The 92,492-nt window shown below is 49.8% G+C and carries 84 protein-coding genes, 2 tRNA genes and 1 pseudogene (1 of these 87 only partly in view); 52 read left to right on the top strand and 35 right to left on the bottom strand.

Going from position 1 to position 92,492, the window contains the following annotated elements; translation table 11 throughout:
* Positions 1 to 417: 417 nt before the first annotated feature.
* The 4 genes from H6G45_RS04515 to H6G45_RS04500 form a co-directional block, all read right to left on the bottom strand.
* Positions 418 to 1,464, bottom strand: coding sequence for a hypothetical protein (locus H6G45_RS04515; RefSeq protein WP_190597021.1), 1,047 nt, complete (start codon positions 1,462 to 1,464; stop codon positions 418 to 420).
* Between the two features lie 126 nt (positions 1,465 to 1,590).
* Positions 1,591 to 1,818: a ferredoxin-thioredoxin reductase variable chain gene (locus H6G45_RS04510; protein WP_190597018.1), complete on the bottom strand. Its 228-nt coding sequence runs from the start codon at positions 1,816 to 1,818 to the stop codon at positions 1,591 to 1,593.
* A gap of 170 nt (positions 1,819 to 1,988) precedes the next feature.
* Complete coding sequence (locus H6G45_RS04505; RefSeq protein WP_190597016.1) at positions 1,989 to 2,768, bottom strand: peptidylprolyl isomerase; 780 nt, start codon at positions 2,766 to 2,768, stop codon at positions 1,989 to 1,991.
* Positions 2,769 to 2,837: 69 nt separating this feature from the next.
* Positions 2,838 to 4,463, bottom strand: coding sequence for an AAA family ATPase (locus tag H6G45_RS04500; protein ID WP_190597015.1), 1,626 nt, complete (start codon positions 4,461 to 4,463; stop codon positions 2,838 to 2,840).
* Positions 4,464 to 4,622: 159 nt separating this feature from the next.
* Here H6G45_RS04500 and gltX point away from each other — a divergent pair, with 159 nt between their 5' ends.
* Entirely contained in the window at positions 4,623 to 6,074 is a 1,452-nt protein-coding gene (gene gltX, locus H6G45_RS04495) for a glutamate--tRNA ligase (protein ID WP_190597013.1), read from the top strand.
* Between the two features lie 134 nt (positions 6,075 to 6,208).
* On the opposite strand, the gene H6G45_RS04490 is transcribed toward gltX, so the two are convergent.
* A complete protein-coding gene (locus tag H6G45_RS04490) occupies positions 6,209 to 6,412 on the bottom strand; it encodes a hypothetical protein (protein WP_190597011.1) in 204 nt (67 codons plus the stop codon).
* Positions 6,413 to 6,516: 104 nt separating this feature from the next.
* Complete coding sequence (locus tag H6G45_RS04485; RefSeq protein ID WP_190597009.1) at positions 6,517 to 6,933, bottom strand: thioesterase family protein; 417 nt, start codon at positions 6,931 to 6,933, stop codon at positions 6,517 to 6,519.
* A 238-nt stretch (positions 6,934 to 7,171) separates the two neighbouring features.
* Between H6G45_RS04485 and H6G45_RS04480 the strand changes: the two genes are divergently transcribed.
* From H6G45_RS04480 to H6G45_RS04460, 5 genes are all read left to right on the top strand, one after another.
* Positions 7,172 to 8,698: an efflux RND transporter periplasmic adaptor subunit gene (locus H6G45_RS04480; RefSeq protein WP_190597007.1), complete on the top strand. Its 1,527-nt coding sequence runs from the start codon at positions 7,172 to 7,174 to the stop codon at positions 8,696 to 8,698.
* Between the two features lie 213 nt (positions 8,699 to 8,911).
* Positions 8,912 to 10,885: an ABC transporter ATP-binding protein/permease gene (locus H6G45_RS04475; RefSeq protein WP_190597005.1), complete on the top strand. Its 1,974-nt coding sequence runs from the start codon at positions 8,912 to 8,914 to the stop codon at positions 10,883 to 10,885.
* A 96-nt stretch (positions 10,886 to 10,981) separates the two neighbouring features.
* Positions 10,982 to 11,158 (top strand): NAD(P)H dehydrogenase subunit NdhS, encoded by a 177-nt coding sequence (locus H6G45_RS04470; protein WP_190597003.1) that lies wholly within the window; start codon positions 10,982 to 10,984, stop codon positions 11,156 to 11,158.
* A gap of 131 nt (positions 11,159 to 11,289) precedes the next feature.
* Complete coding sequence (locus H6G45_RS04465) at positions 11,290 to 12,069, top strand: pentapeptide repeat-containing protein (protein WP_190597001.1); 780 nt, start codon at positions 11,290 to 11,292, stop codon at positions 12,067 to 12,069.
* 194 nt (positions 12,070 to 12,263) lie between these two features.
* Positions 12,264 to 12,557 (top strand): YggT family protein, encoded by a 294-nt coding sequence (locus H6G45_RS04460; protein WP_190596999.1) that lies wholly within the window; start codon positions 12,264 to 12,266, stop codon positions 12,555 to 12,557.
* 120 nt (positions 12,558 to 12,677) lie between these two features.
* On the opposite strand, the gene H6G45_RS04455 is transcribed toward H6G45_RS04460, so the two are convergent.
* Positions 12,678 to 13,583 (bottom strand): CoB--CoM heterodisulfide reductase iron-sulfur subunit B family protein, encoded by a 906-nt coding sequence (locus tag H6G45_RS04455; protein WP_190596998.1) that lies wholly within the window; start codon positions 13,581 to 13,583, stop codon positions 12,678 to 12,680.
* A 133-nt stretch (positions 13,584 to 13,716) separates the two neighbouring features.
* Positions 13,717 to 13,926 (bottom strand): hypothetical protein, encoded by a 210-nt coding sequence (locus tag H6G45_RS04450; protein ID WP_190596996.1) that lies wholly within the window; start codon positions 13,924 to 13,926, stop codon positions 13,717 to 13,719.
* Positions 13,927 to 14,192: 266 nt separating this feature from the next.
* On the opposite strand from H6G45_RS04450, the gene sigC reads away from it, so the two are divergent.
* Positions 14,193 to 15,407 carry an RNA polymerase sigma factor SigC gene (sigC, locus tag H6G45_RS04445; RefSeq protein ID WP_190596994.1) on the top strand — a complete coding sequence of 405 codons (1,215 nt, stop codon included), beginning with the start codon at positions 14,193 to 14,195 and terminating at the stop codon, positions 15,405 to 15,407.
* A 1-nt stretch (position 15,408) separates the two neighbouring features.
* Here the strand turns inward: sigC and egtC are convergent, their stop codons facing one another.
* Positions 15,409 to 16,242 (bottom strand): ergothioneine biosynthesis protein EgtC, encoded by an 834-nt coding sequence (gene egtC, locus H6G45_RS04440; RefSeq protein WP_190596992.1) that lies wholly within the window; start codon positions 16,240 to 16,242, stop codon positions 15,409 to 15,411.
* 655 nt (positions 16,243 to 16,897) lie between these two features.
* On the opposite strand from egtC, the gene H6G45_RS04435 reads away from it, so the two are divergent.
* Positions 16,898 to 18,157: a DUF4912 domain-containing protein gene (locus tag H6G45_RS04435; protein ID WP_190596990.1), complete on the top strand. Its 1,260-nt coding sequence runs from the start codon at positions 16,898 to 16,900 to the stop codon at positions 18,155 to 18,157.
* Positions 18,158 to 18,250: 93 nt separating this feature from the next.
* On the opposite strand, the gene H6G45_RS04430 is transcribed toward H6G45_RS04435, so the two are convergent.
* The 7 genes from H6G45_RS04430 to H6G45_RS04400 form a co-directional block, all read right to left on the bottom strand.
* Positions 18,251 to 19,912: a phospholipase D-like domain-containing protein gene (locus tag H6G45_RS04430; protein WP_190596988.1), complete on the bottom strand. Its 1,662-nt coding sequence runs from the start codon at positions 19,910 to 19,912 to the stop codon at positions 18,251 to 18,253.
* Positions 19,900 to 20,268, bottom strand: a complete 369-nt coding sequence (locus tag H6G45_RS04425) for a hypothetical protein (protein WP_190596987.1) — start codon at positions 20,266 to 20,268, stop codon at positions 19,900 to 19,902. The genes H6G45_RS04430 and H6G45_RS04425 overlap by 13 nt, the downstream gene beginning before the upstream one ends.
* 57 nt (positions 20,269 to 20,325) lie before the next feature.
* Complete coding sequence (locus H6G45_RS04420) at positions 20,326 to 20,877, bottom strand: PD40 domain-containing protein (RefSeq protein ID WP_190596986.1); 552 nt, start codon at positions 20,875 to 20,877, stop codon at positions 20,326 to 20,328.
* Between the two features lie 55 nt (positions 20,878 to 20,932).
* Positions 20,933 to 21,640 carry a ribose-5-phosphate isomerase RpiA gene (gene rpiA, locus H6G45_RS04415; protein WP_190596984.1) on the bottom strand — a complete coding sequence of 236 codons (708 nt, stop codon included), beginning with the start codon at positions 21,638 to 21,640 and terminating at the stop codon, positions 20,933 to 20,935.
* 222 nt (positions 21,641 to 21,862) lie between these two features.
* Positions 21,863 to 22,318 (bottom strand): RNA-binding protein, encoded by a 456-nt coding sequence (locus H6G45_RS04410; RefSeq protein ID WP_190596982.1) that lies wholly within the window; start codon positions 22,316 to 22,318, stop codon positions 21,863 to 21,865.
* 236 nt (positions 22,319 to 22,554) lie between these two features.
* Positions 22,555 to 22,899 (bottom strand): rhodanese-like domain-containing protein, encoded by a 345-nt coding sequence (locus H6G45_RS04405; RefSeq protein WP_190596980.1) that lies wholly within the window; start codon positions 22,897 to 22,899, stop codon positions 22,555 to 22,557.
* 39 nt (positions 22,900 to 22,938) lie between these two features.
* The gene (locus H6G45_RS04400; protein ID WP_190596979.1) at positions 22,939 to 24,546 is read right to left on the bottom strand and encodes a SpoIID/LytB domain-containing protein; all 1,608 of its coding nucleotides are present in this window, start codon (positions 24,544 to 24,546) and stop codon (positions 22,939 to 22,941) included.
* A gap of 241 nt (positions 24,547 to 24,787) precedes the next feature.
* Between H6G45_RS04400 and H6G45_RS04395 the strand changes: the two genes are divergently transcribed.
* Positions 24,788 to 26,278, top strand: coding sequence for a hypothetical protein (locus H6G45_RS04395; RefSeq protein ID WP_242018040.1), 1,491 nt, complete (start codon positions 24,788 to 24,790; stop codon positions 26,276 to 26,278).
* Between the two features lie 50 nt (positions 26,279 to 26,328).
* Positions 26,329 to 26,772, top strand: coding sequence for a YraN family protein (locus H6G45_RS04390; protein WP_190596977.1), 444 nt, complete (start codon positions 26,329 to 26,331; stop codon positions 26,770 to 26,772).
* Positions 26,773 to 26,795: 23 nt separating this feature from the next.
* Here the strand turns inward: H6G45_RS04390 and H6G45_RS04385 are convergent, their stop codons facing one another.
* Complete coding sequence (locus H6G45_RS04385) at positions 26,796 to 28,046, bottom strand: competence/damage-inducible protein A (RefSeq protein ID WP_190596975.1); 1,251 nt, start codon at positions 28,044 to 28,046, stop codon at positions 26,796 to 26,798.
* 212 nt (positions 28,047 to 28,258) lie between these two features.
* Positions 28,259 to 28,963 carry a GTP cyclohydrolase I FolE gene (gene folE / locus H6G45_RS04380; RefSeq protein ID WP_190596973.1) on the bottom strand — a complete coding sequence of 235 codons (705 nt, stop codon included), beginning with the start codon at positions 28,961 to 28,963 and terminating at the stop codon, positions 28,259 to 28,261.
* Between the two features lie 324 nt (positions 28,964 to 29,287).
* Between folE and pyrR the strand changes: the two genes are divergently transcribed.
* From pyrR to rfbC, 10 genes and pseudogenes are all read left to right on the top strand, one after another.
* Positions 29,288 to 29,824, top strand: a complete 537-nt coding sequence (gene pyrR, locus H6G45_RS04375; protein WP_190596971.1) for a bifunctional pyr operon transcriptional regulator/uracil phosphoribosyltransferase PyrR — start codon at positions 29,288 to 29,290, stop codon at positions 29,822 to 29,824.
* A 12-nt stretch (positions 29,825 to 29,836) separates the two neighbouring features.
* On the top strand, positions 29,837 to 30,265 hold the full coding sequence (locus H6G45_RS04370) for a hypothetical protein (protein WP_190596970.1): 429 nt from the start codon (positions 29,837 to 29,839) through the stop codon (positions 30,263 to 30,265).
* 118 nt (positions 30,266 to 30,383) lie between these two features.
* Positions 30,384 to 33,629, top strand: a complete 3,246-nt coding sequence (carB, locus tag H6G45_RS04365) for a carbamoyl-phosphate synthase large subunit (RefSeq protein ID WP_190596968.1) — start codon at positions 30,384 to 30,386, stop codon at positions 33,627 to 33,629.
* 81 nt (positions 33,630 to 33,710) lie between these two features.
* Positions 33,711 to 34,181: a DUF29 domain-containing protein gene (locus H6G45_RS04360; RefSeq protein WP_190596967.1), complete on the top strand. Its 471-nt coding sequence runs from the start codon at positions 33,711 to 33,713 to the stop codon at positions 34,179 to 34,181.
* A 183-nt stretch (positions 34,182 to 34,364) separates the two neighbouring features.
* The gene (locus H6G45_RS04355) at positions 34,365 to 34,961 is read left to right on the top strand and encodes a DUF3177 family protein (RefSeq protein WP_190596966.1); all 597 of its coding nucleotides are present in this window, start codon (positions 34,365 to 34,367) and stop codon (positions 34,959 to 34,961) included.
* A gap of 115 nt (positions 34,962 to 35,076) precedes the next feature.
* Positions 35,077 to 36,378 carry a glutamate-5-semialdehyde dehydrogenase gene (gene proA / locus H6G45_RS04350; protein ID WP_190596964.1) on the top strand — a complete coding sequence of 434 codons (1,302 nt, stop codon included), beginning with the start codon at positions 35,077 to 35,079 and terminating at the stop codon, positions 36,376 to 36,378.
* Between the two features lie 125 nt (positions 36,379 to 36,503).
* Positions 36,504 to 37,205: an urea ABC transporter ATP-binding subunit UrtE gene (gene urtE / locus H6G45_RS04340; protein WP_020862100.1), complete on the top strand. Its 702-nt coding sequence runs from the start codon at positions 36,504 to 36,506 to the stop codon at positions 37,203 to 37,205.
* 93 nt (positions 37,206 to 37,298) lie between these two features.
* Complete coding sequence (locus H6G45_RS04335; protein ID WP_190596961.1) at positions 37,299 to 37,475, top strand: hypothetical protein; 177 nt, start codon at positions 37,299 to 37,301, stop codon at positions 37,473 to 37,475.
* 330 nt (positions 37,476 to 37,805) lie between these two features.
* A pseudogene (locus H6G45_RS04325) lies at positions 37,806 to 37,904 on the top strand (ABC transporter ATP-binding protein); the annotation flags it as partial.
* A gap of 76 nt (positions 37,905 to 37,980) precedes the next feature.
* Complete coding sequence (rfbC, locus tag H6G45_RS04320) at positions 37,981 to 38,547, top strand: dTDP-4-dehydrorhamnose 3,5-epimerase (RefSeq protein WP_190596958.1); 567 nt, start codon at positions 37,981 to 37,983, stop codon at positions 38,545 to 38,547.
* 49 nt (positions 38,548 to 38,596) lie between these two features.
* On the opposite strand, the gene H6G45_RS04315 is transcribed toward rfbC, so the two are convergent.
* Positions 38,597 to 40,468: a hypothetical protein gene (locus tag H6G45_RS04315; RefSeq protein ID WP_190596955.1), complete on the bottom strand. Its 1,872-nt coding sequence runs from the start codon at positions 40,466 to 40,468 to the stop codon at positions 38,597 to 38,599.
* A gap of 160 nt (positions 40,469 to 40,628) precedes the next feature.
* On the opposite strand from H6G45_RS04315, the gene pdhA reads away from it, so the two are divergent.
* The 4 genes from pdhA (at position 40,629) to H6G45_RS04295 (ending at position 43,941) form a co-directional block, all read left to right on the top strand.
* The gene (gene pdhA, locus H6G45_RS04310) at positions 40,629 to 41,657 is read left to right on the top strand and encodes a pyruvate dehydrogenase (acetyl-transferring) E1 component subunit alpha (protein WP_190596953.1); all 1,029 of its coding nucleotides are present in this window, start codon (positions 40,629 to 40,631) and stop codon (positions 41,655 to 41,657) included.
* A 96-nt stretch (positions 41,658 to 41,753) separates the two neighbouring features.
* Complete coding sequence (locus H6G45_RS04305) at positions 41,754 to 41,996, top strand: AbrB/MazE/SpoVT family DNA-binding domain-containing protein (protein WP_190596951.1); 243 nt, start codon at positions 41,754 to 41,756, stop codon at positions 41,994 to 41,996.
* Positions 41,990 to 42,340 carry a type II toxin-antitoxin system PemK/MazF family toxin gene (locus tag H6G45_RS04300; protein ID WP_190596949.1) on the top strand — a complete coding sequence of 117 codons (351 nt, stop codon included), beginning with the start codon at positions 41,990 to 41,992 and terminating at the stop codon, positions 42,338 to 42,340. Before H6G45_RS04305 ends, H6G45_RS04300 begins: the two co-directional genes overlap by 7 nt.
* A 209-nt stretch (positions 42,341 to 42,549) precedes the next feature.
* Entirely contained in the window at positions 42,550 to 43,941 is a 1,392-nt protein-coding gene (locus H6G45_RS04295) for an MFS transporter (RefSeq protein WP_190596947.1), read from the top strand.
* A 6-nt stretch (positions 43,942 to 43,947) separates the two neighbouring features.
* Here H6G45_RS04295 and xth read toward each other — a convergent pair whose 3' ends face one another.
* The 4 genes from xth to H6G45_RS04275 all read right to left on the bottom strand — a co-directional run bounded on the left by xth (position 43,948) and on the right by H6G45_RS04275 (position 45,920).
* A complete protein-coding gene (xth, locus tag H6G45_RS04290; protein WP_190596945.1) occupies positions 43,948 to 44,745 on the bottom strand; it encodes an exodeoxyribonuclease III in 798 nt (265 codons plus the stop codon).
* The gene (locus H6G45_RS04285) at positions 44,720 to 45,184 is read right to left on the bottom strand and encodes a DUF3750 domain-containing protein (RefSeq protein WP_190596942.1); all 465 of its coding nucleotides are present in this window, start codon (positions 45,182 to 45,184) and stop codon (positions 44,720 to 44,722) included. Before H6G45_RS04285 ends, xth begins: the two co-directional genes overlap by 26 nt.
* Positions 45,185 to 45,214: 30 nt before the next feature.
* Entirely contained in the window at positions 45,215 to 45,664 is a 450-nt protein-coding gene (ndk, locus tag H6G45_RS04280) for a nucleoside-diphosphate kinase (protein WP_190596940.1), read from the bottom strand.
* Between the two features lie 88 nt (positions 45,665 to 45,752).
* Complete coding sequence (locus H6G45_RS04275; RefSeq protein WP_190596939.1) at positions 45,753 to 45,920, bottom strand: hypothetical protein; 168 nt, start codon at positions 45,918 to 45,920, stop codon at positions 45,753 to 45,755.
* On the opposite strand from H6G45_RS04275, the gene H6G45_RS04270 reads away from it, so the two are divergent.
* Positions 45,888 to 45,960: transfer RNA gene (locus H6G45_RS04270), tRNA-Ala, on the top strand. The two genes, H6G45_RS04275 and H6G45_RS04270, sit on opposite strands and share 33 nt — an antisense overlap.
* A gap of 256 nt (positions 45,961 to 46,216) precedes the next feature.
* On the opposite strand, the gene H6G45_RS19430 is transcribed toward H6G45_RS04270, so the two are convergent.
* The gene (locus H6G45_RS19430; protein WP_190596937.1) at positions 46,217 to 47,251 is read right to left on the bottom strand and encodes an aromatic ring-hydroxylating dioxygenase subunit alpha; all 1,035 of its coding nucleotides are present in this window, start codon (positions 47,249 to 47,251) and stop codon (positions 46,217 to 46,219) included.
* Positions 47,252 to 47,330: 79 nt separating this feature from the next.
* Between H6G45_RS19430 and mtnA the strand changes: the two genes are divergently transcribed.
* Positions 47,331 to 48,386 carry an S-methyl-5-thioribose-1-phosphate isomerase gene (gene mtnA / locus H6G45_RS04260; protein WP_190596935.1) on the top strand — a complete coding sequence of 352 codons (1,056 nt, stop codon included), beginning with the start codon at positions 47,331 to 47,333 and terminating at the stop codon, positions 48,384 to 48,386.
* Positions 48,387 to 48,473: 87 nt separating this feature from the next.
* On the opposite strand, the gene H6G45_RS04255 is transcribed toward mtnA, so the two are convergent.
* A complete protein-coding gene (locus tag H6G45_RS04255; protein ID WP_190596933.1) occupies positions 48,474 to 49,151 on the bottom strand; it encodes a 1-acylglycerol-3-phosphate O-acyltransferase in 678 nt (225 codons plus the stop codon).
* 291 nt (positions 49,152 to 49,442) lie between these two features.
* Here H6G45_RS04255 and H6G45_RS04250 point away from each other — a divergent pair, with 291 nt between their 5' ends.
* From H6G45_RS04250 to H6G45_RS04235, 4 genes are all read left to right on the top strand, one after another.
* The gene (locus H6G45_RS04250) at positions 49,443 to 51,452 is read left to right on the top strand and encodes a M48 family metallopeptidase (RefSeq protein WP_190596931.1); all 2,010 of its coding nucleotides are present in this window, start codon (positions 49,443 to 49,445) and stop codon (positions 51,450 to 51,452) included.
* 136 nt (positions 51,453 to 51,588) lie between these two features.
* Positions 51,589 to 52,992, top strand: coding sequence for a collagen-like protein (locus H6G45_RS04245; RefSeq protein ID WP_199309570.1), 1,404 nt, complete (start codon positions 51,589 to 51,591; stop codon positions 52,990 to 52,992).
* Between the two features lie 630 nt (positions 52,993 to 53,622).
* Positions 53,623 to 53,814, top strand: coding sequence for a hypothetical protein (locus tag H6G45_RS04240; protein WP_190596926.1), 192 nt, complete (start codon positions 53,623 to 53,625; stop codon positions 53,812 to 53,814).
* Positions 53,815 to 53,842: 28 nt separating this feature from the next.
* Positions 53,843 to 54,859, top strand: a complete 1,017-nt coding sequence (locus tag H6G45_RS04235; RefSeq protein WP_190596924.1) for a family 10 glycosylhydrolase — start codon at positions 53,843 to 53,845, stop codon at positions 54,857 to 54,859.
* A 91-nt stretch (positions 54,860 to 54,950) separates the two neighbouring features.
* Here H6G45_RS04235 and H6G45_RS04230 read toward each other — a convergent pair whose 3' ends face one another.
* Complete coding sequence (locus tag H6G45_RS04230) at positions 54,951 to 55,430, bottom strand: TspO/MBR family protein (RefSeq protein WP_347338246.1); 480 nt, start codon at positions 55,428 to 55,430, stop codon at positions 54,951 to 54,953.
* 121 nt (positions 55,431 to 55,551) lie between these two features.
* Here H6G45_RS04230 and kaiC point away from each other — a divergent pair, with 121 nt between their 5' ends.
* From kaiC to H6G45_RS04195, 7 genes are all read left to right on the top strand, one after another.
* Positions 55,552 to 57,069 carry a circadian clock protein KaiC gene (gene kaiC / locus H6G45_RS04225; protein WP_190596921.1) on the top strand — a complete coding sequence of 506 codons (1,518 nt, stop codon included), beginning with the start codon at positions 55,552 to 55,554 and terminating at the stop codon, positions 57,067 to 57,069.
* A 38-nt stretch (positions 57,070 to 57,107) separates the two neighbouring features.
* A complete protein-coding gene (locus H6G45_RS04220; RefSeq protein ID WP_010873230.1) occupies positions 57,108 to 57,284 on the top strand; it encodes a PCP reductase family protein in 177 nt (58 codons plus the stop codon).
* 48 nt (positions 57,285 to 57,332) lie between these two features.
* Complete coding sequence (locus tag H6G45_RS04215; RefSeq protein ID WP_190596919.1) at positions 57,333 to 58,328, top strand: glycosyltransferase family 2 protein; 996 nt, start codon at positions 57,333 to 57,335, stop codon at positions 58,326 to 58,328.
* 91 nt (positions 58,329 to 58,419) lie between these two features.
* Positions 58,420 to 60,036: an alpha/beta hydrolase gene (locus H6G45_RS04210; RefSeq protein WP_190596916.1), complete on the top strand. Its 1,617-nt coding sequence runs from the start codon at positions 58,420 to 58,422 to the stop codon at positions 60,034 to 60,036.
* A gap of 93 nt (positions 60,037 to 60,129) precedes the next feature.
* Complete coding sequence (gene gpmI / locus H6G45_RS04205) at positions 60,130 to 61,728, top strand: 2,3-bisphosphoglycerate-independent phosphoglycerate mutase (RefSeq protein WP_190596915.1); 1,599 nt, start codon at positions 60,130 to 60,132, stop codon at positions 61,726 to 61,728.
* A gap of 63 nt (positions 61,729 to 61,791) precedes the next feature.
* On the top strand, positions 61,792 to 62,025 hold the full coding sequence (gene secG / locus H6G45_RS04200; protein WP_010873234.1) for a preprotein translocase subunit SecG: 234 nt from the start codon (positions 61,792 to 61,794) through the stop codon (positions 62,023 to 62,025).
* 126 nt (positions 62,026 to 62,151) lie between these two features.
* On the top strand, positions 62,152 to 62,937 hold the full coding sequence (locus tag H6G45_RS04195) for a matrixin family metalloprotease (protein ID WP_190596913.1): 786 nt from the start codon (positions 62,152 to 62,154) through the stop codon (positions 62,935 to 62,937).
* A gap of 160 nt (positions 62,938 to 63,097) precedes the next feature.
* Here the strand turns inward: H6G45_RS04195 and H6G45_RS04190 are convergent, their stop codons facing one another.
* Positions 63,098 to 64,405, bottom strand: a complete 1,308-nt coding sequence (locus tag H6G45_RS04190) for a dihydrolipoamide acetyltransferase family protein (RefSeq protein ID WP_190596910.1) — start codon at positions 64,403 to 64,405, stop codon at positions 63,098 to 63,100.
* Positions 64,406 to 64,628: 223 nt separating this feature from the next.
* Here H6G45_RS04190 and H6G45_RS04185 point away from each other — a divergent pair, with 223 nt between their 5' ends.
* Positions 64,629 to 65,708, top strand: a complete 1,080-nt coding sequence (locus H6G45_RS04185) for a C1 family peptidase (RefSeq protein WP_190596908.1) — start codon at positions 64,629 to 64,631, stop codon at positions 65,706 to 65,708.
* A gap of 6 nt (positions 65,709 to 65,714) precedes the next feature.
* Here the strand turns inward: H6G45_RS04185 and H6G45_RS04180 are convergent, their stop codons facing one another.
* Entirely contained in the window at positions 65,715 to 65,882 is a 168-nt protein-coding gene (locus H6G45_RS04180) for a hypothetical protein (protein ID WP_190596906.1), read from the bottom strand.
* 70 nt (positions 65,883 to 65,952) lie between these two features.
* Here H6G45_RS04180 and H6G45_RS04175 point away from each other — a divergent pair, with 70 nt between their 5' ends.
* The 7 genes from H6G45_RS04175 to H6G45_RS04145 all read left to right on the top strand — a co-directional run bounded on the left by H6G45_RS04175 (position 65,953) and on the right by H6G45_RS04145 (position 75,398).
* A complete protein-coding gene (locus tag H6G45_RS04175) occupies positions 65,953 to 66,591 on the top strand; it encodes a DUF3318 domain-containing protein (protein ID WP_190596904.1) in 639 nt (212 codons plus the stop codon).
* A gap of 318 nt (positions 66,592 to 66,909) precedes the next feature.
* Complete coding sequence (locus tag H6G45_RS04170) at positions 66,910 to 69,252, top strand: cation-translocating P-type ATPase (protein ID WP_190596902.1); 2,343 nt, start codon at positions 66,910 to 66,912, stop codon at positions 69,250 to 69,252.
* Between the two features lie 268 nt (positions 69,253 to 69,520).
* Positions 69,521 to 69,994 carry an FHA domain-containing protein gene (locus H6G45_RS04165; RefSeq protein WP_190596900.1) on the top strand — a complete coding sequence of 158 codons (474 nt, stop codon included), beginning with the start codon at positions 69,521 to 69,523 and terminating at the stop codon, positions 69,992 to 69,994.
* Positions 69,995 to 70,026: 32 nt separating this feature from the next.
* On the top strand, positions 70,027 to 70,788 hold the full coding sequence (locus H6G45_RS04160; protein ID WP_190596898.1) for a YebC/PmpR family DNA-binding transcriptional regulator: 762 nt from the start codon (positions 70,027 to 70,029) through the stop codon (positions 70,786 to 70,788).
* 107 nt (positions 70,789 to 70,895) lie between these two features.
* Positions 70,896 to 72,065: a glutamate--cysteine ligase gene (gene gshA, locus H6G45_RS04155; protein WP_190596896.1), complete on the top strand. Its 1,170-nt coding sequence runs from the start codon at positions 70,896 to 70,898 to the stop codon at positions 72,063 to 72,065.
* A 158-nt stretch (positions 72,066 to 72,223) separates the two neighbouring features.
* Complete coding sequence (trmL, locus tag H6G45_RS04150; RefSeq protein WP_190596894.1) at positions 72,224 to 72,685, top strand: tRNA (uridine(34)/cytosine(34)/5-carboxymethylaminomethyluridine(34)-2'-O)-methyltransferase TrmL; 462 nt, start codon at positions 72,224 to 72,226, stop codon at positions 72,683 to 72,685.
* 565 nt (positions 72,686 to 73,250) lie between these two features.
* Positions 73,251 to 75,398, top strand: a complete 2,148-nt coding sequence (locus H6G45_RS04145) for a peptidoglycan DD-metalloendopeptidase family protein (protein WP_190596892.1) — start codon at positions 73,251 to 73,253, stop codon at positions 75,396 to 75,398.
* 199 nt (positions 75,399 to 75,597) lie between these two features.
* Here H6G45_RS04145 and raiA read toward each other — a convergent pair whose 3' ends face one another.
* Positions 75,598 to 76,173: a ribosome-associated translation inhibitor RaiA gene (gene raiA / locus H6G45_RS04140; RefSeq protein WP_190596890.1), complete on the bottom strand. Its 576-nt coding sequence runs from the start codon at positions 76,171 to 76,173 to the stop codon at positions 75,598 to 75,600.
* A 439-nt stretch (positions 76,174 to 76,612) separates the two neighbouring features.
* Here raiA and lipB point away from each other — a divergent pair, with 439 nt between their 5' ends.
* Positions 76,613 to 77,296, top strand: coding sequence for a lipoyl(octanoyl) transferase LipB (gene lipB, locus H6G45_RS04135; protein WP_190596888.1), 684 nt, complete (start codon positions 76,613 to 76,615; stop codon positions 77,294 to 77,296).
* On the opposite strand, the gene H6G45_RS04130 is transcribed toward lipB, so the two are convergent.
* The 4 genes from H6G45_RS04130 to H6G45_RS04115 form a co-directional block, all read right to left on the bottom strand.
* Entirely contained in the window at positions 77,277 to 77,567 is a 291-nt protein-coding gene (locus H6G45_RS04130) for a hypothetical protein (RefSeq protein ID WP_190596886.1), read from the bottom strand. The two genes, lipB and H6G45_RS04130, sit on opposite strands and share 20 nt — an antisense overlap.
* A gap of 200 nt (positions 77,568 to 77,767) precedes the next feature.
* Positions 77,768 to 77,839, bottom strand: a tRNA-Lys gene (locus H6G45_RS04125).
* Between the two features lie 307 nt (positions 77,840 to 78,146).
* Entirely contained in the window at positions 78,147 to 79,580 is a 1,434-nt protein-coding gene (glgA, locus tag H6G45_RS04120) for a glycogen synthase GlgA (protein ID WP_190596884.1), read from the bottom strand.
* A gap of 137 nt (positions 79,581 to 79,717) precedes the next feature.
* Positions 79,718 to 80,062, bottom strand: coding sequence for a DUF1830 domain-containing protein (locus tag H6G45_RS04115; protein ID WP_190597033.1), 345 nt, complete (start codon positions 80,060 to 80,062; stop codon positions 79,718 to 79,720).
* A gap of 298 nt (positions 80,063 to 80,360) precedes the next feature.
* Between H6G45_RS04115 and H6G45_RS04110 the strand changes: the two genes are divergently transcribed.
* Positions 80,361 to 81,956, top strand: coding sequence for a photosystem II high light acclimation radical SAM protein (locus H6G45_RS04110; RefSeq protein WP_190596882.1), 1,596 nt, complete (start codon positions 80,361 to 80,363; stop codon positions 81,954 to 81,956).
* Positions 81,957 to 81,996: 40 nt separating this feature from the next.
* Here the strand turns inward: H6G45_RS04110 and H6G45_RS04105 are convergent, their stop codons facing one another.
* A complete protein-coding gene (locus tag H6G45_RS04105) occupies positions 81,997 to 83,034 on the bottom strand; it encodes an RNA polymerase sigma factor, RpoD/SigA family (protein ID WP_347338245.1) in 1,038 nt (345 codons plus the stop codon).
* Between the two features lie 460 nt (positions 83,035 to 83,494).
* Here H6G45_RS04105 and era point away from each other — a divergent pair, with 460 nt between their 5' ends.
* Genes era through H6G45_RS04080 form a run of 5 tightly spaced genes read left to right on the top strand, consistent with a single transcriptional unit; the run spans position 83,495 to position 92,273 of the window.
* Positions 83,495 to 84,433 (top strand): GTPase Era, encoded by a 939-nt coding sequence (era, locus tag H6G45_RS04100; protein WP_190596878.1) that lies wholly within the window; start codon positions 83,495 to 83,497, stop codon positions 84,431 to 84,433.
* Between the two features lie 9 nt (positions 84,434 to 84,442).
* Entirely contained in the window at positions 84,443 to 87,733 is a 3,291-nt protein-coding gene (locus H6G45_RS04095) for a hybrid sensor histidine kinase/response regulator (protein WP_190596876.1), read from the top strand.
* Positions 87,733 to 90,846: an alpha-mannosidase gene (locus tag H6G45_RS04090; protein ID WP_190596874.1), complete on the top strand. Its 3,114-nt coding sequence runs from the start codon at positions 87,733 to 87,735 to the stop codon at positions 90,844 to 90,846. Before H6G45_RS04095 ends, H6G45_RS04090 begins: the two co-directional genes overlap by 1 nt.
* Positions 90,839 to 91,741, top strand: a complete 903-nt coding sequence (locus H6G45_RS04085; protein WP_242018039.1) for an ABC transporter permease — start codon at positions 90,839 to 90,841, stop codon at positions 91,739 to 91,741. Before H6G45_RS04090 ends, H6G45_RS04085 begins: the two co-directional genes overlap by 8 nt.
* Before the next feature lie 46 nt (positions 91,742 to 91,787).
* The gene (locus H6G45_RS04080; RefSeq protein ID WP_190596873.1) at positions 91,788 to 92,273 is read left to right on the top strand and encodes an MEKHLA domain-containing protein; all 486 of its coding nucleotides are present in this window, start codon (positions 91,788 to 91,790) and stop codon (positions 92,271 to 92,273) included.
* Positions 92,274 to 92,374: 101 nt separating this feature from the next.
* Here the strand turns inward: H6G45_RS04080 and H6G45_RS04075 are convergent, their stop codons facing one another.
* A protein-coding gene (locus H6G45_RS04075; RefSeq protein WP_190596871.1) for a pentapeptide repeat-containing protein crosses the window boundary here: on the bottom strand, positions 92,375 to 92,492 show its final stretch. Its footprint extends 392 nt past the window's final position; the window shows 118 of its 510 coding nt (coding positions 393-510); its start codon lies off the right edge, out of view — the gene reads right to left on this strand; its stop codon occupies positions 92,375 to 92,377.

Genomic DNA, 92,492 nt, shown 5'->3' with positions numbered 1-92,492 from the left:
CGGCACCCAGCGGGTCAGATTGATTTCGCCAGCTTGTATCAAGGCCACAATCATCAAGATGCAGGTCGTTAGGTGACCTTGATGAGCCCAGGGGCTGACTTGACTCAGCCAAGTCTTCAGGCCATGGTAGAGAGGGGAGTGATTATGCATAGCGTTCCAGGTTTTGAGTGGTATCTAATCCTAGAACGCGACCTCCCCTCTTTTCTACAATCCCCACCTAGACTGCTTTTCACTTCTTTTGTCAGTCAATCAGGGGGATTGCATGCCCAGGGTAAGATTGAGCAGCTTTCTAATCACTCACTATAGAAAAATTTTAGCCTGCCAGATAGAGAGCTGGGGGCAGTCAACTGGGACTTTTTAAACTTTGTCTATCTATTAGAAACAAAGGAAATAAAATTCTTCAAACTTTATAGAGCTTTATAGGGGCACATTTTGCCCCAGATCATAGTAATAAATTTGTTGAGTTTTATCCGTTAGGACATTCAAGTATTTTCGATAAATTTTTTCTCCCGCAATTGGCTCGGCAAATTCCGGTGGTTGTTTGTAGTCAGCTTCAGGGTAAGCTTGTTGAATACTAATAATTGAGCAATAATATTTTAACCACTGTCGCAGTACTTTAATTAATTGTTCAAATTTTAGAGCCGTATTGCCATGTTGATGGTTCAGGGCGATGAACTGTATCATCAAAGCAAAGGAACGGCTATTATTTTTTTCCGCTGGTATCTGAATAATTTGGCTGATTTTATCAAAAACGGCAATGTTTTTGTTAACCAGATGGGTTAAAACAGCAAGGTCGTGAATGCTTCGAATTTCAATATTGCGAATTAGGTCTGAAATACTTACCAACACAGAATAATCAGACTGTTCAAAAGAATGAAATCTTCTCAGTAAGTTGAGTCCTAGGGGATTATCTGATATTTGCTTTAGGTTATCAACGTAGTGGCTAAGAGCATCTTTCCCCTCCGGCGTTTTTGTTTGGTCAATGGCTTCAGCTACAGTGGCTTCTAGCTGTTGTTTGAAGGTGTCGGCATCTTCCGATTCCTTGAGAATATGGGGCACCTGGTCATAAAATTCCTGTTGCTTATAACCCCGGTATCTAAGTTCAGTTTGGTTAATAAACAGGAGCAAATCTTTGACGTCAATAGCTAGCTCTAAGTATCGGTAACTTTGTTTAAGTCCCCCATATTCCCCCAGATCATTGTCCAACATATATTGAATTTTGATGTAGGTGATGAATTCTTGGTCCAAAAACTGGGGACTGTCGATCGCTTCAGCCGTTTTAGCAAAAATATAGAGATCGCTGACGTGTTTTCTGTGCTCAATTAAAGCTTCTTTCGGTACATCCGGTTTAGTCTGGATAATGCCTTCAATTAGGCTTCCTTTCCCCAACACAGGACGATTCCACCAGGGCTGTTCCCTACCTGATTCTGGGGACGGATTACCTTCTTTATTTGATCTAGCCATGGGCAAAGCTTCTGGGGAATCCCCAATGTTACTGAAAAGAGTCAAATCTCACTCAATCAACATTTTAATCAACTTGATTGAGTAAGTAATTGAAAAAGCCACGGCGCTGTATCGAAGAGAAGCAGATCAACCCTCAATAATGCTGACTTCATCAGGGCGGAAATGGGCTTTAAACCGTTTTTCAAATTTCACCAAAACTGGCAAATTGGCACTAATGGGTCTGCCCTGCCATTCGGTCAATACGGCGGCCACTTCCCCTTCCATACCTTGCAAATCAAAGGCTATTTTTTTATGTTCTGGATGGTGGTAAACCACAACGGAGGAGGTGACTCGAACACGATCGCCGACATTCATAGGGTTTTTCTCTAGGGTTGGCTTGGTTTATGGACAGGGTCTACGGGCACAGAAGCCAAAAAATGGCGCTGTGGGCATAGAGTCTCCATTTTTGCATAGGTTAGCCCCCGCTAAGCAAGCATTCCCTTGGGGAGGGACTGCCGAGGGTAAGGGCGAAGGTCTAGGGCTGGTTATTCCTGAGTTACGACCAAATCAGTATCTATCTGCGACGTTTCAGGGGGAGAAGGGACGGCAAACTCGATTTTGGTTTGGATTTGTTGGCTCAACCAGGTTTGGAAAAGATCATTGCGCAACCGTTGCCGGATATTGTCATCCAGTTGACTAGAAATGTATTTTTCTAGCCTGAGCAGAATCCACCACTCTCCCACGGCCACTGGCAGACAGAGTTGGCCGGCGGGAGTACTTTTCAGTAGTTGCACTATTTGGGGGTGGGGCACATTGAGCTCAACGGGGCCGATCAAGCCGCCATTTTGGGCCTCTGGCCCCTCGGAATACTGCCGAGCTAGGGCACTAAAATCTCCCTCCCCTTCCTGAATGCGAAAATAGAGTTCTTGAATAATCCCCGAATCTCGACTGCGGATCAGGGAATAGATGACCTGGTCTAATTTATCTTTGCTATTGAGGAAATGCCCTTCCAGTTGATCGTCCCAGGTTTGATGTTTAAATTTTTCCAAACGAGCGGTGCGTAAAATCGAAGCTTCCAGTTGCTCCAGGGTCATACCGGATTGCTTTAACCAAGCCTGTCTTTGTTCTTCGTTGGTAATCTGGGTCTGTTGGTAAAAAAGCCCTAAATTTTCCTGTTGTTCTTCCGGGGTCAGTTGGATGTGGGCCACTGCCTGATCAAGTAAAATTTCCCGGGCTAAATGGGGCAATAGTTGATACTCCACCAGTAGGGAATACATTTCGTCATCCCTCACCTGGCGATCGCCGACCGTCAACACCACCGACATAACTAGCCAACTCCTAACGCACAATATAGCTTCATTGCTCCATAACCCTAGCCCAAGCTGACCTAAACATCAATCAGACGGGGGGAGAAATATCCGTAAAAGTTCCTCTGGTAAATGGTTTTCTTCCACAACAGAGGTATCGAGGTAAAAAACCCAAGGTTCTTCCGATTCGGTGAAATCTTCCCAATCGAGGGTCTGGAGCAGTAACAATGTCTCATTGGCATCGGAAATATCCCCCCGGCGAGACTGCAGACGTTTCGTTAAAACTTCTATGGGAGCATCGCAATTGATAATGGTAAAAGCAAGCTGTTCCCGTAACGCAAATTCGATAATAGGCGATCGCCACGATACCCGGTCAAATTTGGCATCGAGGATGACATTAAAACCGGAGTTGACCACTAGAGCAGCTAAATCGAGCAACTGTTGGTAAACCTTTTTTGTCATAGCGTGGCTGTACAAATTAGCTTTCCCCGGCTTGCCTAGGTTTACTCCTCCTAAATGTTTACGCACCGCATCGGAGCGGATATGAACAGCGGGTAAAAGTTGACCAAGTTGATGGGCAACGGTGCTTTTCCCTGACCCTGATAACCCAGCCATTAAAACTATTTCTCTCCTTATTTGTTGTCCCTGCTGACTATACTGCCACGCCAAGTGGTAATAATCTTGAGCTGTCCCTAAAGCTTGCTCCTTTTCTACCTGGGTTAAATTGGCATCATCTAATAGAAAAGAAGTTACCTTTGCCCGCACATAGGCCTGGCGACAGAGATAAAAAGGTAACACCTGCAAGCCGTGCCAATCTCCCGTTTGCTCCAAATAAATATTTAAAAATAAATAGGCCCAGTCAATTCTGCCCTTGGCTTGGAGGTCCATTACCGTAAAGGCAATGTCATACATCACGTCCACAAAACGAAAGGGTTGGTTAAACTCAATGCGATCAAATAATTGAATCTTGCCCCGCCACTGGCATAAATTTCTTAGATGTAAGTCACCATGGCATTCACGGATTTTGCCCATGGCCTGCCTCTGTCGAAAGATTTGGTCCTGGGTTTGGTAAAAATCCTCGCTAAATTGGCGAATTTGTTGGTATTTATTGGGTTCCTGGGCAACGCCTAAATATTTTTCCGTCGCCGAAAAATTAGCTGATACAGACTGCCAAATCACCTCCAGATCGCCAAAACTAGTAATTTCAGCATTGGTTACCGTGTCCTGGTGAAATTCCGCCACTCTTTTGGCCAGGGCAATAATGTCTTGGCTGGATAACTTCCCCTGTTCAAACAAAGATAAAAGCAAACAATCCTGCGGAAATTGGGTCATTTTTAGCAGATAATCCTTCGACTGAGAGTTGCCGCCAGTAGACTCTTTTTTCTCCTGCCATTGCCATTGGTTATCTTTTAATTCAACTGCTAAAACTTCCTGGTAAATATCCGGTGCCACGGGAGAATTTAAACGTAACTCTTCTTCTAAAAAATGTTTGCGCTTTGCGGCAGTGGAATAATCTAAAAAACCTAAATCAACCGGCTTTTTTAACTTGTAGGCATATTTCCCCGTTAAAAACACTACCGAACAATGGGTTTTTAAACACTGAATCGGTTCCCGGACAGGGTGGGGATAAAAACTAGCCTGCTGCAGGGTGTGCAACAAACTAAGAAAGAGGTCTTGGGCGGACAAATCCAGTGGCTCAGAAATGCTATTCATGGGTAACGGTAAGTTAATTCCCTCCCCCATATTAGTCCCATCACCAAGGCAGATTGGCCATGGGGCTAAACTTCTGCGACCATCACCACTATCAATGGATGCAAAGCTTTGGGGTAGGATGAATAACCGCCCAGAAAATTATTGCAACGAGGAAAACCTGTGACTGTCCGTGTCCGCATTGCCCCCAGTCCCACCGGCAATCTCCACATTGGGACTGCCCGCACCGCCGTTTTTAATTGGTTGTTTGCCCGCCACACCGGAGGCACTTTCATTCTGCGGGTGGAGGATACGGATTTGGAGCGCTCCAAGCCGGAATACACGGAAAATATTCAGTCGGGACTGCAATGGTTGGGTCTAAATTGGGATGAGGGGCCTTTTTTCCAAACCCAACGGTTAGATCATTACCGCCAAGCAATCCAGCAGTTACTTGATCGGGGGTTGGCCTACCGTTGCTATTGCACCAGTGAAGAATTGGAGCAGATGCGGGAAGCCCAAAAGGCCAATAACCAAGCTCCCCGTTACGATAATCGCCACCGTAATTTAAGCCCAGAACAGGAAGCGGCTTTTCTCGCAGAAGGTCGCCAGGCGGTGATTCGTTTTCGTATTGACGACGATCGCCAGATTGTTTGGCAGGATCAAATTCGGGGACAGATGGTTTGGCAGGGCAGTGATCTGGGGGGAGATATGGTCATTGCCCGGACACCGGAAAAAGCTGAGGATGGCTTTGGCCAACCCCTGTATAACCTGGCGGTGGTGGTAGACGACATTGACATGGCCATTACCCACGTGATCCGGGGGGAAGACCACATTGCCAATACTGCTAAGCAAATTTTGCTCTACGAGGCCCTAGGCGGTGCTGTACCCACCTTTGCCCATACGCCGTTAATTTTGAACCAGGAAGGCAAAAAATTGTCCAAACGGGATGGGGTAACTTCCATCGATGATTTCCGGGCCATGGGTTTTCTGCCCCAGGCGATCGCCAATTATATGTGCTTGCTGGGCTGGACTCCCCCGGATTCGACCCAGGAAATTTTTACTTTGGCAGAAGCGGCGGAGCAGTTCAGTTTAGAACGGGTCAACAAAGCCGGAGCTAAGTTTGACTGGCAAAAATTAGATTGGATTAATAGTCAATATCTTCATAGCCTACCAACAGCAGAATTAGTTCCTCTCCTCATTCCCCAGTGGCAAGGAGCAGGCTATGCAATTGATCTGGAAAAAGATGGTGCTTGGTTGGCAAGTTTGGCCGGCCTAATTGCCCCCAGCTTGACCAGACTCACCGATGCGGTGGCCGAAAGTAAATTATTGTTTGGCGATCGCCTAGACCTCCAGGAAGATGGGGCGAAACAGTTGGCTGTGGAAGGAGCTAAAGCCGTTTTGGAAGCAGCCATGGCCTTTAGTCAAAGCACCCCGGAGTTAACCTTGGATGAAGCAAAAGGGGAGATTAATCGTTTGACCAAGGAACTAGGTCTAAAAAAAGGCGTGGTAATGAAATCTTTGCGGGCTGGGCTCATGGGCACTGTACAGGGGCCAGATTTACTGCAATCGTGGCTATTGCTACACCAAAAAGGCTGGGCCACCCCTCGACTCACCCAGGCGATCGCCCAGGGATAAACCCGATGCCGACTCTACTTGGACAAACCGGAGGAGAATTTCCCTAAATCCTAGCTTCAGTCAGGGAGGTCAAGGGGACAGAGGGCAGACCGACTAATTTCGTGCCAATTTACTGGGAAGCTGGGGGAGGCAAATTAAAATTTGACCAAATATTCCTTCAGCCCCTGTTGTTGGTCATTGTTGCTGTTCTCAACTTCGCCACCGAAGAATTCGTCCTTTTGTCCCTTTGATTCCCCTTGTTCTTCCCGATCCTGGGTAGCAACGCGCCATTGTCCCGTATCAGGGTCCCGGTAGGCCGTGTAAGGGGAAGGTCGCAACGGTTGGGAAGAGATTTTCACGGATACTGCTCAAAGCGTAGGCAATGTAGGCGATCGCCAGGCAAAGTCTCACCAAATCCAAGTCTAATATTTCCATCTGGTTTGACAATGACCACAGTCACCCCTCAATGGTGATCTAAGTCACCGATCGCCCTTTGCCAACTGGGAGGTAATGGCGCTTTTTTCCTTGCTGGTAAGGCAATGCAGACGTGGTGGGTTTGGGCCCGGGCCACCAATTGCAACGATTCTGCCTGGCTGATCTGATAATCACAGTAAAAACGATGGGGACTAGCCAGGGTAATGGTCAGGGTCACCACCAGGCGATCGCCACAGTAGGCAGGGGAGAAAAAATCAATGGTTGCGTGGACCAAGGGCATGGCCAAATCCCCAGCACTAATCACTTTTTGTAAAGGTAAATTCTCCGCCATCAGCCAACTTTCATAGGCTTCGTGGCACATCTGCAGAAATTGATTGAAATAAACCACCCCGGCCCCATCGGTATCCCCTAGGTAAACCCGTCGTTCATAGGTGAATGTCGCCATAGTTTAGTCAATTACGGTGCACTAACCTGAAAATTTTGGAACTGCCTTCCTGAGTCCGTAGTCTAATCCACTCGGAAGCTAGCAACAATTGCCAGAAATATTAAGAATTGTGCGCTAATCAATCCCTGAATTAGTGGATAGAATAACCTTAACTGACCGTTCTTACCGGCTTTTCTCGGCTAGTTCGTTTAACTAAGTTACTGTTCCCATTGCGTCGTTTTTCGGCTTTTAAATTTCCATGGTTAAAAAACGCTCCCAGTTCCCTGTGTTCGGCTCAATGGTGGCCCTCGCCCTGCTCAACACCGCCTGTGGGGGGGATAAGCCAGGGGCCAGTGCGCCCAAAGCCATTCCGGTGCAGTTGCAGACCCTAGAAACCAGTTCTGTGACTGACAGCAATGAATTTGTCGGTAACTTAGTGGCGACCAAGTTTGTTGAGCTAGCACCCAAAATTGACGGCCGCATTTTAAGGATCTATGCCCAATGGGGTCAGCAGGTAAACGAGGGAGATCCGATTTTGCTGTTGGAACCCACCCAGCAACAGGAAAACGTCAACGCCGCCGTCGGTAATCTCAACATCCAGCGGTCTAATTTCCAAGTTAGTGAGGCCAACCTCCGCACCTCCGAATCGGAAAGGGATGCGGCCCAATCCTTTGTCACCACCCAGGAAGCTAACCTCGCCCGGGCGATCGCCGATTTAGCCAATTCCCAGGAGGTGTTAAAAACCAGAGAAGCGGATTTAAAACGAGCCCAAGCTAATCTGAATTTGGCCCAAATTAACTTTAAACGGTCTCAATTCCTCGTGGAAACAGGTGTACAACCGCAACAGGATTTGGACAATCGCACCACCCAGTTGGAAGATGCCAAGGCCAACACCGAGGCCGCGCAAAAAACAGTCCAAGCCGCCAAAGCTACCGTTCAGGCTAACCAGTCCAGTGTCTCCGCCTCAAGATCCGCTGTGCAACAGGCTAAGGACAATTACCAAGCCGCTGTGCAAAGGGTGAACGCTTCCCGAGCCACCGTCAGCTCCCAAAAAGGGGCGATCGAACAGGCCCAGGGCCAACTTGGTGCCACTTCCCAGGAATTGATCTACAACCGGGTTTTGGCCCCCGTTAGTGGTGTGGTGGGTAACTTACCTTTGCAAATTGGTGATTTTGTCCGCACGGGGCAGAGCTTCACCACCATCACCAACAACACAGAATTTGAACTGGATATTAACGTACCAGTGGAGCGATACAACGATCTGCGCATCGGCCTGCCAGTGGAAATTGTCCGCAGTGATGGCCAAGCAGGGGAAGTGGGGCGCATCAGTTTTATTTCTCCCACCGCTAACCGCAGTGACCAATCCATCCTCGCCAAGGTGATCTTCAAAAATGACGGCAACCTCCGCAATAACCAGTATGTCCGGGTCAGAATTATTTGGGACCGCCAGCCTGGCTTTTTGATCCCCACCACAGCGGTTACTTCCATCGGTGCCCAGCAGTTTATTTTTGTTGCCCAACCGAAAAATGCCCAGGGCGACAGCAAAGAAGGCACCAGCGGTACGGAATTGGTAGCGAGACAAACCCCGGTGGTTTTAGGCGGCATCCAGGGGCAATCCTACCAAGTTATTTCTGGCGTTAAGGCCGGTGAACGGGTGGCGGTATCAAGAATTTTGGAGTTGCGGGATGGCATGGCCATTGAACCCGCCAGTGCGGCTACCCCTTCCAATAACGGCGGCAGTGGTGCTGGGGCCGGCGACAAACAGAAACAGCAATCCTCTTCCTAGTCGTGCTCCGTTGGTATTGGAGCTAAAGCCAAATTCCATCCTTCTCCGGTGATAACGCCGTTGGTAATTGACGACAAACTGTTGGGAAGTGCCCAGTGGGGAACTGTAAAATAGTCAGTGGCCTCGATTGCCATGGTTGCCATTAATCGTTGAATCCATGGGGCGGGGAAACATCTGCTGCCGTTGAACCCTTTTGCTATTGACAAAATTTCCATGACCCAAGCCCAAGCCAAGCGTTTTCAGTTTGACCGCCAACTGTGGCACCGCTTTGTTGAAACAGCCCAGCCCTATTTTTATCCCGTCGGGCAAAAGCAAACTCGGGTTTTTCTGATTCTGATCCTGGCCCTCATGGTGGTGGTGGTGGCTTTAACCCTATTTTTATCCATGGGGTTGACCCTCTGGGCCACGGCGATTTTTCCCGATTTTTTTGCTAAATCCGGTAAGGGTTTGGTGGATGGGGTGCAAAGTCTGATCAATTCTCCGGCGCCCTGGATTGGTTTAGGAGCCTTAGCCATAGCGGGGGTAGTTTTTGTTAGCCAGCGACAAAAGTTACAACAACGGTGGCTCCAGTGGCTATTGTTGGGCATACTGCTATCGTTACTATTTATTGTCAACGGCTTAAATGTTATTTTAAGTTTCGTTTTTCGCTTCATTGATACAGCTTTAAATGGCAAAGATGGGGAAGTGTTTTGGCAATTTCTCTGGATCTATGGCATTGTCATTGTGGTGGCTATTCCCATCATTGTTGCCTACCGTTACCTACGGCAAAAGTTGGGAGTGCTCTGGCGGGAATGGCTCACAGAACATTTTCTGGGTCGTTACTTTAAGGGGCGCTCCTACTATCGCCTAGATTCCAATTCTGCCTATACATTAATTGACAATCCAGACCAAAGGATAACCCAAGATATTCAATCCTTTACCGGGGTTACCCTGGATTTTTTACTGGATATTCTTGATTCCATTCTCACCCTAATTTCCTTCACCGCCATACTTTATAGCATTTCCCAAACCTTGATGTGGGGGCTCATTAGCTATGCGACCTTCGGCACGGTGGCGGCGATCGCCATTGGCACCAGGTTAATTCGTATTAACTATGAACAATTGCGGTTGGAAGCCAATTTTCGTTACGGTTTGGTGCGGGTGCGGGACAACGCTGAATCCATTGCTTTCTACCGGGGGGAAAGGTTAGAACGGAAACAGGTTACTGAACGTTTGCTGGGGGCAATTAGAAATTTTAATCTCTTAATTATTTGGCAGGCCCTGATCAGCCTATTTCAACTGGGCTATAACTATTTCACTCGGTTAATTCCCTATATCATTATTGCTCCTCTTTACCTAGCAGGAGACTTAGATTTCGGGGCGATCGCCCAGGCCAGTTTGGCCTTTGGCATGGTGCTTTCTGCCCTATCTTTGGTCACTAACCAGATTCAAAATATTACTCAATTTGCCGCCAGTATTAACCGTTTAGGGGAATTTTACGATGCGCTAAACGGTCCCGGTGATGACCAGGAAAGTTCCTCCTTTGCTGACCACATTAATACCCACCTTGGCCCCACCGTCAGCCTGGATAGCGTCACCCTTTCTCCCCCCCATTCTTCCCGGGTTTTAGTGCGGGATTTATCCCTAGCCGTGGACGCTGGCAACCATTTACTGATCATGGGCCCCAGCGGTAGTGGCAAAAGTTCCCTCCTCCGGGCGATCGCCGGCCTATGGGACAGCGGTCAAGGCACCATTGAACGGCCTGAGTTGGCAGATTTATTATTTTTACCCCAACGGCCCTATATGATTCTGGGCACCCTGCGGGAACAACTAATTTATCCTAGTTCCCAATCCATAGCGGATGACGATTTTCTGTTGGGAACTTTAAAAAGGGTCAACCTACCGGATTTAGCCGAGCGTTTTGGCGGTTTAGACAGTCTAGAAAATTGGTCTAGCGTCCTTTCTCTGGGGGAACAACAACGCATTGCCCTAGCCCGAGTTTTCATCAACCAACCCCGCTACGCCATCCTCGATGAAGCCACCAGCGCCCTGGACGTGGATAACGAGGCAGATTTGTACCATGCTCTGACAGATTTGGGCACCACTTTCATCAGCGTGGGGCATCGGCCTACCCTGCGAAATTTTCACCGGCAATGCCTGGAAGTGCAGGCGGAAGGAAGGTGGCAGTTAAGCTCCATTCAAAAATAAATTAATGGTTAGCAATCGAATTTAACCATGGGTCTGGGGACGAAAGAAAACCGTCTCCTTTGCTAGAATTGTCCAATCCAAAATCAGGTAGCCATTATGATTTTTCCCGGTGCAACGGTGCGGGTCACCAATGTTGATGATACTTACTATCGCTTTGAAGGCTTAGTCCAACGGGTCAGTGACGGTAAAGCGGCAGTCCTATTTGAAAATGGTAACTGGGACAAATTAGTGACTTTTCGGCTCTCCGAACTGGAGACGGTCAAACCGATCTAGGCATTTTGCTACCCGCTCCGCCCCGGCCTAACCCATCGATGTCTTAGTTGCGGGGATTGGGGTGGGGGCTGTCCATATATTTGGCTAGAATGGAGAGCAATTTTATAGTGAAGTTCCCTCGGCGTTAACCCATGAAGATTCGTCCCTTTCTTGTGGCCCTGGGCCTAACCACCTTTGCTGGCGCCGCCCACGGAGCCAGTTTTGAAGATCTGACCCAATTACTGTCCACCAAAAAATGCCCTCTCTGTGATTTGCGGGGAGCCGGCCTGGTGATGGTTAACCTTACCCGGGCGGATTTGACGGGGGCGGATCTGTCGGGGGCAAACCTATCGGGGGCCGATCTGACGGGAGCTAATCTTTCCGGTGCGAATTTAACTTCTGCCTCTTTGAACGGGGCCAACCTGTCAGGGGCAAATTTAAACGGGGCGATTACCGACGGCACAGATTTCCGTGAAGCTTATTTTGACCGGGCGACATTTATCAACACTAACTTGGAAACCGCCTATATGCAGGGGGCCCAAGCTGTTCCCAATACGGCCGGCACTCCCCAACTTTTTTATGGCTGGGGCCTGTTGGAAACTAGTAAGGGCAACTATCAATCCGCCCTCAAACACTATGATCGAGCCTTGGCTCTGGATCCGGAATTTGCTCCGGGATATTTAGGGCGGGGTTTGACCCTACTGAAAATTGGCAATGAAGCTTCCGCCAAACAAAATGTGGAATACGCCCAGTTATTGTTTGAGGAAAACCAGGATGAGGTAGGGGTTAGAACTTCAGAGCAATTTTTAGAAGATTTGGCCAGTATGCAGGAAGCCCGGCGCCAAGGAGCGGGCAATCCCCAGTTGGATGCCATCGTGCGGGGGGTAGCTTCTATGGCGTTTAAGTATTTACTGCCCCTGGTGGGCCTCTAGGGAGACCAAACTGCAGTTAGCCACGATCGCCGACCCAGGAAAAAACCAGAGAAATAGGGGCCAATGGGCAGATCATAACCGCGGCTAGATTGTTGCTGCCCTAGAACCCCATTTGAAGATTGATCGCCAATTTGCCTACAATCAGATCAGACCTTTTCGTCAAAATCTCGGCCTAGTTGTGGCACAGAACAAATATGAATTATGCGGCGATCGCCGGCCAGGGCTTAGGAATTCTGCTGGCACTGATGACGGTGTTGTTTATTTTTCGGATTATTCTCACTTGGTATCCCCAGGTGGAGCTAACCAGATTGCCCTGGAAACTCATCGCCCTACCCACGGAACCATTGTTGATCCCTCTGCGTAAACTTGTTCCCCCCATCGGTGGCGTTGACCTAGCCCCTATCCTTTGGGTTTTCATCTGTACTTTTTTGCGGGAAATCCTCATTGGCCAGCAGGGGCTGATCACCATGGCCAGTCGGTTGCAATAAACACAAAAGAGCTAGATTGCGCCCTATTTACTTACAGGGGTTACCGTATCTGAGGGGCGTACTTGAAAAGCCCCTTTATCTGTCTCAAACTGACTAGGAATTGGCTCAATTCTTGATCAGTTAGGCGAGACCAAGCTTGGCCAACACTGGTGCAGTGGAAACCACATGGCGGTCAAGTCCTAGATCCTTGGGATTAATTTCTAAGGCCAAACCCACCAATTGGGGCAGATGTAACACCGGCAAATTTAATGCTTGCCCCAACACTTTGCTAATTTCCGGTTGACGGGAATCTAGTTGTAGATGACATAGGGGACAAGGGGTAACTAAACAATCGGCCCCAGCGGCGATCGCCGTTTGCAAATGTCGACCCGCCAACTGAAAAGATTGGGGCGTAGCATAACTGGAAATGGGCCAACCACAGCATTGGGTGCGACCTTCGTAGTAAATGGGATTAGCCCCTAGGGTAGTAAAGACTTTTTCCAGCGATTGGGGATCAAAAGGATTGGCTTCCGGTAAATTTTCCTGGGCCCGGAGCAGGTAACAGCCATAGAAAGAAGCACAGTTGAGGCCAGATAACTTCTGCTTAACCCGCTGAGCCAGGGTTTCTAGTCCAAAATCTTGCACCAAAGCCCAGAGTAAATGGGTCACCCGGCTGGAACCTCGATAGGGAGCACAGCTTTCTTTTTTTAAATAACCGTTGATTTGCTCCACATAGGTAGGATCATCTTTTTGGGCTTTTTTTAGCCGTTCGTCCACATGGGCAATTACCCCCTGACAGGTACTGCAATGGGTTAATAAAGGCAACTTCAACTGTTCCGCCAAGGCGATATTGCGGGCATTAACGCTATCTTCCAACAGTTGGGAATCTTCTTTAAAGGTGCCGGAACCACAACAGGAAGCTTTTTTTAGTTCCACTAATTTAATACCCAAAGCTTTGCTCAGGGCGGTGGTGGCCAGGTGCAGTTCCCCACAGGCCCCCTGGGCAACGCAACCGGGAAAGTAAGCATATTCAAGGGCGGTAGTCATGGCGGCGACAGGAAGTGTTCTCTCTAGGCAGTATATCGTGGGCTTTTGGCCTGGGAACAAAAACCGGTGGTGCCCATTACCTCCAACAATGCCCCTAATTTGCTCAATTTCTGGCCCAGTCCACCATGCCAATTTAGCTTTCTGTATCAATTTGGAGTAGATAACCAGCCCCCAGCAACGTTTTTAACCATTGTTCGCCAGTAGGGATTTGGCCAAAGATTTTACAAATTTCCATGGCCAAGCGGTCTAGGTCTTGTTCGTGGGAAGCAAAATCATCCGGCCCCCAAATTGAGGTAATGATGCCATCCTCTTCCGGCAAAACAATATCATTGCACTGAGACAAACGACCAATGGTATAGCGGGTTTTGATGAGATTAAACCGTTACTCCTTGCCGTCGGGGGTTTTAATTTTCAGGTAGGGTATCAGGCCGTCGATCATAGCTTTTTCGAAAGGTTTACAATGGAGTAACGTGGATATAAAAACATGTTGTCCAGGAAAACCCGAATTGCCATCGGACTAGTTTGCTAGGCCGGTACGGACCAAAAATTAAACAATTAAAGAATGTTACCCTTGACTTAACATCGAGTCCCAGTCACCCCCGGACCTCCATGACTAAACCGAGCAACGATGAGCCGCCACCGACTAATGTACGAGATTTGGAAGCTATGTCGCCGCCGGAGGAAGAGGATTTAATGGTAGATTTGCCGGACTTGGAATACACTGCTGTCGCCCACCGTCAGCAATTTAGCACTGATTTAGTGCGCCTTTACCTCCAGGATATTGGTCGCATTCCCCTGTTAAAGCGGGATGAAGAGGTGCATGTGGCCCAGCAGGTGCAAAGCTATCTCCGCCTAGTGGAAATCCAAAATCAGGCCGCAGAATCTGAGCCCGCCATGGAGCAATACCAAACGGCGATCGCCATCCATGATCAACTTTTAGCCCAATTGGGGCATCGTCCTTCCTATGAACGTTGGGCCAAAACCCTCGGGCAAACCATAGCGGTTCTCAAGCAAACCCTCCAAACCGGCAAACAACGATGGGCCGAGTTAGCGGGGTTGACGGTGGAAGAATTGGACAAAGTTGAAAAGCAGGGTATTACAGCCAAAGCCCACATGATCAAAGCCAATTTAAGGCTAGTAGTTTCCGTTGCGAAGAAATATCAAAATCGGGGCTTGGAACTTTTAGACCTGATCCAAGAGGGCACCCTGGGGTTGGAGCGGGCGGTGGAAAAATTTGATCCCACCAAGGGTTACCGTTTTAGCACCTATTCCTACTGGTGGATTCGCCAAGGCATCACCAGGGCGATCGCCACCCAGAGTCGCATGATTCGTTTGCCGGTGCATATCACCGAGAAGTTAAACAAAATTAAACGGGCCCAAAGAAAAATTTCCCAAGAAAAGGGCCACACCCCCAAAATCGATGAAGTGGCGGAAGAACTGGGTATGACCCCGGAGCAGGTAAGGGAAGTGCTGACCCAAGTGCCCCGTTCCGTTTCCCTGGAGCTAAAAGTTGGCCAGGATAAGGACACGGAACTGATGGATTTACTGGAAACCGACACCCAGTCACCGGAGGATGAGTTGATGCGGGAGGCTCTCCAGAGTGATATGCAGGAAATTTTGCTAGATTTGACCCCCAGGGAACAGGAAGTGATTGCCCTGCGGTTTGGTTTTCAAGACGGTGTGGCCCACTCCCTCTCGGAAATTGGCCGAATTTTGAATTTATCAAGGGAAAGAGTACGACAGATTGAAGCCAAGGCTCTGCAAAAGTTACGCCATCCCCGCCGCCGGGACCGCATCCGGGACTATTACGAAAATTTGGGTTAGGTCACTGATCTGCTAGAACTTTAACGGCGATCGCCTCTGGGCTGTTAATCGCCAAAATACTTTGGGGTGGACAGGCCTGCCATTGGGGGTCAGTAAATAGGGGTTCCGAGGCCACAATCACTCCCCCCGGACAGCGCTCACTATCCGCCAACCAATATAAACTCGGTTCCGGTTGACGACTGGCATAACGACAGGCCACAATGCGCTGACCATCGGCCAGAAGAATATTGGCGGAAAAATAAGTGTTATGTTGTCGAGCCAACTCTGCCAACGTTAACAAACTTGCTTCTAACGCCTCCCCCAAGCTAGTCTTTTTTGCCCCATCGCCATCACCCTGGGAGGCCTGCCTTGACCGCCGGAGATTGTCCAGAATGAGGGCAAAAATATGTTCCGAGTCGGTGGTGCCATGGATGAACTGATAACTGGCATCGCTCAATAAATTCCGTAGGGGGCGGTAGAGAGTAGTCCGAAAATTATTAATAAATCCATTATGGACAAATAACAGCCCCTCCTCCGTAAAGGGCTGACAATTGGTCAAATCCACTGCCAAAGGGGGCGTTGCACTGCGGACATAACTCACAAAACAACTGGACTGGATATACCGACTCAGGTGGGGAAGATTAATGTCACTCCAAATGGGCAGGACATTTTTGTAGAGATAGGGACTGGGTTGATGCCCCTGGTCAAACCACCCCAAGCCAAAACCATCGGCATTCAACAGCCCCGCTGTCATTTCCTGGGGTTGATAGCTCTGGACAATCAGGGAATGTTCTGGGCGATAAATCAGTTGCTCTGGTCGCAGTGGTTGACCCAGATACCCTAAAAGACGACACATAAAAAATTTTTAATAATCTTGGCGGCCCGCTGAAATCATCCCTACCGACGGGGGGAACCAAAGGAGAGTGGCTGCCCATCCCGAACTTTTACGGAGAGCATAGACCAGCTTGAAAAATCTTTCAGGGCAAAAAACGGCAAGAAAAAGCCCCTGGGCGTCTTTCCTTGTTTCGACTCCGGGGGCTTCAACTTACTCCTCACACACCTCTAGATAATAACCCCCTCACCCTCTCCCCCCATGGATACTGTGACAGTTAAGAGATTGTCATAATGCCTTGGGTGATTGTCAGGAAAAATTGACTTTTGTGGTTCCACTCCAGGATCTGTGGGCCCGAATCAGACAAAACTTCACAACACAAGTCAGGAAGTGATGACACAAGATTTGGCTTAATGCCTGGAAATCCGTGGTAGCAGTCCATTTTAAAGCCTTGATCCCCTTGACGTTCCGCCGCCGCTCTATGTTACAAAAGGTGAAGCTTGTGATCCCCGTGGGCATTCCTCGGGCGATCGCCTTGGCCAAAAGCCAGCAACTTCAACAACATTCACCTTTGCTCCCCCTGTGTCCACCATTGGAAGTAACTAACCCTGTCCTCTTTCCACGGGCTGATTGTGGAAACCCATAGTATGGACTGTCCCATAAACCCAAAGTAATTGTTATGGCTAAAGAAGACCGACCCTCCCTCGAAGACATGACGCTGCGACAATTACGCCGAGTTGCCAGTGAATGCAATATTTCCCGGTACAGTCGGATGCGTAAATCCCAGCTACTAGCAGAGGTGGAAAAGGCTCTCAACAAACCTGCCCCTGCTCCCTTTTCTGTCAAATCCGTTAACCGTCCCCAGGAGGAACAAGCTGTGGAAGCTTCTAAATTTGAACTTGGTCAAGATGATAAATTTGGCGCCCCCCTCACCGCCGTCGATGAAGTTTTGGGAGATTTGCCCGGTGGTTACGGTGAAAGCCGCATTACCCTCATGCCCAGGGATCCCCAGTGGGCCTACGCCTATTGGGATATCCCCAAAGAACATAAGGATGCTCTCCGTAGTCAGGGGGGGCAACAGTTGGCTCTGCGGCTCTACGATGTGACCGACCTGGATTGGCAGACCGCAAGCCCCCACAGCGTCCAGGAATATCTCTGTGATGAATTGGCCCGGGAATGGTATTTGCCCATCCCTGTCAGTGATCGCGATTATGCCCTAGACATTGGCTATCGCACCTTTGATGGTCGCTGGCTCACCCTGGCCCGTTCCACCCCCATTCGCATTCCCCCCGTTTATCCCTCCGACTGGGTAGAAGATGTGTTTGTCACCGTCAACTGGGACGAAGACCTCCAAGGCAAAACCATTTACCAATTGGTGCCCCCCAGCAAGCGTTCTGTGGGAGCTTCCACCGCAGTTTATGACCAAGTGTTTGACATGGCCCAGGGTGCTGAAGCCCTGCGGATGGCGGGTTCCCTCTACGGCTCTATGCAGCACGTCCCCGGTTCCGTTACCCACGAGCAAACATTAAGCTCCTATGTGTTTCCCTCCGGAGCGGGCCTGTGGGCAGCCCCCAATGTTTCTGGTTTAAATATGTCCGGCATTGGCATGGGCTATGGTCTTTCCAGTAGCGAATTTATGGCCTCGGAAGCCCCAATCCGTCCCCGGCAATTCTGGTTAGTGGCTGATGCTGAGCTGATTGTTTACGGTGCCACGGAACCCGATGCGACGGTTACCATTGGTGGCCGTCCGATTAAACTCAATGAAGACGGCACCTTCCGTTTCCAAATGTCCTTCCAAGATGGCTTGATTGACTATCCCATCATGGCAGTGGCGGTGGATGGGGAACAAACCCGCAATGTGCATATGAAGTTCACCCGGGAGACTCCTTCCCGTAACACCAACACGAAAGAAGAAGCCGTACCGGAATGGTTTAGCTAGACGCCCTTAATCTCGTCCATTTTTCGTTGTTTAAATTATAAATTCCCCGGCCAAAGGATCTGAGTCATTGCCGTTTCCTTGGTCGGGGATTTTTTACCAGGTAACTTTACCCCGCAAACCCTCAATCTTGCTGGGACCAATGCCCTTGACTCGTCCTAAATCTTCCAGGGAGGTGAATGGCTTTTGCTCCCTGGTGGCGATAATTTTTGCAGCGGTGCTGGGACCAATGCCAGGTAAACTTTCCAATTCTGCTTGACTACCTCGGTTGAGGTTTACCAAGCGGTTAGGGGTGGCGGTAGCTAGGGGCTTGGGGCTTAGCTGGGGGTTGGCGCATTCCTGCTCCTGGCGATCAATGCGGGCTTGTATTGTGGGGGGTAAACCATACTCTGTGATGGCATAGAGTCGTTCTAATTCCCGTTGGTAATGGGCCCCTATTTGGGCATTCTGTAAAACCAATACCGTTTCATCGTTGCTGTGGTTAGCAGCGGGGGACCAATTGTGGGAACCGGTGATCACTGTGTCATCATCCACCAAGGCAAATTTATGGTGCAACTTGTCCCCCCTTGGCAGGGCTGGTGTACCGACGAATTCTGTTGGTAAGGCCCAGGGACGATTACCTGGTTGTTCTAGGCAGTCTTCTAATAGTTTTACCCCCAATAAATCCAGGCCTTCACTGTAGTAACGAAAGGCAAATCCCCGGTCAATTAGGGCTTTAATTTCAGTGCCCGCTTGAAATCTTTGGTTGATTACATCGGATAATGCTTGTTCACTAAAAACAAACAACGCTAACTGAATTTTTTGCTGGGCCTGATTTAGGTATTGGGCAATTAAACCATTGCTTGTTTCGGCAAAAGGTACCGTTCGGCGATCAGGAGAAAATTTTACCGTTACCGTGGTCTCCCCCACTTTTAACGCTTTAGCTGGTCTACTGGGCTTATTGATACCAAATAGACTGTCTTTTTTTGCTCCAGGGCCATCTCCCCAAAGCAGATTAAACTCTTCTGTGAAAAGATGGGCCACCGCAGGGGATTGGATCAGCAATAAGTTATTAGCATTGCCCCTGGTGAAGTGGTCATCATAGTCGCCGTACTGATCGCTGGGGGTAAAGTTAGCAGAGGTGACAATGACCGTTTTATTATCCAGCACCACAAATTTATGGTGCATTAACCCCGATCCTTTACTCCCATCCTCTGTGTCGTCAATGAGGGGAATTTTTTGGGTGCGGAGAATCTCAATAGCATCTCGTTCTGCACTTTCTTCAGGACTAATGCGGCCGTCTTGATTTTGATCTAAATAGGCTAGGGGGCCACGGTAACGGAAGGGATCTTTTTCCGCTTCTACTGCTTCTTTGATGGTTTGGTTATAGATATTTTCCAGCACTAACCGGATTCGAACCCCGGCCCTTTGTTTCTCGACCAATGCCTGGGCAATGCGGGGTAAGCGTAATTCCTGTACCGCTAGGTCGATGGTGGACTGGGCTCCATTAATTTGATCTAGGATTAGTTGCTCAAAATTGTCCCCCTGACGTTTAAAGTTGCGGTCCGGGTCAAGGAAATCAGCTCCCTTGGCATTGTTGAGATTGAAATAAACCTTGATGTCCTGTTCTTGGGGTAAGGGGTCTGGCCGGCCCAGGGATTGTCCTAACCCCGATGGATCAACTTTTCCAAGGCCAATAATGGCGATCGCCACCAGTAGGGCCAGGGCAACCAAAATGACAATGGGGTTTTGTTTCCAGCCTCGGTTTAGTTTTCCCATGGTTCAATCTGGACGATCGCCAACTCGGTCTTACTTTTGCCACAGGGTTCGTTACTGTCACAATCGTTAAAGGATGCTGGCTGATAGGTTAATTTGACCGTTTGGCCGATTAGGGCAGCCTGTTCACAAACTTCAAAGGTGGCGTACAGTCCCTGGTATGGATTACCTTGACCATCCACCAAGTCCACATAGCAAGCCAAATCGCCATTAATCAGATCGGTGATGGTGGCAACGGCGGGTAATTCTGTTTCTACTTCTACCTGTTGGGCATGGAGGGGAGATGATGCCCTAACTGCCATGACAGGGACAAAGCTTAAAAGTAAAGCCAGCCAGAGGGGAAAGGAAATAGGTTTCATTGTTTTACTGTTTTCTCCATATTTTAATCCCCCTGGTCTGGAAAACCTGCAACTTTTTTAAGGGGTGGCGATAATTTGGCCCTGGGTATCCATCACCATAATGTCCCACTGGCCGTCCTGGGCCACTTCAAAGGCAATGCGATCGCCGTTGGCATTGATGACGGGATTCCTCGTGTCGGCGGCCAAATCCGCAGTTAAATTACGCTTCTGCTCCGTTTGGCGATCGTAGAGCACAATATCAGTTTTGCCCTGGCGACTGAGGGCAAAGACAATGTAACGTCCGTCTTCGGTAATGCTGGGATGACTAGCCACCTGGTCGAGGGCGTTGAGGCGGGGTAGGGTTTCCAGGCGGTTATTTTGGAGATTGTACAGATAAATGCCCTGGGTGCCGTTGCGGTCGGAGGTAAAGACCAAAAAGGGATAGGTTACCTGGGGAAAAATCTCTTCGGAGGCACTGTTGACACCCCGGCCACTGCGGTCAAAGGAAAGGCTCAGATAACGGGGATAGCCACAGCCCCCCAATAAAAACGCCAAGCCCGCCCAAGTCAAAGACTGCTTGAGCAAGTTAGCGATTGTTTGGAGGTAAAGTCGGGGAGGCGGGGTATCCATATCCCTTCTATTTTCCCACCTTGACCCTAGTTAATACGATGCAGTTGAGAGGGAACTAAAATTCCCGCACCGTGGGTTGACCGTCAATAATTTCCCCTACCAAAATTACGTCCGCTACCCCCACAAACAGCCCGTTTTCCAACACACCGGGGAGATTGTTAATGGTTTTTTCCAACTCCGCTGGGTCGGCAATGGCATCAAATTTAACGTCAATGACGAGGTTGCCTTGGTCGGTGACAACGGGGCCAGCTTTTTTAATCCCCATGCGTAGTTCGGGCTTACCACCCAATTTAGCCAAAGCCCGCATTACGGGGGTCAGGGCCATGGGAATCACTTCCACCGGCAGTAAAAAGGTGGAACCCAATTTGTCAACCAACTTGCCACTGTCCACCACGACTAGAAAAGTTTCCGCCAGGGCATCGACAATTTTTTCCCTCGTGTGGGCGGCCCCTCCTCCTTTAATTAAATTTTTCTGGGGGTCAACTTCATCCGCTCCGTCGATGGCAATGTCAATGCGGTCAGCCACATCCAACGTCGTCAGGGGAATGCCATATTTACGGGCCAATACTTCCGCCTGAAAGGAGGTGGGAATGCCCACTACATTTTCCAATTCTCCTTTTTTGAGGCGATCGCCAATGAATTCTAGGGCATAGGCGGTGGTGGAACCGGTGCCCAAACCGACAATGGTGTTGGACTTAACCCGGTCAGCGGCGGCTTTCCCCACTGCTTGTTTCATCAAGTTGGCCGCATCTAGCTCAGCCATAAAAATTTAACCTCCGTTATTTTGTCTTTTAAATTTTTTAATTAAATTGGGTCATTAACCTAAACGTGGGGCAAAATCCTATTTCCCCAATTACCTAGGTTTTATTGAAACTCTATGGTTTTTTTGATTAGCCCTAGCCAAGGGAAAACTGTCCGGCGATCGCCGAAATTTGTACGGTGCCAAAACCCTCAAAATGGTTCTGGTCAGGAAAGAACCGTGGGCCTACTGGGCCGCTGTCAATTTTTCCTTCAGTTGGGCCAACTGGTCTGCCCAGCGGGGGTCGGGCTGGAAACCTTCAGAAGCAGTGCTAGTATTGGCACTGGCCCCTGCCGCTTTTTTATTACTCCGTTTTTTATCGGTGCGGGGTTGCTTGGTTTTTTCTCCACTGGCCGCCGGAGTTTCACTGCCTCCTTCTTCGTCATCCTTGGAGCGGGGGTTAGCCTTTTCGATTTTTAAAGGGCTGTCCATAAAGGATTGGCCATTATATTTCTCGATGAATTCATCCGCCGCTTCGTCAGTGGAAACCGTTACAAAAGCAAATCCCCGGCATTTACCCGTTTTACGGTCTTTGATAACTTTGGTGGAAACAACAGCATTGGCTTCTGCAAATACTTCCTGTAGTGCTTCCCGCTCAATGGATTCTTTGGGTAGGTTACCGACGTAAAGACGAATGGACATGATGTAAATACCTCCGGGGATATTTTCTGTAGGAGAAATTGCTTGGGCAAAGGGCCCTGTTGGATATTAAAAAAGTTGACTATTGACTAGCGGGCTAACAGTTAACCAAGTTGACGATAATACTAGACACCAGGCCATGGGGACAGTCCCGTCCGTCCCGGTTACTTTTCTTAATAATATCGGCTATTGTCCTCAAAACCAAACAGTTCGGCCCTCTGCAGTGATGCCAATGGGAGTTAATAACGGGGAATGGTGGCATCAATCACACGGGAATAGGCATCAATTCCCCCCACTACGTTTTTAACTTTACTAAAACCTTGATCCACTAACCAGTGGGCCATTTGGTCTGAACGGATGCCATGGTGGCAAAGCACAACAGTTTCCTGGTCAGATTTGTATCGTTCTTGAATAGTATCAGACCAGTGGGCAAACTCGCTCAAGGGCAGGGTTTCAAAGCCTGGCAGGGCCGCAATTTCCACCTCATGGGGTTCCCGCACATCAATCAATTGGCGATCGCCGTTGGGGTGAGCCAACATCAGGGCTAAGTCCTGAACAGAAATTTCGATGGGCATGGAAGTCATACGCAGTGGGGTGAGAATGTAGGTGAAAAAAAGTTGGCATCAAGGGCGGGGAGTTTGCCCTAGAATTTGCTCATTGAGCTGTCTGATTTGAGTGCCAGGATAATAAAAAGCTAAGATTTGTTCCGCCGACCATCCCAACTGGGATAGCTTATAGGAGCCAAATTGACTCATGCCGACCCCATGGCCAAAGCCTCCCCCAACGAAAAAGACGCTTTGGAGTCGCTGGTTAGCATCGTAGGTGGGTTCCAGGTAGAACAGGGTACTGCGGGGAGGACCAAAGGCACTGCGGGCTTCGTTTTTAGCCAATTCCACCACGCCTTTATCGGTCAGCACCTCCAGCATTAAAATTCTCCCCGATGGCGATCGCCTAGTGACCTTCATATCGTAAATGGTGGTGAAATCCGCCAGGGGATGGCGCCGGTTGGTCAGATACTTTTTCAGATCCTGATTCAATTCCGCCAACGTAGATGGGTAGCGCCAGCGCAGAAACTTCCGCCCCGTTTCGTTAAATCCTTCCTTGAGGTTGATAAATTTACGGAAAGTCGCTTCATCGGCCAGGCTTTGGTTGGACAAATTCCAAATGGGCTGGGCCGAGTCGATGACTGCCTGGAGATAGGGCCGCTCTTCCCCATTCCAGACATCGCTAAACTTGGCCGTCACCCCCCCCGCCGTAGAGGAATAAAGGGCATCCACCAATTGATTGTTATAGGTTAAAACCTGCCCCGCCGTCTCCCTAATCGCCTCATCGGCCCTGGGGCTAGTGCCACTTAAACCGTAGTAAACCTGGCAGTGGGTGGTGGCACACAACTCGTAACCATCGGCGGCAAAACGACGCCGGTTTTGGAGGGCATAGGTGCGGGCAATGATGGTTTGGGCTTTGGCCGCAGTGGGGGGGGCACCGGGGCCAATTTCATGGGGCACCACACCCCGGAGATAGGTTTCCAGGGGCACATGGTTAACCAATGTGTAATTGCCGTAGGAGTTGGGCTGGAGTTGCAACCAACCGCCATAGACAAATTTTTTCTCCCCTTCCGTAACTTGAATTTGATTTTTGGCGGCGGTGATGGTCAGTTGGTCGGCGGGGTAACTTTGACCATTGATCACCACCATGGCCTGGGGCTTACTGTCCAATAGTACACTTTCCAGGTAGGGCAATTGATAACCCTGCTTTTTTAAATCTGCCAGCAACCAACGGCGCACCAGGGGACTGTCATATACGTCCCGTTTGGCCCACACTTGCCAACGCCCTGGTTGGGTAACTTCCACTGCAATACCTTGAGCTTGCCAGCGGAGGGCATCGTCCTCTGCCGTTTCAAAGGTGGCATGGTCCCCCAGCACCAATACTTCCGCCAATTTCCTCGCCACGGCCCGGCGGCTAATGGCAATGGTGCCCTGTTTGCTCTGGAGGGTGACCTTTTCTCCTTGGTTATTAACTGCGGTAAAGGTTAAGTCATCGTTGCCCACCCCGCTGATGGTGAGTTGGTCTCGGTCTTCGTCCCCAAAGCGTTGGACTACCCCCACCTGGAGCAGAACATCCTTGGCGAGGCTGGGTAAAGCTCCTCCAGCTACTAAACCCAGGGCGATGACGAAGCCACCCACACTTTGGACAGCAACCTTCAGTAAGTTACGGGGGGGGGAAATAAACATAAACAATCAACGGCGATCGATATTGGCTAGGGGATCAAAGGCAATCTAGCATCCTAACCTATCATTTTTGCTCCGTTATCTGGGGGTCAGGGGGACAGTGGCCCAGGGCTAACACCGATCGCCAAAGGGTTTGTGTTATTTTGGGGGAACTGTGTAAACAGCCTCCCGTACCGGCATTTTTCTTCACTTTGCCCTGCTGGAGACTGGGACCGTCAAAGTTTTTCTGAATGGCGATCGACCTATGGCAATGGATTTACCCCTCAGGTTAAGCAATGCTCCCTCATTGGGCCAGGTATTCACTCCGGTCAATGTGGCTATTTTGAGTTCCCTCGGCATCCATGGCTTTATTTTGGGCTTGGCTTTACCCCATTGGCAATGGCAAGAACCCACTGGGGACGACCTGGCAGACCGCAATCCTGTGGGGGTGATCGAATTAACTCCGGCGGAACAAAGTCGTTTACCAGAAACAGATATTTTTTCCGGCAGTGCCTTGTTTCCCACTGCTCCCGGTGGCAGTGACCCCGGCACCATTCCCGCCGACCCCAATTTGCCCACTCCCACCAGTGGTGACTATAACTATTCTCTGCCTCCGGGCCCGGGCATTATGCCGCCGCCGCCGGCCATGCCCAATTTACCGGCTTACCCCAATTTGCCGCCTTTAACCAGCTATGGCAATTTGAGTCGTTTGCCCATTACCAATCCCCCCATTCCGTCCCTACCCCAGTTACCTTCCCCTAGGCAAATTCCCCGACCCCCCGGCCTATTTGCCCCCAATCCAGACCAGGGAATGAATCCCCTAGGCCCCGGCCCCAACCGACCTGATTTTGGCACGCTGCCCCCCTCCCAGGGCACCGGCTTTATCACCAGGGCTCCCCAGGGCATTAATCCTGCCCAGCAACCGGGTTTGACGGCGGAGGGAGAAGACACTTCCCCGGAAAGACTGCGGGAAAATACCTTGGTTTCCATTGCCCAGCAGGGCCAAGCTTTAAAAGCGAAGGACACCATTAGCGGCGCCTATCCCCCCATTGCCTGTCGCAGTCGTACAGAAGCAACAGTGGTCTATAACGTTTTTCCCAGTGGGCAGAAGGATCTGGTGGGGCGCTCCCGCTACCCCGTTTTCAATCAGCTAGCTGAACAGGCGATCGCCAACCGTAGTTATGGTGAACCTACCCAGGTGACGGTTTCCTTTAAGTATGACGCCGAGATTTGTGGGGGCATGGACCAATTCATTCCCGCCGGTGGAGAAACAACCAATCCATCGATGCCGGCTGTCCCACCGCCTTCCCAGGTAACTCCGGCCCCCACGGTTAGCCCAGCCCCTGGCATGGCGCCCTCTCCGGAACCAGTGCGCCCCCGACCAACAACGCCACCGGTTAGTCAGCCCCAAGCAACTCCGACACCGGCAGTGCGACCTTCCCCTATTCCCGATGCCCCAGCCCCCCGGCGACAACCGGCCACCCCGGCCCCCAGTGCCCCTCCGGTTAACGTGGCTCCACCGCCTACCCGTTCTGTTCCCGCCCCGGCACCTGTCCCTACGGTTAGCCCAGCCCCCAGTTCCAGCCAACCCTCTTTGCCAAAAACGAAGGGAGAGATGTTACTACAACAAAATCAGGCTCCATCTATCGTGCCGCCCCAACCCAATGGTGATGCGGGGGCAACAGAGGCGGAAACCCAGAGCCAAGTTCCTAGCTCCAACAATGGTATGCCTGGCCCCATCCAGTCCAAGAAGTAGGCGTAATAAACAAGCCACCGGAGAGAACAATCACAATTAGCTAGGCAGTGATGGTGGACTTAGGACAAGCAGGGGAAAGTTTGGTGGCGGCTTGGCTGGAACAACAGGAGGCAAAAATTTTGCAGCAACGCTGGCGATCGCCGTGGGGGGAAATTGATCTGATTGCCCATTTTCCGGTAACAATGATGCTGGCCTTTGTGGAGGTAAAAACCCGTAGCAGCGGCAATTGGGACCAGGGCGGCTTACTGGCGGTTAATGGCCGCAAACAGGAAAAACTCTGGCAAACGGCCAACCATTTCCTTGCCACTCAGCCCCAGTGGAGTGATTTTAACTGTCGCTTTGACGTGGCGATCGTTTTTTGCCAGGGCAGATCAGGGGACGTGGGGGATAGGGACCTACGTTTACCTGCCAATTTAAAACTGGGTCAAAGCTTTTACTGGCAGGGTTATCGTCTCCGGTTAGAGCAATATTTAACCAATGCTTTTGGATCTTAGCAAGAGGCGGAGAAAATTCAGACTCAGCTACTCTGCAAACGCCTTCTTAGATAATCCAAAGCCTGGCAAGCGCTCAAGTATCTGATCCATTCCCGACCCCGGCGATCGCCAAATTGCAACAAAATATGACTAGTGTGACCGGCGGGATCCGCTAGGCCAACGTACACGGTGCCGACGGGTTTTTGCTCTGTACCACCACCGGGCCCAGCAATGCCAGTAACCCCAATGCCCCAATCAGTACCCAACCTTTCCTTCACCCCCAGGGCCATGGCCTCCGCTGTAGCCTCACTGACGGCTCCACAATATTCAATAATTTCCGGATCCACCCCGAGCAGTTTAATTTTCACCTGGTTATCGTAGGCAATTACTCCGCCCCAAAAGTAGTCGGAACTGCCTGGTTGGTCGGTCAACAGAGCACCTAAGCCACCACCAGTACAGGACTCCGCCACTGCCACCGTTTCTCCCCGTTGCCGCAATAGGGTTCCCACCACCGACGCGATAGTATCTTCATCCTCACCGAAATAATCTAAACCGGCGATCGCCTTAATTTGATCCACCACCGGATCGATAATTTCCCGGGCCAGGGCCTCGGAGGACGCAGCACAGGAAACCCTCAAACGCACCTCCCCTTTACCTGCGTAGGGAGCCACGGTGGGATTGGTCAAATTGAAAAAATCCGTTACTTTCTCCGCCAGGGACGATTCCCCAATGCCCCGAAAGCGCAGTACTCGGCTGTAAATACTAGTTTGTCCCCAGCCCTGACTTCTGAGGTAGGGCACCGCTACCTCCTGCCACATCTGGTGCATTTCCGAGGGGACTCCAGGGAAAGTCAAAATTAACAAGTCCGGTTGGGGATGCCAAATCATGCCAGGGGCCGTTCCCGTTTCGTTGGCCAATACCTCTGCCCCCACTGGCAGTAAAGCCTGCTTGCGATTATTGGCTGCCATGGGTCGCCCCGTCTGGGCAAATTTTGCCTCAATGTCGGCGATGACGGCAGCGCTTTCCTGCAAGGTCGTCTGGAAAAAATCTGCGATAGTTTCCGTCGTTAGATCGTCCGGGGTCGGCCCCAGGCCTCCAGTAAAAATGAGAATTTGAGCTCGTTTCTGAGCAATGGCGATCGCCTGTTTGATACGCTCTGGGTTATCCCCTACCACCGTTTGGAAATAGTGGGGAATGCCAAGGCGGGCCAATTCCTGGGCCAGGTATTGACTGTTGCTATTGAGGATTTCCCCTAGCAATAATTCGGTGCCAACGCAGATAATTTCAGCCGCCATGGAATAAGCCTGTCAACAAGTTAACGTCAATGCCGCCCTGCCATGTCCAAAAACTGCCTAGGGGATAGGCCAGATTGGATTAATTGGAGTAAATTTGAGTGTTTTTATTCAGCGAGGGAATGCTTTAGCAGCCTTAAATTTATGTCCCACTCCCCCCACTAAAAATCCGGCAATATCTGACCAAATTTAGTGGGGCTTCCTCCCTGGAAAAATTAATAGAAATTGGGTTGATGACGAATCAAATTTAAAAACTCTTCCCGGGTTTTTTGCTCATCTTGGAAAGAACCGATCATGGCACTGGTAACTGTCCAGGAACCTGGTTTTTGAACACCACGCATCACCATACACATGTGGGTTGCTTCCATCACCACCGCTACCCCCCGGGGATCGAGAATTTCCTGTACCGCCTCGGCGATCTGCCTGGTGAGGCGCTCCTGCACCTGCAAACGACGGGAAAACATTTCCACAATGCGAGCTAACTTGCTGAGACCCACTACTTTTTGATTGGGAATATAGGCCAGGTGAGCCTTACCCATAAAGGGCAACATGTGGTGTTCACACAAACTGAAAAAGTCAATGTCCCGCACCAAAACCATTTCATTATGGCCTTCGTCAAAAATAGCGCCATTAACCAATTTTTCTAAGGATTGGTCATAGCCTTGGGTCAAAAACTGCATTGCTTCCGCCACCCGCTTGGGGGTTTTTAGCAAGCCTTCCCGTTCCGGATCTTCTCCCACCGACTCCAGCATGATGCGCACGGCATCCATCATTTTTTCTTTATTCAACTCAACATTTTCGGTGTGGTATTTCACCTCTTGCCCATTGTGGGTATTACGGTCAGGTAGGGAGGAAACTTGATTCACTAATTTGCCGGTGTTCATGCCGTTATTGATGGGATGGGAAGAAGCAATGGTCACAATAAATTGGAGGTTATGGGTGTATTTGTTAGCCCTAATGCCCCAAGCGCCTTGATTGTATCGAATGATGCAGTCTCTAAAATTGTATCCGTAAAAGACCTCCGCACCGTCGATGGGTCGTAATCAGAGCCGGACTAGGCACGTCTCTGGAGGCGGATCCCTGGGGGCAGTAGCAAAAAGATTAGGATTTCATTAAGAAATGTAACAATGAGTCTCCCAAATCATACCATGCCCCCACCGCCCGGGGGGTCAACATTGATGACTTTGCCCTGTTACAGTGTCAATGACAGGATGACTTTTTTACATTGGTGTAGGTGATGGTCCATGGCGACACAGATCATTGAGATTCTTTCCCCGGAGGAAATCCGGCGTACCCTGACCCGTTTGGCTTCCCAAGTAATTGAGAAAAATGGTGACCTGTCGGAGTTAGTGTTACTGGGTATCTACACCAGGGGCGTTCCCCTCGCCCATCAGTTAGCTCAGCAAATTGAAATGTTGGAGCAGGTTAAGGTCCCCGTCGGGGCGATCGATGTTACCCTTTACCGGGACGATTTAAAACGGATTAAAACCCGTACTCCCGCCAAAACAAAAATTCCCCTCAGTTTAACGGGCAAAAGGGTGGTGTTGGTGGATGACGTGATTTATAAAGGTCGCACCATCCGGGCGGCCCTCAATGCGGTGACGGAGTATGGTCGTCCCCAGGTGATTCGTTTGTTGACCTTGGTGGACCGGGGCCATCGGGAGTTGCCCATCCATCCCGATTTTGTTGGTAAAACCCTGCCCACGGCGGCGGAGGAACAGGTGAAAGTGTATCTACAGGACCCCGACGGCCGCGACACAGTGGAATTGATCAAGGGTTAAGTGTGAGCAGTGATGGAAGCTTTTTTGGTGATTGGGCTGCGTTCCTGTTTGCGGCTTTTCGGTGCGTTTTGGATTTTTGGTGGTTTTTTGACCCTACAGGCGGCCAGGGAATCTTTATCCCTAGATCAAGCCCTGGAGGCGATCGCCATGGAGAAACAGGACCGGTTACTGAGTTATTTCCTCTTGTTGGGCGGTCTTTTCACCCTGACTACGGGAATGGGGTTGGTTTTAGCCAGTCGCTTGGTTTTTATCCCTTTAACCCTGTCCATTATTTCCCAGTTGGTTTACTTTGGGCTGCAAAAACGCCGCTTTAGTCGGGCTAAAACTGCGGAAGAAAGGGAAGATGCCCAGGTACAACCGGCCACTGTTAATGCTTTTAAGACTTCTTGCCTGGTGGCGATCGCCTGCGGCATTGGTTGGATGGTGGGGTCGCTTAAATAGGGTCAAGGCCGGGATTTTTGGTCAATAAATCCGGATATGGGAGCGGGTTCCGATCGCCGATAAAGCCTATACAATGATTGGGATCGAAATCCCCATCACGTCTCGGACAGTTTTACCTATGCCACGCCGCAACGACTTAAACAAAATTATGATTTTGGGGGCTGGCCCCATTGTTATTGGTCAAGCTTGCGAATTTGACTATTCGGGCACCCAAGCGTGTAAGGCGTTAAAGGAAGAAGGCTACGAGGTGGTGTTAGTCAACTCCAACCCGGCGTCGATTATGACTGACCCGGAATTAGCCCACCGCACCTACATTGAGCCGCTGATCCCGGAGATTGTGGAAAAAATTATTGCCAAGGAAAGACCGGATGCGGTGTTACCGACCATGGGGGGACAAACGGCGTTGAATTTGGCCGTCTCCCTATCCAAATCCGGGGTGTTGGAAAAATATGGGGTGGAATTAATCGGTGCTAAGTTGCCGGCGATCGAAATGGCGGAGGACCGGGATTTATTCAAACAGGCCATGGCCCGCATTGGGGTGCCGGTCTGTCCTTCTGGCATTGTCAACAACATGGATGATGCCCGGCGCATCGCCGCAGAAATTGGTTCCTACCCCTTAATTATTCGCCCCGCTTTCACCCTAGGGGGCACCGGAGGGGGCATTGCCTACAACCAGGAAGAGTATGAAGAAATGGCCCAGTTTGGCCTGGACCAATCCCCCATGTCCCAAATTTTGGTGGAAAAATCCCTGCTGGGTTGGAAGGAATACGAGCTGGAGGTGATGCGGGATTTGGCCGATAACGTGGTCATCATCTGTTCCATTGAAAACTTTGATCCCATGGGGGTCCACACGGGGGACTCGATCACCGTGGCTCCAGCCCAGACTTTAACTGATAAGGAGTATCAACGACTGCGGGACTATTCCATTGCCATCATTCGGGAAATTGGCGTGGAAACGGGGGGATCGAATATTCAGTTTTCCGTTAACCCAGCCAATGGGGACGTGATTGTGATTGAAATGAATCCCCGGGTGTCCCGCTCTTCAGCCCTGGCTTCCAAGGCTACTGGGTTTCCCATTGCCAAATTTGCGGCTAAGTTGGCGGTGGGCTACACCCTCAACGAAATTTCCAACGACATTACTAAGAAGACCCCGGCTTCCTTTGAGCCCACCATTGATTACGTTGTTACCAAAATTCCCCGCTTTGCCTTTGAAAAATTCCCCGGCTCCGAACCGATTCTCACCACCCAAATGAAATCCGTTGGGGAAGCGATGGCGATCGGCCGTACTTTCCAAGAATCTTTCCAAAAGGCTTTACGTTCCCTGGAAACAGGACGATTTGGCTTTGGTTGCGATCGCCATGAGACTTTGCCCACCCTTTCCCATCTCCGTTCCCAGTTGCGGACTCCCAACCCAGATCGGGTCTTTTCTTTGCACCATGCCTTGAACCTGGGTATGACCGTGGAGGAAATCCATGAGCTAACGGCGATCGACCTCTGGTTCCTGGACAAATTGGAGGACTTGGTCAAAACGGAAAAATATATGAAACAACGGGGTTTAAAAGACCTCACCGCTGCCGATCTGCGCTACATCAAACAACAGGGCTTTGGCGATCGTCAGATAGCCTTTGCCACCAAAACCACCGAAGACGAAGTGCGGGCCTACCGTAAATCCCTGGGCATCACCCCCGTATATAAAGTGGTAGACACCTGTGCGGCGGAATTTGAAGCTTTTACTCCCTACTACTATTCCACCTACGAACCGGAGGAATGCGAAGTGCTGCCCTCCGACAAGCCCAAAGTAATGATCCTCGGTGGTGGCCCCAACCGCATTGGCCAAGGGATTGAATTTGACTACTGCTGTTGCCACGCCGCCTTTTCCCTTAGTGATGCGGGCTACGAAACCATCATGGTCAACTCCAACCCTGAAACCGTTTCCACCGACTACGACACGAGCGATCGCCTCTATTTTGAACCGCTCACCAAGGAAGATGTTTTAAATATCATCGAAGCGGAAAATCCGGCGGGTATCATTATCCAATTTGGCGGCCAAACCCCTCTCAAACTGGCGGTGCCCCTGCAGCAATATCTCCATAGCCCCGATTGCCCAGTGCAGACCAAAATCTGGGGCACTTCTCCCGACTCCATCGATACGGCCGAAGACCGGGAGCGTTTTGAAAAAATTCTCCACGAGTTGAATATCAACCAACCACCCAACGGCATTGCCCGGGATTACGAAGAATCCAGAGTAGTGGCCAACCGCATTAGTTATCCCGTCGTAGTGCGGCCTTCCTATGTGCTAGGGGGACGAGCCATGGAAATCGTCTATTCCGACGAAGAATTGGAACGGTACATGACCTATGCGGTGCAAATTGAGCCGGATCATCCCATTTTGATTGACAAATTTTTAGAAAATGCCATCGAAGTGGACGTGGACTCCCTCACCGACAAAACCGGCAAAGTGGTCATTGGCAGCATCATGGAGCACATTGAAGAAGCTGGTATCCACTCCGGGGACTCCGCCTGTTCCATTCCCTACACCAGCCTTTCCGAGGGGGTACTAGCCACCATTCGCCAGTGGACCGAACAATTGGCAAGAGCTTTAAAAGTGGTGGGTTTGATGAACATTCAATACGCTGTGCAAGGGGAACAGGTTTATATCCTGGAAGCTAATCCCCGGGCATCCCGCACTGTGCCCTATGTAAGTAAAGCCACCGGCCGTCCCCTGGCTAAAATTGCCTCGCTGGTCATGTCCGGCAAAACCCTAGAAGAACTGGGGGTAACGGAGGAATTTATTCCCCAGCACGTAGCCGTTAAGGAAGCGGTGCTCCCCTTCAGTAAATTTCCTGGAGCAGACACTTTGTTGGGGCCAGAAATGCGTTCCACCGGGGAAGTGATGGGCATTGACAGCGACTTTGGCAAAGCCTTTGCTAAGGCCGAGCTGGGAGCGGGGGTAATTTTAGCTACCACCGGAACGGTATTTGTGTCCATGAGTGATCGCACCAAAGAGGCGGCTGTGCCCGTGGTTAAAGACTTAATGGATCTAGGCTTTAAAGTGGTGGCCACAGCCGGTACCCAAAAAGTTTTGCAACAGCATGGCATTGAAGGGGTAGAAGTGGTGCTCAAACTCCATGAAGGTCGCCCCCATGTCATCGACTGGATTAAAAATGGCCAAATCCAATTTATTATCAACACCCCCAGCGGCGAGGAATCCCAGTTAGATGGCCGCACCATTCGCCGGGCTGCCTTGGATTACAAATTACCCATTATCACCACGATCGCCGGCGGAAAAGCCACCGTGGCCGCCCTCCGCAGTCTGCAGGACCACCCCCTTGATGTGAAGGCATTGCAGGATTATTTGGGCTAATTTGTTAAGTTAAATAGGATGGGCTCAATCAACGAACCAGTTTATTTAACTTATTTCTGAATACAGTAAAAAGGTAGAGCAATGTCTTTAACCGCCGTAGCCAAAAGCCTCTATGAAGAAGATTATCTCCTTTGGTTAGAAACGACCTTGGAGCAGCTTAAATTACGCCAAGTTGAGCAAATAGACTGGGATAATTTAGTAGAGGAAATCGAAGGTTTGGGCATTCAGCTACGCCATAAAGTTGATAGCTATCTGCGACAGTTGCTAATTCATCTACTCCTCTATCGCTATTGGACAACAGAACGGGAAAATTCCGGTCGGGGCTGGCGTGGTGAAATCGGGAACTTCAGAGATGAATTGGAGAACCTGTTAGAGTCAAAAACTCTTTACAATTTTTTTCTCACCCGCATTGATTTGATGTATCTCAAAGCAAGAAGACGAGCCATCGACAAAACAGGGTTAGCAGCCCAGATTTTTCCTGAAAATTGCCCGTTTTCAGTGACGGAATTATTGGATCCAGATTTTTACCCCGACGCTGCAACTACCGACTGAATAAACCACATCTAAATGCCTTATGGTGTTTTTTCTTTGGGTTACGAGTCGCTAGGTGCGGAAATTTTTCCCAGATTGAATGAATGAAGATTAATGTCTAAAAATTTGGTAGCCTAGCAAAGCTGGGGGTTCACATTTTAGTAGGCGTTGCCCCTTAGTTTTGTCAAATTTTTCGATGGTGTTATGGAAGTAGACGGCATTTGGTTGCGGTTAATCTGGTTGGACTATCGCTTGGCGGTCATCGTTTCTGTGTTTATCCCCCTGGTGCTGGTCATTTGGTCGGCCTTTAAACGGGTGGATGCCATCAATCGTTTGTTAATCATCTATTGGCGGGTGGCCAGCCTGTTGATGGTAACGGTCTATCTCCTAATTCCTGGCTGGTCCTTGGCTTTCTTCACTGGTTTTGCCGCCCGTTGTCTAATTCCGATTAGTTTGTGGTTTTGGGTGGACCTCAATGACGAAATCAAGGATTTACCCCCTTCCCCTTTGAAATTGGCCACCACCACTTGGCGTTGGGCCATCACCATTTTTTCCTGCTTTGCCATCTTGGTAAATATTCCTTTCCTTTCCTGTGGGCTGAATGGCATTGGTGGAGCGGAAAGTTTCTGTCAGGTTTGGCTCCAGCCGCCCCTCCATTACAAGGCTTGGTTCCACGCCAATTCCAACACTGGTTTCCTTGGCTTTTTGGGCATTATTGGCCTGGTGGCCTATGTGATGTATTTCCTCTCTTTCCTAATTTTTCGTCTGGGCCGTCAAGGGCGATCGGCTCTGGACCATTAAGGCCATTGTCCCGGTTAAAGCCGTGAACATTTTCCTCTGGGCTTTGCTGTTCGTTCCCCACGGTTGCCCCGTTCTGAAAAATAACTAAAGTAACTGCATCGTTAACGTCTAACCCATGGTTGTTTCCCCTAGCGTTTCTGCCCTCCCCACCCTGGCCCACAATGCCCGCCAAGCGGCTCTCCATTTAGGCACCCTCAGCACCGCCGAACGGAATCAGGCGATCGCCGCCATAGCTGATGGTCTAACGGCCGCCATGCCAGAAATTTTGGCTGCCAACCAGGAAGATTGTGCCGCGGCGGAAGCCATGGGCATTGCTAAACCCCTTTATAACCGCCTGCTGTTGGGGGAAAGTAAGCTCAAAAGCACCATTGCCGGGGTGAAAGATGTGGAGCATTTACCCGATCCGTTGGGCCAAGTTACCCTCCATCGACAATTGGATGAGGGTTTGGTGTTAAAACGGGTTGGTTGTCCCCTGGGGGTGTTGGGGGTGATTTTTGAGGCGCGCCCGGAGGTCCTGATCCAAATCAGTAGTTTGGCGATCAAATCCGGCAATGCAGTCATTCTCAAAGGAGGTCGGGAAGCCACCCGTTCCTGCCAAGTTTTGACTGAAGTTATTCAAACCGCTTTGGCTAAGACTGCCGTCAAACCAGAGGCGGTTAACTTGCTCACCACCAGGGAAGAAATTCGGGGCCTGTTGGTCCTAAACCAGTATGTGGATTTGATTATTCCCCGGGGTTCCAACGAATTTGTCCAATATATTCAACAAAATACCCAGATTCCCGTGTTAGGCCACGCCGATGGCATTTGTCACCTTTATCTGGATGCCCAGGCTGATTTGGCGAAGGCCATTGCCGTAACAGTGGACGCAAAAACCCAATATCCCGCCGCCTGCAATGCCATTGAAACCCTTTTGGTCCACCAGGCGATCGCCGCTGAATTTTTACCACCCTTGGCCCGGGCCCTAAAGGAAAAAGGAGTTAGTCTGCGGGGAGATGGTGAAACGCAAAAGTTTATTGATTGTGAACCCGCCACCGCAGCAGATTGGCGCACCGAGTACAGTGATTTGATCCTCGCCATCAAAATTGTGGATTCCCTTGAAGCGGCGATCGATCACATTAACCAGTACGGTTCCAAGCACACCGATGGCATTATCAGCGAAGATTTGGCCGTAGCAGAACAGTTTTGTCAGCGGGTAGACGCCGCCGGGGTTTACCACAATTGTAGTACCCGTTTTGCCGACGGTTTCCGCTATGGATTTGGGGCGGAGGTGGGCATCAGCACCCAGAAAATGCCTCCCCGGGGCCCGGTGGGTTTGGAGGGTTTAGTCACCTATAAATATCAACTGTGGGGCCATGGTCAGATCGCGGCCACCTATACCGGCCAGGGGGCCAAAGCTTTTACTCACCTTGACCTTTAGTCACATCCCATTGTCCTGGTTCCAGCCCATGGGAGGGAATAATTAACAAAGGTTGACGGGACGTTTGAACATTCTGGGTAGCTATGTTATCCTTTCCCCCATTCTTGGCTAATTGGATCGTCCCCATGCTACAAATTTCCGACCTGAATGTGTATTACGGAGAAAGTCATATTTTACGTAATGTGGACATGTCCATCGCTCCGGGGCAGATGGTGTGTTTGATCGGACGCAACGGGGTTGGTAAAACTACTCTACTTAAAACCATTATGGGACTGCTTTCCCCCCGCAGTGGTTATGTGGTTTATGGCGATCGCCAGTTGAATTCTGTGCCGACGGATAAACGGGCCCGTTTAGGCATTGGTTATGTGCCCCAGGGCCGGGAAATTATTCCCCGCTTGACAGTGCAGGAGAATTTACTGCTGGGATTGGAAGCCTGTGCGGATAAAAGTCAACGACAAAAAGGCATTCCCGACGAAATTTTCGAGCTTTTTCCTGTGCTCAAAACTATGCTTTCCCGCTGGGGTGGGGACTTGAGTGGTGGTCAGCAACAACAATTGGCGATCGCCAGGGCCTTGATGGGTCAACCCAAACTATTGCTGTTGGATGAACCGACAGAGGGCATTCAACCGTCCATCATTCTGGAAATTGAAGCGGCGGTGAAACGGATTATTGCGGCCACAGGCATTTCCGTTCTTTTGGTGGAACAGCATTTACACTTTGTCCGCCAGGCTGATCGTTACTATGCCATGCAAAAGGGAGGCATTGTAGCTTCCGGGGAAACCCAAACCTTGAGTCAGGAGGTTATCCAAAAATTCTTGGCTGTTTGATTGTATTTTCCAACCTATTTTGGGGAGGAAAATGGCAGAGATCACTTTAATCCCGGTGCTAAGCTGAGAAAGCAGTGAATGGTGCAGACAATTATGGATTCTCTAACAGAAATATTGGAAATTAAACTACAAAAATGGCAACCAGACATAGCCACCCAAGTTCGAGAGAAAATCAGAGAAATAATTGAACTAGCCGATCAAGATGCCCTAGATATTCTTCGCTCCCGAGCAATCGAACAAGAGGTATTAGATTTACTCGATGAATCCTAAACCTGGTGACGTTTGGCTTGTTGACTTAGGCATAGCCGCAAAGACTCGTCCCGTTGTTGTGGTATCTCGTTATGACACAAATCCTCCACGAGCTTTAATTATCTATGTCCCACTAACCACCCAATATCGACACAGTCAGTATGAAGTTTCTTTACCAAAACTAAGCTTTCTGAAACAAGACTCTTTTGCGAACACTCAGGGCTTAGGATCTATTCCAAGGACAAGACTAGATCGGAAATTGGGTGAATTATCAAGTGAAACCTTACAAAAGATAAGACAAGCGATAATTTTTGCGTTGGGTTTGGAGTAATAATCAAGGACTTGATCAGCGCAGATCGTTACTATGCCATGCAAAAGGGAGGCATTGTGGCTTCTGGGGAAACCCAAACCTTGAGTCGGGAGGTTATCCAAAAATTTTTGGCGGTTTAAGATTTCCGGATTTTCCTCCATTGACCGATTAATGGTATTTTTTCGGGTGTCGTAACCCTAAAGAGGAATTTGATCTGTGAACGTGATTCCCACGGCGATCGCCGATGTGTTGGTTTTAGAGCCCAAAGTCTTTGGCGATGAACGGGGTTTTTTCTTTGAGAGTTACAACGACAAAGTTTTCCAGCAGGCCGTGGGCATAGACCCCCATTTCGTGCAGGATAACCATTCCTTTTCTCGCCAGGGAGTACTGCGGGGGTTACATTACCAAATCCAGCATCCCCAGGGAAAACTAGTGCGGGCTGCCCGGGGAGAGATTTTTGACGTGGCAGTGGATCTGCGCCGCAATTCTCCCAGTTTTGGCCAGTGGGTGGGTTATGTTCTCAATGACCACAATAAAAGACAGCTATGGATTCCCGCCGGTTTTGCCCACGGTTTCGCCGTCCTTTCCCCAGAGGCAGAAGTGCTGTATAAGGCCACGGATTACTATGCGCCGACCTATGATCGCACCTTACTGTGGAATGACCCGGCCATCGGCATTGACTGGCCCTTACCTACTCCGCCCCTGTTATCTCCCAAGGATCAACGGGGTCTTCCCCTAGCCGAAGCGGAGGTGTTTGATTTTTCCGGACCTCCTCTTTCCTGAGTTGCCCAAAGGTTTGCTCAGAGGAATGAAGGCGTCCTTCGCCGCAACCTTAAGGAGAAGGGGGCAAAATGTCAGCTTTCCCCGTTCCCTGGCCGAATTTTTGCCGGAGCCATTGCCAGACTTTTTCCAGTAATTGTTCTAGGCCGTACACTAGGCGGTCAAGCCATTCCAAGCACCAAACCAAAACGTGTTTGTCATAACCCAAACTCTGGGCCTGGGTTTCAATCCAATCAAAGGCAGTTTCCAAATTCTGGGGCGATCGCCGCTGGTCGGCCATTTGCCCGCTGGAGTGAAGCAATTTTCCTTTTGGTTTAATTTCCCCTTGATCAGACAAAACTTTTTCATCTAAACCCCAATTCTCCTCCAGCCAGGGATCTTGCACCACCATCCCAGGGGCACCAGGGGAAACGGAATTGACTAAGGCAGATTTTTGCCGGCCAGGGCGTTTACTGCGACGGCGGCTAGGGGCGATCGCCTGGGAATGATTACCGGGCACCGACAAGGCAAGATTGTGGGGGTTTTCAATGGTGTCTTCTGTCCATTGCTCAACGGTATGGGCTCCAGCGGATGAGCCACTGTCTTGACCCAATAGAGGCGTAACCATGGCGGGCATGGGTAAATCGGCAAACAATTCTTCCCAAGCTAACCAAGGACTTGGCGGTTCCCCTGGCAAGGCAGGGTTATTTCTCCCTTCTCTTCCCAGGGATGGGGCTGAACTACTGCCCTGGGGACCAAAAAAGTAGGCGATCGCCGCTTGGAGAATCACTTTCAACTCAAACGGGTCTGGGGCACTGGCGGGATGGCGATCGGGATTGAATAATTGCTCCAGGGTTTGTTGTACCCGGTGCTGTAAATCTTGCCCTAGATGTTGCACTGTGGGGGGCAACACCTCCACAATTTGCTGGGACAGTTGCTGCGATTTAACTACAGTGGCTTCAATAACTGGTTGTTGCCCCAAGTTTTTCAGATGCCGATTGGTTTGCCCCAGCCAATCTTTAAGGCCTGCTAGATTAGCCTGGACGGTATTAGTTGGAACAATGGCCGTAGATGAAGGTAAAGCGGGTCTGGTTTGCCAACGGTAAATGCCCTGCCAGAGCCAATCCAGGGGGGCAAGTACCTTTACCCTCTGTTCTCCTTGCCCATTGTTATCACTGCCGCTAATTAGAGGGATACCCCGCCATTGTTTGGCCTGCAAAGCCCATTGCCGACGACGTTGACAATGCCATTGGGCCAACTCCCGCCGGATTTGTTGTTGCAATTGTTGCTGTTGCTCCGGGGAAAACACATCCAGAGTTAAATTGTCTTTGGTGGTCAGCACTAAACGGCGATCGCCACAACGGGAAGCTAAACCTTGAATGACAATGGCATCGTTACCAGAGCGAAAAATATTTTTTACCTGTTCACCAAATTTAGCTAGTGGGGACGGATTATTGCTGGGGGGTAAAGCCGGTTTTTCTGGCTGGGCGGGTAAAGCTAGGTCTTGGTTATGAACGGAAAGGTTATCTTCCCCAAGGGATTGATGATCAATTAAAGCGGGGAAATCTTGAGCTAAAACTAAACCCTGACTTGTTTGGTTCACCTCAACATGGTCAAACCAAGCTTGCAGGGAAGTAAGTACCGTTGCAATGGGTTGGTCAGCGGCGATCGCCAAAGCTCCCCTATCCTCGGAATTAACCTTGTCTTCATCCAGGCCGGGGGGTAAAGCCCTTCTCTCCTGATTCCCCTCGCCCCCTAACACAGGCCCCAACCACTTTTCTGGATGTAGCAGCCAGTAAAAGGGATACATTAAAGCCTGGACGCCCCATTCCGCCGCCACCCGCAGATGACGCACCGTTTCCCCCAGGCGATCGCGCAACCGTTGGGATTGGCGATTGAGATTGGTAAAAAGACGACTCTTGTAGGGGCCGCGGGAACTAGACATGGAAACTACCGATTACCAATGGAATGGTCACAATGCTCAAAGACCAGAGTGATCAGATTGTGTTCTATCCTACCCCGACTAGATGGGGCTGACCGACTTCGCTTAGAATCTACCATGGGGTGTAAACCTGCCCTCCATTCCACCTACTGCAAATTGTACTATGGTTTCAGAACGCATTTTGCCTGAATTGAACACCGCAGAAATTTCCCTGGACCGAGAAACGGCCCTAGTCCTTTACGAAGACATGGTCCTGGGTCGCTTCTTCGAAGATAAATGCGCTGAAATGTATTACCGGGGCAAAATGTTTGGTTTTGTCCACCTCTACAACGGCCAGGAAGCGGTGTCCTCCGGCATCATCAAGGCCATGCGCCAGGATGAAGACTATGTTTGCAGTACCTACCGAGACCACGTCCATGCCCTTAGTGCCGGGGTCCCAGCGAGGGAAGTAATGGCGGAACTGTTCGGCAAAGAAACCGGTTGCAGTCGGGGGCGGGGTGGTTCTATGCATCTATTCTCCTCGGCCCATAATCTGCTGGGGGGATTTGCGTTTATTGGGGAAGGGATTCCCGTGGCCCTGGGAGCGGCTTTCCAAACCAAGTACCGCCGGCAAGTTTTAAAAGATGACAGTTACGACCAAGTCACGGCCTGCTTTTTTGGGGATGGCACCAGCAATAACGGTCAATTTTTTGAATGCCTAAACATGGCTGCCCTCTGGAAATTACCCATTCTGTTTGTGGTGGAAAACAATAAATGGGCGATCGGCATGGCCCATGAGCGGGCTACTTCCCAACCGGAAATTTACAAAAAAGCCAGTGTGTTCAATATGGCCGGAGTAGAAGTGGACGGCATGGATGTGGTGGCAGTCCATAAGGTAGCAACGGAAGCGGTGGCTAGGGCCAGGGCCGGGGAAGGGCCGACGTTGATCGAAGCGTTGACTTATCGTTTTCGGGGCCACTCCCTAGCGGATCCCGATGAACTTCGGTCTGCGGAAGAAAAACAATTTTGGGCCGCCCGGGACCCCATTAAAAAATTTGCCGCCTTCATAACGGAACACGAGTTGGCCAGCAATGAAGAGTTAAAGGAAATTCAAAAACGCATTCAAGGGGTGATTGATGATGCGTTAACCTTTGCGGAGTCTAGTCCCGAACCGAATCCCGAAGATCTGAGGAAATATATTTTTGCCGACTAACTCCTGTTGTTAGGATTTCGGAGTACCTGTCCCTGCCGCCGTAACGTGTATTCACGTATATTAAATGTATAAACGTCGTGCAGGGCGATCGCCAAAATGATCACACAAAGAATCACCAAATGGGGAAATTCCCTAGGCATTCGACTTCCTCAATCCATTGTCCAGCAATTTGGCTGGAAAGAAGGGGAACAGGTTGCCATTACGGCGAAAGACGAACAAGTTATTCTGTCTTTAGCCCGACCAAAATATAGCCTGGCAGAGTTACTCGATGGGGCCCAACCGGAAAACCAACACGCCGAAGTTGATTGGGGGAATGCCCAAGGGGAAGAGTCTTGGTAAAGATTAGCGGCATCGTTCCCAAACGGGGCCATATCATTTTTCTGGAGCTTAATCCCCGCGTTGGTAGTGAACAATCGGGCGATCGCCCAGCCTTGGTTATTTCCCCCACAGACTATAACCGCATTTCCAGACTTACCCTGATTTGCCCCATTACTAGCAGGATCAAGGGCTGGCCTTTTGAGGTTAAACTTCCCCCCGACTTAAAAATCCAAGGGGTGATTTTGGTAGATCAAGTGCGAGCGGTGGATTGCCAAGCCAGAAATGCGAGAATTGTAGAAGAAGTTCCTCCGAAAACCATGATGGAAGTCTTGGCCCGATTAGAAACCTTGGTAGGCTTGTCGTAATGCGATAATTACACCTATGACAAAAAAGTGGGACACAAACCCCCTCCTTCAGAACGATTGGAAGATGCCAATCTAACGATCAAACAGGCTCCGAGAGAAGGTTAGATAATTCGGTCGCAGTTTGGGAGAATGGAATGGTCAGCCGTTGGAGCTTGCAGATAATCTTGCGGCCAACGAGTTGATTGAGTATTTTTTCCCACCCCCTGTGCATGGAATCTAAGTTGCTAAGTGCAAATCAAGGCTTTGGCCCGGTTTTAAGAAATTCCCGCTTTTTGTTTCTCTGGGTTGGTCAAATCTTTTCCCAGTTGGCCGATAAGTTTTATTTAGTTTTGATGATTGCCCTGATCGCCAACCATTACCAGGCGGAAAATCAGTCCATCAGCGGTTGGGTGTCGGCCATTATGATCGCCAATACCATTCCAGCGGTGCTATTTGGTTCCCTGGCGGGGGTTTACGTTGACCGTTGGCAAAAAAAACAGGTGTTGGTGATTAGCAATTTTTGTCGGGGCCTTTTAATTTTGCTGTTGCCTTTCCTCCTCTGGGTCGGCGATCGCCATGATATCAATCTGCCGGTGGGATGGTTGCCTAGTTTTCTGCGTCGTTGGCAAACAGAAGAACATCAGTATTTTGCTTTGCCATTGGGTTTTGCGATTTTGTTGGCGGTTACCTTTGCGGTGTCCACCCTGACCCAGTTCTTTGCCCCAGCGGAGCAATCGGCCACGCCCTTGGTGGTGCGACGGCGGAATCTATTGGCGGCCAATTCCCTCACCACCCTGACCATGATGGGGGTGTTGATCATTGGTTTTGCCATCGGGGAACCCCTGCTTACCTTGGCGGATAGTCTTTTTCCCCAGGCTGGAGATGTGGGACCAGTGCTGGTAGTGGCGAGTTGTTACTTGGTGGCGGGCATTGTCTTGCTAATGCTGAAAACGGGGGAAAAACAGGCCGATCCCGATTTGGTTCACCCCCACGTACTGAGTGATATTCAGGATGGCATCCGTTATCTCCAGGAAAATCATCGGGTGCGCAACGCCCTGATTCAGTTGTTAATTTTATTTTCCATTTTTGCCGCCCTATCCGTGTTAGCGGTGAGTATGGCGGCCCATCTGCCCGGGTTGAAGGCTTCCCAATTCGGCTTTTTGCTAGCTTTTGGTGGTTTGGGCATGGCGATCGGGGCCCTGAGCATTGGCTACATTGGCCAGCGGTTTTCCCCCACGGAATTGGCCCTCTGGGGCTCCCTGGGTATGGGGGTTTGTCTAGCAGGATTGGCCTTGTTTGACCACAGTTTAGTGCTGACTTTTGTCACCATCACCATCATGGGTTTTTTCGCCGCCATGGTGGGGGTACCGATGCAAACGTTGATGCAGGTGGAAACGGACCCGGAATTTCACGGCAAAGTATTTGGCTTGGAAAATAATGCCAATAATATCGCCCTGTCTTTGCCCTTAGCCCTAGCGGGGGTGGCGGAAAGCTTATTTGGTCTCACCCCGGTGTTGTTATTTTTGGCCGCGGCGGCGATCGCCGGGGGAGTTTTAAGTTGGTATATCAATGAAAATAGTCCCCCCGTGGCCCCCCGTAAAGCGAAAGGATCTTCATCTTGAAGCTAGCTAATCGTTGATGGTTACCACCACCGGAGCATGGTCACTGGGCTTTTCCCAACCTCTGGGTTCTTGGTCAATCCAACACCGTTGGGCTTGGGCGTAAAGTTTTGGGGTCAGGTAATGGTGGTCAATGCGCCAACCCCGGTTGCGACTAAAGCCCCTAGTGCGATAATCCCACCAACTGTAATGGCCCGTTTCTTCGGTAAATTTGCGAAAAGCATCCTGCAAATCGGCGATCGCCAACACATCTTTTAAGGCCTGTCGTTCAACAGGGGTGGCCATGATGTGATTTTCTCGTCCTTTAGGATCATGAATGTCCCGATCCTCTGGGGCAATGTTGAAATCCCCACAGACTAAAAATTCCGGTGTATCGCTCTTGCTCAGGTTATGGAGATAGGTTTTCAGCGTTTTTAACCAACGCAGTTTATAGGAATATTTTTCACTGTCCGGGGCGGAACCATTGGGAACGTAGAGATTAACGATTCGTACACCCCTGTAAACACCACTGATGACCCGTTTTTGCTCATCCAAATCCCCCGTCACTTCTGATCCCACTAGGGGCGCAAAGCCAATTTTCACATCCTGCAACGGTTCACGGCTGAAAATGGCCACGCCATTATAGGACTTCTGCCCAGAGATGGAGCAATGATAGCCCGCCGCTTCAAATGGTTGCCGGGGAAAATCTTCATCCACCACCTTAGTTTCCTGCAAGCAAAGCACATCAACAGCGTTTGTGCCCAACCAATCAAGGATATGTTGTTGGCGACTGCGAATAGAGTTAACGTTCCAACTGGTGATGTCCATGGGAAAACCGAGAAAAGATAGATTGGCCATAGCCCCGGCCTACCCCCCGCCAGCCTAGATCAAAATTAATTTCCGCTCTTTCTAGCACCCATTGGGCATAGGTGTTGCTATTGGGGCCAGGCCAGTAACGATAGCTGTAACAGTGGGGATAGAGTTGGGGACTGTTCAGAATAATTTCCCCCAGGCGATCGCCAAGGGCACCAGACCAGTGCTGGGTCAAAAAACTGGGGCCGTTACCCACCCCACCATAGGGAGTCAACAAATTTTGGTGGAGATGACCCCAACTGGGGGACTTCAACTCTCGCCGTTGCCACACTTCCCATCTTTGTAAATTTTCTAAGCTTTGACCATGGCGATCGCCGACCACATACCAATAGTGGACAGCCCAGCGACCAACGAAGGGAATTTTGGCCCACAACAGTTGCACTTCCATCGCCATGGCGGTTAAGCAAAAAGCTACGGGAATAATCTACTCGTACAGCCAAGGGTTGAGGGTGGCGTGCCATTCATTCACTTCTTCTTCCTTGAACCAGAGGGCAATTTCCCGCTTAGCAGTTTCAATGGCATCGGAACCGTGGATGATGTTGCGCCCGACAGAAACTCCATAGTCTCCCCGGATCGTGCCAGGGGCGGCGGCATGGGGATCCGTAGCGCCAATCATTTGGCGGGAAGTGGAAACCACAGAATCGCCTTCCCACACCATGGCTACCACAGGGGAAGAACAAATAAATTTCACTAAACCAGAAAAGAATGGTTTATCGTTGAGAGCTTCGTAATGTTTTTCTGCTAATTCCTGGGAAACAGTCATCACCTTCATGGCGACTAATTTGAAGCCTTTTTTCTCAAAACGACCAACAATTTCCCCAATTAATTGCCGTTGTACCCCGTCGGGCTTGATCATGATAAATGTGCGTTCCATGGCAACCTCCGTTTGCTTTTTCTGTTAAAAAAACTTAACAATCACCCTGTATTTTACATGGTTTGGGCATCGGGATTATCTATGGTGACTAGTCCCAACCGGGAGGGTAAAAATCGCCCTGGCGATCGCCGTTGACCCTGAGTGGGGAGAGGGGCGCAATAATAATCTTGGCAAAAAGCTTGACAATGGGCACCACTTTCAGCACAATGAAATACTGTGACTCGGGGCTATAGCTCAGTTGGTAGAGCACTTGCATGGCATGCAAGGGGTCAGCGGTTCGAGCCCGCTTAGCTCCATAAGATTTATGTCCGTTCCTGCTTAGTTATTGGGGTTCAGGGGATTTTTCCTAATTGAACTCATGATCCCATGGTTTCGGTTACCCGAAAAAGACGGCCGTGCGAAAAATCATTGATGCCATCTTCTGGGGAAAATGCAGGGGACATCGGTGGGAAATGTTGCTCCACAATTTTTTACCCAGCAAATGGTGGGAGCAATTCAATCAAAATTTAAATATAGTTAAATTAGAGGCAAAAATATTATTAAAATGGGAAACTATCCAGTTTTTCTTTGCCTTGACCAAGCTGAAGGCTCTAGGTGGTTCACATAACTAATATAGTGGGCTAGTGGTTTATCAACACTCAATAAAATATTTGGCTTAAATTTAATATTGTCATAAATCAAACCATCTTCATGGCGCAGAAAATAGTAAGCTAATCTTGTACAAAATAAAAGAAAATGACTGACCAAATAACCTATAATGCCAGGGCGTTTTGCGGTAACGTAAATAGGTTGAATTCGGATTTTACTCAACTCGGTATTAACACCATCAGCCTGTAAACTGGGCAGAGGCGTGTAAGCATAGATCATGTGTAGAGGAGGAAAAAAACGGACATTTTTCATAATGGTCAACAAACCGATGCAACCATTGTCATAGCGCATGGAGTATTCATAGGTTTCTCCCAAAAAATAATGTACTAAACTTTCTCTAAAAGTAGTGTTTGGCACATTGCCTTTCATGGTGAAATCAATTTGGGTTCCCGATTCATTTTGTCGCAGGGACAAATCCATTTTGATATCAAGATGATGGATTGTCTTCAGATGTTGGGCATCAATACCATTCATCATGCAAATATGATGGTGACACTTTCTTTCAAAGGCTTTATCTGCTTGGATGATCAGTTTTTTGCCCTGAATCTCGTCAAATTCTGGTAAATCATGGGGGGCAATGGCCTCTGGAAAAACCCAAATAAAGCCATATTTTTCAGCGGTGGCATAGGATGCTAACTTTGCTTTGGAGGGAATTGTTGACTGGCAGGGAATATGGCGACATTTACCCGTTTCATCAAAGGCCCAACGATGAAAGTTACAGCGGATCCAGTTGCCTTCCACCTGACCTAAACCTAGGTCTGTGCCGAGGTGGGGACAGTAGGCGTGTAAAGCCCGTACTTTTCCATCTTGGCCCCGAAATACAACAATCTTTTGCCCACAAAGGGTTATGGATTTAGCTTGGCCATGCCGTAACGTCTGACTGGGACAAACAATATACCAACCCTTGGCAATAATTTGCCAATTATTAAAAATGTCCATGGTTGAGCAAGGTGAGAAGCTAAGATTAGCAGGGGAAACAATTTTCTATTTATTGCTCTGTTAAGAAGTTACTTTGAACATGACCCAATCTACTAATTTTGTCGATGTTTATCCAGTACAGTGGCGAGATGATCAGGTAATTCTCATTGACCAGACTCGTTTACCTTTGGAATACAAGGAAGTAGCGATCGCCGATTATGAGGCCATGGGCCATGCCATCAAATCCATGGTAGTGCGGGGGGCACCGGCCATTGGGGTAGCGGCGGCGTATGGTATGTATTTGGGCGCTAGGAGAATTCAAACGACGGAATTAAGAGAATTTGTGGCGCAGTTGGAATTTGTGGCGGACCAGTTACGTCAAACCCGGCCTACAGCGGTAAATCTATTCTGGGCCATTGATCAAATGTTGAATGTGGCTTACCACAGTGGCGAAAATGTGGAACAGGTTAAGGCCAATCTCCTCTCCCAGGCCCAACAAATCCAACTCGATGACCTCCGTACTTGTCAGGCGATCGGGGCAGCAGGACTCGAGGCGCTACCAAGAGAACCCCAGCAGTTAACCATTCTCACCCACTGCAATGCCGGTGCTTTGGCCACCGCTGGTTACGGTACGGCGATCGGAGTGATCCGGGCTGCCTGGTCTGCGGGTCGATTAGCCAGGGTCTATGCCGACGAAACTAGACCTAGATTGCAGGGAGCGAAGTTAACAGTGTGGGAATGTGTGCAAGCGGGCATCCCCGTCACCCTCATCACCGATAATATGGCCGCCCATTGCATGCAACAACAACGCATTGACGCCGTAGTGGTGGGAGCTGATCGCATTGCCAGAAATGGTGATACGGCTAATAAAATTGGCACCTATGGTTTAGCAGTGTTGGCAAAAATGCATGCCATTCCTTTTTTTGTTGCCGCCCCATTATCCACTGTGGATTTTGCCTTGGATGATGGCAGTCAAATCCCCATTGAAGAACGGGACCCGGTGGAAATTTACCAGCCAGGATCTACCCGCATTACCCCAGAGGGAGCGGAATTTTATAACCCTGCTTTTGATGTCACCCCCGCCAGTTTAATCACGGCCATCATTACGGAACAGGGGGCCATTGCCCCAGGACAGTTGGCAGATCTAGAGGCTTAGTTGGGTAGTCTATTTCCCCATAAAAGTAACTTTTTCCACATTTTTAGCAATAGTTTTCCACAGAAAATCCCCCTGTAGATACCGTTATTAATCCCTGCCTAAATCCAGCATTTGGTGAATTTGTGCTTGGCAAGCTTTAGTCACCGCTTCCAATTCGGGTTTCTTATTCTTGACCGGCGGGGCGATCGCCTTCCCAATGCGAATGGTTAAAGGTACAGGATGGGGCCAGGGGGAACCGGGCTGGAAAATTTGCTCTACCCCCCCCAAACTAACTGGAATAATGGGTACTTGGGCCTTGGCCGCAATCATGGCGGCCCCCAATTTCGGTTGGTGAATGCGGCCATCCTTTGTTCTCGTTCCTTCCAGAAATACCCCCACTAGCCATCCATCCCCCAGGGCTGTCAGGGCGGCCCGCAACGCCCCCCGATCGCCACTGCCCCGTTTCACTGGATAAGCTCCATAGAGGCGAATGGCTGGGCCCAGCAGGGGCACACTAAATAATTCTTCCTTGGCCATAAAAGCCACCGGTCGGGCCATAGCACAGGACAAAAATGGTGGGTCAAAGTAACTAGCATGGTTGCTCACCACCAAGGCTGGCCCCTGGGTTGGCACCAATTCCTGACCATACACCCGAGCCTGGAACAATCCATGGAGCAAGGGCCGCACCACTCCCCACTTCAAACCCCGGTAGAGAGCTAAATTGAGTGAAGTTTCCCTTGGACGGGGAGCACTCAAACCACCACTATGATTAATCTCGGAATCCACTGAGCTTTCCCGGAAAATACTTGCTCCAACACTTTATCAAAACCATGCCAGGAAATCCCCGCATCAACGGCTAGGGTTCCTGTCTGTGCCGAAAATAGGACAATCTGGGCAATAAAAACTATCGGCGAGGAACTGGACTAACAGGATATCCCCACCGCAAATCGCACAGATAATGGCAACAAAAATTAAGCAAAACACTCTTCCATGGCTCATATTGGGGGTGGGAGAATGGAATTTTTGCCTCCATACTGGTTCCGGCTCCTCTGCTCTCGTTTCCCCGCTTTTGCTTCCATGAATGCCCATGAAATTGCCCTGACCCTCCAAAAGGGACTTAAGGCCCTCCAAAATCAAGAATATCAGTCGGCGATCAAAGCTTTGGAAATGGTCTGTCGCCGGGTACCCAACCAGGAATCCCCCGAATTTCTCAAAGCTCAGATGGCTTTGGTGCGGGCCTATCGAGCTTTGGGAAGATTTGAGCAGTCTCGGGAACTGTGTGAATACTTGACCCGGAATCCCGACCCGGAGGTGGAAAATTGGGCCAAGACAATGATGCTCATGCTCTTGAAACAAGAAAATGCTGATGAGGGAGAAGGGGAAGAGGATGCCCTGTCCACTGACTTGAAAGCTGGTCGGGCGGAAAATAGTCGGGTTAAGGTGGCTCTGCCGAGGGTGGCCGATAGTTTGCCTTTTATTTTTGGTGTGGGCCTGTTGGTTCCCCTTTTAACCACTTCTGTACTGTTGACACCGCTGGCATGGTGGTTGGCCCAGGGACAGTGGCAAAAATTGCTGGCCATTAGTCTGGGGCTGGGGATTGCGGTTAATTTCCTCGCTTTGTTTTACAGCGTCCCCATGATGGATCTGATCAACCGGCGCATTTATGGCACTGAATGGGTCAACCTCGGCGCAGTACAAAAATATAGCCCCGAAGCCGGGGAACTGATGTTGCGGGTAGCCCGAGCCAAGACTTTTCCCATTCCCAAGCTGGGGGTTATTCCCGATAATCGTCCGGTTATGTTTGCCTATGGTGTGCAACAAAAAAATAGTCGTATTGTGCTCAGCCAGGGGATTTTTCGTTATCTGAGCGCCGAAGAAATTGCCACCCTCCTGGGCCATGAGTTGGCCCACATTGTCCGCCGGGATTGTGCCCTATTGACCTGTATGAGTGGTTGGGGGCAAATATTCTACTGGTTATACTGTGAGCTACAAAGGGCCCGGAGTTCCTGGCCGGCGATCGCCAAGATATTGATCGCCCCGTTGGTCTGGATTTGCTTGGCCCTGTTTCGCATTAACCAGGGGGCTAACCATTACTTTGCCCGCACAAGGGAATATTACGCTGACCATTTTTCCGTCAACTACACCGGTAATCCCAATGCCTTGATCCGGGCCCTCGTGAAAATGACCAGGGCTTTGGTAAAGCAAGAAAGACAGGCGGAGAAACCCGCTTTGTTTCTGGAGGGAATGCGTAATTTTGCTAACTACGATGCCTACACAGCGGCGGCTTGTGAGCGGGGAGAAAGATTTGATCCGAGAATGGTAGGCAATCTACTCCTCTGGGACTGGGGCAGTCCTTGGCGGGGCATCATTACTTGGTGTAGCTCCCATCCCCTTTTGGGCAAGCGGCTCCAGGTGTTGAGCCATTATGCCGAACAGTTAGACCTGGACACGGAATATAACCTTGTACTCAGCCGTCGGCAAATCTCCCTCGAAGAAGCAAAAAAAAGAACCATATTCTTTTACCTGGAAGTATTTATTTGGCTGTTGCCCCTTTGGTTTGCCCTGGGCTTAGGTTGGTGGATTCAACAGGAAGATAGTACTTTAAAATTATCCCTCCATCAAGCCATACTGGTGGGACTAGGAGCGGGGATTCTACTCCGTACCGCTTGGCAAAGTTTAGGACAGAGAAAAGTGGCTGCCCCCACCGTATTAAGTGTGCTTAGCGACGCTAATTTGAGTCCTATCTGGGGCACTCAGGTTAATTGGCAGGGCAAATTCCGTTTGGTGCAAGCCAGTGTTTGGAGGGCACCGAAATTGTATTTTCACGACCGCACCGGGGTAATTCCTGTGCGTTATCCCTTTTGGACCAGACTATTACCCCCCTTTCGTTCTCCCCAGACCCGCTTAGAGGCGATCGCCTTGGGGTCCGTGAAAGTTAGTGGCATGGTGGTGCGGGGTTTATCCCCCCAGTTGCAGTTTGCCACCATCACCAATGAGGAAGACCAAATGTTAATTGGCTATCCCCTTTTCCTCGCTTGGACAGGGGGATTGCTATTGGTCTTATTGGGGATTTTGCTCCCAGGGTAAACTCAGATTGCCAAGCCCCAGATGGTTTAGGGCGGAACCAACCCCCAATGTCCCCCAGTCAAGGAGATTAGCTTGGTTTCCGTTTAAACCTGTGCCACAATTTCCAATTGGTTTTTGCATTGCAAGGAGAATTAATTTGCGTTTTGCCTCCATTTTGGCCCTGGCTATTCCCCTCAATCTAGTGGCCCCTAGCCTAACCGCCACCCCTTTAACCAATGGAGAATGCCTACTTTTGGCCCAAGCCAGTCAAAGGAGAAATGTTGGTTCCGTCGGCGCACCAGGGGCTAGGGGCGTGGATGGCCAGGACGGTGCCGACACCGATAACCTCACGGTTTTCAGCGATGGTTCTCCCATGACCCTTAATCTGGCCGGTAGGGATGGGGCTCCAGGCACTCCCGGTGTAGAAGGATCTCCGGCCAACTGCCCCGCTTTGGACACTAGTCAACGGCAAGATGTGCAAATGGCTAATGGCAGTGATGGTGGGGATGGAGGAAATGGAGGTAACGGTGGCAATGGTGGTTCCATAACCATTTACACTCGCAATCTCAACAGCCTCAACCAAATTTTTGTCGGGGCCGCCGGTGGGAAAGGGGGACCCCCTGGTCTGGGGGGAACTGGGGGGCAGGCCTGTCAATGTAGCCAACCCTATTGGACAGTGGAAACTTGTTCCGGTCGTCCGGGAGACAGTGGCTACCGTTGTTCCACCGAGGAATTCCGTTGTTTTAATGGTCTGAATGGCCGAGACGGGCGATCTGGTATTGCGGGGCAGGACGGTTTAACTGGGCGGTTGACGGTGTTGAATCTAGACCGGCCCTTAGAGCCAGATCGACCCGGGACCACGGTGAGCTTAGATGTGTTAAAAAATCAGGGCTTTAATCTATCTAAAAATATCTGGGAAACCCGCCCAGGGGCGGCCCAGCTATTAGCTCCAGGCTCCGTCATTGCCGACGAATATTTAATCCTATTAGACCGCATAGAAAGGTCTTTTTTGGTGGTGTGGAATGCGCCCCAACCTTTTGAGCGTTTTGCTAACACCAATGTCAGTTTAACCCTGACTGAAGATAACCAAATTGCTCCGGAGTTACCAGGCAATCTCTGGCTGGAAGGAACCACCCAGCAGAGAAATAATGTCACAGAATTTGTGGTTTACAATGCCATGTGGGAAGGGGATGCCACCAGTTTAGGACGTTTAACATTATCTGGTAGTGGCAATAATTTACAGCTTTCTCTGGTGGATGAAGCTAATCAATCTAATTTAATGGCCACCAAGTTTAGGCTCAGGTATCGGGTGACCAATGAAGATCCCCGGTTTCGTCCCCCCTCCACCTATACCCTGCGCTATGAAGGTGAAATTGAAGATAACTTGGTCACAGTTAATGGCAATCAGTTCACCATTGATATTGGTCAGCTACCAATTCCCCCTAAGGATTTGGAGCCCGGTACAGGGGTAGAAATTGAGCTGGTGGCAGAAAGGACTTTTTCGGGTAATACTGCTGAACAAAAGCTGACTATTCGAGATTTAATTCGAGGTCGAAATTAAGAGAATTTCACTGATTTCATCGACTTAAAATTGACTTAGGATGTAGTCCGTAAGTCCTTGCATTTAGTTTTCTTAAACTATTCACCGTGGGGATGAATGTTTGGGGCATTGAGCAGAAGTGAATTACATGACATTTACTTCGTCTGCCCTACACTACCGTTTGACTGGGTGGTAAAGGCAATTTCCACCGGGTCGATATAACAAGACAACAAGGCCTTGAATGGCTGAATTTATCAAAAAACTGGGTCTAAAACCCCGTCCTTTAGGACGGCTTTTTGTTAAACTAAAAGGACCCATGCACCCAAGTGTGCCAAGAGAGGCAAGGTTGGCTATTCCCGCCATCTAGAATGCATGACCAAAAGGAAATACCTGGACACAGGGGCGTCATAGTCTAGGAATGGGAAAATATAAACTAAAGATTTGTTCGGTCTGCGGTGGGGCACATCGTGGACGTTAAAAAGGATGCCTGTGGAGGGGAATCTGGACGGGGCTTTTGAACAGAGATGTTTTTAAGCTAGACAAACCCGATGAAGCAGGAATCCTCTGGCTTTAGGCAGAGGAGGATGTCAAATTTGCTCCATTGTCAATCGAGTCCCCGAAATTCCCCGTGGACCTGATGATGCACCTGAAATGCTTCCCCCAGCTCCAGAACCAGCGCCAATTCTAGAGATACCAGAGCTTACCTGCGATGCCCAACGGCAGGCTTTGTTGGAGGAACAGGAAAGGGAGCGGCGGCTGTTTTATTTATTCGTGCAGGAATTGGAAGGCACAGGGGATTTACGCAAGTTACCCACGGTTTTACATGCCCCTTCCCGTTCTTAATTCACCTCCTCCAACGGCGATCGCCTAGATGAAAAAACTACTCAAATTTGCCAAGTGGCCGGCCCTATTGGTGGGCATTGTTTTGATGTTAGGGGCTTGCCACCGGGCTCCGTCCCGTACTGCTAACTCGCCCAAACATATGCGGGGGGTCTGGCTTACCGATGTGGGCACCATGGCATTAACCTACACCACCCTATTGGATGAAACTCTCCACCATATCAGTAAATCGGGCTATGACCGGGTTTATTTCAGTGTTTACGGTTTGCGGGGCCAACTTTATGCCACCAAACAACGGGGAGAACCCATTCCCAAACTGCCTTTGATCAATCCCATGGCTTCCATGGCCAGGGAATCCCGCCGCCAGGGCCTCAAACCCTACGCTTGGTTTGAATATGGCCTAATGTTGCCCCAATACGATCCCGTTGCTAAAAATAATCCAGATTGGCTATTGACCATGGCCAACGGTGAGCAGGTGATTGAAAATCATGGCATTCCCATGGTCTGGTTAGACCCCGCCCAACCCGGAGTGCAAGCCTACATCCTTGGTCACATCGATGACATTCTCAAAGAGCAATCCCTAGCCGGCATCCAACTAGATGACCATTGGGCTGTGCCCCGGCAATTTGGCGATCGCCAGCGGGATTTAACTGCCCTCACTGCTAAAGTTCATGAACGCATCAAAGCTAAAAATCCTGAATTGGCACTAAGTCTTTCCCCTAATCCCTACCAATTTTCCCGTAACGAGTACAACCAAGATTGGCTCGGTTGGGTTAGACAGGGCATTATTGACGAAGTCGTCGTGCAAGTTTACCGGTCTAGTCCGGCGGAAGTTCAACAAACCGTTGCCAACTCTGGTATTTATACCGCCTCCCGTTACGTGCCTGTGGGCATTGGCCTTTACACTGGCATCAAAGCTAAACCTTTCAATTTGCAAGCCATCAAAAACCAGATCCAGGCGGTGGAAGATCAAAACTTAGGCCATTCTCTTTTTGTCTGGGAATTTTTGGTGTTGAGGGCGATTAATGCCCGTCTCAATATCCTATGAATCCTATGAAACTCTTTCGGAGGCGGGAATCATTAAACTAACCCCATTTTTCCCCACGCCTTCTGCTGTCAACTTTTTCACGCCCTAGTTGTTAAATTTCCCCTGGGTTGAGGGGAATCATGGCCCAGGTAACATAGGTGCCAATGGGACTCCAGATTAAAAACGGTACCAAAAAACCAAAAGCAGTGGTGGAAACTTGGCTAACGGCGATCGCCAGGGCCAGACCGACAAAGAAACCCGTAGCACCGATAATACTGCCCACCCGCAAACTTCGTAGCTTGCACATGACGGGGGTATAGGCCATGATGGTCAATTCCAGCAAAAGATAGCCGACCATCAATCCCCAGCGGTGCCCAGGGTTCATCGTTGCATTCCAGGCCAGGGTAGCGGAAACCGCTCCCGCAATGAAAATGGTAATCCAAATGAAGGGAATGGCCCCCTCGAAGGTTAGCCAAGGGGGACGACGTAGGCGATTGAACCAGCGCAAATCCCTGGGGGATAGACGGTTACACCCAAAGGCCAGGGCAAAAGCGATCAACCCAATCCACAGCCAAGCCGGAATCATAAACACTTTCCATTAACTTGTGCAAATTCTATCATTGCCCCCCGGCTGAGATCGGTGGTATCGGTGGCATTGTCAACACTGGTATAATTCCCGTTGGTTCCGAATACGAATAAGTGGCGGTGAACGGATGTTAGAGCAAGGGATAGATGGCATTGAGAAGTTGGAGACGGGTATTCCAGGCTTTGATTTTCTTTCCGATGGCGGTCTCCCCCTCGGCCGCGCCACCTTAATTGCCGGGACAGCGGGCAGTTCTAAAACTATTTTTGCGTGTCAATTTTTGGTGGAAGGTATACACCGTGGGGAAAATGGTGTTTTTGTCACTTTTGAGGAACCTCCCAGGGCCCTACGAAAAAATATGCGGGGTTTTGGTTGGGATATTCAGCAATGGGAAAATGAAGGTAAGTGGGTTTTTGTCGATGCTTCTCCCCAACCAGGCGATCGCCCCATTGTCAGCGGCGAATATGACCTAGGGGCCTTGATTGCCCGCATTGAACACGCTGTCCGCAAATATAAAGCCAGCCGCATTTCCCTCGACTCCTTGGGGGCAATTTTTAGCCACCTCACTGACAGTGCCCAGGTACGGAGTGACCTCTTTCGCCTGGCCTCTGCCCTACGGGAGTTGGAAGTCACCGCCATTATGACCGCAGAACGGGTGGAGGAATACGGTGAAATTAGTCGCTACGGGGTGGAAGAATTTGTGGCCGATAACGTGGTTATTGTCCGGAACGTTCTAGCCGATGAAAAACGCCGTCGCACCATTGAAATTCTCAAATACCGTGGCACCGACCACCAAAAGGGCGAATTTCCCTTCACCATCATCAACAAAAAGGGCATTGTTATCATTCCCCTGTCGGCGATCGAGCTCGAGCAAAAATCCTCCGACATCCGCATCACCTCCGGTAGTGAGGAATTAGACCGCATGTGCGGCAGTGGCTTTTTCCGGGATTCCATTATTCTGGTTTCCGGCGCTACGGGCACTGGTAAAACTCTGATGGTGACTGAGTTTATGGACGGAGGGGTGGCCAATGGAGAACGCTGTTTAGTCTTTGCCTTTGAGGAAAGTCGAGAGCAGTTAATTCGTAACGCCACCGGCTGGGGAGTGGATTTCAAACAAATGGAAAAGGAAGGCAAACTAAAAGTGGTTTGTCGTTATCCAGAAACCACCAACTTGGAAAATCATCTGATCATGATGAAGGATATTATCCAAGAATTTAAGCCCAATCGAGTGGCGGTGGATAGTCTTTCGGCCCTAGAACGGGTTTCCACCCTGAAAAGTTTTCGCGAATTTATCATCGGCCTAACTTCCTTTATTAAGCAACAGGAAATTGGCGGTTTATTCACTTCCACTACCCCCAATTTATTAGGGGGAGCTTCCATCACCGATGCCCATATTTCCACCATTACCGATTCGATTATTCTTTTGCGTTATGTGGAAATGTATGGCGAAATGCGTCGGGGAATTACGGTGCTGAAAATGCGGGGCTCCATGCACGATAAAGATATCCGGGAATTTTCCATCGACCATAAGGGGATGCACATTGGCAAACCTTTCCGCAACGTCACCGGAATTCTGGCCGGTACCCCCATGTATACTGCCCAGAGTGAAGTGGAAAGATTGAGCGGTTTATTCAATGAGAAAATATAGTCAATTCTCCCCCTTGCAAACCCGGAGGCAATCAATCCATGCAGTGGCAAGAATCCCTACCCTGGACCCCCGAAGCCCGGCAAAAGTTGAAGAATATCCCCTATTTTGCCCGGGTGCAAGCCCGTCAGCGGATTGAGCAGTTGGCTCGGCAGGCCGATCTAGATGAGGTCACCGTGGATTTGGTAGAACAAGCCCGTCTGGAGTTCGGCCAATGATTTGGTTCGACTTTTGGGGCTAAACCCACAGGCAAATCCCCTTTCACCATGGTTACAAATTCACCAGGCCGGTCTGACATCAGGGTTTACAATGGCGATCGCCAGGGGCCAATGTATTCTTTGATTGTGCCAATTTATAACGAAGAAGATAATATTCCCGTGTTATATGATCGACTGAAGACGGTCATGGATCAATTGGGAAGTACGGAATTAGTGCTGATTAATGATGGCAGTGGCGATCGTTCCCTGGAGATGATCCGGGCTTTGCACGAGCAAGATAAACGAGTCTGTTACCTTAGCTTTGCCCGTAACTTTGGTCATCAGGTGGCGGTGACGGCGGGGTTAAACTTTGCCCGGGGCCAGGCGGTGATTATTCTCGATGCAGATTTGCAGGATCCTCCCGAATTGGTACCCCAATTGGTGGAACGGTGGCGAGAAGGCTACAGCGTAGTCTATGCCCAACGGGTTAAGCGCCGTCAGGAAAGCTGGTTTAAGCGGCTAACGGCCTATGGATTCTACCGACTGTTGCAACGGTTAGCGGACGTAAAAATTCCGGCCGATACAGGAGACTTTTGCCTAATGGACCGCCAGGTGGTGGATTTGCTCAACGCCATGCCGGAGAGAAATCGTTATATTCGGGGATTGAGGGCTTGGGTTGGCTTTCCCCAAACCGGTGTTAAATTTGAACGGGATCCTCGCCATGCCGGGGAGGTGAAATACACTTTTCGCAAATCCCTCCGTTTAGCTATCAATAGTCTGGTTTCCTTTTCCATTGTGCCCCTGCGTTTGGCCACCTATCTAGGGCTTTTAGCCGCTCTCCTGGCCATGGCTATGATGGTATTGGTTTTATATTGGCGGCTGTTCCAAACCAATTCCCCTTTAGATGGATTTGCCACAGTGGTAATTGCCAATTTGTTTTTTGGTGCGGTTCAGCTAATTTGCATTGGCATTTTAGGAGAATACATTGGCCGAATTTACGATGAAGTAAAAGGGCGGCCCCTATACACCTTGGCAGAAGTAGCCGGCTTTGAACAACTTCCTTAAAAAACAGTTTTGGATAACCTCAAAAAATATCCTCCCCAACTGATCTATCACTTTATTGCCAGATTAATTAACAATTTATTTTTCTGATGCCATGATTAACTTCAAACGCTTTTTAGCAATTGCCCTTACCTCCAGTTTTTTGGTCCTAGCTTCACCAAGGGCAATCAAAGGGGCAGAAACCATCACCTTTTCGATTATGCCCCTGGGACAATTTGATATTTCTGTGCAAAGCCTGACAACTTTTGCCGAAACTGGCACCATCGACCCAGATTTCAAATTTTATACCCAACATCTCAAGCCGGAAGAACTAGAAAAATTTCGTGGTTTATTAAACCATTCTTTTAAGCTCAATTCCATAGAAGCTTTTCGTTTTTTTAATACAACTTTTGGCAAGGAAATTGCCCAACAATTGAGCTATATTATTGCCGCCCCAACCAATGAAAGTCAACCCTTTTTGGAAGGGGCAGTTATTACGGCGGCCCAAAATCCTGATGGCTTTAAAATTATCGATGTTATTAATGCCTATGGTGGCTCAGACTTGGTTTTAAATCTAGATACTTTTAAAAATACCATTGACCAAGCGGATAGTTTATACCAAGCCACTGATCGAATTTTTACCTGGTTGGGCAAACAGGACAGTCCCTCTCCCCCCGTGCCCCCAAACCTAAAACCCTTAGCCTTGGCTGAGCCTGGACCACAACAATGGAAAACCACTAATCTCATCATTCCCCGTCCCGACGGTCAACCAGTCAAAGTTTTTGTTTATCTACCCCAGGGCAACACTAAGCCTGCTCCCTTGGTGGTGATTGCCCCTGGCTTAAATTCTAATTTTCAGGCCTTTACCTACATTGCCGATCATTTGGCTTCCTATGGCTTTGCGATCGCCGGCATTGATTTTCCCGAAAGTGATGCAGCTCGGATGCAGGATTCCCTCCAGGGCCTAGATGCGTTTCCCAATCCCAACGCCTGGCTAGAACAACCCAAGGATGTCACCTTAGTGCTGGATACCCTGGCCCAAAAAGCGGCTACGGACCCTGCTTGGCAGGGCAAATTTGACATTAACAATGTGGGGATTTTGGGTCACTCCCTCGGTGGCTACACGGCGATCGCCAGCGGAGGAGCCAGTTTGGAATGGCCCACATTGCTCCAAGAATGCGAAAAGTTAAACCAGCCCAACCAAATCAACCTCAACCCCGCCCTACTCTGGCAATGCCAGGGGGTGGATAGTGCCCCCCCCCTCTCCGACCTCAAGGATGACCGGATTAAAGCTGTGCTGGCCATTAACCCCGTCACCAACCCCATTTTTGGCCCCGATGGCATGAAAAACCTGGCCGTACCAACCCTGATTGTGGCCGGTAGTAATGATATTTTTGCTCCACCAGTGCCGGAACAAATCATTCCCTTTTCCCTGATTGAGGACACGGATAAATATCTGCTGTTAGTGCAAAATGCAACCCATTTGTCCTTCATTGCAGGCACTGACAATCTGCCGGAAAAAATTGTTGGCCCTGGCCAGGACTTGGCCTATACCTACCTAAAAAGTTTAGGATTAGCTTTCTTTGATCTTTATCTCCAGCAAAATAGTGATTCGGCAATGTATTTGACGGATGAAGCAGTGCAAAGAATGAGTCAAGCTCCCCTGCCCTTACAACTAGTACAAAGCCTAACGCCGGCCCAACTTGAGCAGGCCATGGATATTAACAACTAATGCTTAGCCTAGGGCGGTAGTTGCCCCGGATGTTTTTGATGGTATTATCAATGGCATCTTTTGCAGACTTTTAACTGTAGTGAGGCAATAACCATGGCAGAGGCACCGATCGCCCCGGTGGTTCTGGTCATCCTAGATGGCTGGGGCTATCGCCCAGATACCCGCGCAAATGCAATTGCCCAGGCTAACACCCCCATTATGGATAGTCTGATCACGGCTTACCCCAATACCCTGGTGAATACCTCCGGGAAAGATGTGGGTTTGCCCAAAGGTCAAATGGGTAACTCCGAAGTTGGTCACCTCAATTTAGGCGCTGGGCGGGTGGTGCCCCAGGAGCTGGTACGTATTAGTGACGCCATTGAAGACGGTAGTTTTTTTGAGAATGAAGCCCTGGTGAAAGTCTGCCAACGGGTGCGCGATCGCCGTGGCAAATTGCATTTAATCGGTCTTTGTTCCGACGGGGGAGTTCACTCCCACATTGACCATCTTTTAGGGCTAATTGACTTGACTAAACTCCAAGGCATTAGTCAACTTTGCATCCACGCCATTACCGATGGCCGGGATACCCCCACCAATGAAGGGGCCCATTTTGTCCAACAAATCCAAGCCCATCTCGACAAAATTGGTTTGGGGCGTATTGTCAGTGTCAGTGGCCGCTATTACGCCCTCGACCGCGACCGCCGTTGGGACCGTGTGGAAAAGGCCTATCGAGTCATGACAGAGGATGGGGTAGGGGATGGCCGTAGTGCTGCTCAGGTGGTGAAAGATTATTACGCCAACGACATTACCGATGAATTTATTCCCCCCACTAGGGTAGGCACCGGGGCGATCGCCTCTGGGGACGGGGTCATCTTCTACAACTTTCGTCCCGACCGAGCTAGACAACTTTGCTACGCTTTGGTTAACCCCAGCTTTGATGGTTTTCCCAGGGAAAGGATTCAGCCCCTAGATTTTGTCACCTTCACCCAGTACGATCCTGCCCTGCCAGTGGTTGTGGCCTTTGAGCCGCAAAATCTGAATAACATTTTGGGAGAGATTGTTGCCCGCCACGGAATGAAGCAGTTCCGCACGGCAGAAACGGAAAAATATCCCCATGTCACCTACTTTTTCAATGGCGGTTTGGAACAACCCTTTGCCGGGGAAGACCGGGAGCTAATTCAAAGCCCCATGGTATCCACCTACGACAAAGCGCCCCAGATGTCTGCCAAAGCCGTTACCGATACGGTTTGTCGAGCCATGGAAAAAGGCATTTACTCCCTGGTGGTGGTCAACTATGCCAATCCCGATATGGTGGGGCACACCGGTAAACTCAAAGAAGCGATTCAGGCGATCGAAACCGTCGACCTCAATGTGGGACGCCTCCTGGCCAGTGCCGCTAAAATGGGGGGCACCGTGTTAATCACCGCCGACCATGGCAATGCGGAATATATGAGTGATGAGTCGGGTAATCCCTGGACGGCCCACACCACCAACCCAGTGCCGTTTATTTTGGTGGAAGGGGAAGGACGCAAAATTCCTGGCCATGGTGGCGAAGTCAAGCTGCGGGAAGGGGGGAAGCTGGCGGACATTGCCCCCACGATTTTGGATATTTTGCAGTTGCCTGTTCCAGCAGAAATGACTGGTAAAACCCTTATTGATCAGCCCTTGGTGGAAATTAAGACCAATCGCACTCCGGTTAACCTCTCCCGTTAGGTAGGGTGGTTAAACGCGCTAAAATGGGAAGCCTGCACGATCGCCGAGGGGCGCTAGATTGTTATGACTTTAATTACTGTTCTAAGAATTATTTGGATGGCTTCCGCCGCCCTGTTGACTGTACTGGTGTTGCTCCACAGCCCTAAAGGGGATGGAATTGCTGGCATTGGTGGCCAAGCCCAATTGTTTACCAGTGCCAAAAGTGCAGAAAAAACCCTCAACCAAGTGACCTGGACCCTGAGCATTATTTTCATTGGGCTGACCATCATTTTGAGTGCTGGCTGGCTGGCCAATTAAGTTAGGGGATATGGGGGACGATTTGACCCTTCTCGATTGCCAAAACTTCTTTGATCTGGCCAGGCTTTGGGCGATGCTACCTCCGGCGTTGGCGGTTGAGGGGTTTGCTCCACGGGGGTAAGGATTTTGAAAGAACGCATAAAACCCTGGGCCCGGTTCCTGGCCCTATTGTTGTTGACTTTACTGCTGGTTAACCTACCGGCGATCGCCAGCAATGGGGACAAGCCGACTTTACCAGCACTCCAAGTTCATCCCCTCCCCCCTGAATTGGTAGATTTGGGCATTAGCCTGGAGAATCGCAGTTTCTCTGGGGATGATGGCAGCGACTATTTTGCCCAAGTGCAATCTTCCCCCCTCGGGCATCTAGTCTGGTCTAGATTTCCTGTCACTGTAGCGGTGGATTATCCCCCCGCATTAACCCCCGGCAGTGCGGCCCAGAAACGTTACTACACCTGGCAACAGGCCATTAAAACGGCGATCGCCGACTGGCAAAGTGTTTTTCCCCTCACCATGGTTGAAAACACCGCTGGGGCTGACATTGTCATTTTGTACCGAGAGCCTCCCCTGGCCCGTACAGTGGACCCAGAAACGGGCTTGGTTAGTTTTGGTCGAGCCCGCACCGCCCAGGCTAGCTATGAGTTTTATTGGACTGACACATCTCCACCTCAACTGCGTCACCGCATGGCGATCGCCATCAAACCGGGCCTAGCCCCCCTTTCCCTCCAAGGTACCGCCCGCCACGAATTAGGCCACGCCCTGGGCATTTGGGGGCACAGTGACCGCGAAGAAGATGCTTTATACCCAGCCCAGACTGCCAATGTACCGGCGATTTCCCCTAGGGATCTAAGAACCCTCTATCGGATTTACCAGCAACCCACCCGCCTCGGCTGGCCAGCACCGGTTACTCATTAGAAAAGCTTGGCTTTTGGGGTGAACTCTTCTGTACACCATCATCTTGGCCGTAAAACTTCCGGAGTAGATAGGAAAACCCTGGAAAATGAATCCCCCCAAACTGAACGAGTGGGGGGACTTTGTGAACCTTGCAAACTAGTCTGATCCAGGGGGTTAAGACCTACATGGTCAAAGACTGGGGATTCTCTTCAATAATGGCGGCCAAATCCTTGAGGAAGGCGGCGGCGTGGGCCCCATAGATGACCCGATGGTCACAGGTGACGTTAACTCCCATTTGCCGCTTGGTACCAATTAAACCTTCTTCATTGGCCACCACCTGGGGTCGGGAGGCGCCCACGGCTAAAATTCCTCCCTGTCCCGGTGGCAGAATGGCGTCAAACCGGTCTACCCCAAACATACCAAGGTTAGAAATGGTGAAAGTACCACTGCTATATTCCTCGGGCTGTAACTGCTTGGCCCGGGCCCGGTCCACCAATTCCTTCCAACGGCGGGAGAGGGAATAGATATCCACTTGGTCTGCGTTTTGTAACACCGGGGTAATTAAACCGCCATCCGGCATGGCCACCGCCAGGGCAATATTAATATCTTTATGGTAAGTAATACCTTGGTCTGTGTAGCTGGCATTGACAATGGGATGTTTTTTCAAAGCCAGGGCTACTGCTTTGGCCAACAGGGCGGTCATGGTCACCCCTTTGCCCTTGATTTGCTTATAAAGTTGGTCCAACCCATCGGTGGTAATGGTGTAGCCCACCCGGAACGTGGGAGCGGCCATGGCGGCCACCATATTTTGCACCAAAGCTTTTTGGAAAGTGGTCAGGGGCACTGTCTGACCGACGGGAACACTGGGGGTAGTGGTGGGGGTAGAGATTGCCGCTGGAGCAGGGGCGGGAGATGCTTTCGGGGCAGGGGCACTGGGGGACGCGATGGGAGCACTGACAGGTTTGCCGGCGGCACCTTCAATATCGGCGGCCACAATTCTGCCGTGGGGACCGCTGCCAGCCACGGTGGCCAAATCAACTTTTAATTCTTTGGCTAGTTTTTTCGCCCGGGGGGAAGCAACAATCCTGCCACTACCCTTGCCATTGCCATTACTGCTGGGGGTAGGGGCTGTTTCTGTGGTAGTTGCAGTGGCGATCGCCGCTGGTTCCGGTTGTTGGGGGGCTGGAGCAGGGGGCGCACTGGAGGAACCACCAGAGCCTGCTTTAGCTTGGGCTTCGGCAATTTCTGCTTCCGTTTCCGCCACTAACCCGAGGGTTGCTCCCACGGGGGCTTCTTCCCCTGCTGGGACTAGAATAGCGGCCAGGTAACCTTCATTAAAGGACTCCACGTCCATATCGGCCTTGTCCGATTCCACCACCAAGACAGTTTCGCCTTTTTCTACTTTGTCGCCGGGGGACTTAGTCCAGGAAACGATTTTCCCCTCGGTCATGGTGGAACTCAGGGCCGGCATGAAAATGTCGTAGATCATGGTGGTTGTATCTCTTAAATCTCTTGGACTGCAGGGGCTTAGGACTTTGAAAGACCGTTCAAATTCTATCAGATTTGCGCCAGGGGGTCAGGGTAATGTGCCTTCAGCTATCCGTTCGATACAGGCTGGCGATCGCCTGGTGGAGATCAGCTTGTTTAACCATAGATGACAGATTCACTGAACAATGATGAAATAACAATCCTTTTTCCGTGAGATAACTACCATGGGTCACGACCCAAACCCCCCGAAACTGTCGACTTTTCAGCAAGGACAAAATAAAAAACTCAAAATCGGCGCCTATCGTCCCAGTCCCCAAAATAGTGACCAAGCCCGCTATAAAACCCAACGTTTCACCCGGAAAGAACTACCCATCCGGGTTGATCTGCGCCATTATATGACCGCGGTGGAAGCCCAGGGGGAAATCGGTAGTTGTACAGCCAACGCTATGGCCGGAGCCTACGAATACTTAGCCAAGCGTACCCTAGGAGAATCGGGGGATGTAAGCCGTTTATTCATTTACTACAATGCTCGTTCCCTAGATGATGAAACCGATCAAGATGAGGGGACAACCATCCTCAATTGCATCCAAGTTTTGCAGGATATGGGGACATGCCCAGAGTCCGTCTGGCCCTACGATCCAGACCTTGTTTTTGAGGAACCCCATGGTGAAGCCTACGAAGCGGCTATTAATTTCCGGTTAAAAGAAGCAGAACGGCTTGAGGTGGATCTTTATGTGATGAAGCATTGCCTAGCAGAAGGTTATCCTTTTGCTTTTGGTTTGCCGTTATTTGAGTCCTTTATGCGGGAGGGAAATAAAGGGATTCCTATGCCAAAAACGGACCAAGAAGAATACCTTGGCGGTCATGCCATGCTCTGCGTGGGTTACTCGGAAGAAAACAAAGTTTTTGTGGTACGTAATTCTTGGGGAGAAGACTGGGGCGATCAGGGTTATTGTTATATTCCCTACGATTATTTAGCCAATCCAGAATTCAATGATGGGGATTGTTGGGTAGTAAGAAGTGTAACCGACCTCGACTTTAGTGAAGGGGTTTGGTTTGAGGAAGACGAAGAAATTGAAGATGCTTGGGAAGAAGAAGATGATGATGGAGAGGAAGAAGATTGGGAAGATCTAAGCGAAGAAGATCAAGTCCTCTGGGGGCAACTGGGTTGGGATGAAGATAATTGGAATGGGGAAACTGACCCGCCGGATTCTAGTGAAAAATCCTGGGATGAGTTAACCCGCAAAGAGCGATCTGCGGCGGAAAAACTAGGCTACGACGAAGAAAGTTGGGACGAAAGCTGAGGAAGTTCAATGACCATATAAATTGGCGATCGCCGGGGGGAGATCAGATTGTTTGATCCAGAATTCTCCCACCGAAACGGCTCCGGCTTGTTGTAACTGTTGTAAATCAGAGGGACCATGGATGCAGGATTCACTGACCACGGTGATTTGGCGATCGCCTTGGCGGTGGGCCAAAGGAAAATGTCAAAATGGGTTAGGATTATCCAGATCCACTGTTGATCAGTCAAGAAAATAGCAAACTGCCATGACCTCCTACTCCTCTGCAACGGCCCGCGCTGAAATGAGTGAACTACGGCGCTTGAAAAGTTTACTGCCGCCGGAACTCCAAAGTTGGGTAATGGTGGAAGGTAGCACCGAAGTTAACCCCCCCCTGATCCGTTCGGAGGAGTTGGGCCGGGATGAGATTGAAATTCAGGTGGATTTGGCCAAATGGGAAAACCTGGCCATTGACCAACGGAATTTACTGTTTTGGCACGAAGTAGCCCGCGTCCAAAGCGATACCATTCCCCGGGAAGGTTGGGAAATGGCGGCCCTGGCTATCGGTTTAGGGGGGGCTGTGGGAGAACTGTGGGTGCAAGATGGATTGCTGTTGCTCCTGGCCTTGGGATTATGTGGCATTTCCGGCTATCGACTCTGGCAAAAAAATAACGGCGACAAACGCATCAAAGAGGCGATCGAGGCGGACGAAAAGGCCATTACCCTTGCTACCCGTTTTGGTTACACCTTGCCCAATGCCTATAAAAGTCTTGGTAGTGCTTTCAAAACTTTGATTGAACAAACCCCCAATCGCCGCCAACGTAAACAGTATGAAACCCGTCTTCAGGCTTTGCGCCAAAGTGCGGCCAAAATGAAAGCTAAAACCCAAAAGGCTAAAGCTCTCTAAACATTATTAGTTTGAATGGTAATTGGGATTTAAGTCCCTTGCCCTGGCGTAGGCTGACACTGCCATTGGTTAATTATTTGTCTATAGATGCTGTTGCTAAGGGGAGTTCTGGGCTTTTGAAGAGGGCTTAGTAAATAACTTGCGACCATCCATTGATCAATTGAAGACATTGGCAAGATGGAGGAATTTAACTTTAACAAGGACCGGGAGTGCTGTTCCGATCGCCGATCCTGGGGCAGATAGCAAAATTGCTTGGTAAGGTGGAAAAAATTCCCCCATGATTGGGACTGATGCCCTGTTTACTTTATTACCTCTACCATGGTTCAACTTTCCCCGACCCCTGCATCAACCCTGACTGACAACGATGACAATGGGCAAAATCAGACCAGTAGTTTAACCCTCGATGTGGGGGGCATGAAGTGTGCTGGTTGCGTGGCGGCAGTGGAAAGGCAATTGGGTCAATTAGCCGGGGTGACAGACAGTTGCGTCAATTTAGTTACAGCAGTGGCGGTGGTGCGCTATGCTCCGGAAAAAATTACTCCCCAGGCGATCGCCGAACATTTGAGTCAGCGGGGATTTCCCAGCCAAATTCGTCAGGGCCACGGGGGCATTGCTTTACCAAGGGCGGAAAACGGCAGTAAAGAAAACGTTAACTGGGGCTTGGCCATTGCCCTGGTGTTACTGCTCCTATCGGCACTGGGCCATCTGAGCCATTTCGGTGGCCCCATGATTCCCTTTTTCCATCACCCTGTATTCCACTGGGGTCTGGCTACTTTGGCGATCGCCATACCGGGGCGGGAAATTTTCCTCGATGGTTGGCGGGGTTTACGATTTGGCCATGCCAACATGAATACCTTGGTGGCCCTGGGTACTGGCAGTGCCTACCTCACCAGTTGCATTGCCTGGATTTGGCCCGGGTTGGGCTGGGAATGTTTTTTCGATGAGCCAGTGATGCTATTGGGGGTGCTACTGCTGGGCAGAACCCTAGAAAGTAAGGCCAGACAAAAAGCTAAATCTGCTTTGACGGAACTGTTAGCCCTGCAACCTTCCTTGGCTCGACTGGTGGGCAGGGGAGATACAAAAGGGGAAACTGGCATTGAAATTCCCGTGGAACAGGTGCGGGTGGGGGAATGGGTGCAGGTGTTACCAGGGGAGAAAATTCCGGTGGACGGCATTTTAGTGGCGGGAAAAACCCTGGTGGATGAGTCCCTCTTGACGGGGGAATCCCTGCCCGTGGAGAAAAAAATTGATGACGCGGTCATTGCCGGAGCTTGGAATCAGTCCGGGGCCATTACCATTGCGGCTACCCACATTGGGGCAGACACCACCTTGGCTCGCATTATCCAACTGGTGGAAACGGCCCAAACCCAAAAAGCCCCCATGCAACGGTTAGCGGATCAGGTGGCGGGCTGGTTTGCCTATGGCGTGATGGCGATCGCCTTGGGAACGTTGACCTTTTGGGCCACGGTGGGGCAATCATTTTTCCCCCAGATAGTTACGGACACAGGACTTTCTCCTCTTTTATTAGCCCTTAAACTAAGCGTTTCGGTGTTAGTCGTGGCCTGTCCCTGTGCCCTCGGCCTAGCCACCCCCACTGCAATTTTGGTGGGCACCAGTTTAGGGGCTGAACAGGGCATTCTGATCAAAGGGGGCAACATTTTAGAAATTCTCCAGCGCACTACGGTGATGGCCTTCGATAAAACGGGCACCCTCACCCAGGGCAATTTACAGCTAACGGATACGTTTCCGGTGATAGATATTCCAGCGGCCCAGTTATTGACCTTAGCGGCCTCGGTGGAGCAGGGAACCCGCCATCCCCTAGCCCAGGGCTTAATCTCCAGTGCCCAAGATCTGGAACTTTTGCCAGTGGAGAATATTGAAACGGAAGCGGGGCAAGGGGTTCAAGGTTGGTACCAAGGCGATCGCCTATTGGTGGGGAATCAACAATGGCTCATGGAAAAGGGAGTAATGTGGCACTCCCAATGGCAAACAGAGGTGGATCAACTACGTAACCAGGGAAAAACGGTTATTTTTGTGGCCCGCAATCAACAGTTGCAAGGATTTTTAGCCCTGCAGGATACCCTCCGCCCGGAAGCTAAGGCCACCATTGCCCAACTGAAACATTGGGGTATTACTCCCCTATTGTTAACCGGTGACCATCCCACCATCGCCGAGGCGATCGCCATGGAGGTGGGCATTGCAGAATTCCAGGCCCAGATGACGCCCCAGGCCAAGGTGGCTAAAATTAAGGCAATGCAAGGGTTAGACCCGGACTCAGTGGTGGCTATGGTGGGGGACGGTATTAATGATGCTCCAGCCCTAGCCCAGGCCAATGTGGGCATTTCCCTCTCCGGGGCAACGGCGGTGGCCATGGAAACGGCGGATGTGGTGTTAATGCGCTCCCAATTGTCCGATGTGCTCAAAGCCTTGACCCTAAGTCGTGCCACAGTGGCTAAAATCAAGCAGAATCTACTTTGGGCCCTAGGTTACAATCTGGTGGCTGTGCCCCTGGCCGCTGGGGCGTTTTTGCCTAGTTTTGCCATTGTGCTGACTCCGGCGATCGCCGCCGCTATGATGGCCAGTAGCTCCATTGTGGTGGTATTGAATGCCCTGAGCTTGCGGTACCAGTTTTCCTCTGCCCCAGAACGGAATCGAGACTAAGGGGGGTCTAGAAGTTGTAGTCTGGTAACTTCCCCCTCCCCGGAAGACCCAGGCAACACGTTCAAGCCTGATTGTTGTCACCATGGGCGACCCAGAGGGTGGCCGGCACCAACTTTTAGCTACCACTAGGGATTGCTAGATTAGCTTGGTTAATATTGATTGAAGTGAGTCACTGACCTTTTGCTCAATTTTCCGCTGTAGACTAACCTCCGGGTTGGAAGTTTAGTGAGTCCGTCACCGTCCGCCTTTGTTCTTTTTTCCCTTGGCCATGTCTGATCCCTCGGCAAAACCCCTGCAAGAGCACGTTCTGATCATTTCAGATGACGGTGGCCGTCGGGAAGTTTTACTAACTGAAACCTTCTATACCATCGGGCGATCGCCAAGGGCCGACATCCGCATCAAATCCCAATTTGTTTCCCGTATCCATGCGGTGCTGGTGCGTAAATCCTCCGAAGATGTTCAGGCGGCTTACCGGATTATTGACGGCGATGAAGATGGGCAGAGCAGTGTTAATGGTCTGATGATCAATGGTAAAAAAAGACAAGAACATACTATCCAGACTGGAGACGAAATTGTCATGGGTCCCCAGGTCTCTGTGCGCTACGAGTACCGCCGTCGGGATCAATTTGGCACCATTCCGGGCAACGAACAATTTGACATTACCCTCATTGACCCCGGCATGATCGAGGATGAGGAGGAAATCCCCACCTCTGTTTCTTCCTCTCCCCCAGAAATGGAATAATTATGGGGGTGTTCGTTAGACGGTAAAGAGCAATGGGCGGCCGTAAATGGCAAAGTATTAAACGGCAAAAGGCACGGGTGGATGCCCAAAAAGGTAAAACCACCACCCAATTATCCAGGGCCATCATTGTGGCCGCTCGCCAAGGTATCCCCGATCCGGCGGGCAACTTTCAACTGCGGACAGCCATTGAAAAAGCTAAGGCCGCAGGGGTTCCCAATGACAGCATCGACCGGGCGATCGCCAAGGGGGCGGGAACCTATGAAGATGGGGAAAGTAACTACGAAGAAATGCGCTATGAAGGCTATGGCCCAGGGGGAGTAGCGGTGTTAATTGAAGCCCTCACCGATAATCGCAACCGCACGGCGGCGGATCTACGGGCGGCGTTCAGCAAAAAAGGGGGGAATTTGGGGGAAACCGGTTGTGTCAGTTGGATGTTTAGCAAAAAAGGAGTAATTCGTTTGGAGGGGGAACTGGAGGAAGAAAAATTGCTGGAAGCTTTGCTGGAGGGGGAGGGGGAAAGTTACGAATGGCTAGACGAGGAAGATGGGGGCGGTGTGGAAGTTTTCAGTGAGGTAAGTCAACTGGAAAGCCTCAACCAAGTGTTACAGAACCATGGCTTTGCCATTGCAGAGACGGAACTGCGTTGGTTGCCGGAAAACACCATGGAAATTGCTGACCCAGACCAGGCCAAAGCCCTTATGCAAATGATTGAAACGCTAGAATCCTTGGACGATGTGCAATCGGTCACCAGCAACTTTGAGTTAACAGAAGAGTTGTTAGCCCTGGCGGGGTAGGCGGTGAGATACTAGGAAAGCGGAGTGGTGATCTATTTTCAGCGCCTTTCCGTATTTACTGTTTCCTGGTGGTCTTCCCCCCAATTAATTTTAAAGAGGCGAGTGCAGTGCAGTTGACTAAAGGGTTAGAAGTCGAAATCTATACCGGCAAGAAGACCGGGGAGATTGTGGGGCTTTCCGATCGCATTGTGCGGGATTTAAGTGGATTTGTGCGGGAGCCGGACAGCCGCAATGTGGAATACACTACGCCCCCTATAAATAGCTATGATCGCCTGTTGTGTGCCATCCTCCAGCCCCGTCGTCAATTGCGCCATTACCTCAGTCAACTGGGGCAAGACTACACACTAATACCGGGCAGTTGCCTGGCCCTGGGGGGGACGGACACCTTTTACCGTTCTGACCCCCAAAATCCCTACCACACTTACATCGAACAGACCTACGGCACCCAGGTGGTCACCGCCAGCATTCACATTAATATCGGCATTGGGGACGTGGAGGAGTTGATGCGGGCCTGTCGTTTGGTGCGGATGGAAGCACCTCTATATTTGGCCCTTAGTGCCTCTTCCCCTTTTTTAAATGGCCAGGTAACCGGCTACCATTCCAGCCGTTGGCAGATGTTCCCCAAAACTCCCCAGGAAGTGCCCCTGTTTACGAGCCATGCCCATTTTGTGCAATGGACAGAGGAGCAATTGACCCTGGGCACTATGCAAAATGTCCGCCATCTTTGGTCAGCGGTGCGTCCCAACGGCGATAATCGACCCCATAACCTGAACCGTTTGGAGTTACGGATCTGCGATTTGGTCACTAACCCCCTTTCTCTTTTGGCGATCGTGGCCCTACTGGAGGCCCGTTTACAACAAATGCTGGCCGACCCCACCCTGGACCCCCTCCAACAAAGCCAGCTTACCCCCTCAGAATTGCTTACCCTAGCGGATCAAAACGAAATGGATGCCGCCGTCGGTAGTTTGCACAGTACCCTGCACCATTGGCGAGATGGCCGGGCGATCGCCGCCAGGGAATGGATTGAGGAGTTATACCAGTCCGTACAGCCGGAAGCTAAATATCAAGGCTTTGCTTGCTTTTTGCCCCCATTGTTGAAAATTCTGCGGGAAGGCAACATGGCCCAACAATGGCTGAGCCAATATGAACGGGGTAAAAGTCCCCAAACCATTGTCCAGGAGGCGATTCTCCAAACGCAGACGGAGGAAGCCATGCTGGCCCAGGACCTCTGTTTACCCCTCACCAAAGCCCGGGATGAAATACTGAGTTTAGTCTGATGGCCTCAGTAGCTGATAAAAAATCATAAACTTTTGCCGAGGGGACAGTTTAATAACTGTTGTTTATCGATAGTTTGTGATCTCCATCACTGACATGGGAAAATATTTCTGACCATTTTTCGCATAAATCCTGATTAAATCCCGCAAAAATAACCTTTATGGTGAAAGTTGTCCTAGTTAATCCCCAAATACCCCCCAATACTGGCAATATCGCCCGAACTTGTGCCGCCACTGGGACAGAATTACATTTGGTCGGCCCCCTGGGTTTTGAACTAGGCGATCGCTATCTCAAACGGGCAGGATTAGACTATTGGCCCTATGTTGACCTCCATTATCACAATAGTTGCGAAGAATTTATTGCCCATTGGCGTATCCAGGGGGGTAACCTGCTCGGTTTTAGCGTCACTGGCACGGTTAATTTTTGGGACTATACTTACCAGCCCACGGATTGGCTGATGATGGGCAGTGAAACAGATGGTTTACCCCAGATGATGCGGGATTTATCGACCCAGTTACTTTGCATTCCCATGCCCCAATGTGAGGTGAGGAGCTTGAATTTAGCCTCCAGCACCGCCATCGCCCTGTTTGAGGCCAGGCGACAGTTACGCAGTCTTGGTTAGGAAGCTCTGCCACTGCAATGGGATGGGGCAAAAGTGACAAAATCGAACTAATGAACTGATAAGAAATTGTGATGGCTGGAGCGAATTAGCCAAGGACTCGATTCAATTAAAATTTCTGATTAAAAATAGACCTAGAACTGATGGTTCTAGGCGATCGCCGGGGGATTTTTTCCGAGAAAAGTAGGCAAAGCAGCTAGGGAAAAAGCTTGGCAGGGTAAGGAAATTTGCCAGAAACAAAAAGCGGAGACCTACGTCTAGGGGGTCAGTTAACCACTGATCTAAATTCGTTACTATTTTTCACAACTCTGTAAAAACAGGAATTTCTACCAGCTTGTCGAATCATTGAAAGCAGGTTAATCTTTCTTAGCAGTCTTCATTCTTCATTAGGTATATTGGCTCAGTCAGATTCAGTCGTGGAATTTAATCTCCCATCAAACCTGAAATGGCTGTGGCGGTCTAACAATCTAGCTCTAGGTTTTAGGCTCATTCACACACAAGGAGGTTCTTCTTGAAAGACGTACTCAATCAACCGGCGACATTTTTTCCCTCGTGTTCATCCCCTTCGATGGAGACTAGTTCCTATGATGGAAGCACTAAACAAGAGGGTAATGTGCCCCTGGGCGAAGGATACCGTCGGGTTCGCCGCTCTGCTGCAATGGTGGGTTTAGCTGTTTCCATGGGAGCAACGGGTATGTTGTTTTCCCAAACCGCCACCGCCGCCACCAGTTCTGGCAACTCCCCCTTGGCTGCGGTGAGTAACTTATCCCTAGACCAATCCCATGGCTCCCCCACTGAGTCCGTACTGGCTTCCCCTTCCCTGAAGCACCAAGTCAAAGAAGGTGAGTCCCTTTGGCAAATTAGCCAAGCTTTTCAAGTGGACGCCAAAGCCATTGCCCTGGCCAATAGCATTAGCACTGATACGGCGTTGCAGGCAGGACAAGTACTCAGTATTCCCAGACCTAGTTCTTCAGTAAAAGCAGCTAACGACCAAGCTCCTGCTGCCACTATTCCGCCCCTAGCTCCCCTGGAGCAGACTGATTCCCTGGTTGTCTCTTCATCCTTAGCTCCCGGTCAGTCTTCTAGCACCGCTAATACCATTGCCGTTAAGCCCAAGGCCCAAACTTTAGTTGCCGATGTGAGTCGCCCGATGCAGGGCACCGTCGTTGAACCGTTGGAAGAAAAGTTAACTTCCCAAAGAATTAAAAGTACCGCTGAAGATGCAGGCATTAAGCTCGACACAAAAGCTTCCCTGCCCAGCCCCGTAGAAGTGGCCGCCGCCGCCCATGGCGATCGCCCCATTCCCATTGCCGTGGTAGCGCCGGAAGAGTTTACCGCCATTGAAGTTCAGCCTAGCTCCAGCCCGGCCAATCCCCAATCTATGCCCGTGCCTACTCTCCCCGCTGTGGCCCCAGCTCCCAGCAAAACCCAACGGCAAGATGAATCCTTAGCCTCTGGGGAAGATATTTCCTTAGATAATTTGCGTCAGAATGGTATGGCCCAGCCGGCCCAACCAGTGCAAACGGCGTTAAACATTGACCAGCCCGTGGCGATCGCCGTTATCCCCCCCGAAACAACCCCGGCGATCGTGGCCCAGCCTGCATTGCCCGGTACTCCGGTCGTGCTGGAAACTTCCCCTGCCATTGCAGCATTACCCTCGACTCCTACAGTTACTCCCGATGTTGATGGGCAAATATCCTACCAAGTTAAGCCAGGGGACACCCTCAGTCAGATTGCCCGCAGCCACGACATTCAGCCGGAAAAAATCCAACAAGCAAATGGTCTGAGTAATCCGGACGAGATCAAAGCAGAGCAGATTTTGGTCATTCCCCCTCCCATCACTGTGGCCGCAGTGCCGGAATCTGTGACCCCCAGCTTGCCTAGCTTTGTTTCTACCCAGCCGACGGCCCAAACAAGGGTAGCCAGAGCCCAGGAGGAGCCGGAAGCCCAATACCAAACCCAGCTAAAAGCAGAGGTAACCCAGCTCAATCAAACCCAACCGACCAGAACTCCGATGGTGCCCCAAAGGGCCGTGACCGTTGCCCGCCAAGTTAACAACGAAGCGGTTCCTGATTGGCAAGCCCGTTCCCCCCAAGCCCTACCTGTCAAGTTCAACCAGCCCCGGCAAGATTTAGCCCAATTACAACGGCAATATTCTCCCCAGGGACAAAGGAGTCAGTTTTCTACTTCCGTTGGCCAGTCCCAAATTATCGGTGCGGCCCCTAGCCCAGTGCAGGGCTACAACGACAGTATTCAGATTCCGGTTATCCAGGAAGTCAGCCCCGAGTTGCCGGGCTTGAGTACTCCTGATTTTCCCCGCGGTCCAGCCCAGTTTAATGGCTATATCTGGCCCGCTAAGGGAGTCTTCACTTCTGGTTTTGGTCCCCGTTGGGGCCGCATGCACCGCGGCATTGATATTGCTGCCCCCATTGGCACCCCTATCATGGCGGCGGCCTCTGGAGAAGTGGTCTTTTCTGGTTGGAACTCCGGCGGTTTTGGTAATTTGGTTAAAATTCGCCATGGTGATGGCAGTGTTACCTACTATGCCCATAACAACCGTTTGTTGGTGCGTCGGGGAGAATACGTTGAACAAGGTCAACAAATTGCGGAAATGGGGAGCACTGGCCGCAGCACCGGGCCCCACCTCCACTTTGAAATTCGGGTAGGCGGAACTAATGCCGTCAATCCTGTGGCCTTGTTACCCCGTAGTCGCTAGATTCTATTTAGTCGCCATACTGCTGGATCGTACCTCTTAAGTGTGTTTATTCCCCTGGGTTAGCTTCGTTGTTACTCACAGCATGAAGCCCGGGGGCTTTTATTTGAGGGGGCCACGGAATAAAGTTTTTGGACAACAAAAAAGGATAGGCCTTTCGGACCCATCCTTGCTTTATTTGAAGTTAAGTTTCAGTCAGTAACTAGTTGGCTTGGTGGGGCTGAATAACGCCATAGCCGCCATGGTTACGGATGTAGATGACGTTAATTTCATCGGTGTCCTTATTGCGGAACATGTAAAAGTCATGGTCCACCAACTGTAGCTGTTCCAGGGCTTCTTCAATGGCCATGGGGGGCATGGCAAAATATTTCATCCGCAACACTTCCGACGGTAATTCGGGAGCCCGATCGCCAATTAGATTTGCTTCCACCGGCTTGTCTTCAACAATTTCGCTAGTTTTGACATTGCCATGTTGCTTATCTTGGATACGTTCTTTATATTTCCGCAATTGACGGGCAATTTTATCGGCCACCAAATCAATGCTTGCGTAAAGATTTTCACTGCCTTCCTGGGCTCGGATCACTGTACCGTTGGCATAGACCGTTACTTCCGCCTTATGTTTGTTAGTAATGCGGGCGTTGCGGGCCACGGAAAGATGAACATCAACTTTGGTAGTTAGATTTTGAAAATGTTTAACTGCTCTCTCGACTTTTTCTTCCACGTAATCATGAATCGCTTCAGTAACTGTGATATTATTGCCCTGAATTAACAGTTTCATACTGAATTCTCCCTTCGTAAAATTAATAAAAAATGAGCAATGGTTGGGTTTTTGTGAATCTACCTTGGGTTCTAAAAACCAGGTTAGATTAGGCAACTATTCCCAGAAACAGTGGGGTGGAATCATTACTTGAAACGCCTTGTCGCTAAGGATATTGAAAGTATGGATCATTGAAGAAAGCACCATAAATTTGGGCTTAGTGATGAATTATAACCCTGACATTGTTATTCTTTGGTTCACTTTTAACCATCCCTAGGGTAGAGGTAAAGTCTTCCAGAGAATTGTGGTGGTAAATAATCAACCCCTAAGACTATCTTCAGATTAGCACTATGTATTGAATAAGACTTAATCCGTTAGGTGATTTTGACTTTCCTTTGCATCTCTTTACGTTTCTTAATTTCTGGCAACTTTAGCTTAATTCTGTTTCCGTTGTAGCGCCATGGCCAATCCTTCCTGTCGTTTATTATCGTTGGGGCTGGTGCCCTACTGCCAAGCCTGGCACTATCAACGCCAATGGGTCAGGGCTAAACAAGGCGATCGCCAACGGGAGGACGGACTGATGCTGTTGGAGCATCCCCCGGTCTATACCCTGGGCACTGGTTCCCAAACCAAGTATCTGAAGTTCGACCCGGAACATCCCCCGGCGGAATTGTGGCGCACGGAACGGGGCGGGGAAGTAACCTATCATTGTCCCGGACAATTGGTGGGCTATCCCATCCTGGATTTAAATCATTTCCAGAAGGACTTGCACTGGTATTTGCGACAACTAGAAGAGGTGTTGATCGTCACCCTGGGCAAATTAGACCTACCGGGGGAGCGTATTCCTGGTTTAACGGGGGTTTGGTTAGGGGGCCATAAGGTGGCGGCGATCGCCATTAAGGTCAGTGGCTGGATCACTTGCCATGGTTTTGCCCTCAATATTTGTCCTGATCTGGCAGGATTTAGCCAGATTGTGCCCTGTGGCATTGGCGATCGGCCTGTGGGGAGCTTAAACCAGTTCCTGCCCGGTCTCACTGTTGATGTAGTCCAACCCCTAGTTATTCAAGCCTTTGCCGAAGTCTTTCCAGTTACCTGGCTCACCACTGGGGGAGTGCCCCCCTGGCTCAGCGACGATGTTGCTTAGTTAACATAGGTAAGGGTTGGCGCTGGGTGCCACCACTAGGGGGTAAATAACGGCGAGGAGGCTGTTTAACAGCGATCGATTTAGTTTTTTCTGACTGCCACCAGCGTACTCCTACCCCCAACAGAGCCACCATCAAGCCCAGGGAAAATAAGCTCCACTTGCCATCTACTCCCCCCAACACCATATCCACCGCCGCCACAATCAAAATGAAGCTGGAGATGGGCTCGCGGCGATAAAAAACTTTGACAAAACGGGGCCAGTAAAAGTTCATTCCTAAAATGTTCCAAAACCCTCTGGGGGAAGCTTACCTACAATATAGCTTTTATTTGCGATTCCTCTCGCCTGTAACATAGTGCGGTTAGGCGATGGGCAATCCATGGGGAACCAGTTAACAAGAACCCCGGCCAGGTTGGGAAAAAATCCACCGAGACGCCCGCCGATAACTTATGTCTACATAGTTTCTTAAAAATATGGGTCGCCTGGGATTCGAACCCAGGACCAATCGGTTAAAAGCCGAGTGCTCTACCGCTGAGCTAGCGACCCGTTGTGCCTCATTGGCACGATTTATAACGTTAACATAGCTTTTGTCCCATCACAAGCATTGGGCACTAATTTTTTTGAAGATGGGTATTTGGCGAGGCGATAACATCGTGGCATTGCCCAGCAAAGCTTAGTTCCCTCGGAGTTAATTCCCGCTGAAACCTTCAACCTTAAAGTTATTTCAAAAGCCCATCTGCTCTCCAAGCTGGGGGAAATAAGGAAAGGAAAGATCTACCCATACCAGGGAGTGAGTGAGGCGATTTCGGGGTCAGATTAAAACCTTGCCAACAAACTCCTAACCCGGGAAAGGTCAACGATAGGAGGCGGTTAACTTGGCAATTTTTTCCTCCTCTATGGGACTCAACTCCTGGGGCTTGCCCAACACGCCCTTATAGACCTTGATATATTCCCCGGCGGAACGGTACCAACTAAAGTCTGCCCCCATGGCCCGTTGCTGTAATTTTTGCCAATCGGCCTTGAAGCGAAAACCTTCCCAGGCCCTCACCATGGCGGTAAAGCAGTCCAGGGGCTCATAGCGGTCAAAGCAATAGCCAGTACCCGCTTCATTGATGGGATCGTAGAAAGATACCGTATCCACCAATCCACCGGTACGCCGCACAATGGGGATACAGCCATAGCGCATGGCCATTAGTTGACTCAAGCCACAGGGCTCAAAGCGGGAAGGCATTAAAAACACATCGGCTCCGGCATAGACTCGACGGGAAAGGGCATCGTTATGGAGTAATTGCACCGCCATCCGTCCAGGAAATCGGGACGCCATCTGCCAAAGTTGGGTTTCGTAATGGCGATCGCCAGTGCCGAGGATAATTAACTGGGAATCGGTATAGGACATGAAGCGGTCAAGAATCTGAATCACCAGATCAATACCTTTCTGTTCCACCAAGCGCGCTACTATGCCTACCAGCATGGCATTACGGTTAATTTCTAACCCCGTCTCCTCCTGGATGGCAATTTTATTTTTTACCCGTTTATCTAAACTTTCCGCGTTAAAGGCGCTACTAATAAAGCGGTCTTCGGCTGGGTTATAAGTCTCCGTATCAATGCCGTTGAGAATGCCGACTAAATTACCACTGAGGTAGGACAATAACCCCTCTAGTTTTTCCCCATAGGCAGGGGTTTGAATCTGTTGGGCATAGGTGGGGGAAACCGTGGTCACCCGATTGGCAAACTGGATCGCCGCCGCCATTACATTATCTCCCTGCATATACCAGGGACACCAAGTCATACTTTCCAACAAAGCCCGCCAGGGTCCTTGGTAGGCAAGATTGTGGATGGTAAATACAGTGGCAATGTCCGGGGATTGGTGCATCCAAACGGGGATCATGCCGGTGTGCCAATCATGGCAGTGGATAATTTCTGGCTTCCAGTGGTTCCAGGCAAATTCCGCCGCCCCGTTGGAAAAAAAGGTAAAACGCCAAGCCTCATCTTCCCCCCCGTAGATACGACGGGAATCGAACACAGGATGGCCAAACAAATAAAGGGGAATGTCGGTATCGGGGAGGTTAGCTTGGTAAACGGCAAACTGCTGGAACATGGCTTCCCCTTTCCAGACCGGCTCAAGGGGCACATCAATTTTGTCGCTAATGAAACCGTAGTAGGGCATGAAAACACGGACATCATGGCCCAACTGATGCAGAACTTTGGGCAGGGAACCCACCACGTCCCCCATACCACCTACCTTTGCTAGGGGGGAGACTTCCGCCGCCACAAATAAAATCTTCATACCGTCGTTAATTCCACTAATTGAGTTCGGGGCCTGGTTACCATGCTTTCCGCTCAATTATATGATGGTGCCGGTTCTCCATCGGGGAGTATGTCAGGTTAACGGCGACTTTTTTTCACTCTCTGGTTTGAGTTTTCCTAGGCTACTAAAGATTGGGAAGGGATTCCGGCGGAGTCGTTTTGGTCTTCTGGTTCTGGGGAAGCAAATCCTTCCGAGTCCAGTCCATCGGGGTTGATGCTGAGCTGTTCACACGGAATGGTGTCGGAAATAATTGAGCTCGCCATCATGCCAGTGTGAATTTCCAACTGGGCACTGGGCACCGCCTCAAATACTAACCGTTGACCAGGGAACACAACTCTTTCAAAATACCAATTGGGGACATTGGTAATGCGAGCCACTTGAATTTGATTGGTGGCATTAACGTAGCAACAGAATAGGGCTGACGGCTGGTCGTTGGGGATGGGATCAAGAATTTGAGACATGGCAGGCATGGGATTTTATTAAAAAAAGGTCTTTTTACTATTCTGGACAAAGCTAACACCCGCTGATCCCGATCCGCTGTAAAGATAATTACAATCAAATTTTTTGACTCTGGCTTTGCCATGGGTTTAGGAAAGTTTTTTCTGGGTATTTAATTTTGTCTTTGGCAATTACCCGGGGCTGGAACGGTTAAAATCTGGGCTCGGCAGCCCCAGCCAATCATTAAGATATATTACAATTGTGAGGAGGTGGGGCTAATCCCTCCCGTCGCTGATCTCACCCTACCAGTGTCCTAACGCCATGACCGATCGCCTTTTGTACGTTCGTCTTCCCTGTAACCCAATTTTCCCCATTGGGGTGGTTTATCTGGCGGACCATGTCCATAAATGCTTTCCGGCGATCGCCCAGCGAATTTTTGATTTAGGCACTATTCCTCCCCTAGATTTCAACCGCGCTTTGGATGAGTGTATTGATGAATTCGAACCGACAATTTTAGTTTTTTCCTGGCGGGATATTCAAATTTATGCCCCGGTGGGGGGAAGGGGCGGCAATCCTCTCCAGAATGCGTTTGAGTTTTACTACGGCAAAAATCCCCTGGTGAAACTGAGGGGAGCTCTGGGTGGTTTGAAAGTTACCAGCGCCTATTACGGCGAATTGTGGCGCAATTTGGGCTTAATCAAGCGGGGATTGCGGAGGGCAAAGCGTTATTGCAGTGATCCCCAAATCATTGTCGGGGGCGGAGCAGTTAGTGTTTTTTATGAACAGCTAAAAACCAAGTTGCCAGCGGGCACCATTGTGTCAGTAGGGGAAGGGGAGACGTTACTGGAAAAATACCTGCGGGGGCAAGCCATTGAGGATGAACGATGTTACGTGGTCGGCCGCAGTCAGCCCCGGCCCCGATTAATCCATGAACAGCCTTCCCCCATGGTCAAAACCGCCTGTGATTATGACTATATCGAGCAAATTTGGCCCGCCTTTGACTATTACCTCCAGGAAGATGATTTTTACCTAGGGGTACAAACAAAGCGGGGTTGTCCCCACAATTGCTGTTACTGCGTTTACACCGTGGTGGAAGGGAAACAGGTCAGAATTAACCCCGCCGCTGAAGTGGTGCAGGAAATGCGACAGCTCTACGACCGGGGCATCCGCAATTTTTGGTTTACTGATGCCCAATTTATTCCAGCTAAAGTTTTCATCGATGACGTGGTGGAACTGTTGGAGGCGATCGCCGCTTCGGGTATGAAGGATATTCACTGGGCGGCCTATATCCGAGCTGATAATTTAACCCCCCGGTTATGTGAACTGATGGTGCAAACGGGGATGAATTACTTTGAAATTGGCATCACCAGCGGCTCCCAGGAATTGGTGCGGAAAATGCGCATGGGCTACAACCTCCGCACCGTGTTGCAGAACTGTCGGGATCTAAAGGGAGCGGGCTTTAATGATTTGGTTTCCGTCAATTATTCCTTCAACGTTATCGATGAAACCCTGGATACCATCCGTCAAACCATTGCCTACCACCGAGAATTGGAAGCTATTTTTGGTGCCGAAAAAGTGGAGCCGGCCATTTTCTTCATTGGGCTACAACCCCACACCCATTTAGAAACCTATGCCCTGAACAAAGAAATCCTCAAACCAGGCTATGACCCCATGAGTATGATGCCCTGGACGGCCAAAAAATTACTCTGGAATCCAGAACCCCTTGGCTCATTTTTTGGTGAAGTTTGCCTCCAGGCTTGGCAACAAAACCCCAATGATTTCGGTCGGGAAGTAATGGATATTCTGGAACAACGCCTGGGCAAAGCTGATCTGGAAACCGCCCTCAATGCTCCCCTGCCCAAGCAAAAAAATTTCCCCCCCACCATGGCAGAGGGAAAAAAACTCAGTCCTATTTAGCTTGGCCAGATGCTGGCCGAGTGGCACCGTAATTGGGCAACTAACTGGCGATAATATACTCTGCCATATTAGCCCGCCGACGCTTCAGTTGGGTAAGAGCTTGGTTTTCTAATTGGCGGACCCTTTCCCGGCTGATGTTGAGATGCTGGCCAATTTTGGCTAAAGACAACTCCTGGCCATCGTTAAGACCAAAGCGCATGGTCAGCACCGCCTGTTGTTGGGGCGTTAATTCCGCCAGCAAATTTTGCAAGTCCTGGCGCATGGACTCCTGGGTGATGTAGGCATCGGGGGAAACTCCTTCGTCCTCCAGCAGTTCCGATAATTCCGTGTCCTGGTTATCTCCTACCCGCACATCGAGGGAAATGGGTTGGCGGGACAGGCTGAGGTACTCGCGAATTTGACTCGGATCAATTTCCAGGGCCTGGGCCACTTCGGCGGGGGTGGCACTGCGACCCAACTGTTGGGAGAGTTCCCGTTGGGTTTTTTTGATTTTGTTTAACTTTTCGGTGATGTGAATGGGCAAACGGATAGTCCGGCCCTGTTGGGCGATCGCCCGGGTGATGGCTTGGCGGATCCACCAGTAGGCGTAGGTGGAGAATTTATAGCCCTTGGTGGGGTCAAATTTTTCTACTCCCCTTTCTAAACCGAGGCTACCTTCTTGGATCAGATCCAAAAATTCCATATTCCGCTTCTGATATTTCTTGGCGATTGCCACTACTAAACGGAGGTTTGCTTCAATCATCTTGCGTTTGGCCCGTTCCCCTTGGCCCAGGTAACGCTGTAGTTTCGTCACCGACAAATCCGCCGCTTCAGCCCATTCCCCATCGGAGGGCTCTCGGCCTAACTTGTCGGCCAGGGCCTTTCTCTGATCCAGCAGAGCCATCATTTGTTGGACTTGTTTGCCGAGGATAATTTCTTGCTCATGGGTTAGCAGGGGTACCCGACCAATTTCATGGAGATAGGACCTCACCATATCGGCGGTGAAAGTGGGGGTGGAGGTAGGGGAGGAGAGATTGGCGGTGGGCATTCGGAATGACTCCTTAATGAAGAGCAACAGAATAACTGTCACTGTTACCATCTTTCCCAAAAATGCCTTAGACTAAGTCATTGATGGTGGAGAATAGGGTAGGTAGTGCAGTCGTCAATTTTTTACACCGTGTCCTAGCGAGTGGGCCTTTAGACGCCGCAAATGGTGACAAGGTTCAGGGATAATCAATAATTTTTGTGATCTTAGTCCGGGGTATTGCCACCGAAACCAACATCACGCTCCTACAGCCGCATAGCTAAAAGATACCCAAAAAATCAATATCACCATGATGACGAATTATTAAGGGATTCCACAAGGGCTAGGATGAAGGATTACCGAATGGCACAGGGGGGTTAACCCAACATATTTTTTTGTCAAGCTGGCAAGCCGTTTTCTCTTGGGATGGTTTACTCCCTTGACTTTTCCCCGTGGCTGATTAATTCAGTAACATTTTTAAAGTTTTTCTTCCCGATCACCATAAACTGCGGAATTTTTAGGCTCAATTTTTTTGATGGATATCCCCAACACCACTGCAACTATTCCCCAGGCTCCTCCAGATTTTCGTTCCGGTTTTGTGGCCATTGTAGGCCGTCCCAATGTGGGCAAATCAACTTTGATGAACCAATTGGTGGGACAGAAAATTGCCATTACCTCTCCGGTGGCCCAAACCACCCGCAATCGACTCCAGGGCATTGTCACCACCCCCACCTGTCAGATGATTTTGCTCGATACCCCTGGTATTCACAAGCCCCACCATGAGTTGGGGAGAGTATTGGTGAAAAACGCCATCCAAGCTATCCATAGCGTTGATCTGATCGTTTTTTTGGTGGATAGCAGTGCAACTTTGGGTCGGGGAGACCAGTTTGTGGTGGATTTGCTCCAAAAAAGTGATGGGCCGGTGGTGGTGGGTCTGAATAAACAGGATCAACAGCCCCCAGACCAGCGCGAAGAACTTAACGCTAGCTATGAAACCCTGACAGAAGACCATGGCTGGCCCTGCTTTAAATTTTCCGCTTTGACGGGGGAAGGTTTAAGTGATTTTCAGAGTGCCCTGGAAACAAGACTGGAGCCTGGACCCTATTACTATCCGCCGGATTTGGTCACTGATCAGCCAGAACGCTTCATTATGGGCGAGTTAATTCGGGAACAGATTTTGCTGCTTACTCGCCAGGAAGTGCCCCATTCCGTGGCGATCGCCATTGAGAAGGTGGAGGAAACCCCCCAGCGTACCAATGTTTTTGCTGCCATTACAGTGGAAAGGGGCTCCCAAAAGGGCATTATCATTGGGCAAAAAGGTAGTATGCTCCAGGCGATCGGGAGTGCGGCTCGGCAACAAATTCAAAAATTAATTTCCGGGGATGTTTATTTAAAACTATTTGTGAAAGTTGAACCAAAATGGCGGCAGTCTCGCCAGCAGTTGTTAGAATTTGGATACCGTGTGGAAGAGTAGCAAGAAGCAATGACTAGCGATCCCAACCCAGCCCAGGCATTCGAAAATTGGTTTGAGGAAGAGGAGGGGGAAGATGCCTTTACTTCCCTCATTGGCGGTGACGAGGAAAATAACGGCATTGAGGAATTGGATTTTGGTGATCTGTTTGAAGGAGAGCCCACCGTCATCCAGGGGGAAGGGTTTGGCCCATCGTCCCCTGAGGAGGAAGAGCCACCGGTCCGCATGACCCTAGATTTCAATTCCCCGGAAGCGGAACTAGACGCTCTCTTTACGGATGAAGATGCCCCCCCAACGGCGATCGATCCCTTTGAAAGCTCCAGTTGGCTAGAAATTGACCAAATGATGGAAGCGGATCCCCTTGCCTCCATTCCCGAAACCAGTGCCCCCGCCTACCAAACCAGTGGTGGCCTCAATGACCATGACTTGGCGGAGTTGCAGGATTTACTAGGGGTAGGGGATGCTGAGCCCACCATCACCAGCCCTGGTTTGCACACCTTTGCCGGTGCTGAGTCGGCGCCCCCATCGACAGGCAAAGTAATGCTGTTTGCGGCGATCGATGACCTAGATGGACTGATTGATGCCCCTGTCCTGGACGAGAATTTTTCCTTTACCGAACTAGAAAGCCTCATCGATACCCCAGCGCAAAAATCCTTTGCCACCATCAGCCATCCTTTCCGCTTACCCGTGGCTGTGGAAGAGGAAGATGAGGACGAATTCAAAGACTTGGAAGCATTGTTGGAACAAGCGGATAGCAATCTTGGGGGAGGCATAGCCGGTATGGGAGGGGCTCGATTACCCGCCCGGCCCAGGCAAGTTAAATCCCGTAGTTTTGAGCAGACCATGCGGGTGCCCATTAAACAACTGGACAATCTTAGTAACTTAATTGGGGAACTAGTAGTCAAACGGAACCGCCTCGAACAGGATCAAGAGCGTTTGCGGCAATTTTTGGATAATCTGCTTAACCAGGCCCAAAACCTCAGCGACGTGGGGGGGCGTATGCAGGACTTATACGAGAGAACTTTGCTGGAGGGGGCCCTATTGGCTAGTCGCAGCACCAGCAACCGTTATCAATCCTCGAAAACGACCTACCCCGATGCCAGGGCCACAGCCTCCGGTTCTTCCACCATGAACGAACAGCCCTTGGATGCCCTGGAAATGGACCGTTTTACGGGCTTTCATCTACTTTCCCAGGAGATGATTGAACTAATTGTACGGGTGCGGGAGTCTGCGTCAGATATTCAGTACCTGGTGGACGAGACTGATCAAGTTGCCAGGACCCTAAGACAGGTAACCACCCAACTCCAGGAGGGGATGACCAAATCCCGCATGGTGCCCTTTACCCAAACGGCCGATCGCCTGCCACGGGCTATCCGGGAAGTGTCCATGAAGCTGAATAAAAAAGTCAACCTGGAAGTGGAAGGGGGCGATGTGCTGATCGACAAAATGATTTTGGAGCACCTCTACAACCCCATGACCCACTTGGTTAACAATGCCATCACCCACGGCATTGAAACCCCAGCGGAACGGCAACAATTGGGCAAATCTCCCGAAGGACATCTCGCCGTGCGGGCCTTTCTTCAAGGGAACCAGACTCTGATTACTGTCTCTGATGATGGGGCCGGTATCAACACAGAAATGGTCAAACAAAAGGCGGTTGAAAAGGGTCTCATCACCCGGATGGAGGCCCAGAGCCTCTCCCAATCGGAAGTGTATGACCTCTTGTTCCATGCTGGTTTTAGCACCAAGGATACGGCAGACGACTTTGCCGGTAGGGGGGTGGGTCTGGACGTGGTACGTACCAGTCTGATTGATATCCGGGGAGCCATTAACATCGATTCCACTGTGGGTAAGGGCACCACTTTTACCATCCGTTTGCCCCTCACCCTGAGCATTTGCAAAGCCCTTTGTTGCCTGAGCGATCGGGCTCGCATCGCCTTTCCCATGGACGGGGTAGAAGATACCAGGGACTACCTGCCCAAGGACATTGTCACCGATGAAGATGGTCAAAAGTGCGTCAAATACGGCAAGGAAGCCCTGCTTTTACCCCTCTATCCCCTCAAAGATTTGCTCAACTATAACCGTCAATTGAGCCGGGGGAGTGTGTATGGCGGCAAGCAAGAGGAAGATGTGGTGCGGGTTATCATCGCCCGGGGCAGTTCTGGTAACCTGCTAGCCCTGCAGATTGACCAGATCCTAGGGGAAGAAGAAATTGTCATCAAACAGATTGAGGGACCCATTCCCAAACCCCCTGGTATTGCCGGGGCCACTGTGCGGGGGGATGGCAGCATCATGCCCATTGCCGATGTTTTGGAACTAATCGAAATTGCCCAGGGTCGTCTCCGCACCGACAGTAGTGGCGGACTATGGCGTAAAACTCTCACACCCACAGCCAATGAAGTCCACATGGACCCCACTGTGCTGATTGTGGACGACTCCATCACGGTGCGGGAACTGCTATCCCTCAGCTTCAAAAAAGCTGGTTTCCGGGTGGAACAGGCCCGAGATGGGCAAGAAGCCTGGGACCAGTTGAAGTCTGGGCTGCCCTGTGATTTGGTTTTCTGTGACATTGAAATGCCGCGTAAAAATGGCTTGGAGTTGTTGTCGGAACTACAAGCAGACGAAGAACTCTCCTCCATTCCGGTGGCCTTACTCACTTCCCGGGGAGCCGATCGCCATCGTAAGGTGGCGGCCAAACTGGGGGCAACGGGTTATTTCACTAAGCCCTATACGGAAAAAGACATTTTGGATGCGGCTAACCGGATGTTGAGTGGAGAAGTGTTACTTCCTGGCAGTACCCGCAAAACCAATTCCATTCTGTCCCGCTTCAAAAAAGCCCGGGGCAACTTCTCTGAAGAAGCTCCCACCATTGTGAAAAGTAGTCCTGGCACCCTACGTTCAACGGTGTTAATTATCGATGACTCGGTAATGGTGCGGGAAATGCTTTCCATGACCTTTAAAAAAGCCGATTACCACACAGAAACCGCCCGGGATGGCCAGGATGCCTGGGAAAAACTCAAGTCAGGCCTGCCCTGTGATTTAATTCTCTGTGACATTGAAATGCCCCGCATGAACGGTCTGGAATTGCTGGAGCGCATTCAAGAAGATGCCAACCTTTCCCGTATTCCGGTGGCCATGATTACCTCCCGGGGAGCACAAAAAATGCAGCGTATGGCAGCGGAAAAAGGTGCCAAAGGTTACTTTGTGAAGCCCTACATTGAGGAAACTTTGTTGGAAGCTAGTCGACGGTTAATGAAGGGAGAAGTTTTACTGGATCTAGCCGCTCTGAGTGCAGATGAATAATGGCAGAATCATCAAATTCATTACTACCGGAGATTAGTATTGCCCTGGTACTGGAACAACTAAGGCGTTTCTGTCGGCAAGATTGTCAGCACCATTGGCATTGCTTACCTTCTGCTCCTTGGGAAATTGTAGATTGGCGCAGTTATCCCTTGGGAAAAGTCAATGAAAAAGGCTATTTAGTTTGGGAAAAGGGAGAAAAAGTCCAATGGTTTGCCCAGACTTTTACCGTTTCTAAAGCTTTAGCAGATTATCCGTTAGATGGTTTGACATTAAGGCTAGCCTTAACTTGGTGGGCTCAGAATGCCCAAATTTTTGTCAATGGTAAGTTGGTCCAAGCGGGGGATTTATTTGATTCAAAAGCCCGAATTTTGTTAACTGATAATAGCCAAATTGGTGAAACTTTCACCGTAGCGTTGCAGTTAACCAGTCCTAGCCATGACATTGGCGGCTTGATGCAATCTCAATTAATATTTGAGCGGCAATATCCAGCACTAGATCCGGGGTTTATTGCTGATGAAATTGAAGTATTAAGTTTATATTTAACCCAATTTGAACCAGAAAAAGTAGCTATAGTTAGCCAAGTTCTAGAACAAATTCTGTGGGAACAGGTTACTGATCAAAGTGCGTTTGATCAATCGTTAATGGTGTTGCGTCAAAAATTATTGCCATTAACTGAAGGCTTGAAACAGCAGCAAATGAACTTATTGGGTCATGCCCATTTGGATATGGCTTGGCTTTGGCCCCTGGAGGAAACCTGGGAAGTGGGAGAAAGAACGTTCCGTTCTGTAATTAATTTGCAACGGGAATTTCCCGATTTAGTGTTTGGCCACACCAGTCCAGTTTTATATGAATGGCTCGAAGCGAATAGACCAGAGTTATTTAAGCAAATTCAAACGGCAGTTGCAAAAGGAAACTGGGAGCTATTGGGGGGCATGTGGGTAGAGCCGGAAGTAAATATTATTAGCGGTGAATCTTTAGCTAGACAATTGCTTTACGGCCAGAGGTATTTTCAGAGGAAATTTGGTCTGATCAGTAAAGTTGGTTGGCTCCCCGACAGTTTTGGTTTTTCTGGTCAGTTGCCCCAAATTTTTCGTCAGGGTGGGATAGATTATTTTGTTACGGGTAAACTCCACTGGAACGATACCAATCCCTTTCCCCACGGGGCTTTCCACTGGCGATCGCCGGATGGGACAGAACTTTTTACAGTGATGGCACCGCCCAATCTAGCCGGGGTGATGGACAATCAACCTTTGCCTATGGCCAATTATGCTAATCGTTGGCAACAGCAAACTGAGTTAAAGGAATGTCTCTGGTTACCGGGGGTGGGAGACCATGGTGGTGGCCCCAGTCGGGATATGTGGCTTATGAAAGAGCGGTGGCAAAATTCTGAATTTTTCCCAACTATTAACACAGCTAAGGCTGAAGATTTTTTAGCGAGTATTAAACAAGCGTTGCAACCAGATCAATCTTTTCCTGTGTGGGAGAAGGAATTATATTTAGAATTGCATCGGGGTTGTTTTACCGTCCATGCTGACCAGAAGTTTTATAATCGCCAATGTGAGCATTTACTGTACGAAGCAGAACTTTGGAGTAGTTTTGCTAGCTGGTTAGGCAATTATGAATATCCGCAAATTCAACTAGAATCAGCTTGGAAGAAAGTTTTACTCAATCAATTTCACGATATTTTGCCAGGCACATCTATTCCTGAAGTTTTTGTTACGGCTAATCAAGCTTGGCAAGAAGTTTATCAAACTAGTCATGAAATTATTAATCAATCTCTAGCTAGCCTCAGTAGCCAAGTTAAATATCCTTGTAATCCGACTGATGAAAACATACCTTTATTGATTTTTAATCCTCTTCATTGGCCGCAGAATCAGTTAGTGGAAATTCCAGTTCAGCCAGGTAAAAAATATCAAGTTTATGATTGGCAAAATGAGAGATTAGTTGATAGCCAATTAACAGCGTCAGACACTTTATTATTTGTAGTTAATTCGCCTCCTTTAACCTGTATCGGTTACTGGTTGCAGTGTGAAGAAATTCCATCAGATAATCAACAATCTCAAGTTTTTAATCAAGAAATCATTCTAGATAATGGTTGCTTAAAAGTTAAAATTAGTCCGGAAAGTGGCGAAATAATCAGCATTGATGATTTGGTTAACCATCGTCAAGTTTTAGCTGGCCATGGTAATCAATTACAATTTTTCCGAGACCAGGGCCAATATTGGGATGCCTGGAATATTGATCCTGATTACGAGCAATACTCTTTACCCTCTGCCCAATTAATTAATCACCAATGGTTGGAACAAGGTCCCCTGCGTTGGCGTTTGCGGGTGACAAGAAAGTTTCAACAATCGGTTTTCATCCAGGACTATTGCTTAACCAAAGATTCTCCGTTACTGGAAATAAAAACAGTAGTGGATTGGCAAGAAACCCATGTGATGGTGAAAGCGGCATTTCCTGTGGCTTTGCAAAGTGAGTTTTTTACTACGGAAGCTCCTTGTGCTGTGGTCGATCGCCCGATTAAGCCCCAAACGGAGATGGAAAAAGCGCAATGGGAAGTGCCCCACCAACATTGGTTTTCTTTAACCGATCAAACGGAAAATTATGGTGTTAGTTTGCTGAACAATTGCAAATATGGTTGTGATGTCAAAGAGAATTTAATGCGCTTAACACTTTTGCGTAGTAGTGTGTGGCCAGATGCCAATGCTGACCGGGGCAAACATCAATTTAGTTATTACTTTTATCCCCACCCAGGAGATTGGCGATCGGCAAAAACGGTAGCCATGGGTTATGGTATTCATCGTCTCTTGAGACCATATTTTCCTAAGAATCTGAATGCAACATCAAATCAGTCAGAACCATGGTTAGGCAAACCTTGGTTGACCATTGGTAGTGAAAATCTTTGTTTAATGGCCCTGAAGCGACAGGAAGACAACCCAAAAAATTGGATAATTCGTTGCTATGAAACTATGGGAAAATCCGCCCAGTTAGATGTCACCACAATTTGTGACTACCGTGTTCAAACCAAAGTAAATCTGTTGGAAGAACCCCAACCAGGAGACAATACGGTTAATCCTTGGCAAATTGTTAGTGTTTCTCTCGCCCATGACTAAGAATTTTCCCGTTTCCAAGCCATCGCCTGTCAGCGATCGCCAGACAAGTTTCAGGTTCAAAAAAATTATTTGGCAAAAGCCGTTAGCTTCCTTGAGCTTAATTGCCCTGATCATAATTGTTTTGGCGGTGGTTTTTGGTCCGATCTTTTATCGGGTTCCCATCGACCAAATTGATTTTACTCAAACAGCGGCGCCCCCCAGTTGGCAACATCCCCTGGGAACTAATGATTTGGGGCAGGATCAATTGGCTCGCTTACTTATCGGTGGCCGGATTTCTCTGGCGGTGGGGCTGAGTGCCATGGCGGTTTCCCTCACTTTGGGCACCTTAATCGGGGCGATCGCCGGTTATTTTGGTGGTTGGTGGGATGTGATATTAATGCGCATTACAGATCTGTTCTTAGCCTTGCCCCAATTGCCTTTGGTATTACTGGTGGTCTATTTATTTCGGGAGCCGGTGACCAGGGCCACTTCCCCCGAACAAGGCATTTTCATTTTGGTGGTTTTGCTCATTGGTTTGCTTAATTGGATGAGTGTAGCTCGGTTGGTACGGGGCAATATTTTACGTCTACGGGAAATGGAATTTGTCAAAGCGGCGATCGCCATGGGAGCGGGCTCTAATCATATTATTTGGCGTCATCTGCTGCCCAATGTCTTGAATTTAATCATTGTGGCCGCTAGTTTAGCGGTGGGTAATGCCATTATCACCGAATCAACCCTGAGCTTTTTAGGCTTAGGTTTTCCTCCCGATGTGCCCACTTGGGGGCAGATGCTTTACACCGCCAAGGATTATCTGGAAACGGCACCATTGATGGCAATTTTTCCCGGCTTAGCTATTTTTATTACCGTTTTAAGTGTTAATTATTTGGGGGACGGCATTGGCATAAAAAATAGTTAATAATTCAATCCTATTTATTAATCTTATTTAGCTAAAAATAAACTCTATGATCCGCCCAGTTCCCGATACCAGTAATCAGTTTTATCTGGACCATATTAATTTATTACGTCAAAACTATGAGCGCTTAACTGGCAAAACCTTTGGCCCTAGCGATCTAACCGGGATGGCCCTAGCCCAGGAGATTTACAAAGCTTCTTACGTAGTAGTTTCCCATGGTACAGAGCCCGATCCAATTTTTAACTATGCTAATCTTGCCGCCCAAAAGCTATTTGAATTGCCCTGGGAAGAATTTTGCCAATTACCTTCCCGTCAGTCTGCGGAAGTTCCGAACCAAATAGAACGACAACAATTGTTAGATGCCGTTACTAGTCAGGGTTTTATGGAAAATTACCAAGGCATTCGCATTGCCAAGGGTGGGCGTCGCTTTTGGATTAAAAATGTTACCGTTTGGAACCTCCACGATGCTGATGGTATTTACCGTGGCCAGGCGGCAATTTATAGCTCTTGGGAGGATGTTGTTGAAAAGATTTAAAGTTTAAAGTAGTCAGAATAGATTGCCAAAATACTGACAAGATTTACCCAAAATTTTCAAATTACATTAACCAGTTTTAGACACTTTTAACTATCTGTTAATTATCTGCAACCCAAACTGTCCCTGGTGGCCACCCCTGTCACTGGGTTAACTCCTTCCGCCCGTTCACACATGAGCTTGACTTGGTAGGCATCAATCACCGCATCGCTGAAGTCCGCC

The sequence above is a fragment of the Synechocystis sp. FACHB-383 genome, assembly GCF_014698605.1.
GTDB classification, from domain to species: domain Bacteria; phylum Cyanobacteriota; class Cyanobacteriia; order Cyanobacteriales; family Microcystaceae; genus Synechocystis; species Synechocystis salina.
Note: the sequence above shows the minus strand (reverse complement) of the source record. Positions and strands in the feature narration are given on the sequence as shown.

Coding starts and splice junctions, on each gene's coding strand:
- H6G45_RS04090 (WP_190596874.1), top strand. CDS start 87,733: ATGGCAGAATCATCAAATTCATTACTACCGGAGATTAGTATTGCCCTG.
- H6G45_RS04455 (WP_190596998.1), bottom strand. CDS start 13,583: ATGACTACCGCCCTTGAATATGCTTACTTTCCCGGTTGCGTTGCCCAG.
- sigC (WP_190596994.1), top strand. CDS start 14,193: ATGACTAAACCGAGCAACGATGAGCCGCCACCGACTAATGTACGAGAT.
- H6G45_RS04470 (WP_190597003.1), top strand. CDS start 10,982: ATGATTTTTCCCGGTGCAACGGTGCGGGTCACCAATGTTGATGATACT.
- H6G45_RS04355 (WP_190596966.1), top strand. CDS start 34,365: ATGGAAGTAGACGGCATTTGGTTGCGGTTAATCTGGTTGGACTATCGC.
- pyrR (WP_190596971.1), top strand. CDS start 29,288: ATGGCGACACAGATCATTGAGATTCTTTCCCCGGAGGAAATCCGGCGT.
- kaiC (WP_190596921.1), top strand. CDS start 55,552: ATGTTAGAGCAAGGGATAGATGGCATTGAGAAGTTGGAGACGGGTATT.
- mtnA (WP_190596935.1), top strand. CDS start 47,331: ATGACCCAATCTACTAATTTTGTCGATGTTTATCCAGTACAGTGGCGA.
- glgA (WP_190596884.1), bottom strand. CDS start 79,580: ATGAAGATTTTATTTGTGGCGGCGGAAGTCTCCCCCCTAGCAAAGGTA.
- H6G45_RS04175 (WP_190596904.1), top strand. CDS start 65,953: ATGACCTCCTACTCCTCTGCAACGGCCCGCGCTGAAATGAGTGAACTA.
- rpiA (WP_190596984.1), bottom strand. CDS start 21,640: ATGGCTGAGCTAGATGCGGCCAACTTGATGAAACAAGCAGTGGGGAAA.
- H6G45_RS04250 (WP_190596931.1), top strand. CDS start 49,443: ATGAATGCCCATGAAATTGCCCTGACCCTCCAAAAGGGACTTAAGGCC.
- H6G45_RS04165 (WP_190596900.1), top strand. CDS start 69,521: ATGTCTGATCCCTCGGCAAAACCCCTGCAAGAGCACGTTCTGATCATT.
- H6G45_RS04430 (WP_190596988.1), bottom strand. CDS start 19,912: ATGGGAAAACTAAACCGAGGCTGGAAACAAAACCCCATTGTCATTTTG.
- H6G45_RS04305 (WP_190596951.1), top strand. CDS start 41,754: ATGATCACACAAAGAATCACCAAATGGGGAAATTCCCTAGGCATTCGA.
- H6G45_RS04085 (WP_242018039.1), top strand. CDS start 90,839: ATGACTAAGAATTTTCCCGTTTCCAAGCCATCGCCTGTCAGCGATCGC.
- proA (WP_190596964.1), top strand. CDS start 35,077: ATGGTTGTTTCCCCTAGCGTTTCTGCCCTCCCCACCCTGGCCCACAAT.
- H6G45_RS04095 (WP_190596876.1), top strand. CDS start 84,443: ATGACTAGCGATCCCAACCCAGCCCAGGCATTCGAAAATTGGTTTGAG.
- H6G45_RS04360 (WP_190596967.1), top strand. CDS start 33,711: ATGTCTTTAACCGCCGTAGCCAAAAGCCTCTATGAAGAAGATTATCTC.
- H6G45_RS04220 (WP_010873230.1), top strand. CDS start 57,108: ATGCAGTGGCAAGAATCCCTACCCTGGACCCCCGAAGCCCGGCAAAAG.
- H6G45_RS04275 (WP_190596939.1), bottom strand. CDS start 45,920: ATGCAAGTGCTCTACCAACTGAGCTATAGCCCCGAGTCACAGTATTTC.
- carB (WP_190596968.1), top strand. CDS start 30,384: ATGCCACGCCGCAACGACTTAAACAAAATTATGATTTTGGGGGCTGGC.
- H6G45_RS04115 (WP_190597033.1), bottom strand. CDS start 80,062: ATGTCTCAAATTCTTGATCCCATCCCCAACGACCAGCCGTCAGCCCTA.
- H6G45_RS04235 (WP_190596924.1), top strand. CDS start 53,843: ATGAAAAAACTACTCAAATTTGCCAAGTGGCCGGCCCTATTGGTGGGC.
- H6G45_RS04285 (WP_190596942.1), bottom strand. CDS start 45,184: ATGGCGATGGAAGTGCAACTGTTGTGGGCCAAAATTCCCTTCGTTGGT.
- H6G45_RS04385 (WP_190596975.1), bottom strand. CDS start 28,046: ATGGCGGCTGAAATTATCTGCGTTGGCACCGAATTATTGCTAGGGGAA.
- H6G45_RS04105 (WP_347338245.1), bottom strand. CDS start 83,034: ATGGTAACAGTGACAGTTATTCTGTTGCTCTTCATTAAGGAGTCATTC.
- H6G45_RS04500 (WP_190597015.1), bottom strand. CDS start 4,463: ATGAATAGCATTTCTGAGCCACTGGATTTGTCCGCCCAAGACCTCTTT.
- H6G45_RS04420 (WP_190596986.1), bottom strand. CDS start 20,877: ATGGATACCCCGCCTCCCCGACTTTACCTCCAAACAATCGCTAACTTG.
- H6G45_RS04510 (WP_190597018.1), bottom strand. CDS start 1,818: ATGAATGTCGGCGATCGTGTTCGAGTCACCTCCTCCGTTGTGGTTTAC.
- H6G45_RS04515 (WP_190597021.1), bottom strand. CDS start 1,464: ATGGCTAGATCAAATAAAGAAGGTAATCCGTCCCCAGAATCAGGTAGG.
- H6G45_RS04210 (WP_190596916.1), top strand. CDS start 58,420: ATGATTAACTTCAAACGCTTTTTAGCAATTGCCCTTACCTCCAGTTTT.
- H6G45_RS04390 (WP_190596977.1), top strand. CDS start 26,329: ATGGTGGACTTAGGACAAGCAGGGGAAAGTTTGGTGGCGGCTTGGCTG.
- H6G45_RS04240 (WP_190596926.1), top strand. CDS start 53,623: ATGCTTCCCCCAGCTCCAGAACCAGCGCCAATTCTAGAGATACCAGAG.
- H6G45_RS04460 (WP_190596999.1), top strand. CDS start 12,264: ATGAATTATGCGGCGATCGCCGGCCAGGGCTTAGGAATTCTGCTGGCA.
- H6G45_RS04435 (WP_190596990.1), top strand. CDS start 16,898: ATGGCTAAAGAAGACCGACCCTCCCTCGAAGACATGACGCTGCGACAA.
- H6G45_RS04370 (WP_190596970.1), top strand. CDS start 29,837: ATGGAAGCTTTTTTGGTGATTGGGCTGCGTTCCTGTTTGCGGCTTTTC.
- H6G45_RS04400 (WP_190596979.1), bottom strand. CDS start 24,546: ATGTTTATTTCCCCCCCCCGTAACTTACTGAAGGTTGCTGTCCAAAGT.
- H6G45_RS04315 (WP_190596955.1), bottom strand. CDS start 40,468: ATGTCTAGTTCCCGCGGCCCCTACAAGAGTCGTCTTTTTACCAATCTC.
- H6G45_RS04335 (WP_190596961.1), top strand. CDS start 37,299: ATGGATTCTCTAACAGAAATATTGGAAATTAAACTACAAAAATGGCAA.
- egtC (WP_190596992.1), bottom strand. CDS start 16,242: ATGTGTCGTCTTTTAGGGTATCTGGGTCAACCACTGCGACCAGAGCAA.
- H6G45_RS04185 (WP_190596908.1), top strand. CDS start 64,629: ATGGGTCACGACCCAAACCCCCCGAAACTGTCGACTTTTCAGCAAGGA.
- ndk (WP_190596940.1), bottom strand. CDS start 45,664: ATGGAACGCACATTTATCATGATCAAGCCCGACGGGGTACAACGGCAA.
- H6G45_RS04190 (WP_190596910.1), bottom strand. CDS start 64,405: ATGATCTACGACATTTTCATGCCGGCCCTGAGTTCCACCATGACCGAG.
- H6G45_RS04395 (WP_242018040.1), top strand. CDS start 24,788: ATGGCAATGGATTTACCCCTCAGGTTAAGCAATGCTCCCTCATTGGGC.
- H6G45_RS04505 (WP_190597016.1), bottom strand. CDS start 2,768: ATGTCGGTGGTGTTGACGGTCGGCGATCGCCAGGTGAGGGATGACGAA.
- H6G45_RS04405 (WP_190596980.1), bottom strand. CDS start 22,899: ATGACTTCCATGCCCATCGAAATTTCTGTTCAGGACTTAGCCCTGATG.
- urtE (WP_020862100.1), top strand. CDS start 36,504: ATGCTACAAATTTCCGACCTGAATGTGTATTACGGAGAAAGTCATATT.
- xth (WP_190596945.1), bottom strand. CDS start 44,745: ATGGACATCACCAGTTGGAACGTTAACTCTATTCGCAGTCGCCAACAA.
- era (WP_190596878.1), top strand. CDS start 83,495: ATGGATATCCCCAACACCACTGCAACTATTCCCCAGGCTCCTCCAGAT.
- H6G45_RS04110 (WP_190596882.1), top strand. CDS start 80,361: ATGACCGATCGCCTTTTGTACGTTCGTCTTCCCTGTAACCCAATTTTC.
- H6G45_RS04295 (WP_190596947.1), top strand. CDS start 42,550: ATGGAATCTAAGTTGCTAAGTGCAAATCAAGGCTTTGGCCCGGTTTTA.
- H6G45_RS04485 (WP_190597009.1), bottom strand. CDS start 6,933: ATGGCGACATTCACCTATGAACGACGGGTTTACCTAGGGGATACCGAT.
- gpmI (WP_190596915.1), top strand. CDS start 60,130: ATGGCAGAGGCACCGATCGCCCCGGTGGTTCTGGTCATCCTAGATGGC.
- H6G45_RS04465 (WP_190597001.1), top strand. CDS start 11,290: ATGAAGATTCGTCCCTTTCTTGTGGCCCTGGGCCTAACCACCTTTGCT.
- H6G45_RS04145 (WP_190596892.1), top strand. CDS start 73,251: ATGGAGACTAGTTCCTATGATGGAAGCACTAAACAAGAGGGTAATGTG.
- raiA (WP_190596890.1), bottom strand. CDS start 76,173: ATGAAACTGTTAATTCAGGGCAATAATATCACAGTTACTGAAGCGATT.
- H6G45_RS04410 (WP_190596982.1), bottom strand. CDS start 22,318: ATGTCCATTCGTCTTTACGTCGGTAACCTACCCAAAGAATCCATTGAG.
- H6G45_RS04160 (WP_190596898.1), top strand. CDS start 70,027: ATGGGCGGCCGTAAATGGCAAAGTATTAAACGGCAAAAGGCACGGGTG.
- H6G45_RS04480 (WP_190597007.1), top strand. CDS start 7,172: ATGGTTAAAAAACGCTCCCAGTTCCCTGTGTTCGGCTCAATGGTGGCC.
- trmL (WP_190596894.1), top strand. CDS start 72,224: ATGGTGAAAGTTGTCCTAGTTAATCCCCAAATACCCCCCAATACTGGC.
- H6G45_RS04425 (WP_190596987.1), bottom strand. CDS start 20,268: ATGAAACCTATTTCCTTTCCCCTCTGGCTGGCTTTACTTTTAAGCTTT.
- H6G45_RS04215 (WP_190596919.1), top strand. CDS start 57,333: ATGGTTACAAATTCACCAGGCCGGTCTGACATCAGGGTTTACAATGGC.
- secG (WP_010873234.1), top strand. CDS start 61,792: ATGACTTTAATTACTGTTCTAAGAATTATTTGGATGGCTTCCGCCGCC.
- H6G45_RS04130 (WP_190596886.1), bottom strand. CDS start 77,567: ATGAACTTTTACTGGCCCCGTTTTGTCAAAGTTTTTTATCGCCGCGAG.
- H6G45_RS04170 (WP_190596902.1), top strand. CDS start 66,910: ATGGTTCAACTTTCCCCGACCCCTGCATCAACCCTGACTGACAACGAT.
- H6G45_RS04475 (WP_190597005.1), top strand. CDS start 8,912: ATGACCCAAGCCCAAGCCAAGCGTTTTCAGTTTGACCGCCAACTGTGG.
- H6G45_RS19430 (WP_190596937.1), bottom strand. CDS start 47,251: ATGGACATTTTTAATAATTGGCAAATTATTGCCAAGGGTTGGTATATT.
- lipB (WP_190596888.1), top strand. CDS start 76,613: ATGGCCAATCCTTCCTGTCGTTTATTATCGTTGGGGCTGGTGCCCTAC.
- H6G45_RS04080 (WP_190596873.1), top strand. CDS start 91,788: ATGATCCGCCCAGTTCCCGATACCAGTAATCAGTTTTATCTGGACCAT.
- pdhA (WP_190596953.1), top strand. CDS start 40,629: ATGGTTTCAGAACGCATTTTGCCTGAATTGAACACCGCAGAAATTTCC.